This window comes from Nostoc sp., from assembly GCF_036917195.1.
Taxonomy (GTDB): Bacteria; Cyanobacteriota; Cyanobacteriia; order Cyanobacteriales; family Nostocaceae; genus Nostoc.
The window spans coordinates 115343-230685 of record NZ_JBALDG010000073.1; the positions used below are offsets into that span (position 1 = coordinate 115343).

Here is a 115343-nt window from a genome sequence, read left to right on the forward strand (position 1 = left end):
ACAGGTTTCAAAGCTTCTACCACCTCCAATATCAGCAGCAACATCGGTGACTTTCTCACCAATTTTTCCACCATGCTGATTCTCTGGTTTGGAGCCAAGTTAGTCATCGAACAAAAGCTCACAATCGGACAGCTAGTTGCCTTTCAAATGCTGTCTGGCAGAGTCACAGGGCCACTTTTGCGCTTAGTACAGTTGTGGCAAAATCTCCAACAAGTGCTACTTTCTGTAGATCGCATTGGTGATATTCTTAACGTCTCTCCAGAAGCTGAACTGGGAACTGGCCTAGTTTTACCACCCCTGAAAGGTCAAGTCACCTTCGAGCAAGTATTTTTCCGCTACCAGCCAAACTTTGAAGCAATTCTGCGGGGAATATCTTTCAATGTCGAACCAGGGCAATTTGTTGGCATTGTCGGACGCAGCGGTTCTGGTAAAAGTACGGTGTCTAAGCTATTGCAACGCCTCTATCAAATTGAATCAGGACGCATCCTGATTGATGGTTTTGATATTAAAAGTGCCGATTTAGCTTCACTGCGGCAACAAGTTAGTGTAGTTCTTCAAGAAGACTTTTTATTCAACGGTTCCATTTTGGAAAATATCACTCTCGGTAGTCCTGACATTACCGCAGAGAAAGTAGTAGAGGCGGCAAGATTAGCAGTGGCCCACGACTTTATCAGTCAATTACCCTACGGTTACGAAACCAATGTTGGTGAACGCGGTACAGCTTTATCTGGCGGACAGAGACAACGTATTGCCTTAGCAAGGCTATTTCTTTCCCAAGCGCCGATTTTAGTTTTAGATGAAGCTACCAGCGCTTTGGATAGTGAAACTGAACAGCAGGTACTGCAAAACCTGCAAAAAATTTCCGCTAACCGTACCGTGTTTCTGATTGCTCACCGCTTTGCCCCCCTCAAACGTGCTGATTTGATTTTAGTGTTGGAGCAAGGCGTGATTGCTGAACGTGGTACTCACTCACAGTTGTTGCAACAAAAAGGTTTGTACTGGTCACTATATCAACGGCAGCAAGCAAATATCTAGTGATGCCAAGTCTAGATTTAACATCACCTTTCCTATTCGGCTTTTAAAACGCTTGTTAGATAAGCAGCCAACCCCTATTTAACCTCAATAATTCAACTAAAAGCGCTCTCAATCCCAGAGAGCGTTTTGCTGTTTGGTGACGTATATCCACGGGAAATGTATTACACCTTATTTAATTCACGATCCTAAGTGGGTCAAATTAAATATAAAATCTCACCCTGCCTCCGGCTTCCCTCTCCTTACCAAGGAGAGGGATTGAGGTGAGGTTTTATCTTATATTTAATTGTACCTCCCTACTTACCAACAAAAAGTCCATTAATAAAAAACTGAATTATCGATAAATCATCCTATGACGACTTTTGACCAACCGAGTACGATCGCTACAACAGACAATTTTTTAACTACGGGTATGTTGTTTATTATATAAGCAGTCTTATACGTTCAGCAGTTGATTTCGCCTACGGGATTCGCGGACATTGGGGAATTGAAAATCGCCTCTATTGGGTCAAGGATGTAGTTTCTGATGAAGACAACTTGACTATACGCACGGGAAATGCTCCTGTGAATCTCTCAATTGTGCGATTAGCTCGCACTAAATATTTTGCGTCGAAATGGTTATTCTTTCATCACTTCCGCTTACAGATTTCTATCCAACGATATTGACAAACTATTCTCCCTTGTGGAATGAAACAGCCCTGCTTTATAAGTGGGTAAAGGATGTACTCAATTTAGATGCAAAAAGCTGTAAATTGACTCTTTAGAAAAAGTACTATTTTTAGAATGTTTTTTGGTAGTGAAATTAGCAATTTTTTCTTAAATTCAATTTAGATGCAAAAAGTTGTAAATTGACTCTTTAGAAAAAGCACTATTTTTAGAACGTTTTTTAGTAGTAAAATTAGCAATTTTTTCTTAAATTCCATAGTAATTATTGACAATGGAGTTTATTCACACATTAAAACCTTTGACAAAAGGTTTTAACGCTTCAAGTTGTCAAATAAAGATTGCTATCTTTGAGAAAAAATACTTATGAGCATTGATCATGTAAATAACAATGTGTTGTCAAATAAACGGCTCAATGTCACTTCAATCTCTTCATTAGATACCTTTAATACGAAGGATGACTACAGCCTTAACTCAATCGGACGTAGTAGCTACAACTCAGCCGATGCTGATGTGCAGTTGCAAAATAGGGGTGACTCTAAAAATAGCAGTAACACTACTGCTACTGCTTTTAATACTGCGAATTATAACTCCACCAATGGCTATGGCTTGATTAACGCAGCAGCAGCAGTGGCTAAAGCTGCTGGTCAGAATACCTTTGCTGATGTTCCTGATCTTGGTGGCAATAATTGGGGAGCAGACCTGATTAAAGCACCGGAAGCCTGGGCACATGGATACACAGGTAAAGGTGTTGTTGTCGCTGTTGTAGATACTGGGGTTGACTATAACCACGAGGATTTAAAAAATAATATCTGGACGAATACCAAGGAAATTGCAGGTAACGGTATAGATGATGATGGCAATGGTTATGTTGATGATAATTACGGCTGGAACTTCGCTGATCAAAACAATAACACCCTAGATAATAATGGTCATGGTACTCATGTTTCCGGCACGATCGCAGGAGAAAATAATAACTATGGTGTCACTGGTATTGCCTATGATGCCAAGATTATGCCCGTCAAAGTTTTGGATGAATCTGGCTCCGGTTCCTTTAATTCCATATCTAAAGGTATTCGCTACGCTGTAGATAATGGAGCTAATGTGATTAACCTCAGTTTAGGAGGGCCATCTTCCAATCGGACTTTAGAGTCAGCCATTGACTATGCCAGCAGCAAAGGAGTGATTGTCGTCATGGCAGCAGGTAATGATGGTGGCTCATCACCAGAGTATCCCGCCAGCTATGCATCCAAGTCGGGAATTGCAGTTGGGGCAGTAGATAGAAATAATAATATGCCTGACTTCTCTAACCGCTCTGGAACGAAGGAAATCGCTTACGTCACAGCCCCAGGAGTCAAGGTCTACTCATCAGTTCCGAATAATCAATATGCCACTTATAGCGGCACGTCTATGGCTGCTCCCCACGTTGCTGGCGTAGTTGCTCTGATGCTTAGTGCTAACCCCAACCTGACTGATGCCCAAGTCCGTCAGATTGTCACAGAAACGGCAGGAAATAGTACACAAACTACAAGTACTAGTTTTAATCTTTCTAATGTCAGTTCTCTAGCGAATCAGGTGATTGCAAGCACAGCAATAAATAGCACACAAGCTACAAGCTCTAGTTTTAATCTTTCCAATGTCAATTCTCAGGCAAGGCAGGCGATGTCTGACGACAACTTGCTACACATCAACACACAAACAGCAAATTATCTGACATCCCAGACAATTTCTAGTTTTAATAGTTCTCATGTCGGTTCTTTAACAGGTCAGGCAATTACAGAAAGGACAAACTATCAGACATCAACCGAAGGTAATAACGGATTAGCCAATCCAGAATTATGGTCGCAATTCCAAAATTCTGAGAAGATTTTGAGCAGCATCAATGTGGATAGCAATGATGATAATGATGATCAGGATAATCCTGATTTTGGCAAATTACTAGAGGAAATCCAAAAACAATTAGAGCAGTCTAGAAAATTTTTGGGTATCGCTTGAAAATTATATAGCGATTTGCAGTTGAGTTTAATACTGCTCGCTTCAGAAAATCAACCAACTGAAAAAGTTTGTAGAGATGTGAAATTTCGCGTCTCTACATTTTTATAATTATTGCTAACAATCTTTACCCGATATGCATACCAGGCGAAAAGAACATATATTTTAGAAAGAATATATTTGATAAAAAGCTATCACACGATGAGATAAAATAGACGATCGCTCTTTTTTACAAAAGTTAATTGGCAGCGATCGCCTTTCTATTGCTTGGAATAATAGAGTGCGATCGCTCTTTTGTAGGTTGTCTGAAATGAGAGGGAACATTTTGTTCAAACAGGAGAAACTATAAACCTACCTAACAGAAAATGCCTCACTGAATCGTCGTGTCACAGGTTCAGTAATGAATGTCAAAATTGACTTTTTACGAGTGACAATTTCACCTGTAGCAGCCATTCCTGGTGTAAATTCTACTTCTTGACCCCGCACGTTCACTGAGTGTTTATTTACCTTAATTCTGGTGGGAAAAACTAACCCCAATTCTTTATCAACAATTGCATTCGGACTGACTTGTATGACTTCGCCATCCACAGTGCCAAATTCCTGGAAGGGGAAAGTCGCCATTTTCACTTTTGCTTTCATTCCTTGACGAATAAACCCAATATCGCGGTTGAGAACTTTCACCTCTAGGAGCATTTCTTCGCCTTCTGGCAAAATTGACAGCAATTCTTCACCAGATTGCACTGGCCCCTTGGTGGCTTTGACTCTGTAAATCGTACCAGCAACGGGAGCCTCAATCGTTTCTAAAGCTTGCTGCTTCCTCGCCTGCTCTAATTGACCTTGAGCAGTTGTCAGTTCTTCTTTACGCTTGTTGAACTGGGTCAAAATTTCACTTTGGCGTTCTGATGATACACGCTCGGTCTGACTGCGTGCAGCGTTGTAAGCTTGTTCTGCTTGGTGAATTTCTTGGACTTGGGCAGCAATATCTTTTTCTAATGATGTGACTTTATCTTGAGCCTCTGTGATTTTATTCTGGGCGTTGGTTACTTCATCTTGTGATCTAGTGATTTCTGTTTTTGCACGAGTTAATCTTTCTTGAGCATCCAAGTAATCGACACGAGGTACAGCGCCAGGAGTAATTAGGGTGCGTAGGCTTTTTTCCCTTTGTTGAGCAAGCGCTAAATTACTTTCAATTTTAATTCGGATGCTATCTGCGTTGACAAGGTTGGTTTTGGCATTGGTAACGCTGCTTTTGGCATTAGCTAAGTTGTCTTGCAATCGAGTCAAGCGGACTTTGGCTTGATTGATGAGTGCTATTTGGCGATTTGCTTCTGCTTCCGCCGCTGATTGACGAGCTTGGAAGTCTTGCAGGCGGGAATTTAAAAGTTCATCTTGCACTTTCGTCCCAGTAGTTTTGCCTCCGGTGCGTTCTGCATCCAAACGTTGCAAATCGTCTTGAATCAATCTAGTAGATTTGGCTAGGCGGGAAACATCGGTTACTTGCAAGTCTGGATCTTTTTGAATCAGAACTTCACCTTTGGTAACGTGATCGCCTTCTTGCACTTTGACGGCGACAATTGACCCCCCACCCAAGGATGTCACCGGTCTTACCTGTGTGGAAGCAATTAATTCCCCTTGCGCTGTTGCTACTTCATCTATTTGTGAGAAGTGCGCCCAGGCGATCGCCCCAAATACGATGACGCTCATCGTTCCCGCTAATAATCTAGTGTACAGGGGTGGCAATTCCTGTACCGCCTTCCCCAATTCATAAGTGAGTTGTTCCTCTGGTTGAGCGAATCGCTCTTTTGTCTGACGGGCTTGAGCAGCATTTGCAGCTAGGGAAGATTTCATAGAATTTTAGATTATCGGTAATTAGGCATTGGGCACTTGTATTGAGGGACTTGCCCTGAGCGTAGTCGTAAAGCCTGCGGCATAGCTACGTTTAGGGCGCAGCCTCTCCAAGAGTTGGGAGTCGAAGTATTGGGTATTGGGCACTGGGAATTGGATACTGGATATTGGACATTGGGTATTAGTTTTTCTGCCTATGCCCCATGCCCCATGCCCCATTACTTAATTCAAACAGCTAGATAACGCCGCAAAAAGTTTTCTAATGTCTCCAACTGGAAGTTAAAAATCGCCTCTAAATTGGCAATTTCATCTTTTGTACAGAAAAATTCATTTGCTAGCAATGTGCGATAGGTTCCCAAAGCTTTTTGGATTTGGGGATTAAATAAACCCAATCCACCTTGTAACCCATCAATGAGAAATAATGGTGAGTTAATTATTACTGGCTCTTTGGTGAAGATCCGACCAAAAATTCGGGGAATATCTTCTCGTAATAAAATCTCTGGCCCTCCCACTGGTAAAATCTGGTTGCGAGCACCTTCAACTGTCACAGAATCCACCACTATTCTTGCCAAATCATCGGTACTGACAATTGAGGTACGATTTTTGCGATCGCCAATCAGCAAATACAATCCCGTTTCCCGAAATCGTTCTACTAGTGGCAGCAAGTTAGATGCTAATCCAGCTGGGCGTAAAATTGTGTAATTTAAGCCACTAGCTGCCAAATATCGCTCTACTGCTCGTTTGGCTTTAAACACAGGAGCGTCTTCATATCCGCGATCGGCTCCCAATACAGAAATAAAGACAAAATGCTCTACGCCATTGGCTTTTGCTTGGTCAATCAGTTCAATATTGGCGCGGTAATCTAAAGATAGGGCATCGCTATCAGAACCGTGGGCGCTGATAATATACTGGATATCCCGACTAGCTTTTTGGATATCTTTTTCCTCTAGCAAGTCACCGATGAAAATTTCTGCACCCCGGTGTTCTAACTCGCTGTAGCGCGAGTTAAGGCGGACAAATGCCCGCACAGACTGGTCTCGTTGCCGTAGGAGTCGCACAACTCTGCGACCAATTCCTCCCGTTGCTCCAGTTACTAGAAACATATAAATACCTAAATTGAATACTTTCAGCGTTTATAGTTTTTGAAATCCTTGATATATGCTCAAAATCCGTTGAGCAATACTTAAACAACATGAGCATATCTTTATACTTTGTTACTATGCTCAAGATATCCTCACGCCAACTAAGCCAATAGATCACACCTTATTTATCTTAATACTCTACAAATTATCCCCCATATCTTTGTAGATGCAGGGGATAGGGTAATGGGATTAGTTTTACTGGCTCAACAAGTTAATAGCTTGTTCAAGCGACATCTTAGCCTTGTGCAAGTTCAGTAGGTTCTCCTAGTCGTATCGGTCAGGATAGCTCATTTTCCTTCCCTCTAAAGTTATCCGAATTAGTGCTGCTTGCTCATCCGTGGGTGAATTCATCTCTTCAATAGCAGAACTGATTATCTGGATAGCGTTAAAGTTAGGGAATTTTAACCCTTTACCTTGCTTCATTTGTTGTAGCGCTAAAAATGGAAATGCCATCAGAGTTACGATGTACGAGGTTTTGTATCCTGCATTCCCGGTTGGTTTGATGCCGTATCTACGACACAAGTCGCGTAATTCTTTAATAGTCTTGATTTCAAGTTCAGAACGCGTGAACATAAAATAGTATAGGACTTACGCACGCGTAACGGAAAACGAACCACAGAGGGCACAGAGGTCACGGAGGAATGAGAGTTTGAGAGGGTTTTTGCGTAAGTCCTATAGTAGTGTCCATTTTTGAAATTGGATATTGGTGGTTGTACTTCCGGCAAGTTGTAGCAACCACCAATAAACGATTTAATCTAATGCCTACCAGTGATTCAAATTGTATTTATATTTATACATAAATGCCTAACCCTAAAGGTCATCCAGAAAATTTAAAACCATTTAAATCAGAGAGGGAAGAACCTTTAAGTGAGCGTCTTAACTTACGTGTTACAAAAACTATGAAAGAAGAACTATCTACCAAGGATGATTCTCCAGAATTTTGTCGTCGTGCAATCCAGGAAGCATTAGACAAAGATAGAGAAAAGTAATCTCAAAGGGATAGTTATCACGAGTGTGTGAATTACTGGAATGAGTCAGCAATCAAGCATATTGAAATAGCAATATGCTTGATTGCTTGCGGAATATACCGAAATGAGTAAACAAACTGGGGTTTGAGAAAGTAAAAGCTCATTTTGCTTGCGGAAAACACTGAAATGATAAAGCAAACTGGGGTTTGAGAAAGTCAAAGCTCATTTTGCTTGCGGAAAACACTGAAATGATAAAGCAAACTGGGGTTTGAGTAAGTCAAAGCTCATTTTGCTTGCGGAAAACACTGGAATGAGTAAACAAACATAGCTTTTGAGTAAGTCAAATGCCATTTTGCTTATTAAATTCAACTTTAAAGACTCCCAAATAAAAAAATAAATAGCCGCGAATGACCTTCGTTAGGGCTTAAATTAGTACTAATACCCCAGGTTGGACATTTTCGACTTAACTTTAATCTTCATTCCCGCTAACAGGCGACTCCCCCAGTGGTTTCTTTTTTCTGGCTTTACCTGCGGTCGATATTTCTTGCAAAATCCTCGGTATCTAGCAGCGCATTCATTTGCAGGAGTCCTTTTTGACTGACTTTTCACGTTATGTGGAAAAGCCCACAAAAAACCTAACCCCCTTCCCAAAACGGGAAGGGGGAAAAATTCAGAGTCCCTCTCCTGAAAGGAGAGAGATTTTCCAGATACCATAAAAAGTCAGCTTTTTAAGTGTTACTTGTAGGACAGGGAACAGACTTTTTTCCCGACCAATCTGTAAGAGTATTTTCATCTTTATAATGCCGGGGAGTTTGCAGCAGCAAATACCAAGCCTCCCCAGCATTCAATAAATTAAAGCGTTCAGGATAGTGAGTTTCTAACAAATCCCTAACCAGAACATAATAGTCAGAGTTCATTCCTGGAAAAATATGATGTTCAGTATGGTGAGAAAAATTTAAATGCAACAGGTCAAATATTTTATAAACCTGAATAGACATACTATTAATCAATGGATCATTAACGCTGGTCATTCTACAAAGTAAATGATTTGTATAAATATAAAAAATTACTCCAGCATAACCAATTACAATCGGTAAAAAGTAACCAAGTATAAGTTTTATAGGTTCAAATTGAAGATAAATTATGATACTTAGATGAATCATTATCATCATCAATAATTCCCGTGCGATCGCTCGACGATCTTTAGGACTGACTGTAAATGCAGCAGGAACATAATCGACGGATTCATGATTGAAAAATAATACAGATGTCAGATTACGAAAAGTATGTACTCCCCAAGCAGAAGTCAATCCCACTGTGAACCATATAGGGTTGACTTCAGTTGAAGGTACAAATAAGTCCTGAATCCATTTTCCCCAGGTTGCAGACTGTTCATATAGGTAATTGCGATCTGGGTCGCCTAAATCATTAGTGTGATTATGATGTACTCGGTTATGAACTGATTTCCATAACGTTGGTGGCATCCACAACATTGTTAGCCCTACAAAGCTAATGATATAGATTAACCGGGCATTTTTAATTACGCTACCATGCATCAAATCGTGGGTGCTAAATAGTAAGACAACCACGCTATTGCCCATAATGATGCTTAAAGGTAGATAAAGCCATAAAAGGTATGGCGACCAACAATCTAACCGCGCCGCTATCATCCAGCCTAGAATCAAAATTGCCAGATTAATGAACAAGATAATTAACTTACTTGGATCGGGAATAAATGCTTCAGGTGAAATGAGGGAACGTAATGTTTTCGCATATATTTTCTGGTGAATAAGTGTTTGCTCAGTATTAACATTCATAAATAATTGTCATGTAGATAATTTAACCAAGTACAGTTTTGTGGTAAATCATAGCGTTTTTAAACTCAGACGATTTAATTCACAATAAGTAAGCTAGCTTCTTACCATAACACAAAAGAATTTTACAAGAGGTATATTGCAAAATTTTGCTATTACCCACACGTTTGCCTCAGAATAAATTCTGCGGCTGATAGCGAAAGTCATCTGAAGCTGACTGAAATTCTTCTATTACCCACATTTCCAGTCAGAGTCTAGAAAGAAGTCTGGGAAAAGTTTTCCCAATTTAAAATTCCCCCACATCTTTGTAAATGCAGGGGGAGTGTTAACAATTCAAAATTCAAAATTCAAAATTCAAAATTTAAAATTGTTTCACATGGGATTTAAACGCTTTGTGCAAACAGCTCACTTCAATAACTATTCAGCAGCTTTGTTATTAGCCCTATTAACACGCGCCTCAGCTGAAGCCATCACCTCATCGAAATTTTCTAGCACTTCGCCAGGGAAGTTTTCCAAAACTCTGGTAGAAAGAGCAACCCGCCCTTTACCCTCATCCAAGTCAATAATTACAGCTTTAATTGGCTGACCAACTTGAAATACCTTGTCTAAAGAATCAATGAATTTTTGGCTTACCTGCTTGATATGAAGCAAAGCCCCCATACCATTTAAATCGACAAACACACCAAAAGGTTTGATGCCAGTAACCTTACCTTCCACCAGTTGACCTAGTTCTAATAAGCTGAAGTTGCTAGAACGAGTTGCTAAACGCTGAGAAAGGATGAGTTTGTTGGTGTTTTTATTAATTTCCAAAAAGCCCACAGTCAGATTTTGACCTTTGAGTGCTTCTAAATTATCACGCTCTGCCAGGTGCGATCGCGGAATAAATCCCCGCAAAGAGAGAATATCGACGGTGACACCACCTTTATTTACACCTATAACCCGTACTTGCACAGTCTGGGCATTTTCCTGCATTTCGGCCAGTCGTTCCCAGATGTGCTGAATTTCCAACTGCTTTCGAGAAAGGGTGACTTGACCTTCTGCATCCTGATCTCGAATAATCAAAAACTGCATTTCCTCTTGCAATGGCAGCACCTCTGATAAATCGGTCACTGCTCTCAAAGAAGCCTCATCGCGCGGCAGAAAAGCTGACGACTTGCCACCAATATCGACATAAGCTCCATCATGGTCAAGTTGGAACACTTTGCCATGTACAACCTGTCCTTTTTGAAACTGGTAGTCGTGTTTTTCTAGTGCTTTGGCAAAATCGTCCATCGTAAACGACGAATTGGCTGTTTGAGAAAGTTTCGATTCGGAATTCATGACTTTTGAAGATTAATTGTTATTTGATATGGTTCCACTGGAGTTTAGATTGTCATTTGTCCTCAAAGTTCTGTTTGTCCTTTGCGTTGGCAAAGCCATCACCTTTATCCAGCGCTTAGACTTCTCTATTTGTCTTTGGTTGTTACTAATGACCAATGACAAATGACAAAAAACGAACTTGGCTGTATAGACTTCAGTTCAGTTGACTAAAGAGTTGTTTCACTTGCTCCCAAGCATCAGCAGCAGCTTTAGGATTATAACTGGCACGAAGGTCACAGAAAAATCCGTGATCAGCTCCATCGTAGCGAAACAGACGATGAGGAATTTTATATTTTTCTAACTCTGCTTCAATCTCATCTACTTGTTGGGATGGGATGCTAGTATCTTCTGTGCCAAAGAAGGCATAGAGAGTACCTGGAATTTCTCTGGTGCGAGTAATAGTGGGAGCGCCACCCCCTGGTGTGCGGGTGGTAATTCCAGCACCGTAGAAGGAAGCCGTAGCTTTAATATCTCGTAAGGTGGCTGCAAGATATGCGACATGACCTCCAAAGCAGAAGCCAATACAGCCAAAGCCATCTTTTTTCACTTAGGGTAGGCTTTTGAGATAGTCAATTGCTAGCTGAATATCGCTCAATAACTCCGATGCTTGAGTTTGCATGGCGTAGCCTCTGCCCGTTTCATATATCTTCGGGTGTGTATCCGGTTTCCAAGCCAGGAGCAGTCCGTTGAAAAAGTGCAGGTGCCTAGGCGTAGCCCGTCGTAGACATCGCTACATACCCAAGTTTCGCAATCCGTTCTGTAACATCCCGAATGTGAACATTGACACCAAAAATCTCCTGCAATACCACAATTCCTGGGTAAAATCCAGATTCTTTTGGCTCTGCAAGATTTGCAGCCACTTGAATTTTATCTTGCAAAAGATTAACCGTTGTGGTAATTATTGCTTGCTCTGTCATAATAATTTTTACTAGTGCTATGTGATTAGCCGTGTGTTTATTTGATATAACTATGCCAGTATGACTAAGTTTTTTGTAATTAAATTATCAATTACTAATAATGAGCGCATTAGAAATTTCTCCTAGAAAAACTTCATATGTAAATAAAATATTTGACATGTAGCAAATGCATCTGGTCACTAAAGGAGTGCTGAGTTAAAAGGGCTGAGTCCTGAGTAGGAAAGCAACACTCAGCACTCAGCATGGGCTAAACCATAGCTATCCGCTAACAGCATGGGCTAAACCATAGCTATTCGCTAACAGCACTTAGTATTCAGGAGGTTTGGTGATGATTCAATTCCGTATTCAGTCAGACAGCGAAATTCCTGCATCAACCCAGCTGTTTAATCAAATCCGGTTTGCGATCGCTTCTCGGCAGTATCCACCTGCTTACAAATTACCAAGTACACGGGCGCTGGCAATGCAAACTGGGTTACACCGTAATACTATCAGCAAAGTTTACCGTCAACTGGAGGAAGACGGATTTGTTGAAAGTATGGCTGGTTCGGGAATTTATGTTCGTGCTCAAGGTCATGAGGGCGGTAGCAGGCTGCAATCACCAATTCTTAAACAACATCCTGATGCATATCAAGTTGTCCAGCAAGCACTTGACGATCTGCTCTCTCAAGGATGTTCACTCAATCAAGCTAGAGAGCTATTTTTAGCGGAAATTGACTGGCGCTTGCGTTGTAGTGCGCGGGTACTGGTTGCAGTTCCATCTTATGACATGGGTGCTGGTGAGTTGATGGTGTATGAATTAGAGCGAGCTTTGAAAATACCAGTCCAGTTGGTAGCAATGGAAGAATTAACAGTTGCGTTAGATAAAACTACCTCTGCGACAGTTGTCACAAGTCGGTATTTTATTAGTAATGTGGAAGCGATCGCTGCTCCTAAAGCTGCACGGGTGATTCCTTTGGATATCTACGACTACACCAAAGAACTCAACTTATTGAAAACCCTGCCAAAACAAAACTGTGTAGGCATAGTTAGCCTCAGTTCCGGGATTGCACGAGCAGCAGAAGTCATCCTGCACGGTCTACGTGGGGATGAACTACTGGTGATGACTTCGCAACCAAAAGATGCTTATAAACTTCAGGCAATGGTTAAGCGGGCTGAGGTAATAATAAGTGATCAAGCCAGTTTTGCGGCAGTGCAAGCAGCTGTGCAAGCATTTGATGAAGATATTATTCGTCCACCGAAGCTGATTAAGGTTGAAAATTATATTGGGACAAACTCGATTAACTTGCTAAAACGAGAACTGGGTTTAGGTTAATCTTAAGATAATTCGACCAGCATCTTTGAGAGCAACTAATATACGAGGGATGAGATGGTGCAGATTGTGATTGTGGGCGCAGGTCCAACAGGTGTAACACTTGCCCTGCTCCTTGTAAAACGTGGTATTGCTGTAACGTTGATTGAAGCAGCAAGAGACTTTCATCGTGTTTTTCGCGGCGAAGGATTAATGCCTAGTGGCTTAGATGCACTAGAACAAATGGGTTTATCGGCGTTGTTGGAGCATATTCCCCATCGACAACTCGACGCATGGGAATTCATTCTGGGGGATAAGCAGTTGTTTCGAGTTGATGAACCAATGGGAGCAACCCGACCCTGTACACTGGTTTCACAACCACCATTACTCAATGCACTGATTTCTGAAGCTCAAACCAATGATCGGTTTGAATTTATCCAGGGTATTCCAGTCAAAGATTTACGTTGGAGTAATCAACGTGTCGCAGGTGTAGTACTAAGCGATGGGAGAGAACTAACTGCTGACTTAGTGATTGGGGCAGATGGTCGAAATTCTCTTGTGCGACAACGTATAGGATTGGAATTGGTACGCCAGCCCAAAAATATTGATATTCTCTGGTTTAAACTTGCCGCCAGTCCTGAGTTTGCAGCCAATAATGTATTTCGTACTATTGTAAATGGCGATCGTGTATTTACCATCTTTCACGGAGCAGAGTCAGGAAAACTGCATCTGGCTTGGGTGATGTCCGCAACCGAAAACACTGACTCCAAGCAAGCCAACTGGGCAGAGATTTTTGCCTCACTATCACCCTCATGGCTAGCAGAGCATTTCCGTAATCATGCAGAAACCATCGAATCTCCCATTCGGCTTTCTGTTGTGGTTGGTTATTGTCCACAATGGCACGCACCAGGGGTACTGCTTCTGGGTGACGCTGCACACCCAATGTCCCCTGTCCGTGTTCAAGGAATTAATCTCGCACTCCGTGATGTGATTGTCGCTGCTAATCATCTTGTGCCACTGTTGCACAAAGAAACTGGACACCAGGATATTGATATGGCACTATCGCACATCCAAGCAGAACGTGAGCCAGAAATTATCCGCGCCCAGCAACTCCAGTTAGAAGAAGCTAAACAAGGTGAACTACTGCGAAAAAATGCACTGCTGCGTTCGCTGTTGATTCAACTTACTCCCTTGCTCCGTAAAACAATTAAAAAGTCTTGGTTAAAGCGACAATATAAAATGCGTCAAGGCATCACACAGGTACACTTAACTGTCTAAAAAAACCCCTATCATTTATCCGACTTGTGGTTGTGCGGTATTAATTTGCAAAAACTCTTGTACCCGTCTCAAATAAGTTGGCGCATCTTCCAACATTGGGAAATGCGCTGTGTTAGGAATCATCACAAATTCCACTTTGTCACTTAATGCAGCTGCTTGACGCCCCATCTCGGCTGGAATAATTTTGTCATATTCCCCCGCCACAAGCAGAGTCGGCACTGTCAGCTTGGCAAACTCTTGCGGCATCACTTCAGATTGAGCCTTACTGACTGAAGTAAAAATTGTCCCTAAAGCCGCATCGTAATCTGCTTCGAGAAAATCTTGCAAAAAAGCTTGACGCTCAGAATTTGGTATGGAAGTATGCAGAAATCTGGCCATAAACATCTGGTCAACAAATGGAATTTTGCTTAACCACTTGGGACGGAATTTAACTACATAGCCACCGAATTTATGAAAAGCACTAAAGGATTTTTCGTCGTACTCAAAAACGCCGCTACAGGTTAAAATTCCTCGTTCCACTCTTTGGGGGTAGCGGTTAAAAAATAAAGTAGCAACAGACGCGCCCATTGAGTGAGCATTGATATAAACACGCTGAAGATGCAACCCATCTAACAAAGCTGCCAAATCATCAGCGTATTCCTCTAATTCATAGGTTAACTCTCTGATTGCCTGTGATTCTTCCTGAGGGGACTCAGCAACAGCTTCACTTGCTTGGACTATAGTTGGCTTCCCACCAGAACGGCCAAATCCCCGCATATCGTAGAGTAAACAATCAAATTGCTCCGATAAAGCATTCGCGGTATTTTGCCAATATCTAGCCGAACCAGCCCAACCGTGCATGAAAATCATCACTGGTTTTACCAAAGAACCAGATGATTTTTTCACCCATTCGTAGTAATGCTCAACGCCACGAACATTAATATAAGGCATTTTTGAGAGTTAAAAGTTAAGAGTTAGGAGTTAGGAGTTTTTAATTTTGAATTCGGAGTTTTGAGTCAATTACTCATTCTCCACTCTTCACTCCTAACTTTACGGGCTAAACCATAGCTTATCAGCTAACAGCATTGATTTACGCTGATTCTGGTTTCGGTAGTGAAGATGGATGTATTATCAGTTCGGCAGTTGATCGCTTCTCGACCATCTCCCGTGTTACTGTGCAGCGAGTTACATCCTTACGCGACGGTAATTCGTACATTACATCCAGCATCAGTTCTTCGACAATGCCCCGCAGCGCTCTAGCACCAGTTTTACGGCGGTAGGCTTCTTGAGCGATCGCTCGCAAAGCATCTGGTTTAAAATCTAACTGGACATTATCCATCTTCAGCAGCTTTTGGTACTGCTTCACTAAGGCGCTACGTGGTTGGGTGAGAATCGCCATCAGCGCTTCTTCATCTAGTGGATCTACTACTGCTACCATTGGCACGCGCCCAATAAATTCGGGAATCATGCCAAATTTTACTAAATCATCTGGTGCTAGATGGCGGAGAGTATCTGCTGCCCGTTTTTCCTTAGATTGGCCTTCTCCAGGTTGCACAAAGCCGATTGCTTTTTTGCCAACTCTCTGATCTACAACCTTTTCCAAACCTACGAAGGCACCACCACAGACGAACAAAATATTACTTGTATCAATCTGGATACAGTCTTGATAGGGATGCTTGCGCCCTCCTTGGGGTGGTACATTGGCGATCGTTCCCTCTAACATTTTCAGTAAGGCTTGCTGTACGCCTTCGCCAGAAACATCGCGGGTAATTGATGGGTTCTCGCTCTTGCGAGCAATTTTATCAATTTCATCAATGTAAATAATTCCCCGCTGTGCTTCTTCTATATCCAAATCTGCCACCTGCAACAGTCGCAGCAAGATATTTTCCACATCTTCTCCTACATACCCCGCTTCCGTCAGCGTCGTAGCATCGGCGACGGCAAACGGTACATCCAGGATTTTCGCTAGGGTTTGCGCTAAGAGAGTTTTGCCGCAACCAGTCGGGCCGATTAACAAAATGTTGGACTTTTGCAGTTCTACAGCATCATCCGCCCCAGGTTTGCCACTAGTTTTAGACTGAATAACCGCCAGTCGCTTGTAGTGATTGTAAACGGCTACTGACAGCACTTTCTTCGCTTCGTCTTGACCAATGACGTGTTCGTCTAGATACTTTTTAATCTCTCTTGGCTTGGGTATTTGATTAAACGAAATACTAGAAGATCGGGTACGCCGTTTTTGAGGTGGTTCTGCTCTTGGTGCTGGTTGTGCTGCCGCACCATTTGTATCGAGTAACTCCTCGTCTAGTATTTCATTACACAAGTCAACGCATTCATCGCAGATGTAGACTCCCGGCCCCGCGATTAATTTACGCACCTGCTCTTGAGACTTGCCACAAAATGAACACTTCAAATGGGAGTCGTACTTAGACATACCAGCCTCTTATTTCACAATGGTGACGTTTTCCCCTGCTGTGGGAAGATTTTGCCTGGAAATGACCTGATCAATCAAACCGTAGTTCTTCGCCTCTTCTGCCGACATGAAAAAGTCGCGCTCCGTATCTGCTTCGATTCTTTCTAAGGGTTGACCAGTATGATGAGCCATTAACTGATTCAACTTAGCCTTAATATAAAGAATTTCTCTGGCTTGAATTTCAATGTCAATCGCTTGACCTTGAGCGCCACCAAGTGGTTGGTGAATCATAATCCGGGAGTCGGGCAGAGACATTCGCTTCCCGGCAGCCCCTGCTGTCAACAAAAATGCCCCCATGCTCGCGGCTAATCCAAAACAAATGGTAACAACATCAGGGCGAATTTGTTGTATTGTATCATAGATTGCCATGCCTGCGTAGACCGAGCCACCAGGAGAATTAACATATAGTTGGATATCCTTTTCTGAGTCTTCGGCGTCTAGGAATAACAACTGAGCCACAATTGAGTTGGCAATAGCATCGTCTATTGGCGTTCCCAAAAAGATAATCCGCTCTCGCAGTAGGCGGGAGTAGATGTCGAAAGCCCTTTCTCCCATCCCAGATTGTTCTACCACCATCGGCACGATGTTGCTAGGGCTGCTCAACTGGGAGTTAATCTTTATTCGACTTAAGTTGCTGATGGGGTAATTTCCCGATTGCGATCCAAGCATACAATCAAATTTGACGATAATTTAGGACAAATGTTTCTGCAGCATGTGCTGCCTTTTCGACGAATGGAATTTTTATAAGCTACGTGTTAACCATTATGCCTCATATAATTTCTTCTCGTGTAACACAGTATCAAGCTTAGGCAGTAACATGTGTCACTATTTGCCGAAAATTCATTAATTATTTAATTATTCCGACTTGATCGCTGAGTTTTGAGGAGCCAAGAGTTAAAAGGCAGTGGTCTTTCATCTCCTCCTGCTCCCTCATCTCCCTTACTTTACCCATTTCACCAGTACTTTAACTCAGAACTGGTGAACTCATGGCTGTGGAATTTTTATATTATCCTTCCGTGACTTCTATGGAATCGCTGCTTTCTTCCTCTGTCTGAGGTGCATCAGCATCAGCATCTAATTCTTCTGTGGCTTCCGTTTCCTCTGTGGGACTCAAGGAGCCTTCGGGTACAAGTTCAACTGAGGAGTGTTCTAAGAGCCAATCGATGATTTTTCCGGTTAATAGTTCGTTTTGCACGATTGAGCGCAGTTTATCTTCATCAACGTCTTGTTCCTCCGGGTACTGTTCCAAAAGTTCTGTGACTCTGGATGCAATTTCTTCTGGTGTTACCTCGATAGATTCGCGTTTACCGATTTCTCGCAAGGACAACGAGCGTTTGATGCGTTCAATTGCCTCAGTGCGCGATCGCTCCCGCAACTGAACAATAATATCTTGAGTAAACAACTTCTTCACATCTAATCCCTGCTGAGACAGGCGGATTGCTGTTTGGGTTAGCATTGCATCCACTTCTTGCTCAATCAATGTTGCTGGTAAGTCAACTTCTACGTGCTTAAGCAGTTCCGTTAACAAGGCTTCCTGCTTATTTGTTTGTGTTTTATCGTCCGCCTCTTTTTGATATTGCTCTACTAAGGAAGCACGTAACTCCTCTAAGGTTTCAAAATCACTGATTTCCTGGGCTAAGTTGTCATTTAATTCTGGTAGCTCTTTTTCCTTCAGTTCTTTGAGCGTTACTGTGAAAGTTGCCGCTTTTCCAGCTAAATCTTCATTAGCATATGGATCTGGGAACTGCGCCGCAATTTCTCTGGTTTCTTCAGGATTCATCCCCACTATTCCAGAAATAAAACCTGGAATAAACTTATCTTCCTGCAATTCAACTTGAAAATCAGTTGCTTCGGCTCCGGGAATCACTTCTGGTTCGGCTGTTTCGTCTTCGCCCTCAGCTTTGGTGAATACACCTTTAAAATCGACTACGGCAATATCGCCGATTTGGGCTGCACGTCCTTCCACAGGAATCAATGTCGCCAATTCTTCACGTTCCTTGTTGAGGCTATTGTCCACTCGTTCTGGATCGTACTTGACTTCTTCAGCTTGGAAAAGCAAATCAGTGTACTGCACTAGATTCACTTCTGGTTCTACATCGACAGCAGCCGAAATCGTCAGGGGTTTTCCAGGTTCATAATTCTTAATCAAATCCTCAAAGGAGGAGCGCAATTGTGGCTGACCTATTGCCGGGATAGCTTCTTGTTTGACTGCTTGCTCAATGCCATCTTGAATTAGTTCTTCCAGCGCTGCTACCTTGATTCGAGTTGTACCCAACCGTTGTAGCAATATCGGTCGAGGCACTTTGCCTTTACGAAACCCAGGAATATTGGCAGTACTCGCTAAGTTTTTAATCACCTGTTCGTAAGTTTGCTTGGTAATTTCCGGCGTAATCTCTATTTCCAGACCAATTTGGCTAGCGGGGAGTCTTTCCTGGGTAACTTTCATGCTTCGTCTCTAGTTTGCTGATATTTTAAACTCGGAGTACACACAAGACGCAATAAAATAATTGTTTGCGTTTATGGCTTGATGTCTCTTAGGGGTAATGGGATGTTGCCACAAGGCTTTATGACATCCAACGATGGATATTTGTCCTAGGGCAAAGATCCAGTTTACTGCCAATGACCAAGGACTTGACATTTTACCTTCATAACAATTAGTTAATCGGGGCATTGGACATTGGAAAACTCTTCTCCAGTCCCCAGTCCCCAGTTTCCAGTCACTCTGAACTTAGGAATTAATTATTTAGCAGACTAATGCTGTGATATCCTGGTTCTGAGCGAGTGGTTAGTATTCCCAAGTAAAAGTTATAGTATTAAGTCTAGCTATTATTAAGTTGTAGTACGAGAGCGCATCTGTTACCTAGCTGCATAGCTCAGTTTTATGCTGTGCTGATTTTATGCATTTCGATCTTAGTATATTCATCCTCTTGGTAAGCAACTTTACAACCAAGACATTTGTTAGCATTACTGGTGGGATGCGTATTAAAGGTCTAAGTGCAGACATCTCCATTTTTCTACTAAATGGCGGTTTATTATATAATAATATATGTATATTTTTTAAATAAAATGTAAAAATTGGATAGCCATTGTTGTAAAATGCAACATCACTTAACTTATTAAATAGCCAAGAAAATAAATGTATTAGGTCTATAGAGATCGACTAAATGAGAAAAAAATCTAAATCTATTCAAAATGTATTTTAAGATTAATTGCGCTCGCCATTTAAATATAAGTAAATTTTCAATTGTTCCAAGAAATTGCAAATAAACCTCTTAAAGGAGGAAGTGAGTTTGTCTAAATCCTATCGTTTAGCTATTTTGGGAGCAACTGGTGCTGTTGGCACAGAGTTGCTGGAATTATTAGAAAGCCGTAATTTTCCGATTGCTGACTTGAAGTTATTGGCATCAGAGCGGAGTGTTGGGCGATCGCTGCGGTTTAAAGGGGAAAATATACCAGTAGAGGAAGTTCGTGATCGCGCCTTTGAAAATGTGGATATAGTATTGGCTAGTGCAGGTGGTTCCACATCCAAAACTTGGGCAGCAATTGCTATCGAAAAGGGCGCAGTAGTAATTGATAACTCCAGTGCCTTTCGGATGAACCCGGAAGTTCCCTTAGTAGTACCAGAGGTTAATCCACTAGCAGCAGCTAATCACCAAGGCATTATTGCCAACCCCAACTGTACAACAATTTTAATGACTTTGGCAGTATGGCCATTGCATAAAGTTAAACCAGTGCAACGCATAGTAGCCTCAACCTACCAATCTGCTAGTGGTGCTGGTGCTCGAGCAATGGCAGAAGTCAAAACCCAAACAAGCGCTATACTACAAGGACAGCCACCAGTTGCTGAGGTATTGCCTTACCCACTGGCATTTAATTTATTCCCCCATAACTCACCATTAAACGATTTGGGTTACTGTGAGGAAGAGATGAAAATGGTCAACGAAACCCGAAAAATATTTGGTACGCAGCAAATCAGAATCACTGCAACCTGTATACGGGTTCCCGTACTCCGGGCCCATTCAGAAGCCATTAATTTAGAATTTGAGACTCCCTTTAGTGCAGAGGAAGCCAGAGAAATTTTAAATTGCTCCCCTGGAGTGAAATTGGTAGAAGATTGGGAAACTAATCATTTTCCGATGCCAATTGAAGCAACTGGTCGAGATGAAATTTTAGTGGGAAGAATTCGTCAGGATATTTCTCATCCGTGTGGCTTGGAATTATGGTTGTGTGGCGACCAAATCCGCAAAGGTGCAGCATTGAATGCAGTACAAATCGCCGAATTGTTGGTAGAAAAAAATCTCCTAAAACCAGCTAAGGCTTACGTTTCAAGTTAGTAATTAATAAAAATAAAAAAATAATGACAAAGAGCAAATGTGTGAATCACTGTTGAAAGCAATATGCAGGTAAGTTATTACAATAGAAAACCACCAAGATACAAAACACATGGGTAATCAGGAGTGAAAACAGGGTGGGAGATTTTGGCAATGTTTTAACTGCTATGATTACGCCGTTTAAAGCAGATGGTAGTGTAAATTATGATGTAGCAGCAGAACTGGCAGTACATCTAGCTAACAACGGTACAGATACATTGGTGATGTGCGGCACAACAGGAGAATCTCCTACTCTAAGTTGGGATGAGGAATACCAGTTGTTTGTCGAGGTGTTGCAGTCCGTGGCAGGAAAAGCCAAAGTGATCGCAGGTTGTGGTTCAAATTCCACCAAAGAAGCGATCGCTGCTACCCAAAAAGCGTCTAAAATAGGAGTACATGGTTCCTTACAAGTTGTTCCTTATTACAACAAACCGCCACAAGCGGGATTGGAAGCGCACTTTCAGGCAATAGCACAAGCCTGTCCCGATCTACCATTGTTGTTATACAATGTTCCAGGTCGTACCGGACAAAACCTTCAGCCAGAAACAGTTGCCCGGTTAGCTAAGGTTAACAATATTGTCGGGATTAAAGAATCTACTGGTAGCATAGATCAGGCAAGCGAAATTCGTCGCTTAACACCAAAAGAATTCCACATCTACTCTGGTGATGATTACATGACTTTGCCCTTGTTAGCGATCGGGGCAAAGGGTGTAGTAAGTGTGGCTTCTCATTTGGTAGGAAACCAACTACAGCAGATGATCCAAGCTTTTAGTGCGGGTAAAATAGAGGTAGCCAGCGAAATTCATCTCCAACTCTTCCCGTTGTTTAAAGCTCTATTTCTTACTTCAAATCCTATTCCAGTGAAAAAAGCACTAAAACTTCAAGGTTGGGAGGTTGGTTCAACTCGTCCTCCGCTATGTGAAGCTGACTTAGAAGTAAGTCAAAAGTTAGAAGCGGTTCTGAAAGAACTTAGTTTAATCTAGCGACCATTTGGTTAAGCGCTGGTAATCTGCTGCTTTCTAAAGATACATATAAACAATGATCATAAGTTACAATTTAAATCAATTTTATTGAATAAGAAATTGAAGATTTCAATTAAAACTTGATTGCTTTGGGACTAACTTAACAGACAAATGATGTTGTCTTAAATACAAGAAAAGTTAACTATCAACTTAATTAACCACAAGTAACAATCTAAGGAGAAAATGGCTAAAAACGAAGCTAATAATTCCGCCTTGAAAATTATTCCTTTGGGCGGTCTGCATGAAATTGGGAAAAATACCTGTCTTTTTGAGTATGACGATGAAATTGTCCTGTTAGATGCAGGATTGGCTTTTCCTACTGAGGCGATGCATGGAGTAAATATTGTTTTGCCAGATACGACCTATCTGCGGGAAAATCGCCACAAAATAAAAGGGATGATCGTTACTCATGGTCATGAAGACCATATTGGCGGGATTGCTTTTCATCTCAAGCAATTTGATATCCCCGTGATTTATGGTCCTAGACTAGCAATGGCAATGCTAGAGGGTAAATTAGAAGAAGCAGGAGTGCGCGATCGCACAGAAATTAGAACAGTTCTACCACGTGATGTGGTGCGAATTGGCAAAAACTTTTTAGTGGAATATATCCGTAACACCCACTCCATCGCTGATAGTTTCACTGTTGCCATTCATACTCCTCTCGGTGTAGTTATTCACACAGGGGATTTTAAAATTGACCATACTCCAGTAGATGGTGAAAAATTTGATTTACAGAGGCTAGCAGAACATGGTGAAAAAGGCGTTCTTTGCTTGCTAAGTGATTCCACTAACGCAGAAGTGCCAGGATTTACACCTTCTGAACGTTCAGTTTATCCCAATCTGGAGAGAGTATTTAGTCAAGCCACTGGGCGATTATTTGTTACTACCTTTGCTTCGAGCGTGCATCGCATTAACATGATTTTGGATATCGCCAAGAAGCAAAACCGTGTAGTGACGATTGTGGGGCGTTCGATGCTGAACTTGATTGCTCATGCCCGCAATTTAGGTTACATCAAGTGTGAAGATAATCTGTTGCAACCATTGCACGCAGTCCGCAATCTGCCGGATGAGAGAGTACTAATTTTAACTACAGGTTCTCAGGGTGAATCGATGGCAGCAATGACCCGGATTGCCAACAAAGAACATCCTCACATCAAAATCCGCCAAGGAGATACGGTAGTATTCTCTGCTAACCCAATTCCTGGAAATACGATCGCTGTAGTCAACACCATTGATAAATTGATGATTCAGGGTGCGAAAGTAGTCTATGGTCGGGACAAAGGGATTCACGTCTCCGGTCACGGCTGTCAGGAAGAACAAAAGCTGATGATTGCCTTAACTCGACCCAAATTCTTTGTGCCATTTCATGGCGAACATCGGATGCTGGTGAAACACGCAGAAACGGCTCAGAGTATGGGCATTCCCGCAGAAAACATGATTATTATTCAGAATGGTGATATTGTCGAACTGACAGAAGATGCCATTCGCGTCGCTGGTAAAGTGCCATCTGGTATCGAATTGGTGGATACTACTAGCTCAGGTATGGTAAGTGCCAAAGTTTTACAAGAACGGCAACGCATGGCTTCAGAAGGCATTATTACGATCGCAGCTGCCATTGATTGGAATGGTAAACTGTTGGCAAAACCAGAAATTCACTTACGGGGTGTAGTGACAAGTGTAGAGCGCTCGCTGCTACAAACCTGGGTAAAACAACGGATTGAAGAAATCCTCACTGTGCGCTGGTCAGAATTTGCTGCTGGGGAAGGTGAAGCAGCAGATATAGATTGGGGTGGATTGCAAGGTACTTTAGAGCGAGAATTGCAACGTTCCATCCGGCGTGAATTGCAATGTCAGCCATCTGTGACTTTGTTGATGCAAATCCCTGATGAGCCACCCGTGAAAGTTGCTGATGGGAGAAGACGCCGCACTCGGACTGCTGCTCAAGTAGCATCGTAGGGAATTTAAGATAATCTCACGCATAGGCGCACAGACGTAAAGTTTTTCTAACGTCTTTGCGCTTTAGTGTGAGATAGAGTCTTTTATCATTCGCTTAAGGGATATCTTCAGGCATAATTTTTATCATCATTTCTTTGGTAACATCTGAAAATTTGACAAGTCTGTTTACCTGCTTGTCGATTGTTTTTTCAAAAATATTTCTTACCAGTCTTCTATTCCCAAATTTATTTTCTCGATTTGCATGTAAATTAGTTAATTTATTAAATAATGCCTGCTTTGATTTATCAGTGAGCTTGAAATGGTTCTGCTGACAAGTTTTTTCATAGTAATTAGAGCGATCGCTCTTAATGAACCCAGAGGTATACTAGAACTAAAGTACACACTGTTAACGGCGCTCCAAAGCGCAGATGTTCCCAAAAAGTTAGCTTGTAACCTAAATCCGCAGCAGCTTCTACAACTATCAAGTTGGCGACTGAACCAAACAAAGTCAAATTACCAGCCAAAGTTGATCCAGCTGCCAACAATAGCCAATACTTAGTGTCACCTGGAGGAACCAGGGGATGCAGCAGAAGTACAGCCGGAACATTAGAAATTAAGTTAGATAAAACAACAGTTACACCCAAAAAACTCGCAGCAGAGTTGATTGCATGGGTAAATGGCTGGAGTAAATTCAACTTTTGCGTGACTCGCGTCAGGATAAACAATCCAGAAAACATTACCAGCAGGTTCCAATCGACCTTTTGCAAAATGCGTTGGGGTTTAATCCGCCGAGTGATTAGCAACAAGCTAGCAGCAACTAAAGCAGACTCCCCTAACGGTAAGCCGACAGTAAATGCAATTAGCAGCCCAATTGTGATGATTAATGTTTTTTTAAATAAGGGTTTAAAAATCCGTTGATTGCCAACTGTTACCTGTTGGCAAGGTTTGACTGAGCGCACATCTGGGTAAAGTAGCCACAGTAATATTACCTGAATTAGCAAGCCGACAAGGGCAACTGGGGCCAATACACGCAGAAAATCTAGGTAGGAAATGCCTGAAAAGGAGCCAATCAGGATATTTTGAGGATTACCGCTCAAAGTTGCTACCGAGCCTATATTAGTTGCACCTGCGATCGCTAGTAAATAAGGAATCGGATTTAAGTCCAAAGCTAGAGTCAGGCTCAAGGTTAAGGGTGTAAAAATCAACGCCAAAGTGTCATTGAGAAAAAAGGCGGAGAGAATACCACTACCAAAAGTTAAAGCAATTAACAAACCTAGAGGACTGCGAGTGATACTCAATATCATTGAGATTGCTCGTCTAAAAAACCCTGCAAAGGATAGGTTGGCATTAACTACCATCATGCTCAAGAGAAATACGATGGTATTGGCATCAATGGCCTGCCATGCCTCCTGTAAATTCAGAACACCTAAAGCAATTAAAAAGGCAGAACCGACTAAAGCGATGGTGGCGCGGTTCATGCGTAAACCAGGAATGTAGCCCAATGCTAATCCCAGATAAGTTAGCCCTAAGACGCTATAGATTGCAAACTGGAGAAGAATCACTTTCTTTACCGAGACTTTGCCACGACCGATGTTTCATGACTAGCCGCTCTGCATCTACTGAGAAAGCCAACCCACTTGGCTTTAAGCCGCAGCCGCGTCTACAGACTTCTCTTTACTTCTACGGCATCCAGTCAGCAATTAACAGGACGCTCTGACGTCGGGAAGTGGGAATACGCAGAGGAAAGATGCCTACTAAGGTATTACCGATATTTATACTTAGCAAAAATACTTGCAGAAAGACCTTATATTAAGTTGTGTAAATGTTACACTAAAACCTATCGAATGGTGGATGTCTTTATTAAAATCTAAACTATATCAAGTTATGAACAAGATCGTAATATTACACTACCGATCCCCAGAAATTTGCGATTAACTTGACGTAGTAATAAATTAGGTTCTGACTTAAGTGGCTAATCAGGTATTACATTATATCGCAGTCAGAACGCGATTTTTCCGGTAAAGTTCGTTGCCACGTTGTATATATTCATCAAAAAGATGAATAGCCTCAATAACAAAGGGGATTAACCATGAAGGTATCTGATAATACCACAAAAAAGATTTTTCTGGCGAGCTGGGTATCAATCAATCAAGCAGAGACTAGTGACCATAAAGTAACCCAGCTAGACCGTTCTGTTTCCAAATCTTACTGGAATATTCTCCAACCCCTACGACAGCGTGTAGATAGCATTCAAGTCCGCGATCGCCAACTAGCTCACCGCTTGTGCAAACTGATTCCATCTCAGTGTCCATTTGAGCGAGATGTGAAATTATTTGGGAAAACCCTGTTTCACATTCCGCCCATGTGCAAGCTCAATCCCTTATATGAAGAAGTGGTTAGTTTACGTTTCCGAGCAATGTGCTATCTAGCGGACGAATGCGGCGAAGATGTGTCGCAGTACTGCTGAAAGAGTGTGGGAAAAGTTACGAGTCAGGAGTGAGGAGTCAGGAATTAAAACTTATAACTCCTAACTTCTAACTCTTAACTGTTAACTATTTTTCTACTATTTTTTTTGCCATTTTTGGATGGCATCCTGAGCATCTTCGTAAGCGGCTGTCTCCTCTGGGACTAAAGCAGCGGTTGCAGTTGCGGCATTAAGTTCTCCTTCGGCAGCGCGACGCTTTGCTAGGTCTAAAATTTTCTCACTCCATTTATTGATCGATTTTTGGGCAGTATCGAAGCCTGGTTGACCTGATGGTACTTTCTTAGCAACTTCGATCGCACGATTGTAGGTAGATGCCTGTTCAGACTTAATTAAGGCATTAGCTGCATCTAAAAGAGTTTTGTTAGTCACATACTGCTTACCCTCTAGCCGCCACAGGTTGATTGCTGCTTGTGCTTTGGCATAGAGGGCTTCATCTTTAGTGATTAATCGTGCGGCAGCAATAGCGCTAGCATACTGTCTTTGTTTAGCACGACCCTCTGCTAAATCTAAAATCATCCGGCTCCAAATCTTAATATTCTCCTGAGCTTGCTCGTACAGTGGTTCACCGGGTTGAATTTTCTGGGCTGTAGCGATCGCCAAGCTCAAATCGCTAGCCTGAGTTTGTCTGAGCGACATTTTCGCCAAGTCTAATACTGCTTGATTTCGCTTTTTCGACTCGGAACTAGAAGTTATTTGGGCGCTAGATTGGTTTTTGAGTCTAACTGGTGGAGTGCGATCGTTTGGTAAATTCTGGATAACCTGGCGATCGCTAGCAGTAGCATTAGGTGATGTGTTTGATATTTGCTTAATTCTAAAAGTTTCTTGATTACGGAGAAAAACTACGGCGATTAAACCTGCTACCAGCAGGCTGCCTCCGCCCCACAAGATAAACTGTTTCCAAAAAGGAATACTTGGCTGATTCGATGGCAATCGAGAGACGTAACCTTTGGACGAATTGGGGATAAATCTTCCCCTTGTATTCACTCCTAAAGAAGTTTCCGGCATTGGCTGGGAAACTAAGCTAGTAGCTGACTCCAGGACTGGTTGACTCTTAGACTTCTCGACCTTGTGAGCCTTCACCTGTTGGGAGGAGTTTACAGTAGCTTCTCCCCATCTGCCCCGCTCTGCTGAAGTTTTAGGGTAATCGTCGAGGGGAGGAGCCGCAAGGGCAACAGCAAAGGATTCTTCCGGATAAATCACCGGATTTACTTCAAAGTCGCTTTCCATTGCCAATTGTGGCAAGATTACCTGCGGTCTTGATGGAATGATCGTGGCAGGGTTTTGGACAGGACGCCAGTGGTGTTGACATAATTTTGGCATCAGCAGACTCAGGTAGCTTTCTAAATCTGCCAAGTTGCTGCCATTACCAGAACGCAAAGCTTCTAATAAAGCTGCTGTAAAGAATCCGTGACCTAGTTCGCTACTTTCATGGGAAAATTGCTCTGGTTGGCAAGAAAGAATTGTAGCGAGTTGTAGTTCTTGGGCTAGTTCTATTGTTTCTTCGCCAACAGGAGCATCAGCTTGGGTGCCAAAAGCGCGGTTGATATCGAGCAGTAACAATACATTCATCTCAGCAAGTTGGAGACTTTGCATTAGCGATCGCAATTCTATGCCAGTTTCTTGCACGAGTTCGGGGTTACCTTCCGCTGGCATTAAGTAATCTTTGCCCTTGTAGTTGACCCCATAACCGCTAAAAAATAACCACAAATAATCTTCTGGTTGCCAACTTGTCGCTGCCAAATCCTCAAGCAGCAGCAAAATATTTTCCTTAGTCGGGTAAGTTGACCTATCCTCAATGGGCGGCGAAGTATCTGTCATGACTAGACAGTGTTTGGGGACAAAACCTCCCTCTGTCACCAAAAAATCCTCTAGTGCCTCAGCATCTGCTTGGGCACAACTTAAAGGTTGAAATAACTGATATTGATTGATGCCAATCGCGATCGCCCAGTAATTTGCCATCCCGCTTTTTGTCAGTTATTGTTTGCTGGTCTTAAAATTGCGGTCAGCTTTGCCAAAAAAACAAAGCTAACCGATGTTTTATGTCTAGGTGATTCTGATCGAATATTAAGTTAAAATGTAATTTTTATTACGTCAATAGACCGGAAAATACTTTTACCTAATTTCAATAACAGATCATCACTAAGGAGATAGAAGGTCATGAGCAAGATTTCTGCTCACCTACCATCATCGATCACTCCCTTTTCAGTTATTAGCCAAATTGCCAGAAGAATCCGGATAGTTCCTTTAATAGTTTTGCTCATATCTACCGTTCCTGCGTGGTTTTTAACAGAAGCGATCGCACCTCAGGTTGTGCGAGCTTACACCGCTAGAGTTGATCTAGCTATTGACCGCCTGCCGGAAGAAAACTATGAAACCGTTCTCCGGAAAGCGGAAGCAGCCGCTAGAGCAGCTGCTCAACGGAGTTTCGACCAAGATATCTTGGTGACAGATGTTTCAATCATTGTGACCGTACAAAATTATGGCGCGATCGCACCAGTTCTGACATTAGAAGTCAGTCGTCCTCAATGGCGATCGCGCCCCGATGCTCAAAATTGGGCCACTTACTTCAAAACTGCGCGATCATTACTTTTCTTTGAAAATAGCTCTAATACGGTTCCAGCAGCTAGCGGTGTGTCAACCCAAAAATGACGGGTTGAGATAGACACAAAGACGCAAAGAGGTGAATCTTAGAATTCCCTCTGTCCCAGTGTCTTTATATCCTACTTCACCCTCAACCTCTCAATTCAACTTACCTGTTGTCCTTGGCGTCAGTGGATGGCCTAGAATAAGAAGGTTGTCAAGAATCGCGATATCTGCTGACATGGCTGTTCCTAAGAAGAAAACTTCCAAATCAAAACGAGATAAACGTCGAGCTACCTGGAGGCACAAAGCCGTCGTCGAAGCTCAGAAAGCCCTATCTCTGGGCAAGTCGATTTTGACTGGACGTTCTACATTTGTGTATCCAACTGCTGAAGAAGAGGAAGAAGAATCATAATTCCCCAGTCAGGAAAAGCATGAACAGCACCGATAAATTTGATTGGCAATAAAACCAATCAAGCTTCTTACCACTGGATAAACGCTTTTTCTTAGCTTTCCTGATTGCATTATGGATCATAGATACTCTACACAAGACAAGCTGATTAAATCGAGAAAAGTTGGTAGTGAGTAATTGAGAACATCCATTACCCATTACCGATCATTCATGAGTAATAATCAAATAATCATATAAAGAGTAAAACATCTGGTGCTGTTGGCAACTCAGCAAAAAAGCTTGTAAATACCTTGAGAAAACTTATTTTTCTCCAACTATGCTAGGAAAATTTTTTCAGAAACCAGGGAAAGAAGAGGGGGAACGTGTCCCTCCTGGTCAACACTTAGCTAAAGGTTTCCCCGTATTAACTTACGGTGCAACTCCCCAAGTCAGCATTGAGGAATGGGAGTTTCGAGTTTGGGGTTTAGCAAAATCTGCTACCTTTAGTTGGTCAGATTTTATGGCGCTACCTCAACACGAATTCACAGCAGACTTCCACTGTGTAACGCGCTGGTCCAAACTTGATGTCAAATGGACTGGCATAAAAATGACAGATTTCATGGGTCTGATTGAGCTAGACCCGAAAGTAGCCCACATTATGGAACACTGCTACGGTGGCTACACTACCAATATCTCTGTAGAAGATTTTATGCGTGAAGAAAACTTCTTTGCTTTTAAAGTCTTTGGTGAAGACCTTCCAGCTGAACACGGTGGTCCGATGCGGCTAGTTGTGCCCCACCTCTACGCTTGGAAAAGTGCTAAATGGATTAATGGTTTAGAGTTTTTAGCTGGTGAAGAACTTGGTTTTTGGGAACGCAATGGCTACCATCGCCGTGGTGAACCTTGGGCTGAGGAGCGTTATAGCAATGCTTTTGGGTTTTAATAGTTAGGAGTTATTCAATTTTGGATTTTAGATTTTAAATTTTAGATTTTCCCTTCAATCCAAAATTCAAATAACTCATAACTTTCAACCCAGAAGTTTCTTGATTAGCGGCAATTTGCCCTCATAGGGAGCATATCGCCATTTTAAATCTAGCCAGAATGAGTTTTGCAACACACTTTTGTCATGAGAAAAGGTGTCAAAACTAGCTTTGCCGTGATAGTTGCCAATACCGCTATCTCCCACCCCACCAAATGGTAAAGACGAGACACCAACCTGCATTATTGTGTCATTGATACAGACTCCACCAGACGAAGTTTCCTGCAAAACTCGCTTTTGCAGGTTTTTGTTTTGAGAAAATAAGTATAACGCCAAGGGTTTAGGTCTAGAGTTAATCAAGGCGATCGCTTCGGCAATATCAGTATATTCAATAATGGGTAGAATGGGGCCAAAAATTTCTTCCTGCATTAAAGAATCTTCTAAAGAGACATTATCAATCACTGTGGGAGCGATATAACGCTCTGAAGGTTGATTTTCTCCACCAATGATAACTTCCCCATCTTTGAGAAAGTTAACTAATCTATCAAAGTGTTTTTGACTGATAATTCTAGCGTAATCAGGACTAGTTACAGGATTATCGCCATAAAATTCTTTTAGGCATTTTTCCATCCCATCTATTAAATCTTTTTTGATTTTTTTATCAACTAAAAGATAGTCAGGGGCAATACAAGTTTGTCCAGCATTAATAAATTTGCCCCAAGTAATTCGTCTAACAGTGTGTTCAAGATTAATGTCAGTATCTACGATACAAGGACTTTTACCGCCCAATTCTAAAGTAACTGGTGTGAGATATTTGGCCGCTGCTGCCATGATGATTTTGCCGACGGCTGTGCCACCAGTAAAAAAGATATGGTCAAACTTTTCTGCCAGTAGTTTTTGACTTGCTTTAACGCCTCCTTCAACTACTGCAATATAAGCTGGGTCAAAATGTTTGGCAAAAATTTCAGTGATGATATGGGAGGTATGAGAAGCAATTTCTGAAGGTTTGATAATTGCACAATTCCCGGCTGCGATCGCACCTATTAACGGTGAGATAATTAAGTTAAATGGATAGTTCCAAGGGCCGATAATTAAGACAACCCCTAACGGTTCTGGATAAATTCGGGCTGAGTAGGAAAAAAAATCCCAGGAAACCGCTGCTTTTTTGGGCTTACTCCAGTTTTGAAGATGTTTTATAGCGTAATCAATATCCTTAATTACGCCGATTTCTAGGTAACTTTCCACTTCTGGTTTATGTAAATCCGCTTGTAATGCCTCGACTATTGACTGTTCATGCTCAATAATTGCTTGCTTGAGATTTTTAAGTTGTTCAATGCGAAAAGTGACATCTTTAGTTTTGCCAGTTTGAAAAAACTCTCGCTGATTCTGGATAATATTGCCAACATTAGATAATTCAGTGGTAATCATTGTTTTGTCCTCTCAAAAAGTATTTATTTAATGTTAACGCTGCTAGATCAGCATATTTGATTCATCATATTTTAGTATTTGATTTCTAATTGAAATAATTAATTTAAATTATTGGTAAAAAGTAGTAAAGTTATCAATTATGAATTATCAGGGTAAAAATTCGATAATTCATAATTTATAATTGCTAATTTTCTCATGCTTTTGTGGGTAAAAGGACAATAAATACACTACCTTTCGCTAACTCCGAATTAAGCAGAATGATGCCTTGATGTGCTTCAACAATTCTCCGAGCAAGGTATAGTCCTAAGCCACTACCAGAAGTCTTGTGGCTGCCTTGGCGAAATCGTTCAAATATGGTGGCTTGTTCTTCAGGGGGAATACCTGGGCCAGTATCCGCTATCTCAATACTAATATATTCAACGGAATTGGATTTACCAGAAAATTGAGATTGGCTACTTTTGTCGAACTGGCGTTGAGAAGTAAGACGAATAGTCACAGACCCAGAGTCGGTAAATTTGATCGCATTCCCGATAAGATTTGTGAATAGACGATGCAATTCTAAGCGATCGCCCATCACTGTGTTTGCGCTTGACTCCTCAGTAAAGTCTAGATTAATGGATAGTGCTTTGTCTTGAGCTAGAGGTGATAATTCTCCACTTACCTCCTCTAGCAACTGAACTAAGTTAACCGATTGAAATGCCAAAGTTTTGCGACCTGCTTCAAAACGATAAACTTCCAATAAGGTATTGACCATAGAAAGCAGGTTGATATTGCTACGGGCCATGATGGTGATTACTTCCTGCATTTGCGATGATAATGCTCCCAACGCTCCTTGCTGAAATAGCATCAACATGCGATCAGCCGCCACCAAGGGAGTGCGTAAGTCGTGGGTAAGGCGGGAGACAAAATCTTCTCGCTGGCGGGCAATTTCATCACGTTCATCCATACTATGCTTCAAGCGCAGGAGCGATCGCACTCGTGCCAGTAATTCATCTACTGTTACAGGTTTGCGGATAAAATCATCAGCACCCAAGTCTAAACCGTGGGCAACGTTAGGCGCATCATGGGCAGTGATCAGCAATATGGGGATGTATTGTGGCAATTTCATCTCTCCACGAATGTGCTTAGTGACTTCGTAGCCGTCCATACCTGGCATCATCAGATCCAGCAGAACCAAGTCACAAGGAGAAGCTTTCAATTCAGCCAAGGCCGAAATCCCATTTTCTGCGGTGCTAATCGTGTAACCTTCTTCCTCTAAAATAGTTTTGATCAAAAACACGTTATCAGGAGAGTCATCGACAACCAGAATTTTGTCAGAGCGAGAAGATTGTGAAGTCATATAGATGCAAGGTACGGGGTAAAAGGAAATTTTTGTAAGACTAGCTGTATTTGTAACAATTTGTCTGCCAAGTTTTTCAGTAAGCCTCCCTACCTAAAAAGTCTTTTTTACTATTAAATTATGGCTGGTAAAATTTTAGCTTTGGATACAGCAGATGGTGGAATGACTTATGTAGCCTTTGATGTACCGATTTTCGTAAGTTACTAAAGATATAATTGCGTAAGCGATCGCCCAAGAGTTAAGAGTGCCTTCTGAGTTACTTAGGACAACATACTTCTTATGGTAGAGCTAACTTTCCCGTATTTAGGATAGGTTCTGTTGAGCATTCTGCACAATTTGTTTTCAAAATTAGAGCATAGAGGAAACCGTTGCCTCCTTCACAACTAGCCACTTGTGTCTGAATTGTTCTCTTTTGCTAGCTCCGGCAGAGATTTTAGAGATGTTTTAAGCAAAATCCAATCCAGATAGAGTACAAAAATCTGCATTTTCAGAAAATGGTTAAGGCGTTGGAAGCTTTTATCCGTCAACAGCCATGCCCAGATTTTTTCCAGTAGTAGCTTTAGGATGACTTCAATAGACTTGTTGATAACTAGGGGGATTAATGTTTCTAGCATTGCGTTGCGATCGCCTCAGTTGCTTGACTGAGTTCAATATCGCAATTTTCTTTTGTGGTTATTTATTTGACTTGTAGTGACTTAAATTGACTTGTCTTGACATATCTTGACTAGCCGCCAATCTCTGGAAACGCAAGCTAAACTGAACTTTAAGGCAATTTCACATTAGGTATATGTCGTTACCAAGGGACTTCCTGACACAACTAGAGCAATACAGCGAATTATCAAACCGAGAAAAGGCGGTCTTTTTAGAAATCTTTGGTAATGGCAGGAGTCGAGGTCAAGTTACACAAACGTTCAACATCTCTAATAGCAATCTCAGTAGTTGTCTAACGGGGATTTACAAGAAATTCTGTATTAGTGGTAGTGGGCCTGTGAAAGAATCCCGCTTGCGAGAGTATCTCGAAAAGCGATATTCACAGCAGAAACCTTCTGATAACTCAACGGCTGATTTTGCAGAGGATGATATTGATGTTCTAGTTCAAGAAATCCGCGAGAAGGTGAAACTCAGCGTTAAAGAAAAGTGTGGAACTATGCGGGTGCTGGATATGCCCCAGCCAATTGAATTAACCGGAGAGCGAGGCATCTATACCAACGTCAACATTCTGGAGAAAATCACAGGACGCAGGCGACTGGATATCCCTGAACTGTTGCAAAACTGCGATCCAGAATACTTTGATCACTTTGGACTCAGCCGAGTAATAGAGAAGCAAGTATCGGGACTGGAAGTGGTGCAACGCTACAGTAAGCTAATGGTTTTGGGAAAACCCGGAGCAGGTAAGACCACATTTTTGAAGTATTTGGCGATGCAGTGCATTGAGGGGCAATATTTGACAAACCGAGTTCCCTTATTTATCTCCCTCAAGGACTTTGCAGAAGCGCCTAAACAGCCAGATGTATTGAAATATATTGCTCAACAATTATCAAGTTGTGGAGTGAATAATGCCAATTTTAGAGCAGATCAATTATTGAAAGAAGGTAAGACATTAGTGTTACTAGATGGGTTGGATGAAGTTCGTGAAGAGGATACGAAGCGTGTCTTACGACAAATTCTGGATCTTTCTGAGCAGTTTCATACTAATCAGTTCATGATTACCTGTCGAATTGCTGCCAAAGAATACACCTTTGAACGATTTACTGAGGTGGAAATGGCAGATTTTGACCAAAAGCAAATCGCCATTTTTGCCGAAAACTGGTTTCGGTTAAGCGACCCCGTAAAAGCTGAAAGATTCATCCACAAGCTGCAAGATAACGAACCAATTCAAGAATTAGCAACCAATCCATTATTGTTAACGCTGCTGTGTTTGGTGTTTGGGGAAAGCGCAGATTTTCCAGCAAATCGTTCTGAGCTTTATAAAGAAGGCTTGGATGTATTGCTAAAAAAATGGGATGCCAAACGCAACATTGAGCGCGATCAAGTTTATAAAAACCTATCGCAGCACCGTAAGGAAGATTTGCTGAGTCAAATTGCCCTTACTAGCTTTGAGCAGAAAGATTATTTCTTTAAGCAAAAAACGGTTGAAGCATACATTGCTGACTTCATTCGTAACTTACGTGATGCTCGTACTGAGCTAAAAGAATTGGAACTAGACAGCGAAGGTGTTTTGAAGGCGATTGAAGCACAACATGGGCTACTAGTAGAACGGGCAAAGGGTATCTATTCCTTTTCACATCTAACTTTTCAAGAATATTTTACTGCTAGGGAGATTGTTGCTAATTCTGCTTGGGAAAATTTAGCGACTCACATCACTGAAAAACGCTGGAGAGAAGTGTTTTTGCTTACCGTCGGTATGATGCGAAATGCTGATAAATTGGTATTCTTGATGAAGCGAGAAATTGATAACTTACTGGCTAAGGATGAGAAGTTGCAACAGTTTTTAATATGGCTTCACAAAAAATCTCTGTCTGTTGTGTGTCACGATGAATTAGTGGTTATCCGAGTTTTTTATCTATGTTTAGAGCTTATTTATAACTTTGATTTTTTAGAAAATGATGAACATATTGAATTAGCCGATTATTTTGGAATAATTGGCATTCATAACCATTACTTAATTTATGAAAACTCTAGTGGTCTTGATAAGGCTTACTATGATTTGCTTGCATATGAGAATTATGCTTATTTTTCTCCTAATAATAGTATTTTTAGTGATATTAAGGAAATACTTTCTTATGAAAATAAAATGGAGTTAATTCTAGTAATTAACCAACTTAAGAATGAGTTGCCAAACCCTAATCAGAGCGAAGAACAATTTCAGAAATGGTGGAAAGAAAATAGAGATCATTGGTGTAAACAAATAAAGCTTGTAGTTTCTAATTATCGTAATATTTGTCATGACTGGCAGTTAAGCGAGGCACAACAGGAATCATTATTCCAGTATTACGATGCAAATGTACTGCTGATGGATTGTCTAGAGAGCGATTGTTATGTTAGCTGTGAAGTCAGGCAGGAAATTGAAAATAGTTTGCTATTACCAATAAGTGAATTAAAAATTAAAAATTAAAATTTGGAAAAATAAAGAGATTTTTATATGGTGAGTAAGAGGAGCTGTGCGCTCAGGAGAAATAAGGCATACATCCTCAGCGCAAAGCAGGCGATCGCTCATTCTCCAGACGTGAGATTATCCAAAACTTGCTGGAATTCTGCTGGGGAAGGAATAGCGATCGCACCCATTACACAATTTGCACTGACTGAGTATTAATTTCTGTTAAATTAACCAATCTTATATCATTTGTAAACAATGTTGCATTTAGAGATTTTGCAGTTGCTACAATTATTGCGTCAGGAAGCCTGAGTTTGTATTGTTTGCGAAATGCAATTGTTAAATTTTTAATATTACTATCAATACCAATGATTGTAATTTTATTTAAAAAATCAATAATTTGTGTTTCTTCTTCTAAACTGAGACTCGGATAAGAGAGCAATTCAATCTCAGTAATCACTGAAATAATATATTGTCCTGATAGTAGTGGATTTACCAAGCGACCACCCAAAAAATACAAAACAACATTTGTATCTAAAAAAATCAAAGGTTGTGTCAACACTACTCATCCCTAATTTGCTGCTGATATTCCAAAGGGTCTTGAGTTAGTTGAATTACGCCCGCATACTGGTTTAAATTAAACTTTTGTTTTTGTTGTGATTGATAAGCTTCTAATATCTTCTCAATTTGCTGCCAGTCCTGATAATCAATCAACACTGCTACCGGACACATCGCTTCATCAGTCACAATTTTTTTCTTAAAAGGTAGCATAATTTTCTACATCAGATGCAATGTTTAACTATTTGATCGTAACTCCAAAACAAAAAATTTATCAGGACAATATTACTCTCGTCCTTAAAAGCGATAAGTTGCTCGGTCATGAATTAAAACAAAAAGTACCTCTGTGCCATTGGTAAAACTGTCGCAGGTTCACAAATCAGCAACTCACCATCTGCCCTGACTTCATAGGTTTCTGGATCAACTTCAATGTGGGGTAGTGCATCATTCAGCTTCATATCCCGCTTACTCAATTGGCGTGTTCCAGAAACTGCAACTGCTGACTTTTGTAAACCTAGCTGGCTAGGAATTTCTTTCTCGAAAGCTGCTTGCGAAACAAAAGTTAATGATGTGGTATGACGCGCCCCTGCAAAACTACCAAACATCGGTCGCATATGCACTGGTTGCGGTGTGGGAATACTGGCGTTGGCATCGCCCATTTGTGACCATGCAATCATTCCGCCTTTAATGACTATCTCTGGTTTCACCCCAAAAAACGCCGATCGCCACAAACATAAATCTGCTAATTTTCCCTCTTCCACTGAACCCACATATTGAGCAATTCCATGAGCGATCGCCGGATTAATCGTATACTTAGCAACATATCTTTTTGCCCTAAAGTTGTCTGCTTTTTGCTCCGTTCCTTGCAAGTTAAGAGTTCCGCGTTGCACCTTCATTTTGTGAGATGTCTGCCAGGTGCGAATTATCACTTCACCTACCCTTCCCATTGCCTGGGAGTCGGAAGAAATCATGCTAAATGCACCTAAGTCGTGCAAAATGTCTTCAGCAGCAATGGTTTCTCGGCGGATGCGGGACTCGGCAAAAGCGACATCTTCAGCGATCGCTGGATCGAGGTGATGGCATACCATCAACATATCCAGGTGTTCGTCTAAAGTGTTGAGGGTGTAAGGACGTGTGGGATTGGTAGAAGATGGCAGAACATTGGCTTGGCCGCAAACTTTGATGATATCTGGTGCGTGTCCGCCGCCTGCGCCTTCAGTGTGGTAGGTGTGGATGGTACGATTCTTAAAAGCTGCGATCGTATCTTCGACAAATCCGGCTTCGTTCAGGGTATCAGTATGAATCGCTACTTGTACATCATATTCATCGGCAACACTGAGGCAAGTATCAATTGCTGCGGGTGTGGTTCCCCAATCTTCATGTAGTTTTAACCCCATTGCACCGGCGGCTAGTTGTTCTACAAGTCCTTGGGGTTGACTAGCGTTACCTTTACCCAAAAATCCTAAGTTGACGGGAAAAGCATCAGCAGCTTGTAGCATTCGGTAAATATTCCAAGGGCCGGGGGTGCAGGTAGTTGCATTTGTACCTGTAGCTGGGCCAGTACCACCGCCGATCATTGTGGTAATCCCAGAAGCGATCGCCACTTCAATTTGTTGGGGACAAATAAAATGAATATGGGCATCGATGCCGCCAGCAGTGAGAATCATTCCTTCACCTGCTAAGGCTTCAGTTCCGGGGCCGATAATAATATCTATATTGTCTTGAATATAAGGATTTCCGGCTTTACCAATTTTGAAAATCTTGCCATCTTTAACGCCAATATCTGCTTTGACAATACCCCACCAATCGAGAATTAAGGCATTAGTAATTACTAAATCTACAGCACCATCAGCGTTAGAAATTGGGGATTGTCCCATTCCGTCTCTGATGACTTTACCGCCGCCAAATTTCACTTCATCGCCGTAGGTGGTGAAATCTTGTTCAACTTCAATAAATAATTCTGTGTCTGCAAGTCGGATGTGATCGCCTACTGTCGGCCCATAAGTTTCGGCGTAGGCGCGGCGATCCATTCTGTAACTCATAACTATTCCTCACAAACTGCGAATTTGGAATTTTTCAAACCTCATCCGGAAACCATTCCCTTCAAGTGATAGCGATCGCTTCATCTTTCACTTCCCAAACAGGCGGTTCATTGTACCACTCCATTTTCATAGCTACAGAGAACCGTTAATTTTGGCATTGAAGCCGTAGACTTTGCGAGTTCCAACTAAAGAAACTAATACGACTTCTTTTTCGTCGCCTGGTTCAAAGCGGATTGCAGTGCCTGCGGGGATATCGAGGCGCATTCCTCGCGCTTGTTCTCGGTCAAAATTTAAGGCAGCGTTGACTTCATAAAAGTGATAATGGGAACCGATTTGTATGGGGCGATCGCCTGTATTTGACACTTGTAATTTTATAGTTGGACGACCAACGTTTAGTTCAATTTCACCTGCTGGTGTGAAAATTTCGCCAGGAATCATAATAAATTAAAAATTCCAAATTTAACGAATTGGATTATGTACTGTAACTAACTTTGTGCCATCAGTAAAAGTTGCTTCAACCTGCACTTCATGCACCATTTCTGATATCCCTTCCATGACATCATCCCGCGTTAATAGTGTTGTACCATAACTCATCAATTCAGCTACAGTTTGTCCATCTCTGGCACCTTCTAAAATCGCAGCAGAAATATAAGCGATCGCTTCGGGATAATTCAGTTTTAAACCTCTTCCTTTACGTCTTTCTGCTAATAAAGCAGCAGTAAAAATTAAGAGCTTATCTTTTTCTTGCGGCGTCAATTGCATTCTTACCTCCTCTGTGTTCTCTGCGCCTCTGCGGTTCGTTCAAACCTGCCACACTCTTGGTATACAATTACCACGATTCAAAAAAGAAACTCGCAGCAGCTGCCAAACATTAATAAACCAGTTTCTCACCTCAGATGTGGAAGAACCGCGATATCGACACAATAATCCATGTTGTAACCTCGTAACACCCGCTTCTCCTTCCCCATCCCATAAATCTCGCGTTTTTTCGAGGATTTCTGCTGAAACTGCACCACCAACCCAAAGGAGACTACCTACTATTGGTTTTCCAGCCAAGCCGTGAGGACTGTGAAAAATATCTTCGCTACCCGGTAAGTATTGCCGATCAATCCATAAAGGAATACCTTCTTGCCAAATTTCGGTATGCGATCGCCATTCCCCTTGCAAGAATTTCTCTCCTCTAGCACTGCGACCAAATCGGGTAATTTCCCAGCCTAACCAACTTGCCCCGGTTGCTAATTCTACCCGTAAATCTTGCCGATAAATCGCACCGTTAAATAAAATTGTCTCTTGCGGCAACCATTCTAAACAAGCACCAGCATCAGCTTGCATTTGGATGGTTTGTCTAGCTTGTAAGCCATTGCTGCGATATATCTTGCTTGCAGCCGCTGTGGTGATTAAAGCTTGGGCTTGGGCTTGGAGGTGGATATTAGAGGATAAGCGATCGCCTCCCACCATTCCCCCAGCTGTATGTAAAATTACGCTATGACAAACTTTTTCCCCTTCTGGATAAAATGGGCGTTGTACTTTCAGGGGCGCTTGTTGGTGATTGTAAATTAATTGTGTTTTACCCTGGCGATCAGCATAGACTAAATTAAGTTTGCCATGCCAACCTTTTGCTGCTTGCGGATTGCAGGTCATTTATAAATTCAAGGTTAAAGTTCACATACCTTATATTTATTTAATACATTCTCTGCTGCTTTACCTGCAATTTATGACTATTTTCTCGCCAATATTACATAATCATCTAATATATAGTGTGACTGATGCTTTTGACCCAAATACTGTTGGAGTATTGGACTTATATATAGTTGTTTAGGTAATTTTTCTTTAGCAAACTTAGCAAATTCAGCAACGGGTAAAGATGTTCTTGAACCTGTTGAAGTTAGATATTTATACCAAACTAATTCTAATCCAAGTTCTGCCAGAAATTTATGCACTACATTTTCTTCCTGCTCTTGGTTTTCAACTTGGTGAACATCGTAAACTTTGAATAACTTTTTATCTTGTACAATTAGCAGAACATAACCTGAATTTTTTAAGCTACTGACAAATATTTGCTTGTAAGTATTATTAGCTTCAACCCTCTTGACTGGATCTGCAAAGAAGCAGTGGGAAATTACGATAAAGTCGAAAAAGTCTTTGGGTAGATTATTCGATTGAGTTTTCCAATTAAAAATATCAGTAGTAACAAAACGGAAATAAGCATTTACTACGGTTAAGCGCGACTCTATATATCGTCGCCAAAACTGAAGTCCCCGAAACTGGAAGGCATCTTGTTTTTCTAAAGAGTAATAGGATATGTGCATTTGTAGTATATCAAAAAAACCGCTACTACTTTGGAGAAATAAAGCTAAACCATAAGCAACTGTTCCTGGACCTGCTGCAATATCAAGGATATTAACCTTACTTGGTAGTAAAGCCTCCTGGTAAATGAGAAACCAAGCTAAATATATACAATATACGTTTTCTAAAAAATACTTCATAAAGTAGACATGAGGAGTTAAACTAAAACGGTAGTCTGGGTCTTGTCCAATTTTTAAGTTATTAATATCCTCTAAAGCGTCTTCTAGTTTAATAAATAACTGTTTGTCAGGAATCTTACTAAATTATTCTTTGAGATATTCAACTAGCGTTGATTCAAAATCATCAAATATTCCTTCATCAATACCAGTAGATTGCAGCTTATATTCATCGTGTTCTATTAAATTAAAAATTTTATAGATATATTTAACAAATTCCTCATCTGGCATCAATATGAGATTAGCTTTTTGCTGGGATGCTGTCAGTTGTTTACTTAAAGTTTCTGTTTGTCGTTTGTATTCTTGGGAATAACGTTCAAGTTGAAGTTTATCCCTAAATAGTTTTTCTAACCATGAGAATGTTGCACCTGATTTTTGAATCTCTTGCAATAGTTGGACTGCACGTCGAATATCCCCACGTTTTAAAGATAATTTTAACTGCTGACTTCGCCACCAATTTACGATAAAGTTATTCATAACCAAATCCCTCTTTACCTTCCATAATTTCTACACCTGGAAGCTGATAAACTAACTTTTCCTTAAATTTCATATAGCTTAATTTCTCATCCTCATACCACCAAGCGTATTTTTGCTTAATTTCTTCAGCTTCTTGGCGAGTTGATGCCATAAGAGAACGACTCTGGCTAGGATGAAAAGCTTGAATTACAACTCTATCGGCGATGGCTAGTTTGTCAATAAAAGCAGCTTCATCAGTTGGTAAAGTAGGAAGTAGAGGGGTAATAGTGATAGAAATTTTGGGAAGAAAACCTTTGAAATAATCAATACTTTGTTTAATTTTAGTGATAGCATTTAATCTGGCTTTAATACTAGGCGATCGCGGTTCAAAATCTTTTCTCACTAATTCGCTACCAGTAGGAATGCTCATATTAATTCGCAATCGCTTAAATCGTTGTAAATAATCAATATCTCTAGTAATAATTGGGCTACGAGTTTGAATAACCAAAGTTGGAGTTGGATAACCGTCAATACTCACATCAAGCATTACATCCAACAACCGACGAGTCAGCTGATGTTTAGACTCAAGTGGTTGATAAGGATCAGTAACACTACTCATGTATATACTAGGAGGAATCTGGGGATTTTTTTCATACCATTTTTTTAATTCCTTCGCTAAAATTTCAGCAGCATTTTCTTTAAAAATTACCCATTTACCCCAGTCTTGGCGCATTTTAGCATTAGGGGTAAAAGCAGCAGCATAGCAATAACTACAACCGTATTGACATCCCCTGTAAGGATTCAGAGTAAAATCATAATCACCAATAAAACCAGTAGCTTTTGTTAAGAGTGATTTAGCATTTTGTGCAAAAACATTGACATCTCCAAACTTTTCTCGGACTAATTTGGTAGGAGTGCATTCGCAATAACCTTCATATTTTGGTTTTACCATATGAATCCTGATATTTATTCAGAGTGAATTAACGCACCCTACTTATTATGATTCCCATTTTTATTTTTAAATGCTCTGTCAGAAAATCGGTTGAGTGGGTTTAAGGTATGTAAGGGAGTTGTTTCAGGATTAATTTGGCTCATAGGTTTTTATGTAAAGGTAGAATATCATGCGTGCGATCGCTGTAGTTCCGAAAAGCGATACGATAGAAACGAAAGTGGTCAAAACGTAATAACTGCCTACAAAAATGGAAAGATTGCTAAACATCCACATTGAGAAATTACCTGAAGGCGTTTATTTAGCAACATCTGATGAACTTCAAGGTTTAGTAGCTCAAGGACGAACTGTTGCTGAAACTTTAGAAATTGCCCGTGATGTAGCGCGTAAGTTATTAGAAGCACAATCTCAGGATCAAGAACTAGATTATTTGCAACCAATAGCTGAACAATTTAACTATCTTTTAGTTGTAGGTCAGTAGTCAATTCATGGGACGGCTAGCTGGGTTTAGCTACAGACAGATTATCAAAATCTTAAAAACCTTTGGCTTTGTTTTTCATCAAGCCGCAGGAAATCATGAAATTTGTTCTTATACTGCGCCTCTGCGATCCATTGCAAAACCATATACATAGATATCAGCAACCTTATAGCGTTTCTCTTTTTCGCGCCATTCAATAATGCCAATTTCACTTAAAAAAGAAGCAAATTCTTCAAAGTCTGCTATATCATGTGCTGACTCTTGCCATACTGTTTGTAACTGTTCTTTAGATAAGAAGGCCAATTTACCCTTAAGAGAATCAAAAAATTTAGTCAAATCAGGGTATTCCTCTTTAATTTCTTCACACCGCTTTTCTGATGCTTTTTTCAAACCAAATTCTAAAGATTTTCCTTGAAGTAGACGGTCTGTACGAAATTTGCTTGATGATTGTCCCTTATAGCTTAGTTCTTGTTCTTTTGCTCCTTTCAGTAATATACTTAAACTCCGAGGAAAAGTAGTGCTACTTGAGTCTGTTAATCGTTCATAAACCCATCGAGATACATTTTTAGCTCTATTTCCACCTCGGCGACGACTTCCCCACAGTAATTCTAAAGCTTTATCAATTGCCTCTTCTGTAGCTTGATCAATACTTTCAAAAGCGACAGGAGAAATACGGTCAACCAAATTCTTAAAATCTTCAGATTGTATTGCTTGACGAAGTGCTAATCGTAAAAAATCAATCCTAGTCCACTGTAAGATAATATCCCGTCCAGTAAAATGACTTTTATTGTCAAAACTTAAACGATTCCATATATCTTCTCTTAAGAAGATTTTAAATCTAATTTCTGTTAATCTGTTAGCATCACAAGATTGCACTAATTGAAATAATCCAGTGAGTGCTTGCTGTCTTATTCCTCCTACTTCCGGAAAATCTTCATCTAAATCATCGTAAAGAAACCACAGTTTTTGAGAAGTATTTTTGGCTTCTTCATTAAGCAGAATATCTATGGCATCTTTGACTATGAGCCGTAGTTCAGAGTTAGTAGATAATTCTAACAAAACTTGAGTAGATTCAGACTGCCATCTTTCTTTAGGTAAATTATTAATAATTTTTCTCAATTCACTATACTTTGCACTTTTCTTTCCTTTAGGAAAGTTAAACAAATTTTCCTGATGACATCTAAGTAGTAAATAAGCTCTCCAGAAAGCTTCCCATGTGCCTCTATTTTTTTGTAAAGTTTGATGGATGATTTGAAATTCATCACGAGATGGGCGACTTTCCTGAAATCTACCATGTGCTGACAAAAATACAGTGTTATCTAACCGTCCATGAGCTAGTTTTTGAGCAACACTTTTGTGTTTTAGAAAAAGCCAATAAAGTGCAGTTTTTCCTGTGCCTTTTCGCCCTCTAATTAGGCAGGTTGTATCGTCTAAAAATCTTTCAAAATCAGTAGTACGCTGAAATAGTAGATTCAAATCTTGTCTTGGATCAGCAGCATTTACTTCAGGAAATTGCAGACTTTCAATAATATTCCACCGATGATCTATTGTATTTAAAACATTACTACGTTTGAGTTCATCAGTTTTTTCATCAATTAAGTTAGCAATTTTTGTGTAGTAATCTTGCATACCTTGTACAGGATAGCTATCAGCCAAAGCAATTGGCAAAAGATAAGGGACTACTAAAAGTTTTTCTATTGGAGTTTGAGAATTATCTAAATCTGGCTCATCTTCATCTGTTTCATAGTTTTCATTTATTACCGTATTTAATCTGTTAAGTAATGAGTACCAAATTTTTTTTACTTTCGACAAACCAATCTCAGTAATATCAGGAACAGGAGAAAAAACAAAATTAATTGATAAATTTTTTACCCATTGCAGGGATTGTATTAGCAGTTCTATTCCTTGTTTATTTTGTTCGTTAGGAAAAAGAAATACAATTGCTTCGTCAGCTGCTTGAATTAATGATAAAGCTCCCCATTGATTGATTCCAGTTCTCGAATCAATTAAGATAATATCAGGTTTTAATTGTTCATAAATTTCACGTTTGAAAACCGACCAAAGACTTTGATTTCCATCAATAATAGTAGTAGCATGAAGATCATCAACTTTGGAGACATAATCAAGATTAAGACAACCAGCAGGAACAATAAATAATCTTCCTGTGGCGTTAGATATTTTCACTTCACCAAATATTTCAGCAATTGAAATACTTGGTTCTACGTCTTCTGGTAAGTAGGAACGCTCATAAAAATAGTCAACTATTCCATATTTTGGTTGCGGCTTGAGGTTGAATGCTGTACTCAACCCAGGTGCTTCTAAATCTAAATCCACAGCTACGACTTTAAGACCACGCACTGCCAAAATTGAGGCAACATGGGTTAATGCAGTAGTTCTACCTACTCCTCCTTTAAAGGAATAAAAGGTTACGGTTCTGGGTAAACTGGGTTCACGCTGCGGAAGTTGAGGTTGATTTTGCGGATTTGCTGCTTGAATTGCTAAATCTTGCCAAGTTTGTACTGAAGCTGTATTAAAAGCCTGCGGTGCTGAAAGATTTAGTGAATCTGCTTCTTGAGGCGTATATAAGGAAATAAATCCAGGAGATAAATGAGGAACTTGTGATTTAAGTAAGTTAAAAGTTTGTTCTTTCCTCTGAGAAATAGATAAATTAATAAAGCGATCGCTTACAATAGTCAAATTCAATAAACCTGATGTAGAAATATTTAAATCAACCCATTCTTGTGAATTATGCACATATTGATTTGTAATTTCCTGCTTTAGCAAAACCTGCCAATTTTCTTGCATTTGACCACCTCTTTAAAGTTGAGTAATTTGCTTCTGTAACCACCCGTTGAGACTCCGATAAGCTTTTAACCAGCGTTTATAACTTTCATCATCAAGCTCAAGGCCAGAATAACGCATATCTATAAAATTTTGGCTATTTGGATTTTCAACTTCATCGAGCCATTTTCGCACTTCAGGAAAATTAGCAATTCTAGATTTAAGTCGATTGTGCCGATTTAATGCTTCTATGTAACTATGTCCCGGATTAGTAATAGTATGCCCAGGATTAGTAGAATCTGTCTTCCATTCCTGAGTTACACCCTTTGGTAAGGTAGCAAAAATCATTGCTTTTAATAAACACTCAATGCTTACACCTCCAAAGTGCATAGCTGCTACTTTCCTTCCAGATTGACATAGTGTTTCAGTATCAAGGTGACGGTGCATATAAGCAGCTTGGTAATCTTCCATTTTGTTATTTTCTCGTTTTAAACACCTGAATCTTGACACAAAAAAATAGCCGCTTCCGCAAAGGAAGCAGCTATTTTTACAAACAGGTCACTACAAAGTATTAGTAATCGAAGTCTCCGCCGCCAGCGCCAGCGCCAGCAGGAGCACCATCCTTAGGCTCAGGCTTGTCAACTATGATACATTCGGTTGTCAACACCATACCAGCGATAGAAGCAGCGTTTTGCAGAGCAGAACGAGTCACTTTAGCAGGGTCAACAATACCAGCGGCTAACAAATCAACGAATTCGTTTGTTGCAGCGTTGTAGCCAACACTAAATTCTTTCTCTTTCACGCGTTCAGCGATCACAGCACCATTCTGACCAGCGTTTTCAGCAATCCGCTTCAGAGGTGCAGGTAAGGCGCGAACCACAATCAAAGCACCAATCAACTCTTCATCCTTAAGATTTTCCTTCGCCCAAGTTTCCAAATCAGGAGCGAGGTGAGCCAGAGTTGTACCACCGCCAGGAACGATACCTTCTTCCACAGCAGCTTTGGTAGCGTTGATAGCGTCTTCTAGGCGCAGTTTCTTGTCTTTCATTTCGGTTTCGGTAGCTGCACCCACTTTCACCACAGCTACACCACCAGAGAGTTTAGCAAGACGCTCTTGCAGTTTCTCTTTGTCGTAGGAAGATTCGGTTTCATCGATTTGACGACGAATCTGTTCGACACGAGCCTTAACAGCAGCTTCGTTACCTTCGGCAACAATTGTGGTGCTGTCCTTGGTTATGGTGACGCGGCGAGCTTTACCCAAGCTATCCAGCTTGGTATTGTCTAGCTTCAGACCGGCATCTTCGGTAACTAGTTGACCACCAGTTAAAACAGCGATGTCTTCTAGCAGTGCTTTGCGGCGATCGCCAAAGCCAGGAGCCTTAACAGCAGCCACGTTGAGTACACCGCGCAAACGGTTTACTACTAAGGTTGCCAAAGCTTCTTTTTCAATATCTTCAGCGATAATCACCAAAGGACGACCAGCACGAGCAACTTGCTCCAACACTGGTACAAGGTCTTGTACTAGAGCGATTTTCTTATCGGTCAGCAGTAGGAAAGGCTCATCAAAAACCGCTTCCATCCGTTCAGCGTCGGTAGCGAAATAAGGAGAGATGTAGCCTTTGTCAAAACGCATCCCTTCAGTAATTTCTAACTCGGTGAACATAGATTTCCCTTCTTCTAGGGAAATTACGCCTTCTTTGCCCACCTTGTCCATTGCTTGAGCAATCATCTGACCGACTTCTTCGTCATTACCAGCCGAGATCGCACCAACTTGGGCAATGGCTTTGGAATCTTCCACTGGACGGGCGTGTTCAGCAATTTTTTCTACGAGGAAGCTGGTAGCTTTGTCAATACCACGCTTCAGCGAAATTGCATTAGCACCAGCTGCAACGTTCCGCAAGCCTTCTTTGACGATCGCATGAGCTAAAACGGTGGCAGTGGTGGTGCCATCGCCCGCAGCATCGTTGGTCTTAGAAGCAGCTTGACGAATCAAAGCTACGCCAGTGTTTTCAATGTGGTCTTCTAATTCGATTTCTTTGGCAATGGTTACACCGTCATTGACAATTTGCGGTGCGCCAAATTTCTTTTCTAGAACTACGTTACGACCTTTGGGGCCAAGGGTAACAGCTACAGACTCAGCCAGGATGTCAATGCCTCGTTCTAGAGCGCGACGGGCGTTTTCGTTGTAGATAATGCGCTTTGCCATAGGTGTCTAAATCCAGGGATTAGGTCAATTTTTTCTTGAATTGGGTATTAAGGATTGGGGATTGGGGAACTTGGGGTTCCTTCTAGGGATAAGGGGTAATGGGGATTGGGGATTGTTCCCATACGCCATAACCTATACCTGATAACCCATAGCCCTCATAACCCATTAGACAACGACTGCTAAAATATCTTTTTCAGAAAGCAGTACATATTCTTCGGTGCCGAGCTTGATGTCGGTGCCAGCGTACTTCGAGTACAGCACCTTATCACCGACTTTAATTTCCAATTCCTGACGGCTACCGTCATCGTTACGCTTGCCAGGACCAAGGGCGACTACTTCCCCTACCTGGGGCTTTTCCTTGGCGGTATCAGGCAAATACAAACCACCTGCGGTCTTTTCCTCAGAGGCGTTCACTTTTACGAAAACGCGATCGCTCAAAGGTTTAACTGTAGAAACGCTTAAAGATAAAGCAGCCATATTATTTCCTCCAGAGTTTAGCACTCTCAACTCCTGAGTGCTAATCTACCGAAAAGTGGCGTCCAATGGCAAGAATTCCTTGAGTACGGGTTCCCGAACTAGAAGATCATTAAGGTACTTAAGTATAAATGCTTAATTATTTCTAGTTTTTAGGTTCCGTTCCGTAAGTTACGAATATTTTTATCTGGTCAACTTTATTTGCAAAGCTTGGAAATTGTTATAGAACTGTAATCAGGGAGCCACTCGATAAGTAACAATACAGTGATCCAGTCTAGCCATCAAATCCCCAAAACCACTAAGTCTGTCGAACATCAAGCCCTGAGTAATTGTGTAGAAACTTTAGGACTTGCAAAAATTCAGCGACACATTTTTATTTGCGCTGACCAGACAATTGCTAACTGCTGCTCAAAACGAGCTAGTCTGGAATCCTGGGAATACTTCAAAAAGCGACTTAAAGAGTTAAAACTTGATGAGCCGCAACAAAGTTATCCCATTTGCGTCTGTCTTCAGAACTAAAGCCAACTGCTTGCGCGTTTGTTGTTCTGGACTCATAATGGTGGTTTATCCCGATGGGGCCTGGTATTGCCAAGCAAACCCTGAAATTCCCCTGCGGCTCATCCGAGAACACTTAATAGGCAATAAGGTGGTAGAAGAATATGCATTTTCAACCCATCCTTTGCCAGAAACTTCCTTAGTTTCTTGTGAACACCTCATAGAGGCTTAACAACCAAAGGATATGTTATAGCAGTAAGCTTTAAGAAAGTGCGGGTTGGTTTTGAGGTAGGGTCATCTTTAAGCCAATACTTACTTGTAAGTCAGAAAGATTATTATTTAATCAGTGTTTTTTACCCCGCCCCTTTCAAAGCGATATATAATAGCGCATTATAGATACTACTGCTATACGTATCCTTGCTGGACTTTTGCTATCGAGCTACTAGTCTATTGAAAGTGCTCGGCATTTTTGAGACTTCGAGACAGTAAAGGCAAGTTAAGTAGGAAAAAGGACACATCTCGAATAACCCACCATAGAGGATAAATATTCAAGACTTTGATGGACCGAAGCGCGACAAGTGCCACTGCTATGAAAGAGCCCAGCATGAAAGATCACAAACGACTTCTATTGATTGATGATGACCCTAACCTCATCTTGCTGGTGAAGGATTACTTGGAATTCCGGGGATACGAAGTCATCACCGCCGAAAATGGACGTGAAGCTCTGGAAATTTTAGAGCAAGATGTTCCAGACATGATTATCTGCGACGTGATGATGCCGGAAATGGACGGATATACTTTTGTGGAACAAGTCCGGCAAAACGAACGCACCAGCTGGATTCCGGTTCTTTTCCTTTCAGCTAAGGGACAAAGTGCAGACCGAGTTAAGGGTTTAAATAAAGGTGCTGATGTTTATATGGTCAAACCCTTTGAACCAGAAGAACTCGTAGCACAAGTTGAATCTTCGCTGAAACAAACTATCCGTTGGAAAGAACACCAAGCAAAAGGAGGCGAAAACAGTTCCCGCATCCAGGTTCCCTTCGATGTGCAATTAACCCCAACCGAACTGAAAGTAGTCCAGTTTGTCGCTAGGGGTTTAGCTAACCGGGAAATTGCTGAAGAACTTAATGTTAGTCAGCGTACAGTTGAAAGCCATGTGTCCAATATGTTGGGCAAAACCAATCTACACAACCGCACTGAACTAGCGCGGTGGGCGATTGAAAATCAAATGGCATAGCCGATCTTAGATTTTGGATTTTGGATTATAAATCTAAAATCCAAAATCCGAAATCAAAAATTGATTACCACCCATCTTCTTCAGGACTGGATTGGTCCAAAACTTCTAAATCCAACTCATCCAGGTAAGTTAAGGCGCTTTCAATCTGGGAAACAGTACCTCGCAGTTGTAGATGGAAGCAACTATGTTGTAGCACGTTTGTGCTTACCTGAGCATCAGCAATAATTATTGTGATCCCATATGAGAAACCAGTCGTGAAATGACTGGTTCCTCATGCAAGTCTTTAGGAATACGAATCTGGATACAAGTTTAGGTGCGTCTATTATCTAAAATACCAGTATTAGATTTTACTTATTTATTCAAAATTGCCATTCTAGCTTCCTACTTGACTTCTTGGATGAGGGTTTTGCTTTGAACGATTTCTTTTAACACTAGCTTTACTTATCCTACGCAAGCAAACAAGAAACTATTTGCCTTGGCAAGCCATTAATCTAAATGTAGTAAATGTGAAAAATTGCTCATAATCAGGTAGTTACGAGGTTGATTGTTATTTTATAGCGGTTTTCCATCAGATTGAATATAACCAATCTGTAGGGGTACAACAATTGTTGTACCCCTAATTTCTTTTGTATATAATAAATATTATTGCAGCTACGTGTTCTAAATATTATACGTTACTTTTTCAGAGTTTTAGGGAACTCTATTACTAGAACCTTAAAGATTTAGCCCTCTGTTTAGATATAAATAAAAGTTAATTCTTTAGGATATTTACTTCTGTGTAATGACCTATTGTATAAATCCCCATTGTCCAAAACCTGTTGACTCAGTGAATGCAAATAACCTTATTTGCCGTAACTGTGGATCAGAAATACTGTTGCAAGGTCGCTATCGGGTACTCAAACAACTAGGACAAGGTGGCTTTGGTAACACTTTTGAAATTGACAAGTGTGGGAAAACTAAAGTCTTAACGGGACTTAGACAAAAATTAAGCCCAAATAAAACCCAAGCTCGCTTTATAAGCAGCAAATAGTTTTTTTCTCAAATTCTGAGTCTTGTTTACCATCTGGTAAAGAACTGGCGTGTTGATATAACTCTATATCTAATGGTAAGCTTTTTCATCCATCATATAAATGAGTTGTTACTACTACTATTCCATTACCTGTTTTACCAACTTCTCCTATGTATTGCCTTCCCACGCCAGCAGTAAAATTACCCGGAGGCGGAGCGTCTCCGGCTCCGCACTTTTTCTCTGCCCGGAATCATCAATTATTAAGCTAAATCTTCGACTAATTCTGGTCTGACTACACTTTTCCATTATTTCTAACCGACGTTCATTGATCTTGGAATCAGACCAAGGTGCTTCGGTTAAAAAGTGATGTATCTGGTGGTAATTTACCCCTATAGCATTCTCAGCAATCTGAAATAGATTTTTTCTCTCACTTTCTCCCAATAATCCCCCTAAATAATGTCTAAACTCTCTTTTTTGAGCTTTATGAGTAAACACATTATCAAACCGTTGACACTATTTTTCAAAGCATGGTGGCATGGCTGCGGGGGTTGTCTCTTTCATTTGGGCTTACTTTGATGTGAAGGCTTTGCTGGTAAAGCATTATACCCTGTTTTTGCTTTGTTTTTTGTTCAAGTCCCGCTAATCGCTTTATAAAATACGCGACTATACAAGCAAAACCTGCATTCGCGGGTTTCAAAGTTTTTATTAGTCCGCGCAGATGGACTTGGTTTGTGTAGATGCAATTTATAATCGCCTGGTTTTCAAATTCTCTAACTAAAACTCAGCATTTTGTGGTGTACGCGGAAAGGGAATCACATCACGAATATTTCCCATACCCGTTATGAATTGCACAAGTCGTTCAAAACCCAACCCAAAACCCGCATGAGGAACAGTACCATAACGACGCAAATCAAGATACCACCACAAATCTTCTGGCTTTAATCCTTGCGCTAACACACGGCGTTCTAAGATTTCTAAACGTTCTTCGCGCTGGGAACCACCGACAATTTCGCCAATTTTCGGTGCGAGAATATCCATTGCGCGGACGGTTTTTTCATCGTCGCTTAAGCGCATATAAAAAGCTTTGATTTGCGCTGGATAATCTGTAACGATCGCAGGCTTTTTAAATAATTGTTCAGCTAGGTAGCGTTCGTGTTCTGATTGTAAGTCTAAACCCCAACTCACAGGATATTCAAATTTCACATCGGCTTTTTCTAAAACTTTGATGGCTTCTGTATAAGTTAAACGTTCAAACTGATTATTAATAATATTTTCGGCTGTTACCAATACAGATTTATCAATGCGTTCATTAAAAAACTCCATATCTTCTGGACAAGTTTCCAACACATATTTAAAAATGTGTTTGAGAAACGCCTCAGCTAAATCCATATCGCCTTCTAGGTCACAAAAAGCCATTTCTGGCTCAACCATCCAAAATTCTGCTAAGTGGCGGGAGGTGTTGGAATTTTCTGCACGAAAGGTAGGGCCAAAGGTGTAGACGTTAGAAAACGCCATCGCCATCACTTCCGCTTCCAACTGACCGCTAACTGTTAAATATGTGGGTTTAGCAAAAAAGTCTTGGCTGTAATCTACTGCTTGATTTTCTGTGCGGGGAATATTCTTTAAATCCAAACTGGTAACACTAAAAAGTTCACCTGCACCTTCGCAATCGCTAGCAGTGATAACCGGGGTGTGTACCCACAAAAAGTCTCTTTCTTGGAAAAATTGGTGAATTGCTGTAGAACAAGCATTTCTGACGCGGAAAACTGCACCAAAAGAATTAGTCCGCGATCGCAAATGTCCAATGGTTCGCAGAAACTCAAAGGAATGGCGTTTCTTTTGCAGGGGATATGTATCGGGATCAGCTTCTCCGTAAACTTTTACTGTCTCGGCTTTCAACTCAATCCGTTGTCCTTTACCAAGAGAAGTCACTAGTACCCCTCTCGCCTCAACAGCAGCACCTGTATTCAATTTTTTTAATATAGCTTCATAATCTGGCAAATCCTGATTAATCACGACTTGCAAATTAGCTAGTGATGAGCCGTCATTGACTTCAATAAAAGCAAACCCTTTGGACTCGCGTTTCGTCCGCACCCAGCCTTGAATTTGGAGAGACTCATCAGGTTGACCACTTCGCAATATTTCTGCAATCCGTCGATTTACCATATTTATCCAGCATAAGACTTTAATATCCAGCCTATGATAACGCCCATTCCACCAAAGCGGACGACTTGCCAGAAAGGTTTTTTGAGGCTACGCCAAGAAAATAACTGGCTTTCTAAGTTTAGTTCTAGCATTTCCAACTGCTGTTGAATTTGCCGTAACTCTGCTTTGATTTCTGGTGTCTGAGATTTATTGTGCTTCAGTTGATCGCGGTGCTGTTGCCATTGTGCCTGTTGTTGGCGATCGCTTTGCACTTGATCATAACGCTCTTTTAAGGATAGGAGCGATCGCTCTACTTCCTCTAATTCTTGTTCAAAATCTGGTTGTGGATTTTCCCCTGATGGCTGTGATTGTTTAGACGGCTTCATGTACAAGTAGTAAACTAAGATTAAATGCGAGTCTGCCAATAGTCAAAATTAAAACTATGAGTTTTGACTCAGCACGGGCTAAACGTCCCGCTATCCATGTACAGCACAGGCTAAACCATAGCTATCCGCTAACAGCACGGGCTAAACGCCCCGCTATCGCTAACAGCACTCATAATTATGTCCCAATCTACACAGCTGCCGAAAACCAGTCAACTGAATGAACTTACTACTCTGGAACTAGCTCAAGCCTTGATGGAAAGACTGAGCATCTCCCCTAACGATTGGCATCGCCTCAAGTCTAACCGCAATTCCCGCGCTAATGAACAAGTGGCAGCAGCTATTGTGTATCTTTTAAAGAATCAGCCACAAGAAGCTCAAGCCAGATTAGAACAAGCAGTTGGTTGGTTAGATCGCTCTATTTCTGCGCCTCCCTGTCCAACTCACGGAAAAACTTAAAAATTAGGAGTCAGGAGTTAAAAGTTTTAAATTTTTAACTCTTGACTCATAACTCTTAAATAAGCTACCGTCGCAGAGATAAACGGGGACGATTTTCCATTTGTTTACAAAGCCTCAATTCTGTGCCTTTGCGGTTCCACTCTACCTGATCAAAAATTTGATGCAGAAGACATAAACCACGACCACTTTCTGATTCATCTGGTGGTAAATAGTCTGTTGGCTCCTCATCACTAGTAGATGAAGGAGTAAAGCCGCTACCCTGGTCTGATATTATCCACCAATATTGATTATCTATTAAGGAAAAACGGACTACAACTGTTTTACTTGGATCAAGATTATTGCCATGTTTAGCTGCGTTTACTAAGGCTTCTTGAAGTCCTAGCCGCAGTTCTGCTTGTAATTTTGCTGGGATTTCTGCCAACAGTAAATCTAATATTGGACAAAGGTAGAGGGTTGAGGCAAAACTAATAGTGCCCCAATAACGTCCAACTGGACGGAGTGAAATAGTAATCACAAGAGAAACCCCATAGCTTTCAGTTAGCTAGACATCAGTTTGCTATTACAGGCACCCTGATAAAACTTGAGGTGGTCATGCTGCCTTCAAACTTGCGTCTTTAAAACTAAATTTTGAAAATGCTAGGGAGCATTAGCTTTATAGTATGAGTTGGGATTGTTTACATATAAAACGGCTGGAATAATTTTGATAATGAATTAAGCAACTTAAAAAGATGCTAGTAATTTGACAGAGTATTGGCATACTCTAATTAATTGCCGATTTGTAATTTACACAATCCAATTCATATTTTTAAGAGGCTATGCAACTTGAATTTATTTAAACAAAATGAATTTCTATTTTTAGCTTAATTCAATTTTAGCATCTTTAGTATGCACTAGACTAAAAATTTCAAATTTCAGTTTTTGTAAAGGAATTACTATCTTTGTACAAATTTGATAGCGCAAGAAAGGCGGCAGCTTCAACATGAGCCGTTTGAGGAAAAAAATCAGCAGGTTGTACCCGTGTAATCATATATTGCCCATCTTGACAAAGTAATTTCAGGTCGCGGGCGAGGGTGGCTACTTTACAGCTGACGTAAACGATCCGAGATGGTTTCAGTTGCCGTAAAGTGTCGATGACAGCCCGATCGCACCCCTTACGTGGCGGATCGAGTATTATTACTTCTGGTATTGTGCCCATTTTTGGCAGCAATTTCTCTACTGCCCCGACTTTGAATGTCACATTATCAATTCCGTTACGCTGGGCATTCAAAATAGCTTGTTCCACTGCTGCTGGTTGCACTTCTAATCCTGTAGCAATACGTACTTTTTTGGCGAGGGGTAAAGTTAAAGTCCCAATACCACAGTAGGCATCAACTAGCAACTCATGCCCTTGAAGATTGAGTTCTGATTGAATTACCTGCAATAGTGCCTCTGCTGTTTCTGTATAAACTTGGAAAAATGTATCTGGGCGCACTTGAAATTCCAATCCAGCAAAATTTTCACGCAGGTGTGGGACTCCAGCGATGCAACGGGTTTCTGATCCAAAGATAGCATTTGTGCGATCAGAGTTGCGATTGAGCGACACTCCCACTAACTGGGGATAGCGCTTTAACCATTCTTGGGCTTGGGTTTCAATTCCTGATAAATTCCAGTTCTTCACCACTAAAGTCAGCAACATTTCTCCAGTATGTCGGCCAATGCGTAAACCGAGATGGCGAATTTGTCCAAGGTGACGCTGTTCGTCATAAATTTGCCAACCCCGTTGTTGAATATCCTGCTTAACTTCGGCAAGTAAGGGATTTAATCGCGTGTCTTGGACTGGGCATTGATTTAAATTAATTAATTGGTGACTACCTTTTTGGTAGTAACCAGCTTGTACCTGTCCTGTTGCCGATGTGCCCAGAGGATATGTAGATTTATTACGGTAGTTTAAAGCAGAAGGGGGGGCAAGTACCGGATCTACCGGTGGTTGGACAAAACCGCCAATGCGTTCCAAAGCTTGGATAACTTGATTTTGCTTGACTGCTAGCTGGTAATCATAATTAATCTGCTGCCACTGGCAACCACCGCACTTATCCGCCACAATACAACTAGGTCGAATCCGGTGGGGAGATGGTGACAATAGCTGCTGGAGCTTCCCGTGGGCAAATTTGGGTTTAACGTGTACTAAGCGGACAATGGCGCGATCGCCTGGTACAGTATTTGGGACAAAGACTACACGCTCATCAGCGCGTCCTACACCATCGCCTGTATCACTCAGGTTAGCGATCGTCACTTCAATTAATTCACCCTGTTGCCAAATCATTTTAGTTATTAGTTTTTAGTATATGGGCATGGGGGAGCCACTGCGGTCTTGAGGTCTCCCCAAGTGGAGCAAGTGGCGTCATGGGGCATTGGTAAGAAGCAGAGGAGCAGGGTGCTGTTCCAAGGGGGAGAATGATATAAACTACCTCTTTCCCCCTGCTCTTTGCTCCCTGTTTCCCTGCTTCCTCACCTCCCTCATCTCCCCAAACAGATAAATTCAATACATAAGTAGCTCCTATCCCTTCACTTGTGTACCTCCGACTCGCTAAACTAACAGATAATATTTCAGGTGATTTCAATAATCATGACTGTAATTAGCCAAGTTATTCTCAAAGCCGACGACGAACTGCGTTATCCCAGCAGTGGCGAACTTAAAAATATCAAAGACTTTTTGCAAACCGGCGTACAACGGACGCGGATTGCGGCTACCTTAGCCGAAAACGAAAAAAAGATAGTTCAGGAAGCAACCAAACAACTTTGGCAGAAGCGTCCTGATTTTATCTCCCCCGGAGGTAATGCTTATGGAGAACGCCAGCGTTCTCTATGTATCCGTGATTTTGGTTGGTACTTACGTCTAATTACTTATGGTGTGCTTGCCGGCGACAAAGAGCCAATTGAAAAAATCGGTTTGATAGGCGTGCGGGAAATGTACAATTCATTGGGCGTTCCCGTGCCTGGAATGGTAGAAGCGATCAATTCTCTCAAAACAGCTTCCCTTAGCTTACTGAGTGCGGAAGACACTGCCCAAGCAGCACCCTACTTTGATTACATCATTCAAGCGATGTCTTAATACAAAGTGTGTGCTAGTTCTAGGAGTATACTTCTGGTCTACTAAAGTGAGTGCAAAACATTAGCACTCGATAGGCATAAGATCCCCAATTTGATCATACCTTCCCCACATTTGGTAGTGGCTCTGGCAAAATCTTTGTCAAGTTACCAACCAGTTGTGGGGAAATTTTATCAAGAAAGAATTCAGGAGTCAGAATAAAGCGATGAATTCTGATCGAAAAAGCGGATACCGCAGCGGTAGCAAGTCCCTTGGAGGATGAATAAATGGGGTTTGAGACCCCCACTAAATCATAGATATGGTAGTCAACTTTCTTAATGGTGGGTCTGAATCTCCCACTGATAGCGACACGAAAAAGTGAGTCCCTTGGCATTTTGATTCTGACCGCAGCTTTCGGAGTTCCCGGCTTTGCTCTTGTATTCAGAATAGGTGAATTCTTGTTCAATAGGTATATTTATGGGGTATTTCTCAAAGGATGAAGGATATACGGACATAAAAAACCGACAGTCTTTGATTAAGGCTGTCGGCAATTAAGTGTGTTCCCTATTAATGACTCGGCTAGAGTTCAGTTGTCATTAATTATGCCTACTTCACAAGCGTAGGGAGACGATCCTAATCATAGATCCGTGTGATTTTCGTCACTTTATTGTTACAGCTAAACTGCATATAGGCGAGTAATCCCTGAGTTACAGTAAATCTATGCAAGTTTGGAGCTAAGAATATATACGCTGGTAGATGCTTTTTCAGATTAAGAGCAAATTACACTTATTAGACACTCAGGGGTTAAAACACGAGATGAGGAAGTGACATTCTCCATACAGGGATATAAGGCGAAATAGTTAACAAACCTATGCCCCATTTACCAAAGTACTGTAGCAGAAAGAGCTATCTGCAAAGATAAATTTCTCAAAGCCAGTGGTAGATAAGCTAATGGAGTTTCCATTGTTATTAAAAGTAATGTTGGCACTTTTAAGGGGATTGCCAGAAATAACACCAGATACGCTCAGTTGAGAGCGATTGAAAGCTTTCAGATCAAGGGTGTCAAAACCGTCCCCACCATCAACCTTCGCAGCACCGAATCCTTTGAAGTAGTCATCATCACTGCCTAGAGCAATCTTGATGCCGCCACCGATAGTAACTTTCTGTTGAACTCCATTTAGGATACTGGTGGCAATAATTTCGTCATTGCCATTGCCAGTATCAATTATTCCTTGTCCATAAATGGCATAGGCAGTACCACCAATTGTTGCTGTAGCCTGTCCGGTAAGCTTGTCAGAACTATGAGCGTGTCTTCTCCATCCCCTGCATTTAGAATGCCACTGTTAGCGATGCCTGTCCCAGTTCCACCAACGCCATCACGAGCTTTGCCCTCCAATATCTCGCCGCCATTGCCGCCAGTACCAGTACCAGCGATCGCATCTTCTCCGTTCTCTGTATTCAGACTGCCACTGTTAGCGATGCCAGTTCCATTCCACCCTGATTCAAGTCGCCGATGCTGGTAGCACCCGTGCCCTTAATGTTGTCCTTTCCTGAAAGCGTATAAATCAAATCTCCAGTTAAAATATCGATACCTATTGCTAGAGATACATTTAACTGTTCTCCGATTAAAGTGTCCAAACCAGGGGTGCCAATGAAATTCGGTGGAACGGTAAGTCTAGCCATGATTCAAATCCTCTCAATTAGGTTAGTAAGTTTACTTTGCTGATCAAAATGAGCAGTCTGGCAAAAAAATTCCCAGAATCCTTTCTCCAAGAGCTATTTAGTAATTCAGTCTGCTGTTGGTGGAGTCACTTCAGCACAATGAAATTCCAACAATTTAATTAGATTCCAGGGCATCAAAACTTGTGATCGCATCCTCTGATTTTTCTGCTTTATAATGGGTCATTTGACAGATTGATAGCCATTTTCATCATCTGGAAATCACTTATGCATGTTACAAGAAAAGAAACTTTTATTACTTTGCAGATAGCAGTACAATTACCAGTATTTTAGGATTTAATACAATCTATCTTTAGACGTATTGCAATATTTATCTTTAGGGACTTCCAATTAAAAAAAGACCCAAATTGTAGGGGTATGGCATCCACAGACTTTCGCTAAAACAGATATTTGATCGGTGTTGTACTCTTACTTATTCGATAAATTATTCTTTGGAAGTCCCCAAGTAGATTTATTTATTCAGCCGATCTGTAGCATCTAGCGATGAACAATCCTATATCTGCATTTAGAGGTCAAGTAAATCGATAGAATAATGCTCTGTACAATTGGTGCATTATTTCCATGACTGCCACATCTCCTGCTCCCTTTTCCCCCCAAGAAATCGCTGCTGAAGGTATAAAACCAGAAGAATACACAGAAATTGTCCGTCGCTTAGGGCGTCATCCCAACAAAGCTGAACTGGGAATGTTTGGCGTAATGTGGTCAGAGCATTGCTGTTACAAAAATTCTCGACCTTTACTCAAACAGTTTCCTACCGAAGGGTCCCGCATCCTTGTAGGACCTGGTGAAAATGCTGGGGTTGTAGATTTGGGTGACGGACTGCAACTAGCCTTTAAGATTGAATCCCACAATCACCCTTCAGCTGTCGAACCCTTTCAGGGAGCGGCAACGGGAGTAGGAGGCATTCTCAGAGATATTTTTACAATGGGTGCGCGTCCGATTGCGATATTGAACTCACTGCGCTTTGGTTCCCTCGAAGATGCTAAAACCCAAAGGTTATTTATTGGTGTAATTGCAGGAATTGCCCATTATGGCAACTGTGTGGGAGTGCCCACCGTTGGTGGCGAAGTTTACTTTGATCCTGCTTATTCTGGTAATCCTCTGGTGAACGTTATGGCGCTGGGGTTGATGGAAACGCTAGAAATTGTCAAATCTGGGGCATCTGGCTTAGGTAACCCTGTGTTGTATGTGGGTTCCACCACAGGACGCGATGGTATGGGAGGCGCAAGTTTTGCCAGTGCAGAATTGAGCGAACAGTCAATGGATGACCGTCCTGCTGTGCAAGTAGGCGACCCCTTTTTGGAAAAGTCGTTAATTGAAGCTTGTCTGGAGGCATTTAAAACAGGTGCAGTTGTCGCCGCCCAGGATATGGGAGCAGCCGGGATCACCTGTTCTACCTCAGAGATGGCGGCAAAAGGCGGTGTGGGAATTGAACTAGATTTAGATAAGATTCCCGCAAGAGAAACAGGGATGGTTCCCTATGAATATTTGCTTTCGGAATCTCAAGAACGGATGCTGTTCGTTGCCCATAAAGGGCGTGAGCAAGAATTAATCGACATTTTCCACCGTTGGGGACTTCATGCTGTTGTTGCCGGTACAGTAATTGCTGAACCCATCGTGCGGATTCTCTTCCAGGGTGAAGTAGCAGCAGAAATTCCCGCTGAAGCTTTGGCAGAAAATACCCCATTATATTACCGGGATTTATTGACAGAACCTCCAGAATATGCCCGTCAAGCTTGGGAATGGACTTCTGATTCCTTACCTCCTTGCACAACTGCTGGAATAGAACTCCAAGGACGCCTGCAAACTTGGAATGATATTCTCTTAACTTTGCTCGATACACCCACGATCGCCTCTAAAAACTGGGTATATCGTCAGTATGATCATCAAGTACAAAATAATACAGTAATACTACCAGGTGGTGCAGATGCAGCTGTGGTGCGCTTACGCCCACTTGAACAAGTCCCTAATCTAAAATCCAAAATCGTTCGACTGAGCGAAGCCGAAGTCCCAAATCTAAAATTAGGGGTGGCAGCAACAGTAGATTGTAATCCTCGTTATGTTTATCTTGATCCTTACGAGGGAGCTAAGGCAGTGGTGGCAGAAGCTGCACGCAATCTTAGCTGTGTGGGTGCAGAACCTCTGGCGGTAACGGATAATCTTAATTTTGGCTCTCCAGAAAAACCGATTGGTTACTGGCAATTGGCAGAAGCTTGTCACGGTTTGGCAGAAGCTTGTCGAGAATTGGCAACACCCGTCACAGGTGGAAATGTCTCTTTGTACAATGAAACCCTCGATTCCCAAGGTATTCCACAACCCATTTATCCTACTCCTGTTGTGGGTATGGTAGGCTTGATTCCCGATATAACCAAAATTTGTGGTCAAGGTTGGCAAGCATCGGGGGATGTGATTTATCTTCTCGGATTGCCTCTGGCATCCAAAATCAGTTTGGGAGCATCTGAGTATTTAGCCACTATCCACAGTACTGTTGCCGGAAAGCCGCCACGGGTAGATTTTAACTTGGAACGCTGCGTCCAGAAAGTTTGTCGTGAAGGAATTCGTAATGGTTGGGTCCGTTCAGCCCATGATTGTGCTGAGGGAGGGGTGGCGATCGCTCTAGCCGAATGTTGTATTGCTGGCAACCTTGGCACTGAAATCAATTTAGAAATAGCACCAACCCAGTCACTACCTCGTGTTGATGAGGTGCTGTTTGCCGAAGGCGGTGCCAGGATTTTAGTTTCTGTAGCATCAGAACAACAAGAAATTTGGGAATCATACTTACAGGAACATCTGGATCAAGAATGGCAAAAACTGGGTATAGTTGGTAATTTTGAGACGGGTTTGGGGGTTTTCACCACTGATAATCAAGCCTTAATCAAAGTTAGGATCGAAGATATGAATGATCGCTATTCCCATGCGATCGCCAAACGTCTCGCCATCCACACTACTACTCACAGTTAAAGATGTTAGGAGTTGAAAGTTAGGAGTTAGGAATAAAAAGCATAACTCTTCATTCCTCACTCCTCACTCTTTTATTAGCATCCCTGAGCATAATTACGGTACTGTTTTAATGGATGGTTAAAGATTTGTTAAGACTTCGCTACCATCTATATAATCCCAGTGACTTGACTACCGATTTTAGATTTTGAATTTTAGATTTTGGATTGGGGGTGTTTCTTCTGGTTCATGTCTTACTCCTAGTGAGCAAAACAAATTTAAAAATAGCCACTCTCAAATCTCAAGCCGCATTCCTACTAGGGTGCGGTCAATCCAAAATTGTAAATCTCAAATCCAAAATTGATTGACCCCCCCACCAGGAGCAAAGCTAGCATGATTTCTATTCATTCTGCCACTTCGGATGAATACCCCAAGCAGACCAACAACCCAATCAATAGTCATGAAAATCAGCCTGACAAGCCAGAAGAAGCTTGTGGTGTTTTTGGCATCTACGCACCAGCAGAAGACGTTGCTAAACTGACCTACTTTGGATTGTATGCCCTCCAGCATCGGGGTCAAGAATCAGCCGGTATTGCCACCTTTGAGGGTACACAAGTACATCTTTACAAAGATATGGGCTTGGTGTCTCAAGTTTTCAATGAATCCATCTTAGAGCAATTGCCTGGTAGCCTTGCTGTTGGTCACACTCGTTATTCCACCACAGGTTCTAGCCGCAAAGTTAATGCCCAACCCGCAGTGCTGGAAACCCGTTTAGGGTCATTAGCCTTAGCACATAATGGCAATTTAGTCAATACAGTGCAATTACGTCAAGAGTTGCTTGAAAAAAAATACAACTTAGTCACAACAACAGACTCAGAAATGATCGCTTTTGCGATCGCAGAAGCGATAAATGCTGGTGCAGATTGGCTAGAAGGTGCAATTCAGGCATTTCATCGTTGCCAAGGAGCCTTTAGTTTAGTTATTGGCACTCCTAATGGCGTTATGGGTGTCCGTGACCCTAATGGCATTCGCCCCCTAGTAATTGGGACTTTAGCAGGTAATCCAGTCCGTTACGTTTTGGCTTCGGAGACTTGTGGTTTAGATATCATTGGAGCCGAATACCTGCGAGACGTAGAACCAGGTGAATTAGTTTGGATTACTGAAGAAGGTTTGGCTTCCTATCATTGGAGTCAACAGCCCCAGCGGAAATTGTGTATCTTTGAAATGATTTACTTTGCCCGCCCTGATAGCGTCATGCACAACGAGAGTTTGTACAGCTATCGGATGCGGTTAGGACATCAACTAGCTAAAGAATCCTTTGTAGATGCCGATATTGTCTTTGGTGTTCCTGATTCTGGTATCCCTGCTGCCATCGGATTTTCCCAAGCTTCTGGTGTAGCTTACGCTGAAGGACTGATTAAAAATCGCTATGTTGGACGAACCTTTATTCAGCCAACACAAACCATGCGCGAGTCAGGTATCCGCATGAAACTCAACCCCCTCAAAGATGTGCTGGCGGGTAAACGAGTGATCATCGTAGACGACTCGATTGTCCGGGGTACTACCAGCCGTAAACTAGTCAAAACCTTACGTGATGCAGGTGCAGTAGAGGTACATATGCGAATCTCCTCCCCACCTGTAACTCATCCCTGCTTCTATGGCATTGATACTGATTCTCAGGATCAGCTGATTGCTGCTACCAAGTCAGTAGCAGAAATTGCCAAGCAACTAGAAGTAGACAGCCTCGCCTATCTCAGTTGGGAGGGAATGCTAGAAGCGACAGGAGAAGACACCAATAGTTTCTGTTCTGCCTGCTTCACCGGAGATTATCCCGTGGCGATTCCTGAGCAAGTGAAGCGTTCTAAGTTGAGTTTAGAAAAGGTAGTAGTGTAAAGGCTTCAACAGACTGAAGTCTGCGGCTAGACAAACCAAGCCCGCCTGCGCGGGCTAAATAAATGCTGTCAATCTCAGGGTTGTTCAATGGTGATGAATTGAATTCACCCATATTGCCTGATTTTACTTGTGCGATCGCATTCTTATTTACATAACACAAATTGGCAAAATTGCCGTAATTTCTTATTATTGGCAAAACTACTTTTAATTGCGCGATGTCTACGAGAGGCTACTCGGCGATCGCACAATTATTTACTTAAACAAATTAGCAAGCGATGTCTGACGACAAGCCAAAGAAGCGTTTACGCTAATCCATAAATTTAACTGTGCTGCAAAAACTCAACCTTGGGCAATAACGGGTTAGTTACAATACCCACACCGCTAAAACCCCAGCGTTTGAGCAAGTTTCCCAACTGTGTACGCGCAATAGATTCTACAGCAAAGCGATTTGCTACTTCTGCCGCATGGGTGTTGAGATAGCTAAGGGCATCAAAGTTTTCCTTAAACAGCAATAAATAACCTGATGTTTCGGTGTCAGGACGAGCTATGAGATAATTACCGTCAGTTTTTGAGCGCACCAAGTAATAGACTTCGGACAGCATGGAGATGAGATGGAAAGAAATGGGGAATGACTAATTGAGATTTTCTAAGCGAATGCGAGGATCGGCGGCTTTTAACATTAAATCGGCGATTAAATTACCAGCAATCAGCAACACTGCGCCCATTACCAAGCTTGCCATTAACAAATATAAATCTTGAGCTTGTAAAGCCTGTAGAGACAATCTCCCTAAACCGGGCCAGTTGAAAAAATATTCCGCAATGAAGGCACCGCTTAATAAATTAGCTAATTCAAAACCCAATAAGGTAATCAAAGGATTTATCGCATTGCGGAGTGCATGAACGTAGATAACGCGGTTTTCTGGCAGTCCTTTGGCACGAGCCGTTTGGATATAATCTTGACGCAGAACATCTAATAATTCGCCGCGAGTGATGCGTTGTAAACCAGCAAAACTAGTAATTGAGAGGGCGATCGTGGGTAAAATCATGTGCCAGCCGACATCTAAGATTCTGCCAAACCACGTCAGTTCTGAGTGATTAATGCTAGTCATACTACCCACTGGGAATAAAGGCGAGGTGAGTTGGGCTAAAACCAGCAGCGCTAAGACAGTGATGAAACTGGGAAAGCCTTGTCCGGCGTAGCTAATCACCTGTAAAATTCGGTCTGATAGCTTATTTTGATTAACAGCAGCAAAAATCCCTAAAGGAATAGCGATCGCCCATGTGACAATTAAAGATGCGATCGCTAATAGCAAAGTCGCTGGTACCCGTTCCCACAACAGCGATGCCACTGAACGTTGATAAATAAAACTCGTGCCAAAATCCCCTTTTGTCAAGATTCGCCATAGCCATAGCCAAAATTGCTCTGGCCAAGACTTATCCAGACCAAACTGCCGCTTTATTTCCTCAATTCTCTCTGGAGATATCTTCGGGTTTTGCCGCAGCGTATCTACATAATCCCCTGGAGCGAGTTGAATAATGAAAAACGACAACGCTGACGCCAAAAACAAAGTCAGTAGTGCTTGCAATACCCGTTTTGCCACATAAATAAAAGTTTCGCTTGTGACTAGCCTGATTAGCCAATCCCGACCTGTCTCCAAGGAAATTCTCGTAGATGTCATTTGTCCTTTGTCCTTTATCTAATGACCAATGACTAATATTCAATCAGAGAGATAATCGGTACGTCCGGCAAATATTTACGCCCTTCTAAATCCCGTAGCTCGATAATAAACCCAAACCCTACTAGTTCGCAGCCAATTTTCTGCACTAATTTTGCTGTTGCACTCGCAGTACCACCCGTAGCAATCAAATCGTCCACAATTAAAACTCGGTTACCTTGGTGTAAAGCGTCTTGATGCACTTCCAAGCAGTCTGTACCATACTCTAGTTGATATTCAATTGAGTGAACCGCTGCTGGTAACTTCCCTCTTTTGCGGACAGGAATAAAACCAGCTCCTAATTTATAAGCCAAAGGTGAGCCAAAAATGAATCCCCTCGACTCCATACCAATGACATAATCCGTCTTGATCCCAGCTTCATTGCATTTTTGTGTTAAAAAGTCAATAGTATAGCGCAGTCCCTCTGGATCGCGCAGCAGCGTAGTAATATCCCGAAATAAAATTCCGGGCTTGGGGAAATCTGGGATGTCACGAACGAGAGACTTCAAATCCATAAAATAGGGATTGGGGAATGGGACATGGGGGATGGAGAGTAGAGGAGTGAGGGATCTGGCGTTGCAGGGAAAGAAAGAACTATTGATTCTTGACAAATGCCCAATGACGCCACTTGCTTCTCCTGTTCAAAGACGCAACTCTTAGAGAGGCTTTGCCAACGCAAACAACCGCAAGAACTCCGGCAACGCAATGGCTCCCCAATCTTCAATTTCAGATACCTGAAAAATCGTACACTATAATGTCATACGCTGGGGGTCGAGGCTGAAGCTTCACCCTTGATTGACGATAATTAGAATCTAAACCAAGCTAGAAAAGGTATTGCACTAATAAATGAGGTGAATTAATTTATGTTTTAAAACTTTGATTTCAATATAGGGAAAACTTTGAGTAGAAAGAGTTAAGTAATGTATATATCAGGTAGTCATACTACTACAAGTCTAATGTTCAAGTCTTGGCTACCAATTTTAAATTTGTTTTACTTAGTCTGTTAGAACCGCACAAGGTATTTATAGAATGAATGTCTCAGCAAGTTTAACGCCGTTCAACAGTTCAACCCAAGAATCACTGCCGATGATTCTGGACACTTTACCAGATCCTGCGATCGCTTCCAAGACGTGTCCTCGGAGAACGCGGTTGCAAATTGACCTAATTTTATTGGCAATTGAAGCTTTAGAGCTTGGTGGTTCTGAAGCAATCCTAACTTTTGCTCAAGAGTTGGATCTTAAAGGAATTGTTAAAGACAGGGTGAATTTATGGCGGATGCGTAGCTCTAACCCGCTACGAAGAGCGCATATGCGCCGTCCTTTAACTATCATGGAAGCAAAAGCTCTGGTGGTCATTGCTTGCTACATAGCGCGACGTTTAACTGTTGTCATCCGCCAGTTATTAATGATATGTCAACAAATGGAGGAAAAGCAGATTCCATTAGAACAGAATTTGCGTCTATCTAATTACTTAGAACGGTTTAGAGCGCATTTTAAAAGCCGGATGAATGCTCGACGTTCCGGTGTACTGGCATTAAGTTCTGATGAAAAATTAGATCAGCTAGCAATAAATTTGTTAGGACAATTACTATTTTGTACTGGTACAGCTGGAATGCAGCGGTTCTGGATTAGTCTTTTTGACGGTGAAGTAGAATGAATATTCAACGTAAGTACAGTCTACCTAATTGTACACTCCTTTTAGAAGGGTTAAGTGATCTCAGTAGGGTTGCACACTTCCAGGAAATGCGCCCGGAATTATCAATATTGGTAAATGCAGAATGCTATTTATCTGGTTATAATCAACCCCTAACGGGAGGGCGGGAATTTTTTGAAAGTTTGGTGAGGGCTGTTAGTGGCTATGCCCAAGAATTTTTAAGTAGTGTACCCAATCCGCAAGCACATAACCAGGAATCGGAGCTAGTTGAGTTTCAAAAAGTTGACAGCAACCGACACAGGTTAATTATATATTCAGAAGGTGCTCCAGAGGGGTTCGAGCACTCTAACAATTCCAAACGTCCGCCGATTGAAATAGATTTGAATACAGTGCAGTTGTTTGATTTAGTCGAAGCAGTGGATCAGTTTTTTGCTGATAGCCAAACTTTACCTGAGCTTTCCTTAGAACTACAACCAGTTACCAGACGTTATGGCGGTGCTAGTCAAGCTTTAATCAGACAGGCTGTTCCTGCTGCTGTGGGTGTGTCAAGTTTAGCAGTAGCAGCGATCGCCTTTAACTTGATTCCACCTCCCCAAATGCGTCCACCGCAGCCTAAACCAGATGAGCAAAGTAGCTCTAGAATAAACAATATCACTCCTCCAGCATCAGCTGCTGTAACTCCCATAGCTGCTGCAACGCCCACATCAAAGCCTACAGCTAATGCAAAGCCGGCAGTTAAAGATTTAGAAGCACTTTTAAATACAGTTCCAGAAATTACTGATCCATCCCAACTGCGTGCATTGAATCGTCAAGTGTACAACCAAATTCATCCAGCTTGGACTAATCGCTCAGGATTGCAACAGGATTTGATCTATCGTCTAGGTGTAGCCGCAGATGGAGCGATCGTCGGTTATAAAGCAGTGAACAAAGAGGCGAATCTAGGAGTAGGTCAAACTCCTCTGCCTAACGTACTTTACAATCCAGCTAACCGCGCTCCTATTTCCAATGAACCAATCGCCCAATTTCGAGTAGTATTTAATACACAAGGTGTGCTAGAAGTTAGCCCTTGGCGAGGATATGCGAGGACGCCAGAGGTAGTGGGTGCAAAAATTACTGACTCTAATATAGTCAAAGGTTTAAACCAAAAGCTTTATAGTACAGTTCGCCAAACCTGGAGTGGTACCCCCACCTTTACGCGAGATTTGAAATACCGGGTAGCAGTCAACAACGATGGTGTAATTGCTGACTATGAACCACTTAACCAAGTCGCCTTTGATTATTTTCGAGAAACACCCCTTCCGAAGATGTTCAACGCTATTTACGGTTCCAATGTAGCAGCTCCCAACAATAAAGAACCTCTCGCTCACTTCCAAGTGATATTCAAGCCTAGCGGCAAACTTGAAGTTATGCCTTGGCAGGGATATCAGTAATTGGGCACTTGTACTGAGTTAGCTCAGTACAAGTGCCCAATGCCCTATACCCGTTTACCGAGTAATTCTTTGCATATAATTTCCCCACAACTGAGCTGCTTGAGCACTGCTACCAGATGTAGGGGAATTATTGTCGTTTCCCAGCCAAACACCAGTTACTAGCCGCCGACTGGGGATAAAACCTATGAACCATAAGTCAACGTTTTTATCAGTCGTGCCTGTTTTCCCAGCTTCTCCCAGTCCAATGGCAGCACTACGACCAGTACCTCTTGTGATGACGCCGCGCATCAAACTAGTCATTTCATCGGCTACACCATTTGGCAGTACTCGTTTGTTGGCATCTGTATTTTGGTCGAAGGAGTAGATGACACGACAGGTTTTGATATCATTGCGATCACGGCAATCACCACTATCTAAAATTCGATTAATCGCATGGGGAGGATTTGACACGCCACGATTGCCAATAGCGCCAAAAGCACCAGTCATTTCCAAAACATTGACGACACTTTGACCTAATACCAATCCAGGAACCGGATCAAGGGTTGACTTTATTCCCAAACGCTGCGCCATTGCCACCACTTTATCCAGCCCGATTTCTCTGGCAACTCGTAGGGCGATGGGATTTTCTGAAAGAGCCAGCCCCGTGGCAATATCTAAACTAGTGTCAGCACCAGCACGACAGGGTTTGTAAGTAAAGCCTTGCCAAGTTAAAGGAGCGCAAGAATAACTCTTGGATGCTGGAATCCCCTGTTGAATAGCGGCCGTATAAGTAAAGATTTTAAAGGTAGAACCTGGTTGTCTTTTGGCTTGAACAGCGCGATTGAACTGACTTTTTTTGTAATCAGTCCCCCCCACCATTGCCAAAATGCTGCCAGTACTGGAGTCAAGGGTGACCAGCGCCCCTTGAGAAAAATTAAAACTTCTACCACCATTGTTGACTGAATTTCGCAACGCTGATTCTGCTTTGCTCTGAATCGCTGGATCAAGCTGGGTTTCAATGATATAATTCCCTTCTTTTGCAGCTCCCTCCCCCAAGATTGATTCAAGTTCAGAGAAGACGTAACTGTAAAAATAAGGAGCGATCGTTTTAGCTTGCTGCTCACAAACTTTAGGACTAACTTGGACAGTGGAGCGTCTGGCTCGGTTCGCATCTTCAGGTTTAATTTTGCCCATCTCCAGTAACCGCTTAATTACGCGATTCCGGTATTCAGCTGCTTCTAGCTTATTTGGCCCATCCCCACAAAAATCGAAAGCGTTAGGAGCTGGTAAAATTCCTACCAATGTTGCTGCTTCTGCCAAAGTTAATTGTTTAGCCGACTTCTCAAAGTAATACCGGGATGCATCTTCAAAGCCAGAGGTATCTCCCCCCAAAAAAACCCGATTTAAGTACATCAGCAAAATTTCATCTTTGCTGTAAAAGGTTTCTAACTTCAGGGCGACAACTGCCTCCCGCAATTTGCGTCCAAGGGTATCCTGTCTGCCTACATACTCGCGGAACAAACTGCGGGCAACTTGCTGGGTAACAGTGCTGGCTCCTTGTTGCACATCTCCGCTACGGCTATTGATCAACACTGCTCGTAAAATCCCCAGAGGGTCAACACCAAAGTGCCAGTAATAACGACTATCCTCTGAAGCCACCACCGCAGCAGGCAAATAACGGCCAAATTCCTCTAATCGCTTTATATCTACGTGAGAGATAGTTCGAGGCTCTCTTAGCGGGGTGGCTCCATCACGAGCGTAAACAACTACTGGGGCGCGTGTAGCTGTAGGTAAAGGTTTAACTGAAAATTTTAGCCATTCAACGCCAATCACTAACGCTAACAGGGCACTGACACCACCGACACCATAAGCTGTCCAACTTGCAGCTTTGACATACCAGGCTGGTGGATCGACGTATTGCAGCCGCACAGAAGCGGCAAGTTCTGGGGGACCCAGCGTGAAAATATCGCCGTGACGCAGTTCCAGAGAATTGACACGACGCTTACCACGATAAATGCCATTGGTGGAGTTTTCGTCTTTGATAATGAAAACTGGTGTGCGCTGAGTAGAATTCCGCGATAGCGATAGGTGAATTTGGCTGACAACAGGGTTACGGATGACGATATCGCTGGATTTAGAGCTACGACCTAAAATATAGCGATCGCCCAACAGTGGATATACCTCTGCCTTATCCGCCCCCGCATCCTGCACCCAAAGTTCCGGTACCTTGGCATTAGGCTTGAGCGCCAATTTGGAAAAATCGACCCTAGCTTGAATCGTATGTACTGCTTGAGTCAGTTGACCTAGTAACGTTTGTGGCTTGTGAGGGGGTTGGGGTGAACTCATCGGCTATTCACATCACACTTTTTAGTGAAGAATCGGGCGAATTACAATTTAGATGTTAGTCTTTCATCATTTTACTCATAAGCCAAAGCATAAATTAGCTATACGTAACTTTTTGCTCTATTTTATACTTAATTTTACTTTATATTTATAAGTAATTTGTTATTTTTATCACTTATTTCCAGAGGCATAAATTTTTTATCTATTCTCAAAGACTTGTTTTATCTACTATTACTAGTTCAATAACTACAAACATATTTTTTTATTTTGTATTTTTAAACACTAGTTATTAAAAAATAACAGATTTAATTTTTACCGATTTTACATATCCACATATTCTGAAACAAACCTAAATATCTTCATTTAGGAAGATTTTCTAAATCTTATTGTCTGTTTTAATAGGCCGAGTGTTCCGTTGAGGTTAATTTTAGAATGATGGGAAAATCTCTGAGCCTGATTGGTACAGCTCTATCTTTGGCTCTCACCACTAATATTGCCGTAGCCGAATCTAGTAAATCCCCCATAGCCCAATCCAGTAGCGACTCTACTAGTGCACCAACGGAAATCAAGATGTCGCCAGAAGGGATGAAAATTCTGTGTGAGTATTTTCCGCTCAACTCCCGCTGTCCTGGCGGCACAGCAGTCGTCCCTGGTAGCGCTCCTAGTAGCACTACAGCTCCAGCAGAAACCACGCCCAGTAGCACCACTACTACTCCAGATAGTACAACTGCACCAGGAACCAGACCAGGAACCAAAACACCACCTGGATCTAGCACTCCCGAAACCACTCCAGGATCAGGAACCGTTACCCCATCTGAACCTGGTAACATAACTCCAGGATCAGGAACCGTTACCCCATCTGAACCTGGCGCTCCTGGCAGCCCTACCGAACCAGGAACCGTTACCCCAGCTCAACCTGGCGCTCCTAGCAACTTAACTCCAGCACCAGGAAGCGTTACCCCACCTGAACCTAGTACTCCTGGCAGCAGTACCGTACCAGGAAACCCAACTTCACCTGAGTCTGGCACTACTGACATAAATCCCGAACCAGGAAGCTCAACAACTCCACCTGAGTCTGGTACTCCTGGCAGCACTACCGAACCAGGAAACTCTCCCAGTACTCCAAGTTCGCCAAAAACTCCTACCACAGGCAATTAAATTAAAATCTGGGGCATAATCTGAATACTAGTTTGTCATTAGCGATCGCCGCTGCATCTTGACCTCTTGCACCAGTTATGGGAACTGGTGTAAGATGACAAATCATAATTGCTGGAACCTATAGATAAAGTCTTGGCATATAGGACTGAGCAAGGATTTTTGTAATCAATAGCCTGGGATTAATCATCCCAGGCTTAATAGTTTAATGAGGCCTGCCAGTTGAAGTCGGTGTTTTTTGCAAGGAAGCAATTAACAGGCAAACAATACCAATACTAATAAATGAATCTGCCACATTAAATACTGCAAAGTTAATCAGGCGAAAATCAAGAAAATCAACGACATAGCCTAAAACAAAGCGATCAATACCGTTGCCCATAGCTCCACCTAAAATCAAGCCATAGCCCAACTGATCCCACAAATTTAACATCGGACTAAATAAGGCTAAGGCTATCAATACTAAACTCACTCCTAAAGATAGCCAGCGCAACCACTCTACTTTCCCACTTAACAGACTAAAAGCGGCACCAGTGTTAGTGACATAGGTGAAGTGAAATATCCCAGGTAAAAGTGGTAGTGTCTGCCCCAAGCTAAAGGTTTGCACCACCCAGTATTTTGTTATTTGGTCTAAGAAAAAAGCTATGAAGGCAGCGATCCAGAAAAGGCGATTTTTTAAACGCATGAAACTAGGGGCTAGGGACTAGGATTAGGGACTAGGGACTAAGCAGTAGGGTATAGGGATTAGAAGAATTTTAAATTTCTAGCCCCTCCATAACTAATAAAACATTAAGTGACGCAATACATATGCTATTACGGTAACGGCACAGACTACACTTAATTGCCCTGGTAGTGCAAACCAGGAGTATCTGAGGATTGCTTGCATTAATGGTAGATTTTCTGTACCTTTCCACTGAAAAATATAGCTAATAATTAAATAAGTAATACCCCATAGGTGGAGAGTTAATAAGCCACAGATGCAACTAAAGGCGAGAGTTTCTAGTCGAGGTCTAGCTTTAAAGGCGAAGAAACCACAAATCCAAGCTCCAGGAATAAAGCCTAGTAGATAACCAAACTGAGATAGCTTAACATAACCAAGACCACCACCATCGGCAAATACAGGTAATAAAGTTAACCCCATCACTAAATAGGCAATTTGCGAGAGGGCACCGGCATTTTTGCCCCCTAAACAACCCACCAACAGTACTGCGCCAATTTGAAAAGTGACACCTAAAGAAAAAGTCTGAATTCCGTGCTTACTCCAATTCCAAGGTAAGGTGATGCCATAAGCTTCTAGGAAGGTACCACCCATTGTCAGGAGTAAGCCAATCATCGACCATAGTAATTGATTGGAAGCAGCAAACATTTATTAGGCAACCGGGGAAAGGCAAAAGAGAAAACCAACAGCAACTAATATGTTCATTAGCATTGAAATGAAATTTGTGCTGACACCTCTAAGAGGATGCTTCAAAAGTATCATTGCTAACATCAAAACTTCAGAAACCTAACCCCGCGAGCAAGCCTTCCCTACAAGGGAATGGGGATTTAAAAGCTTCTCTCCACTTCTGTTAGAGGAATGGAAGTGAGGTTTTTGGTATACTCTACGACTTTTCAAACATCCTCTAAGAATTAGCATATTTTTTTTGTCTTTTTGGTATGTAACTTTTCAGTTCTGCGAATTATGTTAGGTGTCTATAGCTGTAATTTTATTGACTGAAGCGTAGTCTGATTATGGTATTTGACCTAATAGGTGTTCAAATTAGCAAAATTTAGGATTTAAACTAAGTTTTTAGATTCAGCGCCAAATTATGCTACAAAGTGTTAAAGATAATTCCTTAATTCACTATTTTTTAGCGATCGCCCCGCCTACTCTCCATAAAAATAGGCAATTTATTATTTTTTCTGCTTTCTCTAAACAATAATTTCACTGGCTAAACTTGGATTGTTTAGTTATGACTTTAAGTCTGTTTAGGCTGATAAGCAGAAACAAATTTCATAAATTCCCAAATTTATTAAGTTTGCAATAATACCACATTTACATATTTTTTTATGACTTGACCAATAAATTTACACTATTAATAGGGTTTTGTAAATATCTGTAACAAAATTACTGTGGTACTCTTTGTAAGGGGTGACTAAAGGAGCAGTATTAATTTTATCAAGCAAAAGTAGAAACGAGTGTTTGTTCTTCATCAAAAAAAAACAAGCATTTTTTTGCTTTATTAACCTAACCTTTACCTTAACCATTATTCTTTAGGGGTATCCTTAGAAGCGCTCACCTGCAAAGTTACTCAAAATTGATAGCGATGCCCTCACGTCTTAGTGTAATGAAAATTCATCGCCTCACAGGTTCAATTTCAGTGTTAGCACTGACAATCAGCCTAGCTGCATGTGGCGGACAGCAAAACTCAGATAATACAGCCACCAAGGATACTCCTTCTGGTACTGCTACAGATACTACTGCCTCCAGTACAACCAAATTAGATTTGGGTGGAAATATAAAATTAAGCGGGGCTGGTGCGTCTTTCCCAGCACCACTGTATGATACATGGTTTACGGATCTAAATAAAAAATATCCAAATCTGCAAGTTGACTATGCCTCAGTTGGTAGCGGTGCTGGAGTTGAGCAATTTATCAAAGGGACTGTAGACTTTGGTGCCAGCGATGTTGCCATGAAGGATGAAGAAATCCAGAAGGTGCCAGCAGATAGAGGCGTTATTTTACTACCTGTAACTGCTGGTAGTATCGTGCTAGCTTACAACTTGCCAGATGTTGCAGAACTAAAGCTACCACGAGCCGTTTACGCCGATATTCTACTAGGCAAAATCAAGTCTTGGGATGATCCCCAAATTGCCAAAGCTAACCCAGGTGCAAAGCTTCCTAAACTGTCAATCACAGTTGTTTATCGTTCAGATGGTAGCGGAACAACAGGTGTGTTTACAAAACACCTCAGCGCTATTAGCCCGGAGTGGAAGACTAAAGTTGGTGAAGGCAAAACTGTCAACTGGCCTACGGGAGTTGGTGCTAAGGGGAATGAGGGTGTTACCGCCCAAATTCAACAAACGCAAGGTTCTATTGGTTATGTCGAGTACGGCTATGCCAAACAAAATAGTCTCAAGTTTGCTGCTTTGGAAAACAAAGGCGGTAAGTTTATTGTAGCTAGTGAGGAGTCAGCCTCTAAAACTCTGGCATCAGCAACTTTACCGCCTGATCTCCGCGTCTTCATTTCCGATCCAGAAGGCGCTGATTCCTATCCCATTGTTACTTACACCTGGATTTTGGCTTACAAGAAATATCCCAATGCCGCAAAAGCTAAGGCAGTTGAAGCTGCGATCGAATACGCCTTAACCGATGGTCAAAAGCATGCTACTACATTAGGATATGTTCCTCTACCTCAAAACGTAATCACAAAGGTGGCTGCTGCTGCCGATCAAATTAGTCCAGAGTATAAAATTGCTGTTGGTAGTGGTGCTAGCGCTAGCAAGTAGCCATAGTCAAGACATGAGGTATTCCTAGACAATAATTTGTCGGCTGCTTACTAGAGTATAAGCATTCGTAACTTGAAACTCTGTGTTACCAGTGTCTCAGTTTCAAAAGACGATGAAGCAACAATTTGTTGATCTGGTTGCCTCCCACATTTTCTTCTGATTTAATTGTGAAAGTCGGTAGTCATGACTACAAATTCTCAAAACATTTCATCAGCGACAAAAAATCGCTCTGATGCAGAAAAGTCCCTAGATCAGGGTTTTATTTGGCTTACTAAAATTTTCGCCTTTGGGGTTGCTGCCACTTTATTATGGATTGGCTTGCAGGTTGCAATTGCTTCTTGGCCTGCCATCCAAAAGTTTGGGGCTAGCTTTTTAGCTAACACAACTTGGAACCCAGTTAATGATAGCTACGGGGTGCTACCTCAAATTTATGGAACTCTCTTGAGTTCTTTTATTGGTCTGTTGATAGCTGTACCGATTGGGGTTGGTACGGCTATCGTACTAAGTGAGGATTTTTTACCCGCAAAAGTGAAGTTGGTACTGGTTTTTGCGGTAGAACTGCTTGCAGCTATTCCCAGCGTTGTTTACGGCGTCTGGGGTATTTTTGTTTTAGTGCCTATCTTAACTAACTTGGGAAAATGGCTCAATAGTTACTTTGGCTGGATACCATTTTTTAGTACCTCCCCTACAGGGCCAGGAATGTTGCCGGCGGGAGTCATATTAGCAATTATGACTTTGCCCATCATCACAGCCCTATCACGCGATGCCTTGATTTCTATACCCCCCAGTTTGCGTCAAGCCGCCGTAGGACTAGGAGCAACCAGATGGGAAACGATTTTGCAAATTCTGGTTCCAGCAGCCTTTTCAGGGATAGTTAGTGCTGTGATGTTGGCACTCGGTCGGGCAATGGGAGAAACAATGGCTGTAACAATGTTGATTGGTAATTCTAACAACATTAGTCTCTCATTACTAGCACCAGGCAATACGATTTCTTCTCTACTAGCAAATCAATTTTCAGAAGCTAGTGGTTTACAAGTTTCGGCTTTAATGTACGCTGCTTTAGTTCTATTCTTCTTGACCCTGGTAGTTAATATCATGGCCGAGTTTATCGTTCTGAGAGTCAAGCGACTGTAGCTTAGTTTTGGGTTGAATTATGACTTCTAGTTTTCCAGAGCGCAGTCTAACTCGCGCTCCCATGTCTCAAAGAACACTGTTTAATACAGTAATGACCGTAATCGCATTTATCTGTGGAGTATTGGCACTTGTGCCTTTGCTAGCAGTGCTTTCTTACGTCATTATTCAAGGCTTTAGCAGTTTGAGTCCCAGTGTATTTTTTGAACTGCCACCCAAAGCTTTACAAAAGGGAGGAGGCTTTGGTAATGCAGTTTTAGGCACGCTGCTGATGGTAGGAATTGCGGCGGTAATTAGTATCCCGTTTGGTGTTTTAGCCGCAATTTACATCACAGAATTTAGCTCCGCCCAAGTAGCACGATGGGTACGTTTTGCGGCTAACGTGCTTAGTGGAGTCCCCTCAATTATTGCTGGGGTATTTGCCTATGGCATTGTAGTTTTGACACTGGTAAAGTTAAACTTAGGATCATATTCTGCTCTAGGTGGAGGGTTTGCACTGGCAATTTTGATGTTGCCAATTATTGTCCGAACCACTGATGAAGCCTTGCAGTTAGTATCGCAAGATTTGCGACAAGCATCTGTAGGGTTAGGAGCAACTAACTTTCAAACAGTAACACAAGTAGTTTTGCCAGCCGCTCTACCAGCAATTGTAACTGGGGCAACGCTAGCGATCGCCAGAGCATCTGGAGAAACTGCACCTTTACTATTTACCGCCCTTTTTTCCAATTTTTGGCCTGATAGCTTATTCCAACCAACAGCTTCCCTTGCTGTTTTGGTTTACAAATACGCTATTTCTCCGTTTAAAAATTGGCAATCACTAGCTTGGGCAGCATCTTTGATTTTGGTATTGATGGTTCTAATCACAAGTATCATCGCCCGCTGGGCAACTCGCAAGAAAGCTTAGTGAAATAGCAATTTACATGGCGGATTTGTATCGCTAAAACTAATACTGCACTTAATTTATGGCTACCAATGTTAGCACAGTGAATGATACTCAAACCGTTTTACGCACCGAAAACCTCAACGTTTACTACGGCAAATTTTTAGCCTTGCAGAATATTTGGCTAGATATACCGAAAAATCAGGTGACAGCCTTTATCGGCCCTTCTGGTTGTGGTAAAAGTACATTGTTGCGATGCTATAACCGCCTCAATGACCTGATTGAGTCATTTCGGGCAGAAGGTAAAATACTTTTTTACGATAAAAACTTGTATGCATCCGACATTGATCCTGTAGAAGTGCGTCGGAGAATTGGGATGGTGTTTCAAAGACCAAACCCGTTTCCAAAATCAATTTATGACAATATTGCTTTTGGAGCCAAAATCAACGGCTACAAAGGTAATATGGATGAATTGGTAGAACGGAGTTTGCGGCAAGCGGCTTTGTGGGACGAAGTAAAAGATAAACTGCGACAAAGTGGCTCGTCTTTATCAGGTGGACAACAACAGAGGTTATGTATTGCTAGAGCGATCGCAGTCCAACCTGAAATTATATTAATGGATGAACCTTGCTCTGCTCTCGACCCCATTTCCACGTTACGGGTTGAAGAACTTATTCACCAACTTAAAGAGCAATATACGATCATTATCGTCACCCATAATATGCAGCAAGCAGCGCGAGTTTCTGATAAGACAGCCTTTTTTAATGTTAAAACTACAGAAACTGGAGGTCGTAACGGCTACATGGTAGAGTACGATGCAACAGAATTAATTTTCAACAATCCTCAGCAGCAAGATACCAGAGATTACGTTAGCGGCAGATTTGGATAAATAGATAAATATTTCTATTGTTGATGTGAGAGTAATGAGGGATACTCGGAAATTAAAGCTGTGCGATATTCCTCTATTTTTTTATTTGTTCGCCAAGGTTAGTGATCGCTTTATCAATTATGGCTATTTCTTGGTAAAGAAAAGCAATAATTAAGCTATTTAACATCAGACTTCCATTGACTGGCTGGGCAAGATACCTACTCTAAAAAACCCTGACACATAGCGTAATACTAGTGTTGACTGCTATTTATTATCTACCTGTAGGTATTGTGATAACTACATTAAGTAGCTAGCCAAAATTAAATATAAAATTTTTGCCCCTTGTCTAATTAAAATCTCAGTGGATTTATACTGTGCTGAACTAGTGCACTTCAGAGTTTTTTCTAAGCGGGCGGCGGGAATCGAACCCGCATTAATAGCTTGGAAGGCTATAGTTTTACCACTAAACTACGCCCGCAAAATTCCAACCCTATGAATATAACACAGTTTTTGCAAAAATTGAAGCATTTAATTGGAATTGGCAGGTTGGATTTTGATCCATACATACAGATTGCTCAAATCTGGTTTTGTGCCATCGTTGTTGTGAGCGGCAAGAAAGTTTTCTGTTTTGAAAACCTCGTTGAGAATTCGCTCATATGTGCTTTTTTCACTTTGTGATGTTGCTGGTTCTATTTCTATGACTAAAGCCTGTTGAAAGTTGCCCTTGTTATCAATTACTAAGCTAGCGAGGATCTGTGCAGGCTTAACTTCGGAATCGCCGGGGAGAAAACTTGAGTCCAATTGTTTTGTGTTGCTTCCCCTGTATAAAGCGATAACGTCTGGTAAAGCATCTTGTCGTAATCTTCCTGATTGTATTAAGTTACTAACTTTATCTCTAAGCAAAGGAGCTACTATTGCTACTGATGCTCCCCCAGTCGAAGTTGCTGGAGTTTCTCTAGTCGGAGTTGCTGGAGTTTCTCTAGTCGAAGTTGCTGGAGTTTCTCTAGTCGAAGTTGCTGGAGTTTCTCTAGTCGAAGTTGCTGGAGTTTCCCTAGTCGGAGTTGATGGAGTTTCCCTAGTTCGAGTTGCTGGAGTTTCCCTAGTTCGAGTTGCTGGATTTTTCTGAGTGGGGGTGCGTAGCGGAGTTTCTCTGTTTTCAGCTTCCGAAACTGGTGGATTTGATGGAATACCTGTTGATAGTGGTGTTCCTTTTCCCAGTTTTATTTCTTGACGGCGGTTCCAAGGTAGACTACCGACTGGAACTATAGGTTTCGGTGTGGCTGTAGGTGTAGGTTTCGGTGTAGGTTTCGGTGTGGCTGTAATAACTCTCTGCTGCCTAAAGGGTCGGCTATTAGATTGAGAGGTGTAAGTTCGGCTCTTTTGCTGGAGATTCTCAGCAGAATTTATTGCGCCAAAATCTTGATTTCTCGGCGTAGTTCGTGCTGTTTGTAGTGAACGTGCTGGTACAGACTTTTGAGTTGAGGATAGTGGCTTTGGCGAAACTGTTTTTGCTGTTGATTTTGATTTGGTTATTGATTTTGTTTTGGGAGCAATGTCTATCAATTCAATGGGAACAACAGATTGACTTTGCTGGGGAAACCACAAACTAAATGCATTAGATGAGCGCATCAGCCAGAAGGCTAGCAAGTGCAGAGAGACTGAACCTATAACGACAGAAATCCACAAACCTGGTGGGTCAGTGTGTCGCCTCCAGACCTTGGCTGGAATTGGAGTTTTGTCTGCAACCGATGGTATCATATTATATAAACTGGATATGATTAGGCACTCTTACTCATTGGTAATGCTTTAAAATACCAGTCTAAATTTTAGCGATTAACCATTATCTCTGGTGTAACAGCGAAAGTCAAAACTGTTTCATCTACTCCTTTAAGTTCTAGCGGACTACCTTTAGTAATTTCTTCTTCCTGTAAATAATCTGCCACGGCAGCAGAAACCAGGATCGTACCGGGAAGGGCAGCAGCTTGTAACCTTGCAGCAATATTCACACTTGGACCAATGGCAGTATAATCAGCACGTTCAGCACTACCAAACATTCCCACAACAGCTGTACCTTGGTGGATACCGCACCGGAACTGGACGCTAGTAAGTTTATCGCCATCGAATACACCTTGGTCTCGCCAGCGCTGGTTCAAGTCAGCCAGTGAGCGGTGCATTGCTCTTGCTGTATTGATAGCACGACGCACCTGTTCATTAGGAGTTAGTTCTTCCGGCGCTCCGTATAAAGCTAAGATAGCATCTCCCATAAATTTATCTACAGTACCGCCATTGCCAAACACAGCCTTAGTCATGGCTTCTAAATATTCATTTAGCAACTCTGCTACTCGCCGGGATCTGAGGGTATTTGCTAGCTGTGTAAAACCCACAATGTCACTAAACAAAACTGTAATTAAGCGTGGTTCTGGGCGCAAATCTAACGTTAAATCTCCGGTTGCGGCTTTTTGCACCAATACAGCCGGCAAAAAGCGCTTTAGCACCGATTCTGTTAGATAAGTATTTAACTCCACGATTCGTCGTTCATTTTCTTTCAATCCTAAAAGATTCCGAACTTCCGCCAAAAGTTCCCGATCATTGAATGGTTTTGCTAAATAAGCATCCGCACCATGTTCTGTACCTTCGATGCGGGTTTCCTCATCAACTTTCGCTGTCAGCAGAATGATTGGTGTTCCTTTCAGCTTCTCCTCATGGCGGATCATCTGAATCATCTCAAGTCCGCTCACCAAGGGCATCATTAAGTCAGTGACAATCAAGCTGGGTATAATTTCCTTAGCTATCCCATAACCTTCATAACCATTACGAGCTGTCTGTACATGATAGCCATTGCGGCGGAAAATTTCAGATACATAGGTTCGCAAATCCGAGTTATCATCTACAACTAAAATTGAGGAGCCAGCCGTGTGCAGGGGTTCCCCTTGTTGAGGGGTCTGGCGTTGCTGAGTCTTAAGTGCTGAGTCTTGAGTATCAATACTGGGCGAGAAGTTTCTTGTAATATCTTCAATATTGTCTGTTGTTGAGTCTACCAGTTCTAAATCAGCCAATTCTACGCTAGCGCGGCTTGTGTTCACTTCGGTAGGCGTTTCTAGTACTTGCAGTGCGGGTAAATGAGCGTTTCCAGTAACAAGCCATAAACTAAAAGTAGTGCCTTCGCCATAAACTGATTCCACAGTGACTTGACCACCATGTAATTCTACCAATTCTTTAACTAAAGCTAAACCCAAACCACTGCCTTCATAGGAGCGGTTTGCAGAACCTTCAGCTTGGCGGAAGCGCTCAAATAGGTGAGGAATTTGTTCTTTAACAATGCCAATACCAGTGTCTTGTACTTGCAGTATGCAACGGTCATTTTCAGATTTTAGTCTGATGCTGATCGTGCCACCTTCAGGAGTAAACTTCATGGCATTTGATAGCAGGTTGTAAACCACCTTGTCAAATTTTTCCATATCTAAGTACACCGTAGAACATTCATCTAACTGAGTGACTAGATGCAGTCCCTTTTTCTCACAGTAGGGACGAAAAGATTCAACAATTTGGCTGACAAATTCGACTAGATCGCAAGGGCGGAAACTAGGCTGCATTCTCCCCGCATCCAGGCGTTGTAAATCCAGCAATTGATTTACCAGTCGCAGCAGGCGACGGGAGTTACGCAGGGCGATCGCACATTGGGAGTAAGATAATCCCTCACTAGCCGCCACCGCCGACTCTAAAGGCCCTTGAATCAAGGTGATAGGTGTGCGAAACTCATGAGAGATATTTTGGAAAAATTCGGTTTTTTGTTTGTCTAATTCCAGTAAACGTTCAGCTTGTTGGCGAGTTTTTTGATACAAGTGTGACTGCTGCACAGCGATCGCTGCTTGGGCTGCTACTGCTTTAGCCAAATCGATATCAGATGACAGCCATCGGCGGACTTTTTTACCTTCATGTAAAGTAATACTACCGATACATTTCCCATCAGCCAATAATGGCACAAACATTAGCGATCGCGCTGGCATTTTTAAAGGCAAATCAAAACCGTTCACTTGTGAGGGAGAATGACCCACATTACCAATTACCACTGGTTCATGTGTCTGTAGCATTTGTTGGAGGATTGGATTCTCCTGTATAGATGCATGAGAGTAGGGTAATCTCTGAGTTAATAGGTTATTATTTAAATTTTTCTCTGGGGCTAGCAATGCTTGCGGCGAGTTGTGCCTACGCAAATTTTCCGGCTGTTGAAAACTGTCATACAAGCCTACACACTGGACAAATTCATCTTCCTCTGTCCACAAAGACAGGACACAGCCATCGACTTGTAAGGCTTGCCCCAATTGCTGGGTAATAGCCGCAAAAATATCTTGGGGATCTAAGCTAGAGCGAATCGCGCTAGTAATCGTATTAATTAGGGCTTCTCGCTTGGCAAGAGCACGTACTTGTTCGTAAGCATAAGCTTGAGACAAAGCTAAAGCTGCCTGATCCGCTACCATCAACACTAGCTGCACCTCATCATCCCCCCAAAAGCGAGGCAGAGAACACTGGTGCAGTGCCAGCACTGCCATCAGTTCTTGTTGGCAGATCAATGGCACAACTAAACTAGAACAAATGTTAGCAGCAGCAAAAGCTGCCCCACGTTCGCGCAGTTCGGGAGTTTTACCGTGAATGCGCTGATCATCGATCACATCGTGAATTACCTGGACTTCGCGGGTTTCCCACACCGTTTGAGCCAGCAGGGAGGAGGGAGGGATAGGAGGAGAGGAAGATGGGGGAACAAGAGGAAAATTGATTTGCTGATCTCCGTCTCCCCATATCCCTGTGTCCCCATGTTCTTTTTCTTCCAGAGCCTTCTGATAAATGAATCCTTTATCCGCCAACTGCTCATCTTGGAAGGGACGCAATAGGCAGACATCCACCTCCAACATATGGCCCACTGTATCTACAATTGCCTGTAAAATTTGGCGATAGTCTAAAGCACTGCGAATCGTATTTGTGACGGTATTTAGCAGCGATTCTTGCCGAAGTGTGCGGGTAAGTTCGCGGGTGCGGGCTTTTAGGACATTGTGGGTATCCAAACCTTGGCGTACCACTGCTTTGAGTTCCTCGGCTTCCCACGGTTTAGTGACATATTTAAATACCTTACCAGCGTTGATTGCTTCCACCAGGTCTTCGACATCGGTGTAGCCAGTTAAAATAATCCGGATAATATCTGGATATTGAGTTGCTGTTAGGCTCAAAAATTCTGTACCGCTCATCATCGGCATCCGCTGATCGGAGATGATCACTGCGACTTCTCCCTCTTGAGCCAGCAGATCCAGTGCCGCAGGACCAGAGGCTGCCCTGAGCACCTTATAGTCGCGATAGAAAGTGCGGTAAAGCAAATCAAGGTTGTCTGGTTCATCATCGACAACCAAAATTTTAGGCTTACTGTTTGCTTGGGATTTCATGCACCGCTTTCCTGCTGCAACGGCAGTCGGATAAAGAATAAGCTGATCAGGTAAGGATTTTTCTGAGTCAGGTAAGAGCAGAGCATTTCGACCAATAAGGCTCTTTGGCTAGATGACTGCTGAGTGTAGGAGCGTTTACTTACAGTAATTTGTCTCAATGGCTTATGCCGATTACCGTTTGCTTTGGTGCAATGTAATTGCTTTCATAGTCAGTTTTAGGGTTACAGAGTCGATGCTTGCTTGCCAAATCTTCCTTTACCTCCTGTGAGGAATCTCTGATACTACATACAGCACTCATAGCTAGCTGAAAAATCCAGATGAAGCTGCATATTAAGTTTTCCCTTCCCAGGAGTTGTACTAACACTTGCAGGTAAATTTTATTTATGGTAGTCATGGTAGAGTCAGCAAAATTAAAACAATAAGATTTAAAGCTAAAGTATACTATTAGACAAATGTCTCTTTCCAATTTAGCAATCAGAACTATCATTAAGACAAGATGATAGTGGTTGAAAAGTTGGATATTAGGAATTAGAGAACCTTGCAGATTCTTACTCCAATAACTGTACAGCCTGTTCCTATGACCCAGTAGCAAAGTCGTGTTAATGTAGCGGCAATTGTAAAAATGAGTTCAGTACTGCAACCAAGGGTAGTTTGAAACCAGAGTTTGCCGTTGGTGTACTTACTTAACAATTTTGTAGATGCTGCCTACCGACAGGTTATGCTATTTCTCTGCCCATTCACCTCAACCTCTACCACTTTATAGATGTTTTTGTGAGAAACAGGCTGATATCCTTCCTACCTAAAGCAAGGGATGCACTTGAACCGACTGAACTTAAGATTATAGATTTATGAAGCTGTAACTTCTAAGACTCTTTCAAAAATACAGGCTATAAAGCCTTAAACTAAAGTGTAAAACTTTGTCGGCTCCACAAGCAAAAGCTAATTAGCAATCTTAAGTCAGTTCAATCTCCTGGGCAGATATAAAGTTTTTATTCAGTTTAAATGGTGTTTGAGGATATTTGAGAAAATTTTCGTTGAATAAAATCAATCCTAAACTAACCTTGAAATATCGGTTTTTTCATCCATACCAGCAACAGCCAATCAATCCAGCTTGCTGCCAATTTCAAATTCGTACAGCTATACCTGCTGATTTGATCGGTGTTGCCCAAATTATTGCTGAAAGCTTTCACTCCCAACAGGGTATATGGGGATGGGCTTTCCCATTGCTACGTCTGGGTATTTACGAAGACTTAAGGCATCGCATGGCATCACCTTTGCCGCGTCATATTTGTTTAGTCGCCTTTGAAGCTACTACTGGTGCAACTAATAACTTAGTGGGAAGTGTGGAACTGGGTGTACGTTACAGTGATTCGTGGAGCCAGGTTGGCATGGGTTTTCCTTACTTATCTAATTTAGCGGTTCACCCAAAATTCCGTAGACATGGTGTAGCTTCAGGCTTACTGACTAGCTGTGAAAAAGTCTCTCGCGAGTGGGGATTTCAAGACTTATATCTCCACGTTTTGGAAAATAACCATCAAGCAAGGCAACTTTATTTCAAGCTGGGATATCGGGTGCATAAAGTCGAATCGAATTGGAATACATTTTTCCTAAGACGTTCAAGCCAGATGTTATTGCACAAGCATCTGAGTGATGATTCCACTATTTGAATTTTATTTTGCTATAAATTTTGATGTTGTAATTACTTGCGATAAAATATATCACCAATATAGGCGTTTAAAGTACAAAATAACCTAATTCAAAACTCAGCCATATTAGCTAAATACCTAGATGTGTATAGCTTTGGTTAGTTTTTCTGAGTATATTTTATTTAGACTTTTTACGGATATACCCATTCGTCATTTTAATAAAAGTATAACTTTGGAAAACTCCACTTAAATGATTAAATGTTAAGTTTTGACCTTTTTAATTTGTCATTAAACAAAAAAGAAAAGATTTTTGACTATTTTATATAAATAGATAAATTATAATAGAAATAGCGGTAAAATTACACTTAGGAAATCCGCAATACCTCATAATAACTTTGTAATTAAGATATTCATCTTTATAAAAACTTTAAGAAAACACTCGTAGAGTTTACAGACAAATATAGTTATATCTCATAAAATATAATCACTCAATTACTAAACAATGCCTATTTATTAGTATTTTAGTTAAGTTGACCGAAAGATTCTTGATAATAAAAGAATTTAAAAATCTGATTTGACATAACAGTTAGTTCCCTTTTGAAGTGCATAGTACTACCAAATTCGTTGAAAGTTTAAAAAACATGGATAGCGAACAGCATCGACGCTATCAGACCTCTATGGTATCAACTTATTACTCTGAAACTAGTTTCCTTGACTCTGTTGTCATGCCAGATGGAACTGAGCAATCGCAAGGCTCGGATATCCTCACACGTTTACACAGTGGAGAAGTTTTCATCGTCAATAGTCGTAGACGAAATGGATTAATCCTCTTTAAACGATACCATGCAGAGTTTGCTGGGCCTGGGGCTGCTGTAGGTGGGGATTACGATTGTGATTGCCAAAGAGCACTGCCCATAGGTAATCTGTCTTTATTAACTCCCGAATCTAATGAAGAGCGCCAGAAGGCTTACTTGATTAGGCGACAGTGGATTCGATTGATCAAACAAATTACAGAAAACCCAGTGCCTGGGCAACGAGTTCAGAAAATTCTCGATCAATTTGAACAATACTTCCCACCAGAAATAGTGGCTCTTTTGCCAGATGTTGCTTTTGCTCTTTTAGTAGGTGTGCTGCCACAAACAGTGGGAATAGTACGCCGTTTGGGCAGTGAGGTGGACAGCCGATTTAATTACTGAGTAAATTGCTAAAATTCCAAATTTGCCAAAGCAGCTTGGACTCGATTAACAGTGCGCGCGTTTTCCTCTACCGTTCCTACAGTAATTCGCAATCCTCCACTAATGTGTCGCACAAGAGTTCCGAGTGTTCTAAGTTTTTGGTGGAAAGTTTTTAACGCAGCGTCTTGTGAATTAAAGCCATTTGCTTTAAAACGTAAGTAAATAAAGTTAGCAGCGCTTGTGGTAATTTGTAGTTCTGGTTGCTGGGATAAAATTTCGATGAGTTTGGCTCGTTCACTCAGGGTTTGGCGAATTGACTCGAGCAAAAGTGTGCGGTTTTGTAAAGTAACTAATGCTGCTGCTATGGAAAAGCTGGGCAGATTGTAAGGTAAGCGAACTTTTTCTAAAATGGTGATCGCTTCCGGATGAGCGACACAATAGCCAACACGGAGAGCAGCCAATCGGAAGGCTTTAGAAAAAGTGCGTAATATTACCCAATTGGGATGCTGTGTTAATTCACCCACTAGGGTAGTTTGGCTGAATTCAAAGTAAGCTTCATCAATTACTACCAAAATATGCTCGCTCAGACTTCTTAACCATGTCAACTCTGCCGTAGTTAAACTATTGGCAGTCGGCGAATTGGGATGCACTACAAAAACTACGCGAATAGGGGGATTTTGAGTTTGTTCGATCGCAGACTGGGCGGCGCTTATGTCAATTTCAAAATTTGTTTCATTTCTACCCACCACCACTACAGGAATGCCCAAAGTTTGTGCCAAAATTCCGTACATAGAGAAAGTGGGATTGGCAATTAGAATTGAACCTTCTCCTTTTAAACAGGTGGCGATTAATAAAGAGCGGATTAGTTCATCTGAACCATTGCCCACAGAAATATTGGCAGCAGTATTGGATAGCGACAGACCGGCTGATTCATTAACGTATTCGGCGATCGCATCCTTAAGTGTTTCATGTCCGCCATCAGGATAACGATTTGTTTCAATTACTTGCTGATACATCCAGGACAGCTTCTCTTTTAACTCCGGTGGTAAATCATAGGGGCTTTCATTTGTATCCAGTCGATCAAACTGTATGGGGACAGAATCGGCTGTATCGCTGCTGGGGTGGGATTTATACGCGGTAAATTCGGCTAAATCTGACCGGATGAAGGGAAGCATATCAATTTTGGATTCTAGATTTTGGATTTTAAATCAATACTGTTCACAAAAGACTTATTTTCCTTTAACCATCCTTGATAGTAAGTGAATATAGCCTCCTTGGATCTACGAGTTAAGTTGTACTTACTGAAAAATATTAGGTTAGGTCTGAGTTTAATATTTTACAACCTCAAGGTAACTGGCAAAAGAGGCGAATTGCCTGCCAAATTTCTTCCATAACATCAGCCAAGGCGTGGTCACTGGCAAGTTCGACTAACTCCACCCAAGGACGCAAACGCGCAAAGTCACGACTAGCTTCGATGGGGATGACTTCATCCTTTTTTCCATGCAAAATTAGGGTGGGGATAGGACGTTGTAAAAGCTCCTCTTGGTATTGGGCAGCATCTGTAATCAAATTGTAATTTAAGGGAAGCTTTCGCCTCTCCCCATAGTGGTAGACCATGATATATTTTTCTTGCTGCCAACGCTGTACTTCTTCATCGCCTAGCTTGGGCAACCAATGAGATAAAAACCCAAAAGCTGGTGCTAGCAGCACAAGACGTTCTACTTGTAAATATTGCTGTCCCAAGTGGGCAGCGGTCAAACCACCTAAACTTGAGCCAATGAGCGTTACTGGCGTAGAATCATTGCTGAATTCTGCGGCAACTTGAGTGATCTGACGAGTGATTGTCAACTGCGAAAAATCGCCAGCATTCAAATCAGGAATTTTTAGCTTTGTGTGAATTTGGGCAAAGCGATCGCCGATATCCCGCGCTTTGGCAGAATTAGGACTCGAAGCAAAGCCGTGAAGATATATGTATTGCAAAACTGTAGATAATTTAGAAGTGAGAAGAAGTTAGGAATTTTAAGTTTTAAGTTATGAGTTTCTTTTTTCAACTCATAACTCATAACTCATAACTCCTAATTCTTATTACCGCATTGTGACAAATTCTTCCGCTGCAGAGGGATGGATACCAACAGTGGCGTCAAAGTCTTTTTTAGTTGCGCCCATCTTCACAGCGATCGCCACACCTTGAATGATTTCAGCGGCATTTTCACCCACCATGTGAGCGCCTAGCACTTTGTCAGTCTTGCTATCAACCACCAACTTCATCATTATCTTCTCTTGTTTACTAGTTAAACTATGGTACATAGGGCGGAAGCGAGTGCGATAAATTGTTACAGCATCACCGAGTTTTTCCCGTGCTTCGGCTTCTGTCCAGCCGACTGTAGCAGCTTCTGGGTTAGAAAATATTGCTGTGGGTACAGTTTCATGACTGAATTCTCGCCGATTGCTGCCAAATTCGCTATCTGCAAAGGCGCGACCTTCGCCAATGGCCACTGGAGTTAAATTAATTCGGTCGGTGACATCGCCAACGGCAAATATATTCGCTTGACTAGTTTGACTATATTCATTGACAGCGATCGCACTTGTGGTAGGGTATCCAGGCCCTTCGATAGAACTAGCGACAACATCAACCCCAGCGTTTTTTAAACCTAGTCCATCTACATTAGGAATCCGACCGGTCGCTATTAAAAAGACATCGGCAATTACTGGTTGTTGATCATCCCCTGATAAAGTGAGTTTTAACCCTTCTGGCACACCTTCAACTGTTTTTACCACATTATTCTTAATCAGCCGAATTCCGTGGTTTGTCATCCCCTCTTCGATTTCTATGCGGACATCCTCATCAAACCCGTTCAAAATCTTTTCACCTCTGGTAATTTGTGTCACCTCAGAACCCAAACCTCGCATAATACACGCAAATTCCGTGCCGATATAACCAGCACCAATAATAACGATGTGTTTTGGTTGTTCTTTGAGATGAAAGATTTCATTAGAGGTAATGCCGTATTCCATCCCTGCTAAATCTGGCTTGACAGGACGCCCACCAACAGCAATTAAAATTTTGTCTGCTGTAACTTTACGTCCATCAACTTCTACTGTGTGGGGGTCTACCAACGTGGCGCGACTAGGAATTAGTTGCACTCCCGCTTTTTCTAAAAAGCTTATATGTAGTTGCGACAGTCGCCGCACTTCCTTATCTATAGATGTAATGAAATATTCCCAGTCCAACTCCGCATTACCGACTTTCCAGCCATAGCCTGAAGCGTCACTGAATAGTCCGGGGAAGTGAGAGCCATAGACCATGAGTTTTTTGGGAACGCAACCACGAATTACACAAGTCCCACCAACTAAATCATCTTCAGCGATCGCCACTTTTGCCCCGTAGCTAGCCGCCCGTTTGGAAGCCGCCAAACCTCCAGAACCCGCACCAATTACAAACAGGTCGTAATCAAAAGTCATAAATTTATGTTCTCTTTAGCAACAAGTTAGTTCCTGGGAACTTACACACAGAATGTGATTGAACTATATAAGGATATCCGGTGAACCCTGTGTAAGTCCTGTCCTTGATTTAATCTAGCGTTAGCAGATGCTCTCTAGTCGTAGGGAATATCACTTTTTGCTTTGGTTGCTGTAGAGGTAGTAGTTAACAGTTGTTATAGTTCTTTCGACAGTATTCAGTATAAATCAATACTGTTAATTTAGGCATTTCTTTTTTTCTTTCTTCTCTCTGTGTCTTTTACGCTTGGAGCGGTAGCCTACGGCAAGCCGCTACACGTGTAGTTTCAGGTAGTTTCTGGAGGTTTTACTGGCGGATTTACTGGCGGATTTACTGGAGGTTGGACTGGAGGATCGACTGGCGGATTTACTGGCGGATTTACTGGAGGATCGACTGGCGGATTTACTGGCGGATTTACTGGCGGATTTACTGGAGGTTGGACTGGCGGATTTACTGGAGGATCGACTGGCGGATTCACTGGCGGATTTACTGGAGGTTGGACTGGAGGATCGACTGGCGGATTCACTGGTGGATTTACTGGAGGTTGGACTGGAGGATCGACTGGCGGATTCACTGGCGGATTCACTGGTGGATTTACTGGCGGATTCACTGGTGGATTTACTGGTGGATTTACTGGCGGATTTACTGGTGGATTTACTGGTGGATTTACTGGCGGATTCACTGGTGGATTTACTGGTGGATTTACTGGTGGATTTACTGTCCTAATAATTTTATTTTTTTCAGGGCGATGCTCAGTATTTGACAGAACTTGTCTTATGTCCTCAAAGGAATTTGATGGGGAATCATCTCCAATGGAGTTTATTGGGGAATTATCGGTCGAGGAAGTTGAAGGACTAGTAGTTAGCTCTACAAAAGATGGGTTTTCAACTACTCCCTTACCTGTTATGGGCGACTGTGCTTTCAAAGCCGCAGCAGTTTCAGCTTGAACGCTAGCGATCGCCTGATCGGTCGTAGGCGTAGGATTTTGCCTAGTCAAATTAAGTCCCCGAACCAGATCGCTTGTTTGATAAAAATTTCTGAGATCAAAATCGTATAAGCCCTGAAATTCGCCTTTAACTATAACCATCATCTGTCCTGCTTGCAGCACCTGAGTTTGAGAAGCTTCCTGATTAGAAACTTCAATGCCGCTATTTGTCAGCGCACCCACAATCGTGGTATCTGTTTGTTTGTCGTAGCGGACAAATAATGCTGAACCACGAATTGCTGCTGCTGCACTTGGCGTTTGTATACGTGTTTGCCCCTTACCAGGTGGGATAAGCAGCAACGCAGTCCCGTTTGACAGTCTAAAGCTGCGAGTCTTTGGTAAAAATTGAAATATAGCCTGTTCGCCAACTCGTGCCAAAGAACCGTCGTTAAAGCGCAAGTCTGCTAGGGAAGCTCGACCAGTTGACAACCCATCCCCAGGAGTCATTGCATCTAATTTGCGTGCAGGACGCTTCTTCAGTCGATCTTTGGGTATCAGTAGTACCAAGTTGCGGAGGTTCTGAATCTCTGCTCGCGTTAGAGGAGTTATAGCACTTACCCGATTTGGCAAAGACAGTACTATAACTCCCCATAAACCAATCACTAACAATGGAAACGATTTATGAAACATAATTTGATAATTTATGAACTTCAACTAATACCAAAAAAGTTAAAAGTTTAAGAGGATGTTTGAAAAGTTGCAAAGTATACTATAAACCCCACTTCCATTCCTCTCGCCCATAGGGAGAGAGGCTTTGAAACTCCCCTTACCGATGATGAAATGAGGGCTAGGGGGTTAGGTTTGGGAGGGTTTGATGTTACCAAAAATCCTTTTAAAACATCCTCTAAGCTGCTGCTAATTGTTATAAGTTTTCCTAGTTAAATTCATTTGCATTTTAGCCTACATTTAATACATACATCAAATCGATAGCAAATAAATTATGTGTTTAGTTTATTTAAGTTTTTTTTTTAAACTGACATCTTATGCAATAAAATCTGTGGCAGATTTCAAAGTTAGTATTTGATATCAAGAATTAAATGAGGAGTACCTTACAGATAATCCTTTTTAATCAGATCAGCCACAGGATCATCAGTTATGTGGGAAAAGGAGTTGTTAGGGATATGTTGTGAAATGACTCACTGACTGTATTTCACTAAAGTTGAGCAGAAATTGGATCGCAGCATCTCTGTTTTGCAAAAAAATCTGGGAGAAAATCCGAAAAGCAGCAATTTCAGTTTGTAGTTTCAGTATATACCTACGAAACGAAAAGAGATGCGCTCAATAGCTGTATCTTCTGAGTCGGAACTTCCGATACAGCTTATAAGTCTACATTCGCCAAACGCGATCAACGCGATCTAACCAGATGCGACTCAAGAACTGGAAGAATTTGTTTTTTTGTATTTTGTTAGCTTCCAGTGGTGGAAGCTGGTGTTGCATTAAAGTAAATGCAACAGAATCTGCAAATACAGATATTTCGCGTTCTAAAAATTTAGCAAACACACAGGTAACTTATCAGCTATGTCAGAAGTTAGAGCAAGAGATAATTAACTTTTTGTGCAAGCAGTCCAGTGAGTCGCAAAGTTTAGACTCCCAGATGCCGTTAAATGTGGCACAGCAAACACCAGCTACTACTCAAACCCCAGCCGCAACCGAACAACCTGGAGATACTCAAAAGCAAAATGACCCGCCCCAGTTAGAATCACAGCCAAGTGTTTTGCCTACATCTCCTCTAGACTCAAAAGAGCAACTGTTGAATGCACCTCAAATAAATCAGTCCCAAAGGCTACAGAGGCTAATACAGTTGCTACGATCGCCAAAACAGCCACCTGAGTCTGAGAGCGATCGCGAATTGGGGTTGCGGGTGCGGTTACGACCCTTAGAACAGCAGCCACTCCCACCGACAGAACAATCCGTACCTAAGTTTAAACCCATAGGCTATCTACAAGGCCGTGTAGGTTATTTCCAGACGAGCAATATTTTTTCCTCAAATGATAATCCCATAGAAGATGGTTTAATTATTTCTGGACTGACGCTAGCCTCTGCATATTTCCCTTTAGGATCTAAGACTTATTTAAACGGCTCAATTGATGGCAATCTCATTCGTTATATTAATCAGTCACAATACGATTACAATCAGGTGAGATTTAATCTCAGTATTTACCAGCAGTTCTCGCGGCGAATGTATGGTGAAGTCAGTTACAGCAATCAACAGTTATTTTATGCCAACAACAGCGATAGCCTTGATAGCTTCAAAGCAGGCGATCGCTTTTTAAATGAGAATTCCCTGCAACTGTCTTTGGGACGGCGAGATCCCTTAACTCCAAAATTAACGCTAGATAGCTTCTACGAGTTGAGTGTAAATTTTGCTGATCCTCTAAGTCGTGATCGGATAATCAATTCTTTTTGGATTTCTCTGAACTACTACTTGCAAAAGCCTCTCCAGGTTGGTATTGACTACCAAGCCAGCTTCTCGGACTTTACACAGCGTGATCGAGAAGACCAATTTCATCGGCTATTCGGGCACTTAAATTATCGAATATCTGATACCACTAATATGAATGTGGAAGCTGGAGTTAGTTTAGGTAGTTCAACCGCCGAAAATATTGATTTTGATGGCTGGTTCTTCAGTATTAATTACAATTTGCAATTAGGTCGATTTTGATAAGAGACGCGATTAATCGCGTCTGTACAGTTAGGAGTTTAGATTTATTTCTTCAGTCTAAAAGGATGTTTTTCAAGTCTTAATTCATACTAACCCTGGCAACTTATAGTCACACGCGAGTTGCTCATGGGGAGCCAGTGCGCTGACTTGGCTATACATACAAAATCCACTTGCGTGAGTTTGAAACCCTTGATTTTTTCTTAGTCCACGAAGGTGGACAATGTAGTGTAGTAGCGACTTCTAGTCGCCTTTTTAACTTCTCACTCGTAACTCCTAACTATAAATAAGAAATCCAATCACTCCAGCTACCAGCATAAAGTTTACCCTTGCTAATGCCAGCTAATTCTAAAGAAAGTAAATTCACACAAGCAGTAACACCAGAACCGCAATATACTAAGATTTCTTCGGCTGTTGCTAGCTTTTCCCACCGACGGCGTTGTTCTGATTGAGGAATTACGTAGCCGGAAGAGTCTGTAACTTCGTACCAGGGATAGTTAACTGCACCAGGGATATGTCCAGCAATTTTATCAATTGGCTCTTGTTCACCTCGGTAGCGATCGCTTTCTCTTGAATCTACCAATACTACCTCGTGGCTGTCTTTGCGGTTTTTCACCGCTGTAATATCTACCACCTTTTCTGTTTGTACTTGAGCTACAAACGTACCCATCTGGGTGTGAGGAACGACATTTGTAACAGGATACCCAGCTTTTTGCCATCCAGCAAAGCCTCCATCGAGTACCGCGACTTGCTCATGTCCGAGATACCGCAATAGCCACCATAGACGAGCCGCAAAGGCAAAGCGCGAATCATCATAAGCTACAACTAAACTTTTTTGGTAATTTATCCCAATCGCGGCAAATTTGTTAGCTATATCATTGGGGTTAGGCAAAGGATGTCTCCCGCCATGTTTACCTACTGGACTAGAAAGATCCTGATTCAAATCTAGGTAATATGACCCTTCTATATGACTTGTCTGGTACTGTTGTTGTCCTATTTGTGGATCAGCTAGAGAAAAGCGACAATCCACAATAACGACTTGCGGATCTTCTAGATGTTCAAACAGCCAAACTGGTGAAATAACAAATTGAGAATTGGGCATAGGGCAGTTGTACTGAGCGGCGTCGAAGTATTGATCATTATTGAGTTTTTTTATTAAGATGTCAGACTTAGAGAATTTTACACCCAAGTTAACAGCAGATGGTTCCTTCACCTTTGTCTCTCAAGAGTTTGGTGAATCCTTTCACAGCCATTATGGAGCTAGGCAGGAGAGTTTTTTCAAGTTTGTTGAACCGACTCAACTGGCTACAGCCGCTCAAAAACCAGTCTTGCGGCTGTTGGATGTTTGTTATGGTCTAGGATATAACACAGCTGCTGCTTTGCAGACAATTTGGGCAGTGAATCCCAGTTGTTGTGTTGAAGTAATCGGCTTAGAACTGAATCCAGCAGTGCCACAAGCTGCGATCGCTCATCACTTGTTCGACAATTGGAACTGTAACTATATTGAAATTTTGAAAGAGCTAGCTTTTGAGCATCAAGTGCAAACACCTTGCCTGAAAGCGAAGCTACTAATTGGCGATGCTAGAACTACGATAACGCTAGTACGTCAGTCGGGTTTCTGGGCAGATGCAATTTTCCTTGATCCTTTTTCACCACCACAGTGTCCTCAATTATGGACTGTTGAATTTATTAAACAGCTATCATTGTGTTTACATCCAGATGGTTTATTAGCCACCTATTCTTGTTCTGCTGCTGTACGCACAGCACTTTTATCTGCTGGCTTGGTGGTAGGTTCTACCCCACCCGTGGGAAGGCGATCGCCTGGTACTGTGGCACCTCATTCGGGGAGTGCTGAGTCTAAAGATCACTCAGTAGTTAGCACTCAGCACGAGCTAAACCATAGCTATCCGCTAACAGCACTTACTACCCTGTCCCAAGCTGAAAAAGAACACTTGCTAACCCGTGCTGCCATTGCTTATCGCGATCCTCAATTGAGCGATCCAACCGAAGTCATAGTGAGACGGCGACAACAAGAGCAACAAGCCTCTTCACTCGAACCTACCTCCCGTTGGCGAAAAAGGTGGCTATTGGGAACACAAAGCAGGGATTTTATGGGGCCTAGTTTCTAGTTAGGGAGCGATATCTACGACGGGCGTAGCTGCGGCAACTACAGACCTCATCCTCAGTCCTTAATTCTAGACAAATCATCCATATTTTCCAATAATTCTGATTTCCTTTCCAGATTACTCACACAACGAGTTTTTACGAGCCAAATAAATTAAATTTGTGATAGTATCTAATTTTACATCTTGCTTAAGAGTATTTGAGTGTTGCTAGAACTGAGTAACTAAAAACATATATACTTAATGTTACCATAAAGGCTTCCAACTCAAAACCTGATATTTTAATATAAAACAAGCAATTACAGTGCTTTCTGGCGTTACCATGTTAAAAAATCTCCGTAAAAAGCCTGATTTAAGATTTGTGCGAATTTATAATACTGGAATTAAAAGCAAAACAAAAAATTTGACAACAAGATACCCCTTGTTCGTAACATAAAAGATACATACTGCGAAAAACTCAGATAGGCAGCTTGATATAATCCATAATCTCTATGGAACCTCTGGCTCAGATACAGTTGAATATTAAATTTGTTTTTGAAATGTAGACACTGTTAACTTGTGCAAAAAACTGGAGTGCCTTTGTGATTCAATGGAAACCCAACCATACAGGCTTTACAGAACAAATTGTTAGTGGATCAAACCCCGTTAGCAGAGTGAAGAGTATCGGTTCAAATCATGCCGTAGAATCGCCAAATAATGTGGAGGCTTATTATTTAGGCTTATCTAAAAAAGACCTTATGTTTGAAGATAGCGAAGCGGTGTATTCTTGGATAAAAGGTGATGTTAATTGTGGTGATGATTCATTGGTCTCTAGAACCCTACAAGCCAAAGGTTCTAAAGTGAATGGGTTTGATTTAGATCCGCCGAAGGTTTTAGTCGTTGATGATCATGCCGCCAGTCGGATGACTGCTGTTGCCCTTTTGGGGATGGAAGGATACGAAGTAATTGAGGCAGACAGTGGTTACATTGTTGTAGGATTGGTAACTCAAAAACAACCAGATTTGATTTTGCTGGATGTGATGATGCCAGGAATGGATGGATTTGAAGTGTGCCAATTGCTCAAACAGGATGAGCAGACCAGGCTAATTCCAGTGATTTTTATTACAGCGTTAAATGACAGGCGATCGCGCATTCGGGGAATTGAAGTTGGGGCAGATGATTTTCTCACCAAACCCTTTGATCGTGTGGAACTAGCGGCGCGTGTAAAGTCTTTGGTGCGGCAGAAGCGTCTGAACGAAGATTTAGACCATGCTGAACAAGTACTATTTTCCATTGCCATGTCGATTGAAAGTCGCGATCCTAATACGGGCGACCATTGTGAACGCTTGGTGAAATTGGGACAAGTTTTTGGTGAATACCTCAATCTCTCACGCTACCAAATTCGAGATTTGATGTGGGCTGGTTATCTCCACGATATCGGCAAGGTGGGTATTCCCGATGCAGTTCTGCTGAAAAAAGGCAAACTCACCCCCGAAGATTGGCAGATCATGCAGCAGCACGTTTTGATTGGGGAAAAAATCTGCCAGCCACTACGCAGTATGCGGGGTGTAATTCCGATTATTCGTCATCACCATGAACGCTGGGATGGCTCAGGCTACTCTGATGGACTCAAGGGGGATGATATTCCCTACCTGGCGCAAGTATTTCAGTTAATTGATATTTATGATGCTTTGACCAGCGAACGACCTTACAAAAGAGCTTTTACTTCAGCAGAAGCACTTTTAGTGATGCAAGAAGAAGCTGATTCCGGTTGGCGTAATCCCAAACTAATGCAGCAGTTTGCCGAGTTTATTAGCTCTCGTCATGAAAAAGAGTAGGGAGTAGGGAGTAAGGGATAATGATTTGTAGCTGCTGTAATGAGCGCGAATTGGTATTATAATCTCCGCCTTTTACAAAAGTAGTTCTCCTGACTCCTTTCATATTTCACTCTTCTATGATTTGCTGGTATGATTTGAGGCTAAATCTTAAAGTACCAACAGGATTAATCATAATTTCACTGATAGCTGATAGCTAATTATGGTAGTTGTAGCAATTCTAGCGGCGGGACGCGGCACACGGATGAAATCACGCTTACCCAAGGTTTTACATTCTTTGGGTGGGCGATCGCTAGTTGAGAGAGTTCTCGAAAGTGTAGAACCACTTTCGCCCTCACGGCGAATCGTGATTGTGGGGTATCAGTCCGAGGAAGTGCAAGCCGCCATGCATTCAATTAAGAGCTTGGAGTTTGTCGAACAGACTGTGCAACTGGGAACAGGTCATGCCATCCAGCAATTACTTCCTCACTTAAAAGACTACACTGGGGATTTGCTCATACTTAACGGCGATTTACCGTTGATACGCAGCGAAACCCTCAAGCAGATGTTACAAACTCACACCCGAAATCAAAACGCCGCCACTATTCTCACCTCGTACCTACCCGACCCCACGGGCTACGGGCGAGTTTTTTGTAACGATGAAAATATTGTGCAGCAAATGGTCGAACACAAGGATTGTACTGCTGCTCAAAGACAAAATCAGCGGATTAACGCTGGAGTTTACTGCTTCGGCTGGCAAGATTTGGCAAAGGTGCTGCCCCATCTACAGACAAACAATGCCCAAAAAGAATACTATCTCACTGATGCTGTGACTCAGGTCGGACAAGTGATGGCAGTGGATGCGGAAGATTACCAAGAAATTCTTGGCATTAATGATCGCCTGCAACTGGCAATAGCATCTGAAATTTTGCAAAAACGAGTCAAGGAAAAATGGATGCTGGCTGGTGTCACCCTCATCGACCCCACAAGCATCACCATTGATGAAACAGTAGAATTACAGGCAGATGTAATTATTGAACCCCAAACTCACCTGCGGGGAAATACGGTGATTCAAACAGGAAGTCACATTGGACCGGGAAGTTTAATTGAAAATAGTCACTTGGCTGAAAATGTCACGGTGCAGTATTCAGTAGTAACAGATAGCACTGTGCAGGCAGGAAGCCGAATTGGTCCCTATGCCCATTTGCGTAGTCAGGTACAAGTGGGTGCTGGTTGCCGAGTGGGGAATTTTGTGGAATTGAAAAATACGCAATTAGGCGATCGCACGAATGCAGCACATTTGTCGTATATAGGTGATAGCGTTGTCGGCAATCAGGTGAATATTGGTGCTGGTACAATTACTGCCAATTATGATGGCGTAAAGAAACACCGTACCAAAATAGGCGATCGCACAAAAACTGGTGCTAATAGCGTTTTAGTGGCTCCACTCACCTTGGGAGATGATGTCTATGTCGCAGCTGGTTCTACAGTCACAGAAGATGTGCCTGATGATTCTCTGGTGATTGCCCGTAGTCGTCAGGTGGTAAAACCAGCTTGGCGCAAGAAAAGCCAATAAAGCGATAATTAAATCATCAGATTAGCTGATTCAACTAAAGGTAAAATATGAGGAAAGCAAAATAATTTACGGCGATTATTGAGTGTGAGAAAAACGGCTATGTATCGCTTTGTCCAGAATTAGATATTGCTAGCCAAGGTGACACTATCGAAGAAGCACGCAATAATTTGGTTGAGGCATTGGAATTATTTTTTGAGACAGTTGACCCCTCTGAAGTCCAAGATCGGCTAATTACAGAAGTCTTTATTACGCGCTTAGAGGTAAGTGTTGGGTAAGCTGCGCGTTCTTTCGGGTGGGGAAGTGTGTCAAATTTTAGAGATGCATGGCTTTGTGCAAGTACGCCAGCGCGGTAGCCATATTATCATGCAGCAGCGGACAGAAGGTTGAATTGAAAAGATAGGAATAGTTTCCACCAAAGAAACCGTATACGCGTACTTACTACTATAGGACTCATATTTGATTTTTGAAAAGATACGTAGGGGAGCCAGTCGTGTGGGCGGGTTTCCCGACTTGAGCGTTAGCGACGCGTAAAGCGACGCAGGAGCGTCACTGGCGTTGTGTTAGCGACAGCGTAACGCACCAAATCCTTATGAATGGTGCGTTACGGAAGCCGTAACACACCCTACATATACTTATATTTTTTCACGCAATCAAATCGGATTGCTATATATGGCAAATTTTCATCCAATCACTATCGTTCAAAAAATCTATCTTACAGATTTTGCGTTATTATCTCAACATCCTAAAATCCAATATTTATTAGAAGCTCCTTATGATTATGTGTTGTATGAGTTTTATGACCCAATTTATGAGATTATTTTTCATCCTGACCCAGAAATTAGATATCAACAACATAGATATAGAAATCCTGAAATACATGAAAAAGTTCGCCAGGTAGTGAATGAAGAAAAAAGCTTGTTACAACCGCTTCACGATCAATCTAAGCGCGACCGTTACGGGTATCTTATTGGTGGTAGTCATATAATTTGGTATCGAGTGGAAAGAAATCACGAATTAAAGCATTACGATCTTAGAAAACCAGCAGCATTATGCCATAGGCTTATAAATTTTTCTTGTGATAATAAATCTCATCAAATTATATTAACAACTCAACTAAGAAAAACAACTCTAAAGACTAAGGATAAATATGAAAATATTATAACAGATTGGTTGAACTGGGTTAAACCTTTCGATATAATTGATTACATTGGAGAAATAAACTATCAAGATAATAATGCTAATTTAAATATTACCTTTAAAAATAACTTTGATAATTTTTTAGTAATACTAACTATCATGTTAAATGCAAAATTTAGTACTAGTATTATTAAAAAAGTTTTAATTTATTAAATTATATTAAAACTATAAATATCAATAGAAAATACAGTGCGTGAAATCAACAAAATAAACAAGCGCCGCAAATCTGGTGGCTTTTACTTGAATCAGACAGAATTAATCGATATTCTGGAACAAGGATATCAAGTAGGCACTGAAAAGAGCGGCGCTAGAAGCTTTGGAAGAGCGCAGCGTTCCGCAGGAAAGGACGTTATGAAGCCCAAGAATTGACCGCAATGGTTGACTAGCAAGAAACTTTAGCCGAAGCGCTAGAACTGATTCAGCAATAGCCGATCAGTTCGTCGCCAGTCCATTCCAAAGTGTCACCAATTTTTTCGCCGTCGTGGTAGGCGGCGAGTAAGATTTCGCAGGTTTTCCCCCAAGCGATCGCTCCACTGACATCTAAAGCGATCGCTCCCAAATCCCGCTTGTTCTGGTGGGCTTCCCCAAAGGATCGCTGCATGGCCTCCTTCAGGGACATACCATCAGTGACACGCACTACAATCCGTGGGGCTAAACACTCATCAATGATATCTTCGCCAATCCCAGTACAGCTAACACCAGCATTATTAGTAGCATAATTTCCTGCTGGCATCGCAGAATCACTTACCCTTCCAATCCGCTCAAAGCCTTTACCACCTGTAGAAGTGCCAGCAGCTAGTCTACCATAAGCATCTAAAGCTACCACGCCAATGGTACCGCGTCCAGCATTGCTGGTTTGTAAGATTTCCGGTTCTGCTACCACGTTAGCCATTGTGCTTTTAAAATTATCCTGGCGCTCTTGTATCCACTCTTGTAACCGCAAATCAGTTAAAGCGTTATAGCTGGGAAGTTGCATTTCCCGCGCTAACTCAGCCGAGCCGAAATCTGATAGCACTCGGTCTGGGGAGTTTTGTAAAAATTGTGCCAACTCAATCGGATTTTTCACCCGCGAGATATTAATCACACCACTAAATCGCCCTGATGCCCCATCCATCAGCGAAGCACTCATGCGGATTTGCCCATCAGATTGCAGAACTGAACCAGTACCAGCATTAAAGCGGGGGTTGTCTTCGAGCATTTGGCAACCCTGCACTACCGCCTCAGAGGCAGTTGCTCCGCATAATAGCAGAGAATAGACTTCTTCTATTACTGTATGGAGCGATCGGCGCACCGCCTCCAATCCTTCTTTACCGTGGAGAGAACTACCAGCCCCGCCATGAATAATTAATTTAGGTTGCACCTGTAACTCCATTAATCCCTTGCGCTATTTGCGTCTGTGTTGCGGTTAGTTTCATTTTGAGCTTGAGAACGGCGACGACGACAACGTTCTGAGCAGTATTTCACATCGTCCCAGCAATCTTGCCACTTTTTACGCCATGTGAAAGGACGTTGACATACCGGACAGATTTTTGTCGGTAGGTCAGATTTAGAACGAACACGTCCCATATAAATACTGTGTAGATGAGAATTTAATTTCTGAGTGAGATGGAAAATAATTATAACCAGTTTGCTAAGAAGGGAGGATACTTTCGGCGAACAAATGTGTTGTCAATCTATCTTTAGAGTTATTTTTTAGCTACTTGTCTGGCAATAGAAAACTATGGGCAGTTTTCCAGAGAGAGTTTTCGTAGCATTGTCAAAGAAAAAGAGAAACACTGAAGCGCTCTGTCAATGGCTCCTGCCTCCTGCCTGCTTCAATACATATAAGAAAACATTAAGAAGTGAGATTGTAGCGCTCTTCCATCACTCTGGTTAAAGAAAAACTAAGCTCACTGCTTGGGATATTTTTTAACGAACCGCCTTTCCAACTCTTGGAGACGCTGCGCGTTCGCGTAGCGTTCCGTTGGCGCAGCCTCTCCAAGAGTTGGACGCATACTCCTACAAAGAAGCAAGCTACGCGTAGCGTCTCCAAGAGTTGGACGCAAAGAGAAAGAATAAATGTTTAACTGAACTGTATTGAGTTATACGAATATATTCACATCTATTGCCCTAAAACGGCAAAACCATACGTGCGGACAATGCCTAATTCAGAGGGTTATACTCTGAGAGTAGATGATCTAAAAGCTTACCTTCGTAATGATTTAAATATAAAGCTGATGTTCCTAATTCCTGTAATTTATGGTAAATAAAATCACGTTCAAATGTTTCGATACGTTCTTCTAAGTCTCCATAAAGTTCCTGAAAGGTGAACTCAGTTGCAAAAGCTAAGGCAATTTGTTCTCGGTCTTTACCAAGTGACCGACCGTTGAATTGATAATCACTTTGAGAATGCTGGGATAGTAGCCCAAGAGCGATCGCCATAAAGCGAATTTGTCGAGCTTGTTCGATTTCTGCATTTAACGCTTGGCGATACTCAGCGATTGCCGTTTCTAACTGTTTCTGAGTTGTTTGTAGCTCTTGCAGTTGTTCTTCAGACTTTCTTTCAGCTAAAGCATCTTGTAATTGTTGCTGCCGCAATTTTAAGGACACAATTTGGTTGAGTAGCTTTTGAGTAGCTTCTTTATCAATTGTTACCTGCAATCTTGAGTCGAGAAATGCTTCAGCCGCACGCAGTTCTGTAACCAGATTCTGGGATTGATCGCCAATAGCATCCGTTTGCAGTTCCAAATACAAAAAGGTCAATATGTTTAATAGCCTAGCTGCTTCATGCAAGCCTCTAGGTGTAGCATCAGCATAGCGATTAATGGTGCGGTCTAAGAAGGCGGTTAGTGTTGCCTGTAATTGTTTGCAACAATTTTCCAGCGTGCGCTTATAGGAAAGTAGCTCTTTATTTTCAAATTGCCGATAAGCACGCTGCAATTCCATCCCATATTCCTTCGCCTGGCCAGCATGCATCTCAAGGCGCGGATTAAAATCTTGCCAAACCGGTTTACCGTTGTCTCGTTCTAATCCGAGAAAAGCATTACTGAAATCTTCGCTGAGTATAAATCCTTTGGCATCTAACAGGCATTTGCGAATTGCCTCTGGAGTAAATTCTGCCTTCGGTAAAAACTGCTCCATGATAATATCGGCAGCTAAGGCAGCACTCAAACGATTAATAGTTGTTTCTCCAGCAAAAAACAATTCTCCATAACCAAATGAACTATAAGCGGGTATTTTCCCTCGTACTTTTTGTACGCCAATCAATAAGCCATTGGTTTCCGGTTCCACGGTGAGAAAACCTGCCAAAGCATCAGCATAACTAGGTAAATTATCCCTCAGTCCGCCAATTCGCCCGTCCATCAGCCAGCAGTTATCAAAAGGAGGTACTTTTTGAGCAGCTTTAATCACAACTCCACTGGTCATTTTGTGATCTAACTCTTTCAGGAAGGCGTAAGCAGCACCGTAATCAGCAGTTTTGGCTTGGGAAAATAACCCTGGCAGTAACAACAAAGCTTCTAAGCTGTAAGGAATATCGACAAAGTAGTTAGAAAATAACCAACGAATCAAGCGTACTATGTCAAAAACTACTCCCTTAGCAAATTGATTGCTGACTGACAGCATGAGATATACTTGATGGCTGCTGCTAATTTCTACTCCTTGGCGTTTCGCTGCGATCGCTTCTTTTGATTGACTAGCCGTTTTCAATAATTCAATCAGTGCAGTTTGGATCTCACCAGTCGCTTCGCTCAACTGGGTACGAATTTTGGAGACATAAGCTTGTTTACTATGAGTTTGAGCGAGATCAAAACTTGTGTCAGCAAACCGATCTAACTCGCCACTAAACCCAAAAGCTTGACCATCCCAAGTTAAGGTATAAGTTTGAATTAAACAGCTTTCGGCGACGGGAAATTCTTGCAGTTGCCGTTTAATGGCTGCACAAAAGGCGGCACTGTGAGGATCGAGTGCAAGTAAAATAGTTGGTTTTGGCATGGGAACACTCTCAGAGTGCAAACTATGGGGCTAAATAATCACCTCTAAATCTTCCAGGTAAGCTTCAATTTCCTGGATTTCCATTTCTACCTGTTCTTGAATCTGGGGATCAACCTTGCCTCCCTTTAAAACCTGATTGAGATGATTGATGTAGTTTTGCAAAGTAAATTTGGCTTTGTCTTGGTCTTCGTGGGTAATACGCTCAACTTTGTCAGCAATTTCCTTGACTAGAGGCAAGTTACTTTTGAAAGTTTTAAATGCTGACTTGCGATCGCTTCCCAAAGGCAAAACCCCGCCCTCTAATTTTTTCGCTTGTTGTGTAGAAACGAAATATTTCCTACCCTCATTGACAACCAATTTATATGGATCGGGTGCTAGGGCTAAAGCAAACCAACGCAACGCCCCACCGTCGTCTTCTGGAGGAATTAAATTAGCTAAGTTTGTCCAATTGCGATGCAGGTGCTTAAAGACTTTATTCGGATCTAGGTAAGCTGACTCCATATCCCTCATTCCGTTGAAGGCAAATAAGGGAACACCAATTTCGACTCGAAACAGCATCACCTTATGGGGTTCGCCTGTTGGTACGAAAGAAGGATTATTATTTCCTTTAGGCAAACGACTAGAAAGAGGCGGATCGCTAAAAATTGTGTTGTTGCTCTCTACTCCGTAGTAATAAAATTCTGTGATTACGTGCTGCTGTTGAACGGGAATTTCCGTTTCTTCATACTGCCAAAGAAAAACTGCAAGTTTGCCAAGTTGTTGCAAATCTTGCCCTGCATCTTCAGGATTACTATCTGCTAAAACCTGCTCAACAGTCATACTGGTGAGCGGATAGTAAGCTTCATCGACAAATTTCAGAATTTCGTTCTTGACATCTTCAGCTTTTTTCTCAGACCAATTCGTTAAAGTTTGAGACTGTTCTCGATACCAACGGATAAAATCTTCGCCAGTAACTTTGGGGCGTTTTGATTGCAGATTGATGCGCCCAATGGTATGAATAAAGGGATTATCGTTACTTCCTTGACGGTTAACCTCGTGATAACTCTGTTCTAAATCTCGAGAAACTTTATCTAAGTTGCTATGTAGACGCTGACACTTTTCTTGGATTTGCTCTATCTTAGCCCGTAGTACACCATAGAGTTCAGCCGCTTTATCACAACGTTTCCAATGTAAATAAGTCTTCCACTTTTGGTCAGCCCTTTCTTTGTATCTCTGGCAAGCTGCTTGAATATTGTTTTTATTTGAGAACCAAGCTTCTGCGGCTTCTTTAATTTTTTCTTCTTGTGGTTCTAATTTCAAAGCATTGAAACTGGATTGTGCCTCTTGTGATTTGCGCTGCACGCTTTGCTGTAATTCGTCTAATTTTTGGGAAAGGCTACTCAAAAATTCCAAAATATAAGCTAGTCCATTGGGACGATTCAGACTACGTTCCCAGAAAGTTGCGATCGCAGCAGTTGTAGTCTGTTGTAAGCGATGAAAATTCAATCCCAATTCTTGAGCCGTCCGTTGTTCAAATTGATCTAGCTGTCGTTTGTAGAGTTCTTTGATCGTCGGTAAAGCAGTGCGATCGTGACGGATTTCGCCAATTCTAAATTCGGGTTTCATTTGTCCGCCGCGATCGCTTTCAGTCAAGGCATTCAGGACAGTAGTTGCTTCTGCTAACTTGCAATCTTCTAAAAACCGGGCGATGTCGCTTTCTAAATCGATTGCTGAGGTAGATGCCATTAACTCATTCTTCAGCAAACTTTGAGCATCCTCTAATTTCATCCGCTCGTATTGCTGTACTGGCAGAGTCAAGGTGGCAAAGCCAAAACTACAGTAATTTATATTGCGCCCTCGAACTTTTTCACCATTTGCCAGATAAGCGCGAATGTTATCAGCAACGTTAGCGGCGTCTAGACCAATTTGAGAACCAATCTGGATGTACAAACCATCTGCAACTAAATTTTGCAAATCGTCTGGACGACCGACTACAGTTCCATTTTTGTTAACCCCGTCAATTAAAAATACAGCATCAAAGGGAGGGCGATCGGCTTTGATTTTTCTGATACCATAATCAATCTCAATGCTATTAGATGGTGACAATCCCCAGAAGTTTTCTATTTCCTTGAGAGCGCCATAAGCATTAGACTTCACCAAGTGAGTTTGGGGAATATTGGCAAACACTCTGGGTAAAACAAATACCCCAGTAATATTAGAAAAATTATTCAGATGTTGCCGTGTTAAAAAAGCCGTATCTAAGAATGTGCCACTACCGGTCCCACCTGCCAAACTGCCAACAATAAAAACTTCGACACCATCGCGACTGGAAACTTGAAAGTTATCTGTAAATGTTTGTTTACTAGTGCGAATTTCGCGTACAGCATTGATTGCTTGAGCAATTAAAGCGTCAATATCGCTTACTTTCGCAAATAAGGCCAGCCGTCCCCGGGCCCGAATCTGTCCTGCACCATTGATCAGGGCGTTTGCTGGAATGTCCCTAGGCCACCATTCCGCGATGTGGTCGTTACGTGTTAGCGGTAGTGGATTTGCGACAGAGATTGCATAAAGTTCATTAGGTTCTAAGAAAACCTTAGTGCCATCAGGTGATTTTTCTCGTTCTTGGATATTTTCGGTAGTATCAATAGAAATAAAACGAATAACTTCTGGTACTGAGCCGTAAACATCTATGAATCGCTTTTTAAGTTTAAGTACAACTTCATAACCCGTTCCTCCTAACCCGATAACAACGGTAGGACGAAATACAACCGTGGGACGCACAACCGTGGGACTTAACATTCACTTTCCTGTAATATTATTCAAAAGTTTGTCTGCCCACTGCTTGACTCAGAGGGCCTTTGGTGTTCAATCCAGTTAAATTGCAGCTTAACGTTGTCAATTTCGATAATGTCCTCGTCGTAGAGTTCATCTGTATTTATCTTTTTAGTATTGACAAAAATTACACCTTTCAAACATCGCAAATCTATATTTTTTTTGCCTGCCCGCCAAACTGTGACTAACTCGGCATCAGAATTTGTCGCAGCAATGGCTGGTATCAAATCACTCAGGCATACTCTCCCCTTCTGTAGGTGAGTGAGACTAATCTCTTCGTCTTGTGATGATTGTGGCAGTGGTTCTAGCACTACCAATGCTCCTTCTAAGCGGTTGCGGGTGCGGAAATCTTCGACTAATTCCAAGGGGGTTTTGCGTTGAATCAAACAAACTACTATCAGGGCAATTAATAACATCAGCAGCCCTAAGAGCAACCAAATGACTATTTTTCGTCCCAATGGCATCAAAATAAGCAGATGAGCTTCTGTAGCGACAGGACTAACAATTGAGTTATCTGGAGTCAGAACTAAGGTGAAGTTGCGATTGCCTGCAAAATTGCTATCAGTAACCTGCAATTGCACAGGAATTTTAGTTTCTCCTGGTTGGAAGGATATGGTTGCTGAAGGTTCTGCAATAGAAACGTCTTTGGAATTACCTTGTAGCTGTAAGCTGGCTGTTCCAGGTATATTGGTGCGAACTAGCAAAGTTCGGGTTTGAGTGATTTTGCCTACCTCTGTTGAGCCAAAATCTATCTTTGTAGGTTGTATTTCTAATTTCGATTTAATGATTAAAGGTAGGTCAATTGTAATCGGTGCGATCGCTTGATCTGCACTTATCAACACCAAGCGCAAGCTACTAGCGCCCCCCTTTGTTTCTGCTGGTATCTGTAAACGCACGGGAATAATAGTTGCTTGATTCGCAACTAAGTCGATGGTGCGATCGGGTGGAATTAAGCGAATACCACTTTGCTGAGGGTCTTCCAGTTGCAAACTTACCTTACCATTGACATTACTGATGCTATTAATATTGAGCGGTTCAGTAGTTGTTCCAGGTAATACTGGCTGCAAATTGGCCGTAGGTAAATTGACATCAAGCTTAGGTGTAATCAGCACTGGTCGGATATTTTGAGCCAGCTTGTTGAGTTGAACTCCTCCCGGATCTCGCAATACCTGTCCCTTCCCGCAAAGCGCTGGATTGCTAGCAAAGTCATTCAGCTGCTTTTCGTGTTCTTTCAATCCTAAAGATACAAAAAATATATAGGGTTTGCATTGTTGCTCACTCAAAAATTGGGTATTACTAGGAATAGAAATAGGATTAGGAATACCACGCACATCTTCTAATCCATCTGTCAAAAATACTATGCTGACAGTCCGACCAAGAGCATCAGCACGTTTGTTTAACAGAGCAGAATGTTCCAGCGCTTTTTGAACAGCCTTACCTGTATGAGTCCGTACACCCTCAGCCTGAAGTGAGCTAATTATTTGCTTGAGTTTACCTCTGTCTAGATTACTGCTAATCTTGATATCATCTGCATTTAAAGTTACATCTTTGTCAAAAGTATAGATAGTAACGCTATCACCTAAGCTGGCCGTATTAACAAATTCAGTAGTAGAATTCTTTACTGGTTCAAAAATATTTTTCGTTCCACCTACACCACGCATGGAAGCAGAAGTATCTACTACTAAAATCCAGTCAATTCCTCCTTTAGGAGTAGTCTGAACAGATGCACCACACAAGTTAGGAATTGATATTACAGCCAAAACAATAATGCTTCGGATTGAACTAAATCTCAACCAATGCTTGAAGTCTCTAAAACTCATTGATAGATTTCTCCAGGCAGGTAAATTTTATATTGGTCTTTCTCAAAGCAATAGATGAATGGTTTAAATTTAATTTTCTGCTTGCCAATATATTGTTGTACCATCCATCTAATTCTCTTTTTAGCAGACTTATAATTAACAAAACGACAGCTATGATTTGATGCACTGATTCCATCTTATTCTCTCAACATAAAGATTTAAGCTGCTATTAATCTCCCAAACTTAAATAAAGATTTAATTGAATAGGTAAAATTTTAAATCCAATATAAAATTTATTTTTTTTAATTAATCATCCTAAATTCGAAAGATTTTGGTGATATTTAACCAATATATTTTGACCTTTTTACCAAGTTTTTCTACTAAAATTTCAATCTCCTGCACAACAATTCTTAAGAGATTACTGTCTTTATTTTCCCAACGGTTCACTGTTGGTACAACCCTAAGGATAAATTGCTAATTCTTGTGTAAATCCCATTAATAGCCCGATTTTATAGACAATTTTGCTGATTTTGGGCTGGTTAATTATTTTTTATGACTTAAAATGTGAATTTATATTACATTCAAAAGTAATAATCCTGATCAGTGTTTTATCAAGTTACATGTTAACTATTTTAAACAAGAATGTCACGTTTTTTGTGGATATTCAAGTTATTAAAAACTCAAAGCTGACCTCTTGGTGAAGTCAGTAAATATATACAAATTAATTGAGATAATTGCCAAGATAATTTTATATTTCCGTTTAATTAGCCTTGACAGTGACAAAGCTAAATTGTTAATGGTTGTAGTTAACAAGTTAATCCGCTTAAGTTAAGGCTAAACTCTTTGTCAAAGTCAATTTTTTTAACGTAGACGCAAAGCGGTGAAGCAGCGCAGTCTTCTCCTAAAGGGAGACGCCAAAGGCGATAGCGCAGCGTAAAGCCTACGGCATGGCAACTCTTAGAGACGCTCTTGCGTTGGCTTAGAGCAAGGTACGAGCGTCACTCGGAGGGCTTGCCACAGGCTACCGCCTTCTCTACGAGACACTACGTGTAGCTTGCTTCCCCGTAGGGGTACGCGCAGCGCCTCGTAGAGAAGGATGCAAAGGAAGAGAAGGAAGAAGTGCTTAACTCAAGCTCATTTTCAGACACTTGTTTTGAAAAATGTTACTAAGAATCATGACCAACTAACGGCAACAGCAAGCGGCTAACTACTCGATTATCTGGTAATTGATAGAAATTCAACTGTCCTCCCAACTTCTGCATCAAATTTTGGCAGATTAGCAGATGTAAACCTGGTGGTTGGTCAAGGTTAGAGGCAGCAAGCACATCTTTGGGTGTATTATGTAGCTCTGTTAGTAGCTCTGGTTCGATCGCACCGTTATATGTAATCGACAGTTCTAGAGATGTCTGATGATCAGCCACTGTACTTGCAGAAGAATAATTTGCATCTACGGTTCTAGATGCATCTAAACGGCGACACCAAATGTCAATTCTGCCGCCGATTTGAGAACGGTTACAGGCAGTAACCAATAATTCATGGATAACTAATTCAATTTTGACAATATCACCAGCGATCGCCATTGAAGATTGAGTGTTTGAGGTAGGAACGCCTTTGGTTAATGAAGGATTCTTTGGCGATTGTTCCTCAATCTGTTGTCCCAAACCATGTACACCAACCCACAGCTTTTGTTGTTTGACTAAATTTTCGATGCGTTCGAGCGATCGCTTCATTAAACTGGCTATGGGTATAGTTTCCCAACTTATGTTTAGTTGCCAGTGCTCAAGTTTTAGCATTCCACTCATGGAGGTGGCTGTCTGGTCTAACTGCCGCAGCAATAGCTGGTAGCGCATCTGAGTAAGTTCATTAGCAGGAATGCCCAAATCATATATTTGTCTAAGGGAGTGCGCTGTTATTCTTTGGATTTCCTCTGAGCGACGATGTTTGTACCAGTTGAGTTGTCGTAATTCCTCTGTCGTGGATTCTAAAAGTTGGGTAATTTGCTTTTCACGACGCCACCAGGCTAATTGAGAAATCAGAGTTACTGTCGCACTGAGGTTTTGTTCTGACCAGCGACACTCTTGATAGTCTGCCAACAAGACTACAGCTGTGGTTTCATAATCAGCATTGGTACGTAATGCCATTACCAAAATTTGACCTTTGTCTGGAGCATTCAACCATTTTCGAGTTTCTGGGGGTAAATCATCTACTTTCAAAATCAGGTAACTCTCCGTAGCAAGGGCCCACTGAATTAAGGCTTCAGCCTGGATAGGAATAGATGCATCAGAAAAAATCCCAAATCTACTATTGTCAATCACTCCAGGGATAATTTTTGCCCAATTTTCACCAGGTGACCAGGATAGCAGTACCGCTAGGGGACAGCCCAAAATTGATGCTATTTGTTCGAGTGCTGTCCGTTCTAAATGCTTTTTTTTGACCTCGATTTTGCTGTTTTGGGATTGTGTCAGGATGTGTAGGCATTGCTCAAATGCCTGGGAAGTTTTTTGCTGCTGAGTGGTGCGGTTGTGTAATTGCCACTGACGAAGAATGACACCAATCTGTTGACTGACGGTCCACAGTAATTCCTTTTCCAAAGTTGTCCAAGAACGATGGGTTTCGTGAGTAATGACCAAAAGTGCTGTTGGTATATGCTCGTGAGTGCATTTACAAACAAGTAGCGATCGCACACCATTTTCTAGTAAAGGGGGACGCCAGTTAAAAAAGCGTAAATCTTCATCTAAGTTCTCAATTTCCACCGCTTGAGTTGAACGTTGCAAAAGCTGCCCATCTAATTCTTTGAGAGGATGAAGCGTAAATGTCAATGGTCGGCGATTATAGGGCTGACTTTGGTAAATAAATTGATAATTATTCTGCTCAGGGTCATACTGCAACAATAAAAAGCGCGTGGCTGCTAATCGAGCTAAAACTCTCTTAGCACAGCTGTGTAAAGTTTCCTGAAGGTCATGTTGACTATAAATACCTTGGGCAACTTGGCTAGTCAGTTGAGCATCCTCTTGAATCTGTTTAACGGTGCTTTCCATACTTTCAGCGGGTGCAACCAGGGAGATTAAACCAGCAACACCTTGGACAAAATTTTTGTCTGTCTCCGTCCAGATTCGAGGTTCATTGCTTTCCACCGCCAGAAAACCGAGCAAGTTCTTTTGCCAAATGATCGGAGCTGCCAAGAGCGATCGCACCTTCAAGCGTTGCAGCAATTTTGCCGTAAAATGGCTTTTCAAGGAACTACGGGCATCACCAATCGAGACAATTTGGTTAACTGCCAAAGCATAATAAAAGTCGCTCAACTCCTGTACAGTAATTCCTGCTGCTTGCTGATTGCTGGAATTGCGATCGATTTTGACCAACTGATTGCTCATCCGACACCAAAAGTAGCGCCCTTCCCGCTCAAACCAGTAAACATTTGTCCGATTGGGGGAGACAAATTTATGAGTTGCTTGCACCGCTGCTTCAAGTTTTTGATTAAGGTTAGTTAAGGTGCATAAATTTTCTAGCAATTCTAATAATGGCTCGTCGGTTCTCTTGGTTTGCTTGTACTGCAAATCCATCTCATTTTGATAAAGCACTGCCCCCAATTCACCTAAAACCATCATCAAACGTGCTTTTGCTTCCCCTGTGAGTAGGTAGCCCCAGCGTTCTGAACCCAGTAACAGCAAACCCAAGCAGCGGTCTTTATGGCGAATAGGTAAAATAATGGTTCCCTGGATGTGGAATTTTTCTGCAACTTTTCGCCAATCTGCGGCGCGGATTTCAGTTTGCAAATCGGCTATGCCCAAGGGATGCTGTTCAATCACCACTTGCTCTAATAAATCCCCAGGACTGAGAACAACCCTTTGTCGTAAAAAGCTCGTGTCAGGATCAGGTGTGATGCCCCCTTTCCCGAATAAAATGTGATTCAGGCGATCGTAAAGAGCAATCCAAATCAGTCTGTAGTCAAACTGTTCCTTAAGATAAGAAATAGTAGTTTCAATCAGAACGTCAACATTTTCTTCTTCCCTAAGGCTCTGGAGGACGCGTCCCAAGGAGAGGATTTGCTGTTCGGCGGCTATAGGTTTTTGCGGCTGCCCCATCTGATTTATTGGTTTACATAACTTGTAATATATAAGATGCCCAGAAAAGCACCCTGAGTAATATTGCCACGGGTGTTTGCTGAAAGTTCTAAGTAACAGGTTCGTTGAAGTTAGATTAGGGAGTGCTAGGGAAATGGGCGAAACTTCGTCCGAGGATCAAGAGGAGCAGAAACAAGTCTCAGAGGAAAACCGAGAGTCTGCTGAAGAAAGCAGGCTCTCACAAGAAAAGCAGCGCGAGTCTGCTGAAGATGTCAGGTTTTCACAAGAAGAGCAGCGACAGATCGCTGAAGAAATGAGAAATTCTGCAGAACAAAGCCGACAGCTTGCTGAAGAAATGAGAAATTCTGCTGAAGAAATGCGGCAGATTTCTGAAGAAGTGCGCCAAGCTAGAGAAGAACTTCGGCAAGCTAAAGAGGAACTCTGACAAGTTAAAGAGCAACTGCGACAAGCTAAAGAGGAAGCGCGGCAGTCTACCGAATTCGAGTAGTATTAAGAATTGAAATGGATATTTATCAACTTGCCATTCGTCCGCTTTTGTTCAATCTGGTAAAAATCGATTCAGAGTGGTTACACCAGCAGACGATTCGCAGTTTCAATTGGCTATCCCAAACAGGCGTTCACCAAAGAGCTGGTTGGGTAAACCAACGCCTAAAGCAGTCCTTATGTCTATACGATTCACGCCTAGAACAAAATTTGTTTGGGCTAAACTTCCCAAATCCCGTAGGATTAGCAGCTGGCTTCGACAAGGATGGAGTAGCTGCTGGCATTTGGTCTAACCTGGGTTTTGGCTTTGCGGAACTAGGAACTGTAACTTTTCACGCACAGCCAGGAAATCCGCGTCCCCGTTTGTTTCGCTTGCCGTTGGACAAAGCTGCTCTCAATCGCATGGGCTTTAATAATCGCGGTGCAGCAGCAATGGCAGCACGTTTGGGACAGGAAAAGCAGGATAACGTCCAGTTAATACCCATAGGGATCAATTTGGGTAAATCTAAGGTAACTCCCCTGGAAGCCGCCGCACAGGATTATCTCGATAGTTTTCGCTTACTCAAGGATTTAGGAGACTATTTTGTTGTTAATGTCTCTTCCCCGAATACACCAGGGTTGCGATCGCTCCAAGATGCTTCTATGCTCAGTACCATCTTGGAATTATTGCAACAAGAAAATAATACACAAAAACCAATTTTTGTCAAGATAGCGCCAGATTTGGATTGGGTTGCGATCGCTGACATTATTTCTTTGGCTAAAACCTACCAACTGGCGGGAATTATCGCCACTAACACCACCATCCGCCGTGATGGACTGAAAACCCAGATAATTGACCAAACTGGCAAATCACCCCAGTCAGAAGCTGGCGGAATTAGCGGTGAACCATTGCGCGATCGCTCCACTGAGGTAATTCGTTTTATTTGGCAGCAAACCCAAGGACAAATCCCAATTATTGGCGTTGGTGGCATCTTTTCCCCGGAAGATGCTTGGGAAAAAATTACTGCTGGTGCTAGCTTGATCCAGGTTTATACAGGCTGGATTTACGAAGGCCCACTGATGGTACGTCGGATTCTTTTAGGTTTGCTTGTCCTATTAGAACAAAGTGGATTAAATTCCATCAACGAAGCTGTGGGTTTAGAATTCAAAAATCAAAAGTAATTAATATTTTTAAATTTTGAATTGTTATCCTTCTTCTTCCAGTGGGAAAAACTCCTTAGTTTTTTCAGAGTATGACCAGGCAATACCATCAGGGTCTTTGCTGCGAC

At 41.8% G+C, this 115343-nt stretch carries 93 protein-coding genes, 1 tRNA gene and 2 pseudogenes (2 of these 96 running past the window's edge); 40 read left to right on the top strand and 56 right to left on the bottom strand.

Annotation, left to right across the window (positions count from 1 at the left end; genetic code table 11):
- Both V7K40_RS24530 and V7K40_RS24535 read left to right on the top strand, forming a co-directional pair.
- A protein-coding gene (locus tag V7K40_RS24530) for a peptidase domain-containing ABC transporter (RefSeq protein ID WP_334964353.1) crosses the window boundary here: on the top strand, window positions 1-1035 show its final stretch. The gene continues 1713 nt to the left of window position 1, outside the view; 1035 of the gene's 2748 nt are visible here — the last part of the coding sequence; its start codon lies beyond the left edge, outside the window; it ends in the stop codon at window positions 1033-1035.
- A 1026-nt stretch (window positions 1036-2061) separates the two neighbouring features.
- Window positions 2062-3690: a S8 family peptidase gene (locus V7K40_RS24535; protein WP_334964355.1), complete on the top strand. Its 1629-nt coding sequence runs from the start codon at window positions 2062-2064 to the stop codon at window positions 3688-3690.
- A gap of 348 nt (window positions 3691-4038) precedes the next feature.
- On the opposite strand, the gene V7K40_RS24540 is transcribed toward V7K40_RS24535, so the two are convergent.
- From V7K40_RS24540 to V7K40_RS24550, 3 genes are all read right to left on the bottom strand, one after another.
- On the bottom strand, window positions 4039-5535 hold the full coding sequence (locus V7K40_RS24540; protein WP_334964357.1) for an HlyD family efflux transporter periplasmic adaptor subunit: 1497 nt from the start codon (window positions 5533-5535) through the stop codon (window positions 4039-4041).
- Window positions 5536-5759: 224 nt separating this feature from the next.
- Window positions 5760-6635, bottom strand: coding sequence for an SDR family oxidoreductase (locus V7K40_RS24545; protein WP_334870325.1), 876 nt, complete (start codon window positions 6633-6635; stop codon window positions 5760-5762).
- Window positions 6636-6938: 303 nt separating this feature from the next.
- Window positions 6939-7247, bottom strand: a complete 309-nt coding sequence (locus V7K40_RS24550) for a hypothetical protein (protein WP_334964359.1) — start codon at window positions 7245-7247, stop codon at window positions 6939-6941.
- Window positions 7248-7474: 227 nt separating this feature from the next.
- Here V7K40_RS24550 and V7K40_RS24555 point away from each other — a divergent pair, with 227 nt between their 5' ends.
- Entirely contained in the window at window positions 7475-7663 is a 189-nt protein-coding gene (locus tag V7K40_RS24555) for a hypothetical protein (RefSeq protein WP_334964361.1), read from the top strand.
- 707 nt (window positions 7664-8370) lie between these two features.
- On the opposite strand, the gene V7K40_RS24560 is transcribed toward V7K40_RS24555, so the two are convergent.
- The 3 genes and pseudogenes from V7K40_RS24560 to V7K40_RS24570 form a co-directional block, all read right to left on the bottom strand.
- Window positions 8371-9459, bottom strand: a complete 1089-nt coding sequence (locus tag V7K40_RS24560) for a fatty acid desaturase (RefSeq protein WP_334964363.1) — start codon at window positions 9457-9459, stop codon at window positions 8371-8373.
- Between the two features lie 414 nt (window positions 9460-9873).
- Complete coding sequence (locus V7K40_RS24565) at window positions 9874-10776, bottom strand: S1 RNA-binding domain-containing protein (RefSeq protein WP_334964365.1); 903 nt, start codon at window positions 10774-10776, stop codon at window positions 9874-9876.
- Window positions 10777-10969: 193 nt separating this feature from the next.
- Window positions 10970-11732: pseudogene (locus tag V7K40_RS24570) on the bottom strand (dienelactone hydrolase family protein).
- Window positions 11733-12060: 328 nt separating this feature from the next.
- Between V7K40_RS24570 and V7K40_RS24575 the strand changes: the two are divergent.
- Both V7K40_RS24575 and V7K40_RS24580 read left to right on the top strand, forming a co-directional pair.
- Entirely contained in the window at window positions 12061-13044 is a 984-nt protein-coding gene (locus V7K40_RS24575) for a GntR family transcriptional regulator (protein ID WP_334964367.1), read from the top strand.
- 54 nt (window positions 13045-13098) lie between these two features.
- Window positions 13099-14298 carry an FAD-dependent monooxygenase gene (locus V7K40_RS24580; RefSeq protein ID WP_334964369.1) on the top strand — a complete coding sequence of 400 codons (1200 nt, stop codon included), beginning with the start codon at window positions 13099-13101 and terminating at the stop codon, window positions 14296-14298.
- 15 nt (window positions 14299-14313) lie between these two features.
- Here V7K40_RS24580 and V7K40_RS24585 read toward each other — a convergent pair whose 3' ends face one another.
- The 4 genes from V7K40_RS24585 to tig form a co-directional block, all read right to left on the bottom strand.
- Window positions 14314-15228 (bottom strand): alpha/beta hydrolase, encoded by a 915-nt coding sequence (locus V7K40_RS24585; protein ID WP_334964371.1) that lies wholly within the window; start codon window positions 15226-15228, stop codon window positions 14314-14316.
- Between the two features lie 139 nt (window positions 15229-15367).
- Window positions 15368-16708: an ATP-dependent protease ATP-binding subunit ClpX gene (gene clpX / locus V7K40_RS24590; protein ID WP_334964373.1), complete on the bottom strand. Its 1341-nt coding sequence runs from the start codon at window positions 16706-16708 to the stop codon at window positions 15368-15370.
- Between the two features lie 9 nt (window positions 16709-16717).
- Entirely contained in the window at window positions 16718-17416 is a 699-nt protein-coding gene (gene clpP / locus V7K40_RS24595; RefSeq protein ID WP_334964375.1) for an ATP-dependent Clp endopeptidase proteolytic subunit ClpP, read from the bottom strand.
- 337 nt (window positions 17417-17753) lie between these two features.
- The gene (tig, locus tag V7K40_RS24600; RefSeq protein ID WP_334964377.1) at window positions 17754-19193 is read right to left on the bottom strand and encodes a trigger factor; all 1440 of its coding nucleotides are present in this window, start codon (window positions 19191-19193) and stop codon (window positions 17754-17756) included.
- An 844-nt stretch (window positions 19194-20037) separates the two neighbouring features.
- Between tig and V7K40_RS24605 the strand changes: the two genes are divergently transcribed.
- The 3 genes from V7K40_RS24605 to V7K40_RS24615 all read left to right on the top strand — a co-directional run bounded on the left by V7K40_RS24605 (window position 20038) and on the right by V7K40_RS24615 (window position 24095).
- Window positions 20038-21081 carry an aspartate-semialdehyde dehydrogenase gene (locus V7K40_RS24605; RefSeq protein ID WP_334964379.1) on the top strand — a complete coding sequence of 348 codons (1044 nt, stop codon included), beginning with the start codon at window positions 20038-20040 and terminating at the stop codon, window positions 21079-21081.
- A gap of 134 nt (window positions 21082-21215) precedes the next feature.
- Window positions 21216-22100 carry a 4-hydroxy-tetrahydrodipicolinate synthase gene (gene dapA, locus V7K40_RS24610; protein ID WP_334964381.1) on the top strand — a complete coding sequence of 295 codons (885 nt, stop codon included), beginning with the start codon at window positions 21216-21218 and terminating at the stop codon, window positions 22098-22100.
- A 222-nt stretch (window positions 22101-22322) separates the two neighbouring features.
- On the top strand, window positions 22323-24095 hold the full coding sequence (locus tag V7K40_RS24615) for a ribonuclease J (protein WP_334964383.1): 1773 nt from the start codon (window positions 22323-22325) through the stop codon (window positions 24093-24095).
- Window positions 24096-24189: 94 nt separating this feature from the next.
- On the opposite strand, the gene V7K40_RS24620 is transcribed toward V7K40_RS24615, so the two are convergent.
- On the bottom strand, window positions 24190-24444 hold the full coding sequence (locus V7K40_RS24620) for a hypothetical protein (RefSeq protein WP_334964621.1): 255 nt from the start codon (window positions 24442-24444) through the stop codon (window positions 24190-24192).
- Complete coding sequence (locus V7K40_RS24625; RefSeq protein ID WP_334964385.1) at window positions 24440-25636, bottom strand: anion transporter; 1197 nt, start codon at window positions 25634-25636, stop codon at window positions 24440-24442. The genes V7K40_RS24620 and V7K40_RS24625 overlap by 5 nt, the downstream gene beginning before the upstream one ends.
- A gap of 527 nt (window positions 25637-26163) precedes the next feature.
- On the opposite strand from V7K40_RS24625, the gene V7K40_RS24630 reads away from it, so the two are divergent.
- On the top strand, window positions 26164-26541 hold the full coding sequence (locus V7K40_RS24630) for a Mo-dependent nitrogenase C-terminal domain-containing protein (protein ID WP_334964387.1): 378 nt from the start codon (window positions 26164-26166) through the stop codon (window positions 26539-26541).
- 96 nt (window positions 26542-26637) lie between these two features.
- Here V7K40_RS24630 and V7K40_RS24635 read toward each other — a convergent pair whose 3' ends face one another.
- The gene (locus tag V7K40_RS24635) at window positions 26638-28518 is read right to left on the bottom strand and encodes a caspase family protein (protein WP_334964389.1); all 1881 of its coding nucleotides are present in this window, start codon (window positions 28516-28518) and stop codon (window positions 26638-26640) included.
- 198 nt (window positions 28519-28716) lie between these two features.
- Between V7K40_RS24635 and V7K40_RS24640 the strand changes: the two genes are divergently transcribed.
- The 3 genes from V7K40_RS24640 (at window position 28717) to V7K40_RS24650 (ending at window position 30473) form a co-directional block, all read left to right on the top strand.
- Window positions 28717-29208 (top strand): hypothetical protein, encoded by a 492-nt coding sequence (locus V7K40_RS24640; RefSeq protein ID WP_334964391.1) that lies wholly within the window; start codon window positions 28717-28719, stop codon window positions 29206-29208.
- Window positions 29209-29380: 172 nt separating this feature from the next.
- Window positions 29381-29554: a 50S ribosomal protein L32 gene (gene rpmF / locus V7K40_RS24645; protein WP_012407602.1), complete on the top strand. Its 174-nt coding sequence runs from the start codon at window positions 29381-29383 to the stop codon at window positions 29552-29554.
- 313 nt (window positions 29555-29867) lie between these two features.
- Window positions 29868-30473, top strand: coding sequence for a sulfite oxidase-like oxidoreductase (locus tag V7K40_RS24650; protein WP_334964393.1), 606 nt, complete (start codon window positions 29868-29870; stop codon window positions 30471-30473).
- 84 nt (window positions 30474-30557) lie between these two features.
- Here V7K40_RS24650 and V7K40_RS24655 read toward each other — a convergent pair whose 3' ends face one another.
- On the bottom strand, window positions 30558-31937 hold the full coding sequence (locus tag V7K40_RS24655; RefSeq protein ID WP_334964395.1) for an aldehyde dehydrogenase: 1380 nt from the start codon (window positions 31935-31937) through the stop codon (window positions 30558-30560).
- Between the two features lie 193 nt (window positions 31938-32130).
- Window positions 32131-33276 carry a hybrid sensor histidine kinase/response regulator gene (locus V7K40_RS24660; protein WP_334964397.1) on the bottom strand — a complete coding sequence of 382 codons (1146 nt, stop codon included), beginning with the start codon at window positions 33274-33276 and terminating at the stop codon, window positions 32131-32133.
- A 787-nt stretch (window positions 33277-34063) separates the two neighbouring features.
- Between V7K40_RS24660 and V7K40_RS24665 the strand changes: the two genes are divergently transcribed.
- Together V7K40_RS24665 and V7K40_RS24670 are read left to right on the top strand one after the other, a co-directional pair.
- Window positions 34064-36391 carry an NACHT domain-containing NTPase gene (locus V7K40_RS24665; RefSeq protein WP_334964399.1) on the top strand — a complete coding sequence of 776 codons (2328 nt, stop codon included), beginning with the start codon at window positions 34064-34066 and terminating at the stop codon, window positions 36389-36391.
- 27 nt (window positions 36392-36418) lie between these two features.
- Window positions 36419-36589, top strand: coding sequence for a hypothetical protein (locus V7K40_RS24670; RefSeq protein WP_334964401.1), 171 nt, complete (start codon window positions 36419-36421; stop codon window positions 36587-36589).
- Here V7K40_RS24670 and V7K40_RS24675 read toward each other — a convergent pair.
- From V7K40_RS24675 to V7K40_RS24715, 9 genes are all read right to left on the bottom strand, one after another.
- Window positions 36561-36932 (bottom strand): type II toxin-antitoxin system VapC family toxin, encoded by a 372-nt coding sequence (locus V7K40_RS24675; RefSeq protein WP_334964403.1) that lies wholly within the window; start codon window positions 36930-36932, stop codon window positions 36561-36563. The genes V7K40_RS24670 and V7K40_RS24675 overlap by 29 nt on opposite strands.
- The gene (locus tag V7K40_RS24680; protein WP_334964405.1) at window positions 36932-37141 is read right to left on the bottom strand and encodes a hypothetical protein; all 210 of its coding nucleotides are present in this window, start codon (window positions 37139-37141) and stop codon (window positions 36932-36934) included. The genes V7K40_RS24675 and V7K40_RS24680 overlap by 1 nt, the downstream gene beginning before the upstream one ends.
- 113 nt (window positions 37142-37254) lie before the next feature.
- Window positions 37255-38970: an urease subunit alpha gene (gene ureC, locus V7K40_RS24685; protein WP_334964407.1), complete on the bottom strand. Its 1716-nt coding sequence runs from the start codon at window positions 38968-38970 to the stop codon at window positions 37255-37257.
- Between the two features lie 132 nt (window positions 38971-39102).
- Window positions 39103-39408: an urease subunit beta gene (locus V7K40_RS24690; protein ID WP_334964409.1), complete on the bottom strand. Its 306-nt coding sequence runs from the start codon at window positions 39406-39408 to the stop codon at window positions 39103-39105.
- Window positions 39409-39429: 21 nt separating this feature from the next.
- Window positions 39430-39732, bottom strand: coding sequence for an urease subunit gamma (ureA, locus tag V7K40_RS24695; RefSeq protein WP_334964411.1), 303 nt, complete (start codon window positions 39730-39732; stop codon window positions 39430-39432).
- A gap of 39 nt (window positions 39733-39771) precedes the next feature.
- Window positions 39772-40611: an urease accessory protein UreD gene (locus V7K40_RS24700; protein ID WP_334964414.1), complete on the bottom strand. Its 840-nt coding sequence runs from the start codon at window positions 40609-40611 to the stop codon at window positions 39772-39774.
- Between the two features lie 77 nt (window positions 40612-40688).
- Window positions 40689-41456 carry a hypothetical protein gene (locus tag V7K40_RS24705; protein WP_334964416.1) on the bottom strand — a complete coding sequence of 256 codons (768 nt, stop codon included), beginning with the start codon at window positions 41454-41456 and terminating at the stop codon, window positions 40689-40691.
- A gap of 123 nt (window positions 41457-41579) precedes the next feature.
- A complete protein-coding gene (locus V7K40_RS24710; protein ID WP_334964417.1) occupies window positions 41580-41969 on the bottom strand; it encodes a hypothetical protein in 390 nt (129 codons plus the stop codon).
- A complete protein-coding gene (locus V7K40_RS24715) occupies window positions 41962-42900 on the bottom strand; it encodes a radical SAM protein (protein WP_334964418.1) in 939 nt (312 codons plus the stop codon). Before V7K40_RS24715 ends, V7K40_RS24710 begins: the two co-directional genes overlap by 8 nt.
- 247 nt (window positions 42901-43147) lie before the next feature.
- On the opposite strand from V7K40_RS24715, the gene V7K40_RS24720 reads away from it, so the two are divergent.
- On the top strand, window positions 43148-43378 hold the full coding sequence (locus V7K40_RS24720) for a DUF1902 domain-containing protein (RefSeq protein WP_334964419.1): 231 nt from the start codon (window positions 43148-43150) through the stop codon (window positions 43376-43378).
- Window positions 43379-43486: 108 nt separating this feature from the next.
- Here V7K40_RS24720 and V7K40_RS24725 read toward each other — a convergent pair whose 3' ends face one another.
- The 4 genes from V7K40_RS24725 to groES all read right to left on the bottom strand — a co-directional run bounded on the left by V7K40_RS24725 (window position 43487) and on the right by groES (window position 48839).
- Window positions 43487-46180: an AAA family ATPase gene (locus V7K40_RS24725; protein ID WP_334964420.1), complete on the bottom strand. Its 2694-nt coding sequence runs from the start codon at window positions 46178-46180 to the stop codon at window positions 43487-43489.
- A gap of 12 nt (window positions 46181-46192) precedes the next feature.
- Window positions 46193-46627, bottom strand: coding sequence for a hypothetical protein (locus tag V7K40_RS24730; protein ID WP_334964422.1), 435 nt, complete (start codon window positions 46625-46627; stop codon window positions 46193-46195).
- Between the two features lie 100 nt (window positions 46628-46727).
- Entirely contained in the window at window positions 46728-48362 is a 1635-nt protein-coding gene (gene groL / locus V7K40_RS24735) for a chaperonin GroEL (protein WP_334964424.1), read from the bottom strand.
- A gap of 165 nt (window positions 48363-48527) precedes the next feature.
- Complete coding sequence (gene groES / locus V7K40_RS24740) at window positions 48528-48839, bottom strand: co-chaperone GroES (RefSeq protein WP_190729978.1); 312 nt, start codon at window positions 48837-48839, stop codon at window positions 48528-48530.
- 469 nt (window positions 48840-49308) lie between these two features.
- On the opposite strand from groES, the gene V7K40_RS24745 reads away from it, so the two are divergent.
- The 3 genes from V7K40_RS24745 to V7K40_RS24755 all read left to right on the top strand — a co-directional run bounded on the left by V7K40_RS24745 (window position 49309) and on the right by V7K40_RS24755 (window position 51598).
- On the top strand, window positions 49309-49563 hold the full coding sequence (locus V7K40_RS24745; protein ID WP_334964426.1) for a hypothetical protein: 255 nt from the start codon (window positions 49309-49311) through the stop codon (window positions 49561-49563).
- 327 nt (window positions 49564-49890) lie between these two features.
- On the top strand, window positions 49891-50568 hold the full coding sequence (locus V7K40_RS24750) for a response regulator transcription factor (protein ID WP_273767301.1): 678 nt from the start codon (window positions 49891-49893) through the stop codon (window positions 50566-50568).
- A 781-nt stretch (window positions 50569-51349) separates the two neighbouring features.
- Complete coding sequence (locus V7K40_RS24755) at window positions 51350-51598, top strand: 4-Cys prefix domain-containing protein (RefSeq protein WP_334964428.1); 249 nt, start codon at window positions 51350-51352, stop codon at window positions 51596-51598.
- Window position 51599: 1 nt separating this feature from the next.
- Here V7K40_RS24755 and V7K40_RS24760 read toward each other — a convergent pair.
- The 3 genes and pseudogenes from V7K40_RS24760 to V7K40_RS24770 form a co-directional block, all read right to left on the bottom strand.
- Window positions 51600-52138 (bottom strand): annotated as a pseudogene (locus V7K40_RS24760) (transposase); the annotation flags it as partial.
- 213 nt (window positions 52139-52351) lie between these two features.
- Window positions 52352-53743 (bottom strand): asparagine--tRNA ligase, encoded by a 1392-nt coding sequence (gene asnS, locus V7K40_RS24765; RefSeq protein ID WP_334964430.1) that lies wholly within the window; start codon window positions 53741-53743, stop codon window positions 52352-52354.
- Window positions 53744-53745: 2 nt separating this feature from the next.
- Complete coding sequence (locus tag V7K40_RS24770; protein ID WP_334964432.1) at window positions 53746-54108, bottom strand: hypothetical protein; 363 nt, start codon at window positions 54106-54108, stop codon at window positions 53746-53748.
- A gap of 177 nt (window positions 54109-54285) precedes the next feature.
- Between V7K40_RS24770 and V7K40_RS24775 the strand changes: the two genes are divergently transcribed.
- Window positions 54286-54564 carry a DUF6439 family protein gene (locus tag V7K40_RS24775; RefSeq protein WP_334964434.1) on the top strand — a complete coding sequence of 93 codons (279 nt, stop codon included), beginning with the start codon at window positions 54286-54288 and terminating at the stop codon, window positions 54562-54564.
- Window positions 54565-54628: 64 nt separating this feature from the next.
- Here the strand turns inward: V7K40_RS24775 and V7K40_RS24780 are convergent, their stop codons facing one another.
- Both V7K40_RS24780 and rlmD read right to left on the bottom strand, forming a co-directional pair.
- Window positions 54629-55078 carry an anti-sigma regulatory factor gene (locus V7K40_RS24780; RefSeq protein WP_298911492.1) on the bottom strand — a complete coding sequence of 150 codons (450 nt, stop codon included), beginning with the start codon at window positions 55076-55078 and terminating at the stop codon, window positions 54629-54631.
- Between the two features lie 390 nt (window positions 55079-55468).
- Window positions 55469-56875, bottom strand: coding sequence for a 23S rRNA (uracil(1939)-C(5))-methyltransferase RlmD (gene rlmD / locus V7K40_RS24785; RefSeq protein WP_334964623.1), 1407 nt, complete (start codon window positions 56873-56875; stop codon window positions 55469-55471).
- Window positions 56876-57169: 294 nt separating this feature from the next.
- On the opposite strand from rlmD, the gene apcD reads away from it, so the two are divergent.
- On the top strand, window positions 57170-57655 hold the full coding sequence (gene apcD / locus V7K40_RS24790) for an allophycocyanin subunit alpha-B (RefSeq protein WP_273767312.1): 486 nt from the start codon (window positions 57170-57172) through the stop codon (window positions 57653-57655).
- Window positions 57656-58856: 1201 nt separating this feature from the next.
- On the opposite strand, the gene V7K40_RS24795 is transcribed toward apcD, so the two are convergent.
- Both V7K40_RS24795 and V7K40_RS24800 read right to left on the bottom strand, forming a co-directional pair.
- On the bottom strand, window positions 58857-59027 hold the full coding sequence (locus V7K40_RS24795) for a hypothetical protein (RefSeq protein ID WP_334964436.1): 171 nt from the start codon (window positions 59025-59027) through the stop codon (window positions 58857-58859).
- Between the two features lie 62 nt (window positions 59028-59089).
- A complete protein-coding gene (locus V7K40_RS24800) occupies window positions 59090-59314 on the bottom strand; it encodes a hypothetical protein (protein ID WP_334964438.1) in 225 nt (74 codons plus the stop codon).
- A gap of 618 nt (window positions 59315-59932) precedes the next feature.
- Between V7K40_RS24800 and purL the strand changes: the two genes are divergently transcribed.
- A complete protein-coding gene (purL, locus tag V7K40_RS24805; protein WP_334964440.1) occupies window positions 59933-62332 on the top strand; it encodes a phosphoribosylformylglycinamidine synthase subunit PurL in 2400 nt (799 codons plus the stop codon).
- Window positions 62333-62701: 369 nt separating this feature from the next.
- Window positions 62702-64201: an amidophosphoribosyltransferase gene (gene purF / locus V7K40_RS24810; RefSeq protein WP_334964442.1), complete on the top strand. Its 1500-nt coding sequence runs from the start codon at window positions 62702-62704 to the stop codon at window positions 64199-64201.
- Between the two features lie 320 nt (window positions 64202-64521).
- Here the strand turns inward: purF and V7K40_RS24815 are convergent, their stop codons facing one another.
- Genes V7K40_RS24815 through V7K40_RS24825 form a run of 3 tightly spaced genes read right to left on the bottom strand, consistent with a single transcriptional unit; the run spans window position 64522 to window position 66431 of the window.
- On the bottom strand, window positions 64522-64803 hold the full coding sequence (locus V7K40_RS24815) for a hypothetical protein (RefSeq protein ID WP_334964444.1): 282 nt from the start codon (window positions 64801-64803) through the stop codon (window positions 64522-64524).
- 30 nt (window positions 64804-64833) lie between these two features.
- The gene (locus tag V7K40_RS24820) at window positions 64834-65880 is read right to left on the bottom strand and encodes an ABC transporter permease (protein WP_273767324.1); all 1047 of its coding nucleotides are present in this window, start codon (window positions 65878-65880) and stop codon (window positions 64834-64836) included.
- A gap of 32 nt (window positions 65881-65912) precedes the next feature.
- Window positions 65913-66431, bottom strand: coding sequence for an adenine phosphoribosyltransferase (locus V7K40_RS24825; protein WP_334964446.1), 519 nt, complete (start codon window positions 66429-66431; stop codon window positions 65913-65915).
- A 514-nt stretch (window positions 66432-66945) separates the two neighbouring features.
- On the opposite strand from V7K40_RS24825, the gene V7K40_RS24830 reads away from it, so the two are divergent.
- Both V7K40_RS24830 and V7K40_RS24835 read left to right on the top strand, forming a co-directional pair.
- Complete coding sequence (locus V7K40_RS24830; RefSeq protein WP_334964448.1) at window positions 66946-67572, top strand: DUF3038 domain-containing protein; 627 nt, start codon at window positions 66946-66948, stop codon at window positions 67570-67572.
- Window positions 67569-68999: a DUF4335 domain-containing protein gene (locus V7K40_RS24835; RefSeq protein WP_334964450.1), complete on the top strand. Its 1431-nt coding sequence runs from the start codon at window positions 67569-67571 to the stop codon at window positions 68997-68999. Before V7K40_RS24830 ends, V7K40_RS24835 begins: the two co-directional genes overlap by 4 nt.
- A 54-nt stretch (window positions 69000-69053) precedes the next feature.
- Here V7K40_RS24835 and V7K40_RS24840 read toward each other — a convergent pair whose 3' ends face one another.
- On the bottom strand, window positions 69054-71324 hold the full coding sequence (locus V7K40_RS24840) for a transglycosylase domain-containing protein (RefSeq protein WP_334964452.1): 2271 nt from the start codon (window positions 71322-71324) through the stop codon (window positions 69054-69056).
- A gap of 429 nt (window positions 71325-71753) precedes the next feature.
- Here V7K40_RS24840 and V7K40_RS24845 point away from each other — a divergent pair, with 429 nt between their 5' ends.
- Window positions 71754-72479, top strand: coding sequence for a hypothetical protein (locus tag V7K40_RS24845; protein WP_334964454.1), 726 nt, complete (start codon window positions 71754-71756; stop codon window positions 72477-72479).
- A 202-nt stretch (window positions 72480-72681) separates the two neighbouring features.
- Here V7K40_RS24845 and lspA read toward each other — a convergent pair whose 3' ends face one another.
- Complete coding sequence (gene lspA, locus V7K40_RS24850) at window positions 72682-73158, bottom strand: signal peptidase II (RefSeq protein ID WP_273767335.1); 477 nt, start codon at window positions 73156-73158, stop codon at window positions 72682-72684.
- A 93-nt stretch (window positions 73159-73251) separates the two neighbouring features.
- A complete protein-coding gene (locus V7K40_RS24855; RefSeq protein ID WP_273767337.1) occupies window positions 73252-73839 on the bottom strand; it encodes a biotin transporter BioY in 588 nt (195 codons plus the stop codon).
- Window positions 73840-74779: 940 nt separating this feature from the next.
- Here V7K40_RS24855 and pstS point away from each other — a divergent pair.
- The 4 genes from pstS (at window position 74780) to pstB (ending at window position 78861) form a co-directional block, all read left to right on the top strand.
- Window positions 74780-75961 (top strand): phosphate ABC transporter substrate-binding protein PstS, encoded by a 1182-nt coding sequence (gene pstS, locus V7K40_RS24860; protein ID WP_334964456.1) that lies wholly within the window; start codon window positions 74780-74782, stop codon window positions 75959-75961.
- A 183-nt stretch (window positions 75962-76144) separates the two neighbouring features.
- The gene (pstC, locus tag V7K40_RS24865) at window positions 76145-77095 is read left to right on the top strand and encodes a phosphate ABC transporter permease subunit PstC (RefSeq protein WP_334964458.1); all 951 of its coding nucleotides are present in this window, start codon (window positions 76145-76147) and stop codon (window positions 77093-77095) included.
- Window positions 77096-77114: 19 nt separating this feature from the next.
- Window positions 77115-77996: a phosphate ABC transporter permease PstA gene (gene pstA, locus V7K40_RS24870; RefSeq protein WP_334870203.1), complete on the top strand. Its 882-nt coding sequence runs from the start codon at window positions 77115-77117 to the stop codon at window positions 77994-77996.
- Window positions 77997-78054: 58 nt separating this feature from the next.
- On the top strand, window positions 78055-78861 hold the full coding sequence (pstB, locus tag V7K40_RS24875) for a phosphate ABC transporter ATP-binding protein PstB (protein WP_334964460.1): 807 nt from the start codon (window positions 78055-78057) through the stop codon (window positions 78859-78861).
- Window positions 78862-79247: 386 nt separating this feature from the next.
- Here pstB and V7K40_RS24880 read toward each other — a convergent pair.
- The 3 genes from V7K40_RS24880 to V7K40_RS24890 form a co-directional block, all read right to left on the bottom strand.
- A tRNA-Gly gene (locus V7K40_RS24880) sits at window positions 79248-79318 on the bottom strand.
- 50 nt (window positions 79319-79368) lie between these two features.
- Window positions 79369-80598: a hypothetical protein gene (locus V7K40_RS24885; protein WP_334964462.1), complete on the bottom strand. Its 1230-nt coding sequence runs from the start codon at window positions 80596-80598 to the stop codon at window positions 79369-79371.
- Window positions 80599-80666: 68 nt separating this feature from the next.
- Window positions 80667-84272 (bottom strand): response regulator, encoded by a 3606-nt coding sequence (locus V7K40_RS24890; protein ID WP_334964464.1) that lies wholly within the window; start codon window positions 84270-84272, stop codon window positions 80667-80669.
- A gap of 1061 nt (window positions 84273-85333) precedes the next feature.
- Between V7K40_RS24890 and V7K40_RS24895 the strand changes: the two genes are divergently transcribed.
- Both V7K40_RS24895 and V7K40_RS24900 read left to right on the top strand, forming a co-directional pair.
- Window positions 85334-85939, top strand: coding sequence for a GNAT family N-acetyltransferase (locus tag V7K40_RS24895; RefSeq protein WP_334964625.1), 606 nt, complete (start codon window positions 85334-85336; stop codon window positions 85937-85939).
- 620 nt (window positions 85940-86559) lie between these two features.
- Entirely contained in the window at window positions 86560-87114 is a 555-nt protein-coding gene (locus V7K40_RS24900; RefSeq protein WP_334964466.1) for a hypothetical protein, read from the top strand.
- An 8-nt stretch (window positions 87115-87122) separates the two neighbouring features.
- Here the strand turns inward: V7K40_RS24900 and V7K40_RS24905 are convergent, their stop codons facing one another.
- The 4 genes from V7K40_RS24905 to V7K40_RS24920 form a co-directional block, all read right to left on the bottom strand.
- Window positions 87123-88268 carry a histidinol-phosphate transaminase gene (locus V7K40_RS24905; protein ID WP_334964468.1) on the bottom strand — a complete coding sequence of 382 codons (1146 nt, stop codon included), beginning with the start codon at window positions 88266-88268 and terminating at the stop codon, window positions 87123-87125.
- A gap of 169 nt (window positions 88269-88437) precedes the next feature.
- On the bottom strand, window positions 88438-89073 hold the full coding sequence (locus V7K40_RS24910; RefSeq protein WP_334964470.1) for a YqiA/YcfP family alpha/beta fold hydrolase: 636 nt from the start codon (window positions 89071-89073) through the stop codon (window positions 88438-88440).
- A 105-nt stretch (window positions 89074-89178) separates the two neighbouring features.
- Complete coding sequence (gor, locus tag V7K40_RS24915; protein ID WP_334964472.1) at window positions 89179-90555, bottom strand: glutathione-disulfide reductase; 1377 nt, start codon at window positions 90553-90555, stop codon at window positions 89179-89181.
- Window positions 90556-90878: 323 nt separating this feature from the next.
- On the bottom strand, window positions 90879-92207 hold the full coding sequence (locus V7K40_RS24920; RefSeq protein ID WP_334964475.1) for a FecR family protein: 1329 nt from the start codon (window positions 92205-92207) through the stop codon (window positions 90879-90881).
- Between the two features lie 733 nt (window positions 92208-92940).
- Here V7K40_RS24920 and V7K40_RS24925 point away from each other — a divergent pair.
- A complete protein-coding gene (locus tag V7K40_RS24925) occupies window positions 92941-94239 on the top strand; it encodes a hypothetical protein (protein ID WP_334964477.1) in 1299 nt (432 codons plus the stop codon).
- A gap of 277 nt (window positions 94240-94516) precedes the next feature.
- Here V7K40_RS24925 and V7K40_RS24930 read toward each other — a convergent pair whose 3' ends face one another.
- Window positions 94517-95338, bottom strand: coding sequence for a sulfurtransferase (locus V7K40_RS24930; RefSeq protein ID WP_334964479.1), 822 nt, complete (start codon window positions 95336-95338; stop codon window positions 94517-94519).
- A 58-nt stretch (window positions 95339-95396) separates the two neighbouring features.
- Here V7K40_RS24930 and V7K40_RS24935 point away from each other — a divergent pair, with 58 nt between their 5' ends.
- From V7K40_RS24935 to V7K40_RS24960, 6 genes are all read left to right on the top strand, one after another.
- Complete coding sequence (locus V7K40_RS24935) at window positions 95397-96365, top strand: MnmC family methyltransferase (protein WP_334964481.1); 969 nt, start codon at window positions 95397-95399, stop codon at window positions 96363-96365.
- Window positions 96366-96940: 575 nt separating this feature from the next.
- Window positions 96941-98176, top strand: coding sequence for a two-component system response regulator (locus V7K40_RS24940; protein WP_334964483.1), 1236 nt, complete (start codon window positions 96941-96943; stop codon window positions 98174-98176).
- A gap of 199 nt (window positions 98177-98375) precedes the next feature.
- Window positions 98376-99728 (top strand): bifunctional UDP-N-acetylglucosamine diphosphorylase/glucosamine-1-phosphate N-acetyltransferase GlmU, encoded by a 1353-nt coding sequence (gene glmU, locus V7K40_RS24945; protein ID WP_334964485.1) that lies wholly within the window; start codon window positions 98376-98378, stop codon window positions 99726-99728.
- Between the two features lie 267 nt (window positions 99729-99995).
- Window positions 99996-100115 carry a type II toxin-antitoxin system HicA family toxin gene (locus V7K40_RS24950; RefSeq protein WP_334964487.1) on the top strand — a complete coding sequence of 40 codons (120 nt, stop codon included), beginning with the start codon at window positions 99996-99998 and terminating at the stop codon, window positions 100113-100115.
- 282 nt (window positions 100116-100397) lie between these two features.
- Window positions 100398-101078 carry a hypothetical protein gene (locus V7K40_RS24955; protein WP_334964489.1) on the top strand — a complete coding sequence of 227 codons (681 nt, stop codon included), beginning with the start codon at window positions 100398-100400 and terminating at the stop codon, window positions 101076-101078.
- A 36-nt stretch (window positions 101079-101114) separates the two neighbouring features.
- Window positions 101115-101294, top strand: a complete 180-nt coding sequence (locus V7K40_RS24960) for a hypothetical protein (protein WP_334964491.1) — start codon at window positions 101115-101117, stop codon at window positions 101292-101294.
- Window positions 101295-101343: 49 nt separating this feature from the next.
- Here the strand turns inward: V7K40_RS24960 and V7K40_RS24965 are convergent, their stop codons facing one another.
- The 6 genes from V7K40_RS24965 to V7K40_RS24990 all read right to left on the bottom strand — a co-directional run bounded on the left by V7K40_RS24965 (window position 101344) and on the right by V7K40_RS24990 (window position 113592).
- Window positions 101344-102297: an isoaspartyl peptidase/L-asparaginase gene (locus V7K40_RS24965; protein ID WP_334964493.1), complete on the bottom strand. Its 954-nt coding sequence runs from the start codon at window positions 102295-102297 to the stop codon at window positions 101344-101346.
- Window positions 102297-102491 (bottom strand): DUF2256 domain-containing protein, encoded by a 195-nt coding sequence (locus V7K40_RS24970; RefSeq protein ID WP_273766071.1) that lies wholly within the window; start codon window positions 102489-102491, stop codon window positions 102297-102299. The genes V7K40_RS24965 and V7K40_RS24970 overlap by 1 nt, the downstream gene beginning before the upstream one ends.
- A gap of 576 nt (window positions 102492-103067) precedes the next feature.
- Window positions 103068-104897 carry a hypothetical protein gene (locus V7K40_RS24975; RefSeq protein ID WP_334964495.1) on the bottom strand — a complete coding sequence of 610 codons (1830 nt, stop codon included), beginning with the start codon at window positions 104895-104897 and terminating at the stop codon, window positions 103068-103070.
- A 30-nt stretch (window positions 104898-104927) separates the two neighbouring features.
- On the bottom strand, window positions 104928-107675 hold the full coding sequence (locus V7K40_RS24980) for a tubulin-like doman-containing protein (RefSeq protein WP_334964497.1): 2748 nt from the start codon (window positions 107673-107675) through the stop codon (window positions 104928-104930).
- Between the two features lie 20 nt (window positions 107676-107695).
- Window positions 107696-109468 carry a vWA domain-containing protein gene (locus tag V7K40_RS24985; RefSeq protein WP_334964499.1) on the bottom strand — a complete coding sequence of 591 codons (1773 nt, stop codon included), beginning with the start codon at window positions 109466-109468 and terminating at the stop codon, window positions 107696-107698.
- A gap of 1205 nt (window positions 109469-110673) precedes the next feature.
- Window positions 110674-113592 carry a GAF domain-containing protein gene (locus V7K40_RS24990; RefSeq protein WP_334964501.1) on the bottom strand — a complete coding sequence of 973 codons (2919 nt, stop codon included), beginning with the start codon at window positions 113590-113592 and terminating at the stop codon, window positions 110674-110676.
- A 133-nt stretch (window positions 113593-113725) separates the two neighbouring features.
- Between V7K40_RS24990 and V7K40_RS24995 the strand changes: the two genes are divergently transcribed.
- Window positions 113726-114016 carry a hypothetical protein gene (locus V7K40_RS24995; protein ID WP_334964503.1) on the top strand — a complete coding sequence of 97 codons (291 nt, stop codon included), beginning with the start codon at window positions 113726-113728 and terminating at the stop codon, window positions 114014-114016.
- Window positions 114017-114093: 77 nt separating this feature from the next.
- The gene (locus V7K40_RS25000; RefSeq protein WP_334964505.1) at window positions 114094-115236 is read left to right on the top strand and encodes a quinone-dependent dihydroorotate dehydrogenase; all 1143 of its coding nucleotides are present in this window, start codon (window positions 114094-114096) and stop codon (window positions 115234-115236) included.
- A 24-nt stretch (window positions 115237-115260) separates the two neighbouring features.
- Here V7K40_RS25000 and V7K40_RS25005 read toward each other — a convergent pair whose 3' ends face one another.
- Window positions 115261-115343 carry the 3' end of a hypothetical protein gene (locus V7K40_RS25005; RefSeq protein WP_334964507.1) on the bottom strand. Its footprint extends 646 nt past the window's final position, so only the last 83 of its 729 coding nucleotides appear in the window; its start codon lies beyond the right edge, outside the window — the gene reads right to left on this strand; it ends in the stop codon at window positions 115261-115263.

Excerpts from the sequence above, each read along its gene's own strand:
- V7K40_RS24775 (WP_334964434.1), top strand. The coding sequence starts at position 54,286 with ATGTCCCAATCTACACAGCTGCCGAAAACCAGTCAACTGAATGAACTT.
- tig (WP_334964377.1), bottom strand. The coding sequence starts at position 19,193 with ATGAAAGTTACCCAGGAAAGACTCCCCGCTAGCCAAATTGGTCTGGAA.
- V7K40_RS24840 (WP_334964452.1), bottom strand. The coding sequence starts at position 71,324 with ATGAGTTCACCCCAACCCCCTCACAAGCCACAAACGTTACTAGGTCAA.
- V7K40_RS24900 (WP_334964466.1), top strand. The coding sequence starts at position 86,560 with ATGGATAGCGAACAGCATCGACGCTATCAGACCTCTATGGTATCAACT.
- apcD (WP_273767312.1), top strand. The coding sequence starts at position 57,170 with ATGACTGTAATTAGCCAAGTTATTCTCAAAGCCGACGACGAACTGCGT.
- V7K40_RS24680 (WP_334964405.1), bottom strand. The coding sequence starts at position 37,141 with ATGCTACCTTTTAAGAAAAAAATTGTGACTGATGAAGCGATGTGTCCG.
- pstA (WP_334870203.1), top strand. The coding sequence starts at position 77,115 with ATGACTTCTAGTTTTCCAGAGCGCAGTCTAACTCGCGCTCCCATGTCT.
- V7K40_RS24730 (WP_334964422.1), bottom strand. The coding sequence starts at position 46,627 with ATGGAAGATTACCAAGCTGCTTATATGCACCGTCACCTTGATACTGAA.
- ureA (WP_334964411.1), bottom strand. The coding sequence starts at position 39,732 with ATGCAATTGACGCCGCAAGAAAAAGATAAGCTCTTAATTTTTACTGCT.
- purL (WP_334964440.1), top strand. The coding sequence starts at position 59,933 with ATGACTGCCACATCTCCTGCTCCCTTTTCCCCCCAAGAAATCGCTGCT.
- V7K40_RS24585 (WP_334964371.1), bottom strand. The coding sequence starts at position 15,228 with ATGCCTTATATTAATGTTCGTGGCGTTGAGCATTACTACGAATGGGTG.
- V7K40_RS24935 (WP_334964481.1), top strand. The coding sequence starts at position 95,397 with ATGTCAGACTTAGAGAATTTTACACCCAAGTTAACAGCAGATGGTTCC.
- V7K40_RS24750 (WP_273767301.1), top strand. The coding sequence starts at position 49,891 with ATGGACCGAAGCGCGACAAGTGCCACTGCTATGAAAGAGCCCAGCATG.
- V7K40_RS24700 (WP_334964414.1), bottom strand. The coding sequence starts at position 40,611 with ATGACCTGCAATCCGCAAGCAGCAAAAGGTTGGCATGGCAAACTTAAT.
- V7K40_RS24855 (WP_273767337.1), bottom strand. The coding sequence starts at position 73,839 with ATGTTTGCTGCTTCCAATCAATTACTATGGTCGATGATTGGCTTACTC.
- V7K40_RS24670 (WP_334964401.1), top strand. The coding sequence starts at position 36,419 with ATGGTGAGTAAGAGGAGCTGTGCGCTCAGGAGAAATAAGGCATACATC.
- V7K40_RS24835 (WP_334964450.1), top strand. The coding sequence starts at position 67,569 with ATGAATATTCAACGTAAGTACAGTCTACCTAATTGTACACTCCTTTTA.
- V7K40_RS24635 (WP_334964389.1), bottom strand. The coding sequence starts at position 28,518 with ATGGCAAATTACTGGGCGATCGCGATTGGCATCAATCAATATCAGTTA.
- V7K40_RS24630 (WP_334964387.1), top strand. The coding sequence starts at position 26,164 with ATGAAGGTATCTGATAATACCACAAAAAAGATTTTTCTGGCGAGCTGG.
- lspA (WP_273767335.1), bottom strand. The coding sequence starts at position 73,158 with ATGCGTTTAAAAAATCGCCTTTTCTGGATCGCTGCCTTCATAGCTTTT.
- V7K40_RS24975 (WP_334964495.1), bottom strand. The coding sequence starts at position 104,897 with ATGCCAAAACCAACTATTTTACTTGCACTCGATCCTCACAGTGCCGCC.
- V7K40_RS24705 (WP_334964416.1), bottom strand. The coding sequence starts at position 41,456 with ATGAAGTATTTTTTAGAAAACGTATATTGTATATATTTAGCTTGGTTT.
- V7K40_RS24815 (WP_334964444.1), bottom strand. The coding sequence starts at position 64,803 with ATGCTGTCCGAAGTCTATTACTTGGTGCGCTCAAAAACTGACGGTAAT.
- V7K40_RS24845 (WP_334964454.1), top strand. The coding sequence starts at position 71,754 with ATGATGGGAAAATCTCTGAGCCTGATTGGTACAGCTCTATCTTTGGCT.
- V7K40_RS24640 (WP_334964391.1), top strand. The coding sequence starts at position 28,717 with ATGAGCAAGATTTCTGCTCACCTACCATCATCGATCACTCCCTTTTCA.
- V7K40_RS24825 (WP_334964446.1), bottom strand. The coding sequence starts at position 66,431 with ATGGATTTGAAGTCTCTCGTTCGTGACATCCCAGATTTCCCCAAGCCC.
- V7K40_RS24560 (WP_334964363.1), bottom strand. The coding sequence starts at position 9,459 with ATGAATGTTAATACTGAGCAAACACTTATTCACCAGAAAATATATGCG.
- V7K40_RS24650 (WP_334964393.1), top strand. The coding sequence starts at position 29,868 with ATGCTAGGAAAATTTTTTCAGAAACCAGGGAAAGAAGAGGGGGAACGT.
- rpmF (WP_012407602.1), top strand. The coding sequence starts at position 29,381 with ATGGCTGTTCCTAAGAAGAAAACTTCCAAATCAAAACGAGATAAACGT.
- V7K40_RS24995 (WP_334964503.1), top strand. The coding sequence starts at position 113,726 with ATGGGCGAAACTTCGTCCGAGGATCAAGAGGAGCAGAAACAAGTCTCA.
- V7K40_RS24755 (WP_334964428.1), top strand. The coding sequence starts at position 51,350 with ATGACCTATTGTATAAATCCCCATTGTCCAAAACCTGTTGACTCAGTG.
- V7K40_RS24540 (WP_334964357.1), bottom strand. The coding sequence starts at position 5,535 with ATGAAATCTTCCCTAGCTGCAAATGCTGCTCAAGCCCGTCAGACAAAA.
- V7K40_RS24565 (WP_334964365.1), bottom strand. The coding sequence starts at position 10,776 with ATGAATTCCGAATCGAAACTTTCTCAAACAGCCAATTCGTCGTTTACG.
- groL (WP_334964424.1), bottom strand. The coding sequence starts at position 48,362 with ATGGCAAAGCGCATTATCTACAACGAAAACGCCCGTCGCGCTCTAGAA.
- V7K40_RS24575 (WP_334964367.1), top strand. The coding sequence starts at position 12,061 with ATGATTCAATTCCGTATTCAGTCAGACAGCGAAATTCCTGCATCAACC.
- V7K40_RS24655 (WP_334964395.1), bottom strand. The coding sequence starts at position 31,937 with ATGATTACCACTGAATTATCTAATGTTGGCAATATTATCCAGAATCAG.
- V7K40_RS24990 (WP_334964501.1), bottom strand. The coding sequence starts at position 113,592 with ATGGGGCAGCCGCAAAAACCTATAGCCGCCGAACAGCAAATCCTCTCC.
- pstB (WP_334964460.1), top strand. The coding sequence starts at position 78,055 with ATGGCTACCAATGTTAGCACAGTGAATGATACTCAAACCGTTTTACGC.
- V7K40_RS24710 (WP_334964417.1), bottom strand. The coding sequence starts at position 41,969 with ATGAATAACTTTATCGTAAATTGGTGGCGAAGTCAGCAGTTAAAATTA.
- groES (WP_190729978.1), bottom strand. The coding sequence starts at position 48,839 with ATGGCTGCTTTATCTTTAAGCGTTTCTACAGTTAAACCTTTGAGCGAT.
- clpP (WP_334964375.1), bottom strand. The coding sequence starts at position 17,416 with ATGCTTGGATCGCAATCGGGAAATTACCCCATCAGCAACTTAAGTCGA.
- V7K40_RS24555 (WP_334964361.1), top strand. The coding sequence starts at position 7,475 with ATGCCTAACCCTAAAGGTCATCCAGAAAATTTAAAACCATTTAAATCA.
- V7K40_RS24550 (WP_334964359.1), bottom strand. The coding sequence starts at position 7,247 with ATGTTCACGCGTTCTGAACTTGAAATCAAGACTATTAAAGAATTACGC.
- V7K40_RS25000 (WP_334964505.1), top strand. The coding sequence starts at position 114,094 with ATGGATATTTATCAACTTGCCATTCGTCCGCTTTTGTTCAATCTGGTA.
- V7K40_RS24830 (WP_334964448.1), top strand. The coding sequence starts at position 66,946 with ATGAATGTCTCAGCAAGTTTAACGCCGTTCAACAGTTCAACCCAAGAA.
- V7K40_RS24930 (WP_334964479.1), bottom strand. The coding sequence starts at position 95,338 with ATGCCCAATTCTCAATTTGTTATTTCACCAGTTTGGCTGTTTGAACAT.
- V7K40_RS24955 (WP_334964489.1), top strand. The coding sequence starts at position 100,398 with ATGGCAAATTTTCATCCAATCACTATCGTTCAAAAAATCTATCTTACA.
- clpX (WP_334964373.1), bottom strand. The coding sequence starts at position 16,708 with ATGTCTAAGTACGACTCCCATTTGAAGTGTTCATTTTGTGGCAAGTCT.
- V7K40_RS24925 (WP_334964477.1), top strand. The coding sequence starts at position 92,941 with ATGCGACTCAAGAACTGGAAGAATTTGTTTTTTTGTATTTTGTTAGCT.
- V7K40_RS24970 (WP_273766071.1), bottom strand. The coding sequence starts at position 102,491 with ATGGGACGTGTTCGTTCTAAATCTGACCTACCGACAAAAATCTGTCCG.
- pstS (WP_334964456.1), top strand. The coding sequence starts at position 74,780 with ATGCCCTCACGTCTTAGTGTAATGAAAATTCATCGCCTCACAGGTTCA.
- pstC (WP_334964458.1), top strand. The coding sequence starts at position 76,145 with ATGACTACAAATTCTCAAAACATTTCATCAGCGACAAAAAATCGCTCT.
- V7K40_RS24885 (WP_334964462.1), bottom strand. The coding sequence starts at position 80,598 with ATGATACCATCGGTTGCAGACAAAACTCCAATTCCAGCCAAGGTCTGG.
- V7K40_RS24890 (WP_334964464.1), bottom strand. The coding sequence starts at position 84,272 with ATGAAATCCCAAGCAAACAGTAAGCCTAAAATTTTGGTTGTCGATGAT.
- V7K40_RS24745 (WP_334964426.1), top strand. The coding sequence starts at position 49,309 with ATGAGCCGCAACAAAGTTATCCCATTTGCGTCTGTCTTCAGAACTAAA.
- V7K40_RS24715 (WP_334964418.1), bottom strand. The coding sequence starts at position 42,900 with ATGGTAAAACCAAAATATGAAGGTTATTGCGAATGCACTCCTACCAAA.
- purF (WP_334964442.1), top strand. The coding sequence starts at position 62,702 with ATGATTTCTATTCATTCTGCCACTTCGGATGAATACCCCAAGCAGACC.
- V7K40_RS24690 (WP_334964409.1), bottom strand. The coding sequence starts at position 39,408 with ATGATTCCTGGCGAAATTTTCACACCAGCAGGTGAAATTGAACTAAAC.
- asnS (WP_334964430.1), bottom strand. The coding sequence starts at position 53,743 with ATGGTAAATCGACGGATTGCAGAAATATTGCGAAGTGGTCAACCTGAT.
- glmU (WP_334964485.1), top strand. The coding sequence starts at position 98,376 with ATGGTAGTTGTAGCAATTCTAGCGGCGGGACGCGGCACACGGATGAAA.
- V7K40_RS24905 (WP_334964468.1), bottom strand. The coding sequence starts at position 88,268 with ATGCTTCCCTTCATCCGGTCAGATTTAGCCGAATTTACCGCGTATAAA.
- ureC (WP_334964407.1), bottom strand. The coding sequence starts at position 38,970 with ATGAGTTACAGAATGGATCGCCGCGCCTACGCCGAAACTTATGGGCCG.
- V7K40_RS24820 (WP_273767324.1), bottom strand. The coding sequence starts at position 65,880 with ATGACATCTACGAGAATTTCCTTGGAGACAGGTCGGGATTGGCTAATC.
- V7K40_RS24545 (WP_334870325.1), bottom strand. The coding sequence starts at position 6,635 with ATGTTTCTAGTAACTGGAGCAACGGGAGGAATTGGTCGCAGAGTTGTG.
- V7K40_RS24920 (WP_334964475.1), bottom strand. The coding sequence starts at position 92,207 with ATGTTTCATAAATCGTTTCCATTGTTAGTGATTGGTTTATGGGGAGTT.
- V7K40_RS24770 (WP_334964432.1), bottom strand. The coding sequence starts at position 54,108 with ATGAAGCCGTCTAAACAATCACAGCCATCAGGGGAAAATCCACAACCA.
- V7K40_RS24980 (WP_334964497.1), bottom strand. The coding sequence starts at position 107,675 with ATGTTAAGTCCCACGGTTGTGCGTCCCACGGTTGTATTTCGTCCTACC.
- V7K40_RS24720 (WP_334964419.1), top strand. The coding sequence starts at position 43,148 with ATGGAAAGATTGCTAAACATCCACATTGAGAAATTACCTGAAGGCGTT.
- V7K40_RS24965 (WP_334964493.1), bottom strand. The coding sequence starts at position 102,297 with ATGGAGTTACAGGTGCAACCTAAATTAATTATTCATGGCGGGGCTGGT.
- V7K40_RS24665 (WP_334964399.1), top strand. The coding sequence starts at position 34,064 with ATGTCGTTACCAAGGGACTTCCTGACACAACTAGAGCAATACAGCGAA.
- gor (WP_334964472.1), bottom strand. The coding sequence starts at position 90,555 with ATGACTTTTGATTACGACCTGTTTGTAATTGGTGCGGGTTCTGGAGGT.
- V7K40_RS24580 (WP_334964369.1), top strand. The coding sequence starts at position 13,099 with ATGGTGCAGATTGTGATTGTGGGCGCAGGTCCAACAGGTGTAACACTT.
- V7K40_RS24660 (WP_334964397.1), bottom strand. The coding sequence starts at position 33,276 with ATGACTTCACAATCTTCTCGCTCTGACAAAATTCTGGTTGTCGATGAC.
- V7K40_RS24725 (WP_334964420.1), bottom strand. The coding sequence starts at position 46,180 with ATGCAAGAAAATTGGCAGGTTTTGCTAAAGCAGGAAATTACAAATCAA.
- V7K40_RS24800 (WP_334964438.1), bottom strand. The coding sequence starts at position 59,314 with ATGGCTAGACTTACCGTTCCACCGAATTTCATTGGCACCCCTGGTTTG.
- V7K40_RS24535 (WP_334964355.1), top strand. The coding sequence starts at position 2,062 with ATGAGCATTGATCATGTAAATAACAATGTGTTGTCAAATAAACGGCTC.
- V7K40_RS24615 (WP_334964383.1), top strand. The coding sequence starts at position 22,323 with ATGGCTAAAAACGAAGCTAATAATTCCGCCTTGAAAATTATTCCTTTG.